General features: G+C 44.8%; 94 protein-coding genes, 1 other RNA gene, 2 pseudogenes and 1 other annotated feature (2 of these 98 running past the window's edge). Of the genes and pseudogenes, 67 read left to right on the plus strand and 30 right to left on the minus strand.

Annotated elements, in window-relative coordinates; genetic code table 11:
* Together DUN60_RS00705 and zapG are read right to left on the minus strand one after the other, a co-directional pair.
* Positions 1 to 245, minus strand: partial view of a Do family serine endopeptidase gene (locus tag DUN60_RS00705; RefSeq protein ID WP_065207222.1) — the 5' end (the start) only. Its footprint begins 1,111 nt before the window's first position; only the first 245 of its 1,356 coding nucleotides appear in the window; it begins with the start codon at positions 243 to 245; its stop codon lies beyond the left edge, outside the window.
* Between the two features lie 126 nt (positions 246 to 371).
* The gene (zapG, locus tag DUN60_RS00710; protein ID WP_017077673.1) at positions 372 to 827 is read right to left on the minus strand and encodes a Z-ring associated protein ZapG; all 456 of its coding nucleotides are present in this window, start codon (positions 825 to 827) and stop codon (positions 372 to 374) included.
* A 219-nt stretch (positions 828 to 1,046) separates the two neighbouring features.
* Here zapG and zapE point away from each other — a divergent pair.
* The 8 genes and pseudogenes from zapE to sspB all read left to right on the plus strand — a co-directional run bounded on the left by zapE (position 1,047) and on the right by sspB (position 7,389).
* Positions 1,047 to 2,151 (plus strand): annotated as a pseudogene (zapE, locus tag DUN60_RS00715) (cell division protein ZapE).
* A 246-nt stretch (positions 2,152 to 2,397) separates the two neighbouring features.
* Entirely contained in the window at positions 2,398 to 2,826 is a 429-nt protein-coding gene (gene rplM / locus DUN60_RS00720) for a 50S ribosomal protein L13 (RefSeq protein WP_010434689.1), read from the plus strand.
* A gap of 15 nt (positions 2,827 to 2,841) precedes the next feature.
* Positions 2,842 to 3,234 carry a 30S ribosomal protein S9 gene (gene rpsI / locus DUN60_RS00725; RefSeq protein ID WP_004740758.1) on the plus strand — a complete coding sequence of 131 codons (393 nt, stop codon included), beginning with the start codon at positions 2,842 to 2,844 and terminating at the stop codon, positions 3,232 to 3,234.
* A gap of 331 nt (positions 3,235 to 3,565) precedes the next feature.
* Positions 3,566 to 4,156 (plus strand): ubiquinol-cytochrome c reductase iron-sulfur subunit, encoded by a 591-nt coding sequence (gene petA, locus DUN60_RS00730; RefSeq protein ID WP_017072804.1) that lies wholly within the window; start codon positions 3,566 to 3,568, stop codon positions 4,154 to 4,156.
* Positions 4,156 to 5,421, plus strand: a complete 1,266-nt coding sequence (locus tag DUN60_RS00735; protein WP_004729830.1) for a cytochrome b — start codon at positions 4,156 to 4,158, stop codon at positions 5,419 to 5,421. The genes petA and DUN60_RS00735 overlap by 1 nt, the downstream gene beginning before the upstream one ends.
* Positions 5,418 to 6,155 (plus strand): cytochrome c1, encoded by a 738-nt coding sequence (locus DUN60_RS00740; RefSeq protein ID WP_054547824.1) that lies wholly within the window; start codon positions 5,418 to 5,420, stop codon positions 6,153 to 6,155. Before DUN60_RS00735 ends, DUN60_RS00740 begins: the two co-directional genes overlap by 4 nt.
* A gap of 97 nt (positions 6,156 to 6,252) precedes the next feature.
* Complete coding sequence (sspA, locus tag DUN60_RS00745; RefSeq protein WP_010434700.1) at positions 6,253 to 6,888, plus strand: stringent starvation protein SspA; 636 nt, start codon at positions 6,253 to 6,255, stop codon at positions 6,886 to 6,888.
* A 21-nt stretch (positions 6,889 to 6,909) separates the two neighbouring features.
* A complete protein-coding gene (sspB, locus tag DUN60_RS00750) occupies positions 6,910 to 7,389 on the plus strand; it encodes a ClpXP protease specificity-enhancing factor (protein ID WP_004729819.1) in 480 nt (159 codons plus the stop codon).
* Between the two features lie 91 nt (positions 7,390 to 7,480).
* Here sspB and DUN60_RS00755 read toward each other — a convergent pair whose 3' ends face one another.
* From DUN60_RS00755 to DUN60_RS00770, 4 genes are read right to left on the minus strand one after another with little or no spacing between them, the layout of a single operon-like run.
* Positions 7,481 to 8,086 carry a BON domain-containing protein gene (locus DUN60_RS00755; protein WP_004729818.1) on the minus strand — a complete coding sequence of 202 codons (606 nt, stop codon included), beginning with the start codon at positions 8,084 to 8,086 and terminating at the stop codon, positions 7,481 to 7,483.
* Positions 8,087 to 8,102: 16 nt separating this feature from the next.
* Positions 8,103 to 8,693, minus strand: coding sequence for a phosphoheptose isomerase (locus DUN60_RS00760; protein ID WP_004729817.1), 591 nt, complete (start codon positions 8,691 to 8,693; stop codon positions 8,103 to 8,105).
* 2 nt (positions 8,694 to 8,695) lie between these two features.
* Complete coding sequence (locus tag DUN60_RS00765; protein ID WP_017084761.1) at positions 8,696 to 9,094, minus strand: YraN family protein; 399 nt, start codon at positions 9,092 to 9,094, stop codon at positions 8,696 to 8,698.
* Positions 9,081 to 10,898, minus strand: a complete 1,818-nt coding sequence (locus DUN60_RS00770) for a penicillin-binding protein activator (RefSeq protein ID WP_114632970.1) — start codon at positions 10,896 to 10,898, stop codon at positions 9,081 to 9,083. The genes DUN60_RS00765 and DUN60_RS00770 overlap by 14 nt, the downstream gene beginning before the upstream one ends.
* A gap of 61 nt (positions 10,899 to 10,959) precedes the next feature.
* Here DUN60_RS00770 and rsmI point away from each other — a divergent pair, with 61 nt between their 5' ends.
* The 22 genes from rsmI (at position 10,960) to DUN60_RS00890 (ending at position 40,028) form a co-directional block, all read left to right on the plus strand.
* The gene (gene rsmI, locus DUN60_RS00775) at positions 10,960 to 11,826 is read left to right on the plus strand and encodes a 16S rRNA (cytidine(1402)-2'-O)-methyltransferase (RefSeq protein ID WP_017106823.1); all 867 of its coding nucleotides are present in this window, start codon (positions 10,960 to 10,962) and stop codon (positions 11,824 to 11,826) included.
* A 193-nt stretch (positions 11,827 to 12,019) separates the two neighbouring features.
* An RNA gene (rnpB, locus tag DUN60_RS00780) (RNase P RNA component class A) lies at positions 12,020 to 12,459 on the plus strand.
* Positions 12,460 to 12,687: 228 nt separating this feature from the next.
* Entirely contained in the window at positions 12,688 to 13,638 is a 951-nt protein-coding gene (gene rsmH, locus DUN60_RS00785) for a 16S rRNA (cytosine(1402)-N(4))-methyltransferase RsmH (RefSeq protein ID WP_054547822.1), read from the plus strand.
* Positions 13,639 to 13,641: 3 nt separating this feature from the next.
* Positions 13,642 to 13,959, plus strand: coding sequence for a cell division protein FtsL (gene ftsL / locus DUN60_RS00790; protein ID WP_004735995.1), 318 nt, complete (start codon positions 13,642 to 13,644; stop codon positions 13,957 to 13,959).
* Positions 13,956 to 15,713, plus strand: coding sequence for a penicillin-binding transpeptidase domain-containing protein (locus DUN60_RS00795; protein ID WP_114632971.1), 1,758 nt, complete (start codon positions 13,956 to 13,958; stop codon positions 15,711 to 15,713). Before ftsL ends, DUN60_RS00795 begins: the two co-directional genes overlap by 4 nt.
* Before the next feature lie 18 nt (positions 15,714 to 15,731).
* Complete coding sequence (murE, locus tag DUN60_RS00800; protein ID WP_114632972.1) at positions 15,732 to 17,216, plus strand: UDP-N-acetylmuramoyl-L-alanyl-D-glutamate--2,6-diaminopimelate ligase; 1,485 nt, start codon at positions 15,732 to 15,734, stop codon at positions 17,214 to 17,216.
* A complete protein-coding gene (locus DUN60_RS00805) occupies positions 17,216 to 18,589 on the plus strand; it encodes a UDP-N-acetylmuramoyl-tripeptide--D-alanyl-D-alanine ligase (RefSeq protein WP_054547820.1) in 1,374 nt (457 codons plus the stop codon). The genes murE and DUN60_RS00805 overlap by 1 nt, the downstream gene beginning before the upstream one ends.
* Entirely contained in the window at positions 18,586 to 19,668 is a 1,083-nt protein-coding gene (gene mraY, locus DUN60_RS00810; protein ID WP_054547819.1) for a phospho-N-acetylmuramoyl-pentapeptide-transferase, read from the plus strand. Before DUN60_RS00805 ends, mraY begins: the two co-directional genes overlap by 4 nt.
* 57 nt (positions 19,669 to 19,725) lie before the next feature.
* Positions 19,726 to 21,042 carry a UDP-N-acetylmuramoyl-L-alanine--D-glutamate ligase gene (gene murD, locus DUN60_RS00815; protein WP_114632973.1) on the plus strand — a complete coding sequence of 439 codons (1,317 nt, stop codon included), beginning with the start codon at positions 19,726 to 19,728 and terminating at the stop codon, positions 21,040 to 21,042.
* Between the two features lie 22 nt (positions 21,043 to 21,064).
* A complete protein-coding gene (gene ftsW / locus DUN60_RS00820; protein ID WP_017087507.1) occupies positions 21,065 to 22,261 on the plus strand; it encodes a cell division protein FtsW in 1,197 nt (398 codons plus the stop codon).
* A gap of 12 nt (positions 22,262 to 22,273) precedes the next feature.
* On the plus strand, positions 22,274 to 23,335 hold the full coding sequence (gene murG, locus DUN60_RS00825) for an undecaprenyldiphospho-muramoylpentapeptide beta-N-acetylglucosaminyltransferase (protein ID WP_114632974.1): 1,062 nt from the start codon (positions 22,274 to 22,276) through the stop codon (positions 23,333 to 23,335).
* A 13-nt stretch (positions 23,336 to 23,348) separates the two neighbouring features.
* On the plus strand, positions 23,349 to 24,809 hold the full coding sequence (gene murC / locus DUN60_RS00830) for a UDP-N-acetylmuramate--L-alanine ligase (RefSeq protein WP_114632975.1): 1,461 nt from the start codon (positions 23,349 to 23,351) through the stop codon (positions 24,807 to 24,809).
* 278 nt (positions 24,810 to 25,087) lie between these two features.
* Complete coding sequence (locus DUN60_RS00840) at positions 25,088 to 25,780, plus strand: cell division protein FtsQ/DivIB (RefSeq protein ID WP_004729846.1); 693 nt, start codon at positions 25,088 to 25,090, stop codon at positions 25,778 to 25,780.
* Positions 25,773 to 27,041, plus strand: coding sequence for a cell division protein FtsA (gene ftsA / locus DUN60_RS00845; protein WP_004729844.1), 1,269 nt, complete (start codon positions 25,773 to 25,775; stop codon positions 27,039 to 27,041). The genes DUN60_RS00840 and ftsA overlap by 8 nt, the downstream gene beginning before the upstream one ends.
* 31 nt (positions 27,042 to 27,072) lie before the next feature.
* Positions 27,073 to 28,302: a cell division protein FtsZ gene (gene ftsZ, locus DUN60_RS00850; RefSeq protein WP_017084771.1), complete on the plus strand. Its 1,230-nt coding sequence runs from the start codon at positions 27,073 to 27,075 to the stop codon at positions 28,300 to 28,302.
* Between the two features lie 96 nt (positions 28,303 to 28,398).
* Complete coding sequence (gene lpxC, locus DUN60_RS00855; RefSeq protein WP_017087510.1) at positions 28,399 to 29,316, plus strand: UDP-3-O-acyl-N-acetylglucosamine deacetylase; 918 nt, start codon at positions 28,399 to 28,401, stop codon at positions 29,314 to 29,316.
* 388 nt (positions 29,317 to 29,704) lie between these two features.
* Positions 29,705 to 32,431, plus strand: a complete 2,727-nt coding sequence (secA, locus tag DUN60_RS00860) for a preprotein translocase subunit SecA (protein ID WP_114632976.1) — start codon at positions 29,705 to 29,707, stop codon at positions 32,429 to 32,431.
* A 374-nt stretch (positions 32,432 to 32,805) separates the two neighbouring features.
* Positions 32,806 to 33,204: an 8-oxo-dGTP diphosphatase MutT gene (gene mutT / locus DUN60_RS00870; RefSeq protein WP_004734971.1), complete on the plus strand. Its 399-nt coding sequence runs from the start codon at positions 32,806 to 32,808 to the stop codon at positions 33,202 to 33,204.
* Between the two features lie 92 nt (positions 33,205 to 33,296).
* Positions 33,297 to 34,121 carry a 4-hydroxy-tetrahydrodipicolinate reductase gene (dapB, locus tag DUN60_RS00875; RefSeq protein ID WP_162808228.1) on the plus strand — a complete coding sequence of 275 codons (825 nt, stop codon included), beginning with the start codon at positions 33,297 to 33,299 and terminating at the stop codon, positions 34,119 to 34,121.
* A gap of 503 nt (positions 34,122 to 34,624) precedes the next feature.
* Positions 34,625 to 35,782 (plus strand): glutamine-hydrolyzing carbamoyl-phosphate synthase small subunit, encoded by a 1,158-nt coding sequence (gene carA / locus DUN60_RS00880; RefSeq protein ID WP_017072829.1) that lies wholly within the window; start codon positions 34,625 to 34,627, stop codon positions 35,780 to 35,782.
* A gap of 16 nt (positions 35,783 to 35,798) precedes the next feature.
* The gene (gene carB, locus DUN60_RS00885; protein WP_017077692.1) at positions 35,799 to 39,029 is read left to right on the plus strand and encodes a carbamoyl-phosphate synthase large subunit; all 3,231 of its coding nucleotides are present in this window, start codon (positions 35,799 to 35,801) and stop codon (positions 39,027 to 39,029) included.
* A gap of 219 nt (positions 39,030 to 39,248) precedes the next feature.
* Positions 39,249 to 40,028 carry a TSUP family transporter gene (locus tag DUN60_RS00890; RefSeq protein ID WP_017080245.1) on the plus strand — a complete coding sequence of 260 codons (780 nt, stop codon included), beginning with the start codon at positions 39,249 to 39,251 and terminating at the stop codon, positions 40,026 to 40,028.
* Here the strand turns inward: DUN60_RS00890 and DUN60_RS00895 are convergent.
* From DUN60_RS00895 to gltB (DUN60_RS00945), 11 genes are all read right to left on the minus strand, one after another.
* The gene (locus tag DUN60_RS00895; RefSeq protein ID WP_114632978.1) at positions 39,979 to 40,824 is read right to left on the minus strand and encodes a LysR family transcriptional regulator; all 846 of its coding nucleotides are present in this window, start codon (positions 40,822 to 40,824) and stop codon (positions 39,979 to 39,981) included. The genes DUN60_RS00890 and DUN60_RS00895 overlap by 50 nt on opposite strands.
* 134 nt (positions 40,825 to 40,958) lie before the next feature.
* Complete coding sequence (locus tag DUN60_RS00900) at positions 40,959 to 41,540, minus strand: flavodoxin family protein (protein WP_114632979.1); 582 nt, start codon at positions 41,538 to 41,540, stop codon at positions 40,959 to 40,961.
* Between the two features lie 251 nt (positions 41,541 to 41,791).
* Positions 41,792 to 42,409 (minus strand): TRIC cation channel family protein, encoded by a 618-nt coding sequence (locus DUN60_RS00905; RefSeq protein ID WP_114632980.1) that lies wholly within the window; start codon positions 42,407 to 42,409, stop codon positions 41,792 to 41,794.
* 74 nt (positions 42,410 to 42,483) lie between these two features.
* Positions 42,484 to 43,353 carry a vitamin B12 ABC transporter substrate-binding protein BtuF gene (btuF, locus tag DUN60_RS00910; RefSeq protein WP_017080248.1) on the minus strand — a complete coding sequence of 290 codons (870 nt, stop codon included), beginning with the start codon at positions 43,351 to 43,353 and terminating at the stop codon, positions 42,484 to 42,486.
* Between the two features lies 1 nt (position 43,354).
* Positions 43,355 to 44,308 (minus strand): cobalamin biosynthesis family protein, encoded by a 954-nt coding sequence (locus DUN60_RS00915; protein ID WP_114632981.1) that lies wholly within the window; start codon positions 44,306 to 44,308, stop codon positions 43,355 to 43,357.
* Positions 44,309 to 44,318: 10 nt separating this feature from the next.
* Positions 44,319 to 45,014, minus strand: coding sequence for a 5'-methylthioadenosine/S-adenosylhomocysteine nucleosidase (gene mtnN / locus DUN60_RS00920; protein WP_017090520.1), 696 nt, complete (start codon positions 45,012 to 45,014; stop codon positions 44,319 to 44,321).
* A 127-nt stretch (positions 45,015 to 45,141) separates the two neighbouring features.
* The gene (locus tag DUN60_RS00925) at positions 45,142 to 45,570 is read right to left on the minus strand and encodes a DUF1499 domain-containing protein (protein WP_065207238.1); all 429 of its coding nucleotides are present in this window, start codon (positions 45,568 to 45,570) and stop codon (positions 45,142 to 45,144) included.
* 176 nt (positions 45,571 to 45,746) lie between these two features.
* Complete coding sequence (locus DUN60_RS00930) at positions 45,747 to 47,159, minus strand: FAD-dependent oxidoreductase (protein WP_114632982.1); 1,413 nt, start codon at positions 47,157 to 47,159, stop codon at positions 45,747 to 45,749.
* Positions 47,160 to 47,175: 16 nt separating this feature from the next.
* Entirely contained in the window at positions 47,176 to 51,639 is a 4,464-nt protein-coding gene (gene gltB, locus DUN60_RS00935; protein WP_029406054.1) for a glutamate synthase large subunit, read from the minus strand.
* 430 nt (positions 51,640 to 52,069) lie between these two features.
* Positions 52,070 to 53,539, minus strand: coding sequence for a glutamate synthase subunit beta (locus DUN60_RS00940; protein ID WP_004734985.1), 1,470 nt, complete (start codon positions 53,537 to 53,539; stop codon positions 52,070 to 52,072).
* The gene (gene gltB, locus DUN60_RS00945; protein WP_004734986.1) at positions 53,539 to 58,086 is read right to left on the minus strand and encodes a glutamate synthase large subunit; all 4,548 of its coding nucleotides are present in this window, start codon (positions 58,084 to 58,086) and stop codon (positions 53,539 to 53,541) included. The genes DUN60_RS00940 and gltB (DUN60_RS00945) overlap by 1 nt, the downstream gene beginning before the upstream one ends.
* Positions 58,087 to 58,616: 530 nt before the next feature.
* Between gltB (DUN60_RS00945) and mnmL the strand changes: the two genes are divergently transcribed.
* The 4 genes from mnmL to DUN60_RS00965 all read left to right on the plus strand — a co-directional run bounded on the left by mnmL (position 58,617) and on the right by DUN60_RS00965 (position 64,406).
* Positions 58,617 to 59,570 (plus strand): tRNA modification radical SAM protein MnmL/YtqA, encoded by a 954-nt coding sequence (gene mnmL / locus DUN60_RS00950; RefSeq protein ID WP_017087516.1) that lies wholly within the window; start codon positions 58,617 to 58,619, stop codon positions 59,568 to 59,570.
* 91 nt (positions 59,571 to 59,661) lie between these two features.
* On the plus strand, positions 59,662 to 61,413 hold the full coding sequence (locus DUN60_RS00955; RefSeq protein ID WP_017077703.1) for a sensor domain-containing diguanylate cyclase: 1,752 nt from the start codon (positions 59,662 to 59,664) through the stop codon (positions 61,411 to 61,413).
* Between the two features lie 151 nt (positions 61,414 to 61,564).
* Entirely contained in the window at positions 61,565 to 63,955 is a 2,391-nt protein-coding gene (gene arcB / locus DUN60_RS00960; RefSeq protein ID WP_114632983.1) for an aerobic respiration two-component sensor histidine kinase ArcB, read from the plus strand.
* A 7-nt stretch (positions 63,956 to 63,962) separates the two neighbouring features.
* A complete protein-coding gene (locus DUN60_RS00965; RefSeq protein ID WP_004734990.1) occupies positions 63,963 to 64,406 on the plus strand; it encodes a hypothetical protein in 444 nt (147 codons plus the stop codon).
* Positions 64,407 to 64,627: 221 nt separating this feature from the next.
* On the opposite strand, the gene arcA is transcribed toward DUN60_RS00965, so the two are convergent.
* Positions 64,628 to 65,344: a two-component system response regulator ArcA gene (arcA, locus tag DUN60_RS00970; protein WP_004741534.1), complete on the minus strand. Its 717-nt coding sequence runs from the start codon at positions 65,342 to 65,344 to the stop codon at positions 64,628 to 64,630.
* 372 nt (positions 65,345 to 65,716) lie between these two features.
* Positions 65,717 to 65,875 (minus strand): annotated as a pseudogene (locus DUN60_RS24725) (ribonuclease activity regulator protein RraA).
* Between the two features lie 47 nt (positions 65,876 to 65,922).
* Between DUN60_RS24725 and DUN60_RS00980 the strand changes: the two are divergent.
* Positions 65,923 to 66,408 (plus strand): putative 4-hydroxy-4-methyl-2-oxoglutarate aldolase, encoded by a 486-nt coding sequence (locus DUN60_RS00980; protein ID WP_004734993.1) that lies wholly within the window; start codon positions 65,923 to 65,925, stop codon positions 66,406 to 66,408.
* Positions 66,409 to 66,437: 29 nt separating this feature from the next.
* Here DUN60_RS00980 and DUN60_RS00985 read toward each other — a convergent pair whose 3' ends face one another.
* Entirely contained in the window at positions 66,438 to 66,914 is a 477-nt protein-coding gene (locus DUN60_RS00985) for a DUF7840 domain-containing protein (protein WP_017077706.1), read from the minus strand.
* A 316-nt stretch (positions 66,915 to 67,230) separates the two neighbouring features.
* Positions 67,231 to 67,349: a sequence feature (Thr leader region), on the plus strand.
* A gap of 29 nt (positions 67,350 to 67,378) precedes the next feature.
* Here DUN60_RS00985 and thrA point away from each other — a divergent pair.
* From thrA to thrC, 3 genes are read left to right on the plus strand one after another with little or no spacing between them, the layout of a single operon-like run.
* Positions 67,379 to 69,838 carry a bifunctional aspartate kinase/homoserine dehydrogenase I gene (gene thrA, locus DUN60_RS00990; protein WP_114632984.1) on the plus strand — a complete coding sequence of 820 codons (2,460 nt, stop codon included), beginning with the start codon at positions 67,379 to 67,381 and terminating at the stop codon, positions 69,836 to 69,838.
* A 17-nt stretch (positions 69,839 to 69,855) separates the two neighbouring features.
* On the plus strand, positions 69,856 to 70,812 hold the full coding sequence (thrB, locus tag DUN60_RS00995; protein WP_004734996.1) for a homoserine kinase: 957 nt from the start codon (positions 69,856 to 69,858) through the stop codon (positions 70,810 to 70,812).
* Positions 70,809 to 72,092 (plus strand): threonine synthase, encoded by a 1,284-nt coding sequence (gene thrC / locus DUN60_RS01000; RefSeq protein ID WP_114632985.1) that lies wholly within the window; start codon positions 70,809 to 70,811, stop codon positions 72,090 to 72,092. The genes thrB and thrC overlap by 4 nt, the downstream gene beginning before the upstream one ends.
* A 78-nt stretch (positions 72,093 to 72,170) precedes the next feature.
* Here thrC and grcA read toward each other — a convergent pair whose 3' ends face one another.
* Positions 72,171 to 72,548, minus strand: a complete 378-nt coding sequence (gene grcA, locus DUN60_RS01005; RefSeq protein WP_004734998.1) for an autonomous glycyl radical cofactor GrcA — start codon at positions 72,546 to 72,548, stop codon at positions 72,171 to 72,173.
* 326 nt (positions 72,549 to 72,874) lie between these two features.
* Here grcA and nfo point away from each other — a divergent pair, with 326 nt between their 5' ends.
* From nfo to DUN60_RS01020, 3 genes are all read left to right on the plus strand, one after another.
* Positions 72,875 to 73,786, plus strand: coding sequence for a deoxyribonuclease IV (gene nfo / locus DUN60_RS01010; protein WP_114632986.1), 912 nt, complete (start codon positions 72,875 to 72,877; stop codon positions 73,784 to 73,786).
* Positions 73,787 to 74,198: 412 nt separating this feature from the next.
* Complete coding sequence (gene ung / locus DUN60_RS01015; protein ID WP_065207246.1) at positions 74,199 to 74,879, plus strand: uracil-DNA glycosylase; 681 nt, start codon at positions 74,199 to 74,201, stop codon at positions 74,877 to 74,879.
* Between the two features lie 86 nt (positions 74,880 to 74,965).
* Positions 74,966 to 75,517, plus strand: a complete 552-nt coding sequence (locus DUN60_RS01020) for a hemerythrin domain-containing protein (protein WP_054547802.1) — start codon at positions 74,966 to 74,968, stop codon at positions 75,515 to 75,517.
* A gap of 150 nt (positions 75,518 to 75,667) precedes the next feature.
* Here DUN60_RS01020 and DUN60_RS01025 read toward each other — a convergent pair whose 3' ends face one another.
* Positions 75,668 to 75,856, minus strand: a complete 189-nt coding sequence (locus DUN60_RS01025) for a DUF3545 family protein (protein ID WP_004735002.1) — start codon at positions 75,854 to 75,856, stop codon at positions 75,668 to 75,670.
* 757 nt (positions 75,857 to 76,613) lie between these two features.
* Between DUN60_RS01025 and DUN60_RS01030 the strand changes: the two genes are divergently transcribed.
* Both DUN60_RS01030 and yaaA read left to right on the plus strand, forming a co-directional pair.
* Positions 76,614 to 77,999 carry an alanine/glycine:cation symporter family protein gene (locus tag DUN60_RS01030; RefSeq protein ID WP_244212214.1) on the plus strand — a complete coding sequence of 462 codons (1,386 nt, stop codon included), beginning with the start codon at positions 76,614 to 76,616 and terminating at the stop codon, positions 77,997 to 77,999.
* Positions 78,000 to 78,294: 295 nt separating this feature from the next.
* The gene (gene yaaA, locus DUN60_RS01035; RefSeq protein ID WP_017084789.1) at positions 78,295 to 79,071 is read left to right on the plus strand and encodes a peroxide stress protein YaaA; all 777 of its coding nucleotides are present in this window, start codon (positions 78,295 to 78,297) and stop codon (positions 79,069 to 79,071) included.
* A gap of 212 nt (positions 79,072 to 79,283) precedes the next feature.
* Here yaaA and srmB read toward each other — a convergent pair whose 3' ends face one another.
* On the minus strand, positions 79,284 to 80,549 hold the full coding sequence (gene srmB, locus DUN60_RS01040; RefSeq protein ID WP_054547801.1) for an ATP-dependent RNA helicase SrmB: 1,266 nt from the start codon (positions 80,547 to 80,549) through the stop codon (positions 79,284 to 79,286).
* A 107-nt stretch (positions 80,550 to 80,656) separates the two neighbouring features.
* Complete coding sequence (locus DUN60_RS01045; RefSeq protein WP_114632987.1) at positions 80,657 to 81,385, minus strand: tRNA1(Val) (adenine(37)-N6)-methyltransferase; 729 nt, start codon at positions 81,383 to 81,385, stop codon at positions 80,657 to 80,659.
* A 314-nt stretch (positions 81,386 to 81,699) separates the two neighbouring features.
* Here DUN60_RS01045 and brnQ point away from each other — a divergent pair, with 314 nt between their 5' ends.
* Positions 81,700 to 83,013 (plus strand): branched-chain amino acid transport system II carrier protein, encoded by a 1,314-nt coding sequence (gene brnQ / locus DUN60_RS01050; RefSeq protein ID WP_114632988.1) that lies wholly within the window; start codon positions 81,700 to 81,702, stop codon positions 83,011 to 83,013.
* Between the two features lie 175 nt (positions 83,014 to 83,188).
* Here brnQ and fldB read toward each other — a convergent pair whose 3' ends face one another.
* Positions 83,189 to 83,710 (minus strand): flavodoxin FldB, encoded by a 522-nt coding sequence (gene fldB / locus DUN60_RS01055; protein ID WP_004735008.1) that lies wholly within the window; start codon positions 83,708 to 83,710, stop codon positions 83,189 to 83,191.
* 150 nt (positions 83,711 to 83,860) lie between these two features.
* Here fldB and xerD point away from each other — a divergent pair, with 150 nt between their 5' ends.
* From xerD to DUN60_RS01100, 8 genes are all read left to right on the plus strand, one after another.
* Positions 83,861 to 84,775 carry a site-specific tyrosine recombinase XerD gene (gene xerD, locus DUN60_RS01060; RefSeq protein WP_004735009.1) on the plus strand — a complete coding sequence of 305 codons (915 nt, stop codon included), beginning with the start codon at positions 83,861 to 83,863 and terminating at the stop codon, positions 84,773 to 84,775.
* A 26-nt stretch (positions 84,776 to 84,801) separates the two neighbouring features.
* Complete coding sequence (locus DUN60_RS01065) at positions 84,802 to 85,581, plus strand: thioredoxin fold domain-containing protein (protein WP_017077716.1); 780 nt, start codon at positions 84,802 to 84,804, stop codon at positions 85,579 to 85,581.
* A gap of 79 nt (positions 85,582 to 85,660) precedes the next feature.
* Complete coding sequence (gene recJ / locus DUN60_RS01070) at positions 85,661 to 87,397, plus strand: single-stranded-DNA-specific exonuclease RecJ (RefSeq protein ID WP_017087527.1); 1,737 nt, start codon at positions 85,661 to 85,663, stop codon at positions 87,395 to 87,397.
* Between the two features lie 237 nt (positions 87,398 to 87,634).
* Positions 87,635 to 88,733 (plus strand): peptide chain release factor 2 gene (gene prfB / locus DUN60_RS01075; protein ID WP_099426155.1). Its coding sequence is split into 2 segments (ribosomal slippage): positions 87,635 to 87,709 and positions 87,711 to 88,733, totalling 1,098 coding nucleotides; the frame shifts between segments, so codons are not numbered across the junction.
* Between the two features lie 98 nt (positions 88,734 to 88,831).
* A complete protein-coding gene (gene lysS / locus DUN60_RS01080; protein ID WP_004735013.1) occupies positions 88,832 to 90,364 on the plus strand; it encodes a lysine--tRNA ligase in 1,533 nt (510 codons plus the stop codon).
* Positions 90,365 to 90,635: 271 nt separating this feature from the next.
* Complete coding sequence (gene vpsR, locus DUN60_RS01085) at positions 90,636 to 91,970, plus strand: cyclic-di-GMP-binding transcriptional regulator VpsR (RefSeq protein ID WP_054547795.1); 1,335 nt, start codon at positions 90,636 to 90,638, stop codon at positions 91,968 to 91,970.
* Between the two features lie 616 nt (positions 91,971 to 92,586).
* Positions 92,587 to 92,838 carry a hypothetical protein gene (locus tag DUN60_RS01095; RefSeq protein WP_004735015.1) on the plus strand — a complete coding sequence of 84 codons (252 nt, stop codon included), beginning with the start codon at positions 92,587 to 92,589 and terminating at the stop codon, positions 92,836 to 92,838.
* A 214-nt stretch (positions 92,839 to 93,052) separates the two neighbouring features.
* Complete coding sequence (locus DUN60_RS01100) at positions 93,053 to 93,364, plus strand: DUF6482 family protein (protein ID WP_004735016.1); 312 nt, start codon at positions 93,053 to 93,055, stop codon at positions 93,362 to 93,364.
* A gap of 86 nt (positions 93,365 to 93,450) precedes the next feature.
* On the opposite strand, the gene mutH is transcribed toward DUN60_RS01100, so the two are convergent.
* Positions 93,451 to 94,116, minus strand: coding sequence for a DNA mismatch repair endonuclease MutH (gene mutH, locus DUN60_RS01105; protein ID WP_086027492.1), 666 nt, complete (start codon positions 94,114 to 94,116; stop codon positions 93,451 to 93,453).
* A gap of 616 nt (positions 94,117 to 94,732) precedes the next feature.
* Here mutH and rppH point away from each other — a divergent pair.
* From rppH to DUN60_RS01140, 7 genes are all read left to right on the plus strand, one after another.
* Positions 94,733 to 95,251 carry an RNA pyrophosphohydrolase gene (gene rppH / locus DUN60_RS01110; protein WP_004735018.1) on the plus strand — a complete coding sequence of 173 codons (519 nt, stop codon included), beginning with the start codon at positions 94,733 to 94,735 and terminating at the stop codon, positions 95,249 to 95,251.
* A 2-nt stretch (positions 95,252 to 95,253) separates the two neighbouring features.
* Positions 95,254 to 97,503 (plus strand): phosphoenolpyruvate--protein phosphotransferase, encoded by a 2,250-nt coding sequence (gene ptsP, locus DUN60_RS01115; protein ID WP_114632989.1) that lies wholly within the window; start codon positions 95,254 to 95,256, stop codon positions 97,501 to 97,503.
* 8 nt (positions 97,504 to 97,511) lie between these two features.
* Positions 97,512 to 98,303 carry a sulfite exporter TauE/SafE family protein gene (locus DUN60_RS01120; RefSeq protein ID WP_114632990.1) on the plus strand — a complete coding sequence of 264 codons (792 nt, stop codon included), beginning with the start codon at positions 97,512 to 97,514 and terminating at the stop codon, positions 98,301 to 98,303.
* A gap of 58 nt (positions 98,304 to 98,361) precedes the next feature.
* Positions 98,362 to 99,183 carry a prolipoprotein diacylglyceryl transferase gene (lgt, locus tag DUN60_RS01125; protein WP_054548382.1) on the plus strand — a complete coding sequence of 274 codons (822 nt, stop codon included), beginning with the start codon at positions 98,362 to 98,364 and terminating at the stop codon, positions 99,181 to 99,183.
* A 9-nt stretch (positions 99,184 to 99,192) separates the two neighbouring features.
* Positions 99,193 to 100,044 (plus strand): thymidylate synthase, encoded by an 852-nt coding sequence (locus DUN60_RS01130; RefSeq protein ID WP_009848438.1) that lies wholly within the window; start codon positions 99,193 to 99,195, stop codon positions 100,042 to 100,044.
* Positions 100,045 to 100,216: 172 nt separating this feature from the next.
* On the plus strand, positions 100,217 to 101,611 hold the full coding sequence (locus tag DUN60_RS01135) for a winged helix-turn-helix domain-containing protein (protein WP_114632991.1): 1,395 nt from the start codon (positions 100,217 to 100,219) through the stop codon (positions 101,609 to 101,611).
* A 217-nt stretch (positions 101,612 to 101,828) separates the two neighbouring features.
* Complete coding sequence (locus DUN60_RS01140) at positions 101,829 to 102,305, plus strand: hypothetical protein (protein WP_114634292.1); 477 nt, start codon at positions 101,829 to 101,831, stop codon at positions 102,303 to 102,305.
* A 337-nt stretch (positions 102,306 to 102,642) separates the two neighbouring features.
* Here DUN60_RS01140 and DUN60_RS01145 read toward each other — a convergent pair whose 3' ends face one another.
* Entirely contained in the window at positions 102,643 to 103,788 is a 1,146-nt protein-coding gene (locus tag DUN60_RS01145) for a Na/Pi symporter (protein ID WP_004735026.1), read from the minus strand.
* Between the two features lie 390 nt (positions 103,789 to 104,178).
* On the opposite strand from DUN60_RS01145, the gene nhaR reads away from it, so the two are divergent.
* Both nhaR and DUN60_RS01155 read left to right on the plus strand, forming a co-directional pair.
* Positions 104,179 to 105,069 (plus strand): transcriptional activator NhaR, encoded by an 891-nt coding sequence (nhaR, locus tag DUN60_RS01150; RefSeq protein WP_004735027.1) that lies wholly within the window; start codon positions 104,179 to 104,181, stop codon positions 105,067 to 105,069.
* Positions 105,070 to 105,168: 99 nt separating this feature from the next.
* The gene (locus tag DUN60_RS01155) at positions 105,169 to 105,462 is read left to right on the plus strand and encodes an ArsR/SmtB family transcription factor (RefSeq protein ID WP_004735028.1); all 294 of its coding nucleotides are present in this window, start codon (positions 105,169 to 105,171) and stop codon (positions 105,460 to 105,462) included.
* Between the two features lie 389 nt (positions 105,463 to 105,851).
* On the opposite strand, the gene rpsT is transcribed toward DUN60_RS01155, so the two are convergent.
* Positions 105,852 to 106,112, minus strand: coding sequence for a 30S ribosomal protein S20 (rpsT, locus tag DUN60_RS01160; protein ID WP_012603273.1), 261 nt, complete (start codon positions 106,110 to 106,112; stop codon positions 105,852 to 105,854).
* Positions 106,113 to 106,363: 251 nt separating this feature from the next.
* Here rpsT and murJ point away from each other — a divergent pair, with 251 nt between their 5' ends.
* The 6 genes from murJ (at position 106,364) to ispH (ending at position 114,294) form a co-directional block, all read left to right on the plus strand.
* A complete protein-coding gene (murJ, locus tag DUN60_RS01165; RefSeq protein ID WP_114634293.1) occupies positions 106,364 to 107,926 on the plus strand; it encodes a murein biosynthesis integral membrane protein MurJ in 1,563 nt (520 codons plus the stop codon).
* 70 nt (positions 107,927 to 107,996) lie between these two features.
* On the plus strand, positions 107,997 to 108,932 hold the full coding sequence (gene ribF, locus DUN60_RS01170; RefSeq protein ID WP_017077722.1) for a bifunctional riboflavin kinase/FAD synthetase: 936 nt from the start codon (positions 107,997 to 107,999) through the stop codon (positions 108,930 to 108,932).
* A gap of 63 nt (positions 108,933 to 108,995) precedes the next feature.
* A complete protein-coding gene (gene ileS, locus DUN60_RS01175; protein ID WP_114632992.1) occupies positions 108,996 to 111,854 on the plus strand; it encodes an isoleucine--tRNA ligase in 2,859 nt (952 codons plus the stop codon).
* 160 nt (positions 111,855 to 112,014) lie between these two features.
* Entirely contained in the window at positions 112,015 to 112,515 is a 501-nt protein-coding gene (lspA, locus tag DUN60_RS01180; protein ID WP_004735054.1) for a signal peptidase II, read from the plus strand.
* A 194-nt stretch (positions 112,516 to 112,709) separates the two neighbouring features.
* Positions 112,710 to 113,141, plus strand: a complete 432-nt coding sequence (fkpB, locus tag DUN60_RS01185; RefSeq protein ID WP_012603277.1) for an FKBP-type peptidyl-prolyl cis-trans isomerase — start codon at positions 112,710 to 112,712, stop codon at positions 113,139 to 113,141.
* Between the two features lie 196 nt (positions 113,142 to 113,337).
* Entirely contained in the window at positions 113,338 to 114,294 is a 957-nt protein-coding gene (ispH, locus tag DUN60_RS01190; RefSeq protein ID WP_029222310.1) for a 4-hydroxy-3-methylbut-2-enyl diphosphate reductase, read from the plus strand.
* Positions 114,295 to 114,417: 123 nt separating this feature from the next.
* Here ispH and btsR read toward each other — a convergent pair whose 3' ends face one another.
* On the minus strand, positions 114,418 to 115,149 hold the full coding sequence (btsR, locus tag DUN60_RS01195; protein ID WP_004735051.1) for a two-component system response regulator BtsR: 732 nt from the start codon (positions 115,147 to 115,149) through the stop codon (positions 114,418 to 114,420).
* Positions 115,150 to 115,254: 105 nt separating this feature from the next.
* On the minus strand, positions 115,255 to 115,343 hold the final stretch of the coding sequence (locus DUN60_RS01200) for a sensor histidine kinase (RefSeq protein WP_114632993.1). Its footprint extends 1,582 nt past the window's final position; only the last 89 of its 1,671 coding nucleotides appear in the window; its start codon lies off the right edge, out of view; it ends in the stop codon at positions 115,255 to 115,257.

The following is a 115,343-nucleotide window of genomic DNA, read 5'->3' on the forward strand; positions in this document are numbered from 1 at the left end:
CGTTCTCGTGTTTGTTCTGGACCAAAAAAGAATTGAAATTGTTCAGGGATTTGCTGACGTTGTACCTGTTTGCCTTCTACGGCAATACTAACCACAGCGGGGGTCACTTGTTCAAGCATAGGTGCAAGGCTTGGTAATTGTTCATTACCCACACTTAATGGCAGTGCGGCCGTTGCTTGAATGGGGGTGATGATTGAACTTAAGCTTAAAGTCAGTACCGATAAAGCAAGCAAAGGTTTTTTCATCATAAACTCCTCTCTAGTTTAGGTCTTAACCCTCTTATACGTTTAATAAGTATGAGAAGTTTCAAATGACCTGAGTGAAAGTTATGACTCAAAAACCTTTGTAAAGTTCACAGAAGTGTTAAATGTTTACGATGCTTTTGCTGTTACAACATCGGGAGCATCCATGATTTCTTTCTTCTGCTCTGTAAATAAACCCGTTGCGCCATTAGCGTAATCTTTCGGTTGTTCTTCAAGTGTCGCCTCTTTAACTGAAGGCTTGTCTTGTGATTTGTCCGAATGGGCTGCGGCTGTTTTCACAAATGGATTATCTTGCTCTGGCAAATTAGGGATCAGCTCTGAGCTTGTTTTTTCCATGTGTTGGTACAGTTTTGTGTAGTCCTTACCTAAGGTGTCCAACATTTCTGCTGATTTCGCAAAGTGGTCAGCTAGCTCTTGTCGCTGCTGTTCAAGGGCAAACTTTGCGCTATCTAATTCTTTCTGTACGTTCTTTTGTTTTTTGTATTCAGGTGTCATGAGACGAGAAATAGCGACCCCTAAAATAACTCCGACTAGTAAACCGGCAACGGCATACATCCAAGGCATAACAGCTCCTTATTATTGTTTTTTAACATGTTTGTTACTGCTTAGTTACACGTGATACGGCTCCATGGTACTATGAGAAAGCCGCAGTATAAAGAGAAATGCGTGTGCGCTAGTTAGCAGTTTGATGCTGCATTATTCACCGCATAGCGACATATCTCGTACTGTTTGGGCTCATTTTTATTTGCTGTCTGATATTGCTTTCATTGTGGAAATGTCGTCATGAATCCCATTAAAAAATACGAACAAGATATAAAAGAACATGGATTTCAAAGAGATCCAGCGCAAGAGCAAGCCGTTAAATCTTTAGATGAACTCTTTCATCAATTCCAAGATTACATGAATACGCCTATTCCTCAACTGACTCGATTCCAGAAATTAATGGGCAAAAAGCCAGAACTGCCAGAGCCACCAAAAGGCCTCTATTTTTGGGGTGGCGTCGGGCGCGGTAAAACTTACTTAATGGATACGTTCTACGATGCCTTACCGACCACAAAAAAAATGCGTGTTCACTTTCACCGCTTTATGTATCGAGCCCATGATGAGCTAAGGGCGCTAGGTAATGTTAGCGACCCGTTGCCTTTAGTCGCAGATAAGTTGAAAGAAGAAGCGGATATTATCTGTTTTGATGAATTCTTTGTTTCAGACATCACGGATGCCATGATCTTAGGAACTTTGTTCCAAGAGTTATTCGCTCGAAACGTTATCTTAGTCGCGACCTCTAATATTCCACCTGCGGATTTGTATCGTAATGGGTTGCAGCGAGCTCGCTTCTTACCCGCTATTAAGCTTATTCAAGGCAATTGCCATATTCTTAATGTCGATAGCGGAATCGATTATCGTCTTCGTACGTTAGAAACAGGCTGAGATCTATCATTACCCGCTGGATAGCCAAGCGAACATCAACCTCGAAACATATTACGCGCAGCTCGTTGGTGAAGATAAAGAGAAACTCAAACAGATTGAGGTCAATCACCGTCAACTTGATGTAGTCGAAGCAAGCGATGGTGTATTACACGGCACGTTTGCTCAGCTTTGTCAGTCGGCTCGCAGCCAGAATGACTATATTGAACTGTCTAGGGTTTATCACACGGTTCTGCTGGCTGATGTGTTGCAAATGGGCGCGACTTCAGATGACGCAGCAAGACGCTTTATTGCTTTAGTTGATGAGTTCTATGAGCGTAACGTTAAATTGATTATTTCAGCGGAAGTGGAGCTAGAAAAGCTGTATACCCATGGTCAGTTAGAATTTGAGTTTAAACGTTGTCAGTCGCGTTTAATCGAAATGCAGAGCCATGAATATTTGGCAAAAGAACACTTAAGTTAGCTTTGATTATCTCGAATAAGAAAGAGAATTAAAAAAATCGTGATTTTGTTCAAAAAGAGGTGATTTTTTCTTCGCTCTTCTCTATAATCCTGCGACCTACCGTTACTGCGGGCCTCTAGCGATGAGTAAAATCACGTTATGCCAAGAGTTTTCCAACACTCGAAGGGGTGATGATGGTAACTCTTAGACAGTGGGAATACGCGAGTATTCCTTAAGTGTAAATTTTTTAAATAGGTAATTATTAGCATGAAAACTTTCGTTGCTAAACCAGAAACTGTAAAACGCGACTGGTATGTTGTAGACGCTGAAGGCAAAACTCTTGGCCGTCTAGCAAGTGAAATCGCTTCTCGCCTACGCGGCAAGCACAAAGCAGAATACACTCCTCACGTAGACACTGGTGATTACATCATCGTTGTTAACGCTGAGAAAGTAGCTGTGACTGGTAACAAAGCTAAGGGTAAGGTTTACTACCGTCACTCTGAGTTCCCAGGTGGTCTTAAGACTATCACTTTTGAAAAGCTAATTGCTAAGAAACCAGAAATGGTTCTTGAACTAGCAGTTAAAGGTATGCTTCCACGTGGTCCTCTAGGCCGCGCGATGTACCGTAAGCTTAAAGTATACGCTGGTACTGAGCACAACCATGTTGCTCAACAACCACAAGTACTAGACATCTAATTGGGGATTAAGACAATGGCAGAGAATCAATACTACGGCACTGGTCGTCGCAAAAGCTCAGCAGCTCGTGTTTTCATCAAACCAGGCTCTGGTGAGATCGTAATCAACAAGCGTAGCCTTGATGTTTACTTCGGTCGTCCAACTTCTCGTATGGTTGTTAAACAACCTCTTGAGCTAGTTGAACTAACTGAGAAACTTGACCTTTACATCACTGTTTCTGGTGGTGGTATTTCAGGTCAAGCTGGCGCAATCCGCCACGGTATCACTCGTGCTCTTATGGAATACGATGAAACTCTACGTCCTGCTCTACGTGCAGCTGGCTATGTTACGCGTGACGCTCGTTGCGTTGAACGTAAGAAAGTTGGTCTACGTAAAGCACGTCGTAAACCTCAATTCTCTAAGCGTTAATTTTTCCTTACCGAAAAATACACGCGACCAGTTTTATTACTGGAATTGTGGTTCAAAGCTCGGCTATATGCCGGGCTTTTTGTCTTTCTGGCTCCCGCTAAACGCTTCCCCCTCCTCGTTTTATTCCTAAATTCTTATATTTTGAAAGCTTTTGTAACCCAATGTGCGCTTTGCCTCATGATTGTTACAAAAAGGTAGCTTTATCTTGTCAAAAAGTAGGGTTTTATTTATCATTTGCCGTCAATAAATAGAACTAAATACATATTTTGTTAGCCATGCTCTTTAATCGGAATTATTTCAATCCATAAGGAGCAAATGGGAGAATGTTTGGATGAGCAACGCGCCTTTAAATAACGGTCGCAGGCGTTTCTTAACCGCAACAACAGCCGTTGTTGGTGGTTTGGGAGCAGCTGCTGTAGCCGTGCCTTTTATTAAATCATGGAACCCGAGTGCCAAAGCGAAAGCTGCGGGCGCGCCGGTGGAAGTGGAAGTCAGTAAGTTAGAACCGGGACAAATGGTTCGTGTCGAGTGGCAAGGTAAACCTGTATGGGTTGTACGCCGTGCTGAGTCGGTACTAGAGAACCTAAAAGCGATCGGTGGTCAACTTCGTGACCCTCAATCTGAAACTGAACAACAACCAGACTACGCACAGAACGAGTTTCGTTCAATTAAGCCGGAGTTCTTCATTGCTGTTGGTTTCTGTACGCACTTAGGTTGTTCTCCAACTTACCTGCCAGATTCTTTTGCAGAACAAGTTCAGGGCGTTAAGTCTGGTTTCTTCTGTCCTTGTCATGGTTCAAAGTTTGATATGGCAGGTCGAGTATTCCAAGGCGTACCAGCCCCATTGAACCTTGTAGTGCCAAAGCATATGTATTTGAGTGACACTAAGATCATGATCGGTGTGGACGAGGGAGACGCATAATGCAAGGATTGCTTGATTGGGTAGAAAAACGTCTACCCGCAATGAATGCTTATAAAAAGCATTTATCTGAATACCCAATGCCTAAGAACTTTAACTTTTGGTACCTTTTCGGTTCTTTGGCAATGTTGGTACTGGTTAACCAAATCCTTACAGGTATTTGGCTAACAATGAACTACGTTCCGTCTGGTGATGGCGCGTTTGCATCTGTTGAATACATCATGCGTGATGTGGAATACGGCTGGTTACTGCGTTACATGCACTCGACTGGTGCTTCGGCATTCTTCGTGGTTATCTACCTGCATATGTTCCGTGGTCTAATCTACGGTTCTTACCAAAAGCCTCGTGAGCTACTTTGGCTCTTCGGTATGCTGATCTTCTTAGTGCTTATGGCTGAGGCTTTCATGGGTTACTTACTACCATGGGGGCAAATGTCTTACTGGGGTGCTCAGGTAATCATTTCTCTGTTTGGCGCGATTCCTGTTATTGGTGATGACCTAACGCTTTGGATCCGTGGTGATTACATCATCTCTGGTGCAACGCTGAACCGTTTCTTCGCACTGCACGTTATCGCTCTACCAATCGTACTTCTGCTGCTTATCGTACTTCACGTACTAGCGCTGCACGAAGTGGGTTCGAACAACCCAGACGGTATCGAGACTAAGCTTCCTAAAGGCACTATGGGCGACGACTACAAAACTCAGTTCCCATTCCACAAGGATTACACTAAGAAATACGACATCATTGACTCTGTTCCTTTCCACCCATACGGGACGGTGAAAGATATGGTCGGTGTTGCTGGTTTCCTATTCTTGTTCTGTTACGTGCTGTTCTTTAACCCAGAGATGGGTGGGTACTTCCTTGAGCCGCCTAACTTCGAAGCTGCTAACCCACTGAAAACACCTGAGCATATTGCTCCAGTTTGGTACTTCACGCCGTTCTACGCTGTACTTCGTGCTGTTCCTGATAAGCTGATAGGTGTAGTTGCAATGGGTGCATCTATTGTTGTGCTATTCCTACTGCCATGGTTCGACCGTTGTAAAGTGCGTTCTTACCGTTACCGTAGCAAACTGCATTTGATTAACATCATCCAATTCACAATAAGCTTTATTGCGCTTGGTGTACTTGGTGCGCTTCCAGCAACGCCAACGTATACGCTACTGGCTCAGATCTTTAGCTTAGGTTATTTCATGTTCTTCGTTCTACTGTGGTTCTACAGTAAAAATGAAGCGACGAAACCATTACCAGAAAGGGTGACATTCAAATGAAAAAGTGGATTGTAATTTTATTTGCTATGTTGCCGTCACTGGCGATGGCAGCGGGTGCAAGCGTACCATTAGATAAAGCAAACAATGATTTAACAGATAAAGCCTCATTGCAAAATGGCGCTAAGATGTTTATGAACTACTGTTTTGCTTGTCACTCAACGCAGTACCAGCGTTATGAACGTGTTGCGAATGATTTAGAGATCCCTGTAGATCTAATGAAGGAAAACCTGATTTTCGACCCTGAAGCGAAAATAGGTAGCTTGATGGTTAATGCTATGCCCTCTGATCAAGCGGCAAGTTGGTTTGGTGCTCCTCCACCAGATCTAACTTTGGTTGCTCGTGTTCGTGGCGCAGATTGGCTATACACGTACCTTCGTACCTTCTATGAAGACCCATCTCGTCCGTTTGGCGTGAACAACATTGTTTTCCCAAGTGTCGGTATGCCGCACGTTCTTGAAGAGCTGCAAGGTATTCCAACACCAATCTACGATACTCATATGGTAGATGGCGAGGAAGTGACTACTGTTGTTGGCACTGAAACTGACGGTTCTGGTGAATTAAGTGCTGGTGAATACGACGAAGCAGTTCGTGACCTTGTTAACTTTTTGGTTTACTCGGGCGACCCAGTTCAACTTGAGCGTCATGCAATGGGTTGGTGGGTAATGGCCTTCTTAGTAATCTTCACTATCATCGTGATTTTGCTGAAGAAAGAGTATTGGCGTGATGTGCACTAATTATGCTATAATACCGTGCTAATTCCCAAATTATGTTAATGTTCAATGGAGGCTTTAGGCCTCCATTGTTTTTATTTAAAGTGTACTGGAGGGCTCCATGGCTGTAGCTGCCAATAAACGTTCTGTAATGACTCTTTTCTCAAGTGCTTCTGATATGTATAGCCATCAGGTGCGCATTGTTCTTGCTGAAAAAGGCGTAAGTGTTGAAGTTGAGTTGGTTGATGAAAAAAATCTACCAGCAGAGCTTGTTGAACTGAACCCGTACAAATCAGTACCTACTCTTATTGATCGTGAGCTTGCTTTATATGACTCAAAGATCATTATGGAGTACTTAGATGAGCGTTTCCCTCATCCACCGTTGATGCCTGTATACCCGGTGGCTCGTGGTAATAGTCGTCTAATGATGTACCGCATTGAGCGTAACTGGTATTCAGTTGCAGAGAAGATCGTTAAAGGCAACGCTGAAGAGTCTGAAGCAGCTCGCGTTAAACTGCGCAACGACCTACTGACTCTTGCTCCTATCTTCGCTGAGTATGAATACTTCATGAGCGAAGAATTTAGCCTAATTGATTGTTACCTAGCTCCGCTACTATGGCGTTTACCTGAGCTTGGTATCGAATTAATTGGCCCTGGTTCTAAAGAGCTTAAGATTTACATGAACCGCGTATTCGAACGTGATTCATTCCTAGCTTCTCTAACTGAAGCTGAGCGTGAGATGCGACTCGTTCGCTAAGCGTTTATGGATATTTCAAATATGACTCCACGCCGACCATATATGCTTCGTGCATTTTATGAATGGCTGGTTGATAACGAATTAACTCCACACCTTGTTGTTGAAGCAACATTACCGGGTGTAAGAGTTCCAGAAGAGTTTGTTCAAGATGGTCAGATCATTCTGAACATCGCGCCTCGTGCGGTTGGACAACTTGAACTGGGTAACGAAGCTGTGACGTTTAGTGCTCGCTTTAGTGGTCGTCCACACTCTGTGATCGTGCCGCTTTACGCAGTACAAGCGATTTATGCTCGTGAGAATGGTGCTGGTACCATGTTTGAACCTGAAGAGGCTTACATGGAATCTTTTGAAGAAGGGATTGAAGAAAGTCCTTTTGAAGAACAAGAGAAAGGCCCATCTTTGAGCGTAGCAACGGCAGACGTAGATGCTGAAGAGCCTGACTCAGATCCTGAGCCTCCTCGTCCAGCAAAAGGTCGCCCAAGCCTTCGTGTTATCAAATAACGTTAGCTAAATAACGACTCAAATAAAAAAGCAGCGACTCGTCGCTGCTTTTTCTTTTCTGCTAAATAGTATTTAATTGGTTGGCTTAAGGCTAGTTAACGGCCGTCTCTTCTTCGCCATATTCAAACGCTCGAATCACCTGCTTTACGCCTGAAACATTACGCGCAACTTCTGTCGCGATATCAGCATGCTCTCGAGAGACTAACCCAAGTAAAAACACCTCTGAATCTTCAGTGATGACTTTAACCTTGATACCGTTGAGATCAGCGTTTGCTAGAAGGGCTGACTTCACCTTGGTAGTAATCCAGCTGTCATTACTAATGGCACTGATGGTCAATGGCTCTTTTACTCGCACCTGATTATGGATGCTTTCTACACCTGCCACTTCTTTGGCTTGGTTTTCAAACGCGCGACGCTCTGAGTCAGTGGTTGCTTGCCCCATCAATACAACCGAACCTCGGTAAGAGCTCGCTGTGATACGAACGTTACCACGATATGGCTGCTTGTTGGTGATGGCTGCGACTTCAAATTCGATATTGTTATCGTTCCAGATTTGCTTGGTGGTTCGTGTGTCAGTGACTAAGTTCGCTGTGGTTGCAGCACCAGCAATGAAAATGCCAGCACAACCAGACAGGGACAGTGTAAGTAGCGAAACACTAATCAGCTTAAACAGCCTCATAGAGGTTAATGATTTCATTGTGATGCTCCGTATATCACTCTTCGTGAGCAGGGAAGAGTACTTGATCGATTAGGTCACATAGGCAATGCAGTGTCACCATGTGTACTTCATGAATGCGTGCTGTACGGTGTGAAGGGATACGAATTTCTACATCGTGTTCGCCAAGTAAGCCTGCCATCTCACCACCATCTTTACCCGTAAAGGCGATGATCGTCATGTCACGTGTTACCGCTGCTTCCATCGCTTTGATGATGTTTTTGCTGTTACCGCTAGTAGAGATAGCCAGTAAAATATCGCCAGTTTGACCAAACGCACGTACCTGCTTAGAGAAGATCTCTTCGTAGTGATAGTCGTTGGCTACTGCCGTTAGCGTGGTGTTGTCTGCTGTGAGAGCCATTGCTGGGAGGCTAGGGCGCTCTGTTTCAAAGCGATTAAGTAGGCACGATACAAATTGCTGAGCATTCGACGCCGAACCACCATTACCACAACAAAGAATTTTGTTTCCGTTAAGCAAGGTCGCAACCATTGCTTGAGCGGCATGCGTGATTGCATCTGGCAGTGCTTCTGCAGCCGCAATTTGGATCTGAATACTTTCTGTAAAACTTTCTTTAATGCTGTCTAGCATGTTTATCCTTGGGTAATCGCGTTTTGAATCCAGTCGATATTGTCATTCGGCCCTTCTATGGCAACGATATCAAACCTGAAATCTGTAGAGTGCACCGACAAGCCTTGCTGCATAAGCCAAACATTGGCCGTTTTGAGCAGCTTCTGTGACTTCTTTGCTGTCACCATTTCGGCGGCATGTCCGTAGCGGGTTTGCTTGCGGTATTTTACCTCAGCAAACACAACCGTATTGTTATGGCGCATTATAAGATCAATCTCGCCACATTTAGCTATGAAGTTTTCTTGAATTAACGATAATCCGTGGCCAACTAAATAATTTTTAGCCACGGTCTCGTATTTATCACCCACTTGTTTGTGGGTGATTGTTGGTTTGGACAGGAACTTTCGGCTAAAAAGCCCCATGCTCTGCCCAGCTGATTTCACGTTGAACAACACAGTTGTTGTCGATGGTTAACACGCCGGTTTCACCTGGAATGCTGTAACCCTGTACGGCTTTCATCTGTGGCAATGCATCCATTAGGTAGTAGGCATCCATCCCCAGTGCTTGCAGACGTTTTTGGCCGTTTGAATGTGCAGGCCATAGGTCGTTTAGCTCTTTGTTAAGCTCGTTCTTGCTCTCAACCAATAGTGGGATGTCGCTGTAGAACACACCCGTTAGATCTTCGTACTGCTTGTCACCGCTGTTGCTGCGTGAGTTTGAGAACAAGGCTGGTTGGTCAGCATCTGGGTTAATCGCGACTTCAATGAAAGGTTTAATCAACGTAAGCTCTGAGTTCTTCGCCACAATGTAAACAGAGTCGATATCACGACGGCTGCGTGGTTCTGTTTCTAGGTCTAGGTTAAGTAGCCCATCCATTTGAGCGATACGTTGTTGGCTCTCTTGTAAGCCGAATACCTGATTCACATTACGCTGAAGTTGGCGCTTGTCAGAGAATAAGGTAATCGCGACTTCGTTGTTGCTGTATTTTTTCCACTCTTTCTCAAACGCTTGCTTAACGCGGTCACCTAAACGCCCTTTTGGCGCAAGAATAAGCGGGTACTTGTAGCCTTGAGCAAAAAGGTGTTTCGCTGCCTGAGCGACTTCTTGCTCTGGCGATAGAGCTAGATAGCAAATATTGGTATCAGGTTCTAGCTGCGTCGGAATATTTAGAGCTAAAGCTGGAATCGAATTTTCGTGGTTTTTCTGCGCTTGCTGAAGCTTGGTAATATTGCTCTTAATCAGCGGGCCAACGATGAAATCTACCTTGTTCTCTTCCAGTGTCGCTTTAATTTCAGCAGCACTTTGTACGTTGGTGTCCATAACCGTTAGCGTTGCGTTTTCTTCGCGCTCTTTGTCATTCATCATCGCAAAGATGAAACCATCACGCACAAGCTGTGCTTGCTTGCCGTACTTACCCGTGAGCGGCAGTAATAGCGCAGTGCTGGTTGGTTTGCTGATCTCTAGCGCCAATATGTCAGTGATCGCCTGAGGTGTGTAGGTTGCTGCAGGGTGACGAGGGTTCTCAGCCAGCCAATCAGATAGGGTCTTCTGTAGGTCTGGAAGGTTAGAGTTCAGCGTCTTCATATAAATAGCCAGCTGTAACCAACCTGCTAGAACGTCTTCTGTCGGAGAAGTCTTAAGCTCTAGAATCTCATATTGAGAGTAGCTATTCAGGTTCTGCCAAATACGGTCGGCAGTTACCTGATGGCTTTCGTCATCAGCGTCTACGTACTCTGAATAAAGGACTAACTCACGGCTTGCTTCGAAATACTCGCTTTGCATTTCAGAAATGTTAGCGCGTAGCTCGTGATAATCTTTCCACTGTTCGTTCGGAAGCTTCCACCAAGGCTGAAAGTTCAGCTGGCTGTACGCTTGCTGTGGTTGCGAGTTATTCACCAGCAGCTGAGCGCGAGCTAATTGCCATTCTGCTTGTTGAATTTCACTCAGCTCTTGTTTGGCTAAGCGCTTGATAAGCAGAGTCGCTTGATCGGTTTTTCCAGCTTGCACAGAAGCCTTAAGTGCCATGATTAACCAGTCGTTTTGTAGACTTCCTTTGCTACTATCCGCCTGCATCATGTAACTTTCAGTTGATTGCGCTGGATCTAGTGTAATATCAACACGCGTTGGTGCTTGAGGACCTGAAGAACAAGCCGCCAATGTAATTGCTAATGCAATTGGAGTTAGTAAGCGTGGTACACTGAGTCTCTTATGGTTCATCGTTGCCATGAGTTCTTTAAATTCCGTATAAATTTGTATCTATATTAATCGTTGAAGTGATGGTAAACAAATGACAGATAACAAAACCTTGCTCACAGAGAGCCCAACTCTCTACATTGTGCCAACCCCAATCGGAAATTTGGGAGATATCACTCAAAGAGCAATTGAAATTTTATCAAGTGTCGATGTTATTGCAGCCGAAGACACACGCCACACGGGTAAGCTGCTTGCTCACTTCAATATATCAACCAGAACGTTCGCTTTACATGATCATAATGAACAAACTAAAGCACAAGTTCTAGTCGAAAGGTTATTAGAAGGTCAGTCTATCGCATTAGTCTCTGATGCGGGTACTCCTTTAATCAGTGATCCAGGTTACCATCTTGTCTCACAATGTCGTCAAGCGGGTGTGAGAGTTGTGCCACTTCCTGGTGCTTGTGCTGTGATTACCGCACTAAGTGCGTCAGGTTTACCGTCGGATCGTTTCAGCTTTGAAGGCTTCTTGCCACCAAAGAGTAAGGGGCGCAAAGATAAGTTCTTAGAGATTGCAAAAGCAGAGCGCACATGTATTTTCTACGAATCACCGCACCGTATTACGGATTCTCTGCAGGACATGCTAGAGATCTTAGGACCCGACCGTGAGGTCGTGTTGGCTCGTGAGCTAACCAAGACATTCGAAACCATTCAAGGATTACCATTAGGTGAGTTGATTGAATGGATAGAAGAAGACTCGAACCGCAAACGCGGTGAGATGGTGTTGCTGATCCATGGTCACCGTGAAGAAGCGAGCACCGAGCTGCCAGACGAAGCAACTCGCACCCTTGGTATTCTAACCAAAGAGTTACCCCTTAAAAAAGCGGCGGCGATGACAGCAGAAATCTACAATCTGAAAAAGAACGCTTTATACAAATGGGGCTTAGAGCATCTAGACAACTAGATAACTCTTTGTTGATATACCTCTTTATAGAGTAGATAACCTTTATTGAAAAAGCTTCTGAGGAATGATGGTATTACCGTTATTCCTCTTTTTTTGTCTAGATTGTGTAAAAATTATGCGTTCGATTAGAGGTTTGCAGCATATTTGTGATCTCGCTAGACACTGCTCACTAATCTCTATACAATCCGCCCTCGGAGTTGAACGGGTAATCGCTGCTTTGCTGATGTCCTTCGGGAGACTGACGTTGAGGTCCTTCGGGAAACTGACGTTGAAGTCCTTCGGGAGACTGGTAGAGGGGAGGAACGTCCGGGCTCCATAGAGCAGGGTGCCAGATAACGTCTGGGGGGCGCGAGCCCACGACAAGTGCAGCAGAGAGAAGACCGCCGATGGCCTCATTTCTTCGGAAGAGGCACAGGTAAGGCTGAAAGGGTGCGGTAAGAGCGCACCGTGCGGCTGGCAACAGTTCGTAGCAAGGTAAACTCCACCCGGAGCAAGATCAAATAGGCCCTCGCATTGCGCTGCTCGCGTATGGGGGCGGGTAGATTGCTTGAGCCTGTGAGCGATTGCAGGCCTAGACGAATGGTTACCGCCGCGCAAGCGGAACAGAACCCGGCGTATGTGTCAACTCCACCTATATAAAGAACCCATCATTACTTAACGGTAGTGATGGGTTTTTTGCTTTATATTGACGTAAATTATTTAGATTTCCTTAGAATCCTTCATCTTGATATGAGCTTGGGTCAAAAATTCCCAAAGCCTATACACAATATGGTGGAGATACAGCGCGAAATCAGTACACTAAAACGTTAATAGAACAAATTATTGCCTAACTAACGGCTCAATCCACTCACTGAGAAGACTATGACAGAAGCATTCAAACATATTTCAGTATTGCTTAACGAATCTATTGACGGACTTGCGATCAAACCTGACGGTACCTACATCGATGGTACTTTTGGCCGTGGTGGTCACAGCCGTACAATCCTGTCTAAACTGGGCGAGAATGGACGACTCTTTAGTATCGACCGCGATCCACAAGCGATTGCTGAAGCTCAGAAGATTGATGATCCCCGTTTTACAATTATCCATGGCCCATTCTCGGGTATGGCTGAATATGCAGAGCGTTATGACTTAGTCGGTCAAGTGGATGGTGTTTTACTGGATTTAGGTGTTTCTTCACCACAGCTAGATGATGCAGAACGTGGCTTTAGCTTCATGAAAGATGGCCCGCTAGACATGCGTATGGATCCAACAACGGGTATTCCGGTTTCTCAGTGGCTAGTTGATGCGGATCTTGATGACATTACATGGGTTATTCGTGAGTTCGGTGAAGACAAACACGCTCGTCGTATCGCGAAAGGCATCATTGCTTATCAAGAGAACGAAGAGAACGAACCGTTAACACGTACTGGCCAATTGGCTAAGCTTATCTCTGATGTCGCTCCAAAGAGCTTCAAAGAGAAAAAGCACCCAGCGACACGTGCTTTCCAAGCATTCCGTATCTACATCAACAGCGAACTTGAAGAGATCGATACCGCACTGAAAGGCGCAGCAAGCATTCTTGCTCCTCAAGGTCGTATCTCTGTTATCAGTTTCCACTCGCTTGAAGACCGTATGGTGAAGCGCTTTATTCGTAAAGAGAGCCAAGGGCCACAAGTTCCTCACGGTTTACCGCTAACAGAAGATCAAATTAAAGCTTTAGGCAGTGCCGATCTAAAACCAATTGGTAAAGCGATCAAGCCTTCTAAAGATGAAGTGGATGAGAATACTCGTTCGCGTAGCTCAGTACTACGAATCGCAGAAAAGCTATAGTCAATGAAGACCTCCAAGCCTAACTTAGCCAAGATAATATTTTTTGATTTGATCTCCGTGGGCAAGGTTCCATTGGTACTTCTTATCTGTATCTTTGCGAGTGCGATGGGGGTCGTTCTTACGACACATAATTCACGTCAGGCGATCACGAAAAAAGACATGGCATTAGTGGAACGAGAACAGCTTGATGATGAGTGGCGAAATTTAATGCTTGAAGAGACGGCTTTGGCTGAACATAGCCGCGTTCAAGCATCGGCAAAACGAGAGCTAGACATGAAACGTCCAGACTCTGACAAAGAAGTTGTGATCACACTGAAATGACCGGTAAAAAGGAAAAAGCACCCGCCAAGCCCGTTAAGAAATCAACGAAAGAGCGAGTGAAGAGCGAAAAGGATTCGGATCCAATTCTTATTAAATGGCGTTTCAATGTCGTTATTGCTTTCGTGTTTCTTGCCTTTGCTGCACTCGTTGGTCGTGTGGCTTACATCCAAATTATTGAACCAGATAACTTAATCCGTCAGGGCGATCTTCGCTCGGTACGTGTTAAGGCTATTCCTTCCGCCCGCGGCATTATCTCAGACCGCAATGGCGAACCGCTTGCTGTGAGTGTTCCAGTTGAGGCGGTATGGGCCGACCCGAAAACGATTTTCGATAAAAATGGCATGGCCCAGATTGATCGTTGGTATGCGTTAGCTGATGTACTTGGCTTAGAACGACAATCGATGATCGACAAGATCTCTAGCAACAAATCCCGCCGATTTGTTTACCTACAAAGACAAGTTAGCCCAGCGATGGCTAAGTATATTCGTGAACTAAAGCTGGTGGGTGTTGGCCTGAAAGCGGAATCTCGACGTTACTACCCCGCAGGCGAAGTCAGTGCACACCTTATCGGTGTTACCGGAATTGACGGGCACGGTTTAGAAGGCGTTGAACGCAGCTATGACAAATGGCTCACGGGTGAAGCGGGTAAGCGGACGATTCGTAAAGATCGCTATGGACGCGTTGTTGAAAACATTGCTTTAGAAGAGCGTGAAGAAGGCAAACCACTCGAATTAACGATCGATCAACGATTACAAGCCATTGCTTATCGAGCGATTAAGCAGGCCGTGGCCGATCACAAGGCGACTTCAGGCTCTGCGGTATTACTCGATGTAAAAACGGGTGCCGTGTTAGCCATGGTTAATGCCCCTTCTTATAATCCGAACAACCGCGCTGATTTACAAAGCTTCAAAATGCGTAACCGCGTGCTCACCGATGCCATGGAACCTGGCTCGACCGTGAAACCTTTTGTGGTTTTGGCGGCGCTAGAGAACGGCACTGCAGACCCAGATATCGTGATTGATACTGGCAATGGCATTATGCAGATCGGTGGTAGTCGCGTACGAGATTCTTCTAAAGTTGGTAAGGCTGACTTAGCGCTGATCCTCAAGAAGTCGAGTAACATCGGCGTAGCGAAATTGGCGCTTAACATGCCACTTGAAGCTTTGCTTGGTATGTACAGTTCAGTTGGTCTAGGCGAGATGTCTGGGCTGAATTTGGTTGGTGAAACGAGCGGTATTTTCCCGAATCGCCGTCGTTGGTCAAAGTTTGAAATTGCGACCTTAGCGTTCGGTTATGGCTTGTCTGTTACGCCGATGCAGTTGGCACATGCCTATGCGACGTTAGCTAACAAAGGTTTGTATGAGCCGATTCATATTATTAAGAGTAACGACCAAGATTTTTCTAAGCAAATCATCAAGCGCGAGAACGCTGAACTGGTTTTGAATATGCTAGAAGGGGTGACTCAAAAAGGCGGTACGGCGACAAGAGCTGCCGTTCCGGGTTACCGCGTTGCAGCCAAAACGGGTACATCACGTAAGGCTGAAGCGGGCGGCTACAGTGATGAATACATCGCGGTTACCGCAGGCTTTGCTCCAGTTAGTGATCCAAGAGTGGCATTGGTTGTTGTGGTCAATGAGCCTCAAGGCGACCTTTACTATGGTGGTTCAGTCGCAGCCCCCGTCTTTTCTGAAATCATGAAGGGCGCACTGCAAATACTGAACGTCCCTGCTGATGAAAATAAGTTTCAAGAATAGAGTTAATCAGGATTCAATATGAGTAATAGCCTCACGCTGTCATCTTTACTTTCTCCTTGGGGAGACTTTAGTTCACCTGAACTGGAGTCGATTGCTGTTGAGCAATTGGAGCTAGATAGCCGAGCCATCAAGGAAGGTGATATTTTTGTTGCCGTAGTCGGACATGCTGTTGATGGCCGTCGTTTTATCGACAAAGCGGTCGCACTGGGAACTCATGCTGTTATTGCACAGGCCGATGCTGAAAAGCCTCATGGTCTGATTGAATGGTTGGATACTGTCCCTGTTATTTACATTAACAACCTTAACTTGGTGCTATCTGAGTTAGCTGGTCGTGTTTACTCGTGTCAAGCGACTAAGTTGATTGGTGTTACCGGCACCAATGGCAAAACCACCATCACCCAGCTGATTGCTCAATGGCTTGATCTCGTCGGTCAACGCTCAGCGGTAATGGGCACGACAGGTAATGGTTTCTTAGACAATCTAAAAACCGCAGCGAACACCACAGGCAGTGCCATCGAAATACAGCGCACACTGAGTGAGTTAGCTGCAGAAAAAGCTATCTACACGGCAATGGAAATCTCTTCTCACGGTTTGGTGCAAGGTCGAGTAAAGGCTTTGGACTTTGAGATAGGTGTATTTACTAACTTGAGTCGTGATCATCTTGATTACCACGGCACGATGGATGAGTACGCTCTGGCTAAGAAGAGCCTGTTTACTCAACACAAATGCAAGCACGCAGTGATCAATGTAGATGACGAAGTGGGTAAAGCTTGGATGCCGGACTTATCCAATGCTATTGCAGTCTCACTGTTACCGCTAACGGGCTATCAACAGTCGGTGTGGGCATCTGATGTCGCTTATGCAGAAACCGGTATCAAGCTCTCTTTCGATGGTAGCTGGGGGCAAGGGAAGCTTTCTGTTCCACTGATTGGTCAGTTCAACGCATCAAACGTACTGGTTGCTTTTGCGACTTTGCTTGCGTTGGGTATCGAAAAGCAAATTTTGGTCGACACTGCGCCTCAGCTTCAACCTGTGATTGGCCGTATGGAGCTTTTCCAAGTTCCGAGCAAAGCCAAGGTGGTTGTCGATTACGCTCATACGCCCGATGCGCTAGAGAAAGCATTGGCAGCACTGCGCGTGCATTGCTCAGGAAAACTGTGGGCAATCTTTGGTTGTGGTGGAGATCGCGACACTGGTAAGCGCCCAATGATGGCTGCGACCGCAGAGCAGTTCGCCGATAAAATCATTATTTCAGATGATAACCCTCGTAGCGAAGAACCGGCACTGATTGTCAAAGACATGCTAGCTGGCTTAAGCAAACCTGAAGCTGCGTTTGTCGAACACGATCGCTACCAAGCGGTTAAGTTTGCGCTTGAGCAGGCAGGCAGCGATGACATTATTCTTCTGGCTGGTAAAGGCCATGAGGATTACCAAGTATTGAAAGATAAAACGGTACATTACTCAGACCGAGAGTCTGCGCTTCAACTTTTAGGTATTTCATAATGATTGATGTATCACTTGAGCAAATCTGCTCCGTGGTCAGTGGTGAGCTGATCAAAGCGGGCAACTCGAACAATAACGTAATCAATGCAGTTTCAACGGATACTCGTACCGTTGAAGAAGGCGCCTTGTTTGTCGCTATCGTTGGAGAGCGTTTCGACGCGCATGACTTTTGCCATCAAGCCGTTGAGGCAAACGCGAGCGCGTTGTTAGTCGAACGAAAACTTGACCTAAATATTACTCAAGTTGTTGTCGAAGACACTAAACTTGCTTTAGGTGAACTAAGTGCTTGGATTCACAAACAATGTGACGTGCCAACGATGGCGATTACAGGCAGCTGTGGCAAAACGACCGTTAAAGAGATGGTGGCGAGCATTTTACAGCAGCGTGGCAAGGTGCTGTTTACGGCGGGTAACTTCAATAATGATATTGGTGTGCCTTTGACCTTGTTACGCAGTGAACCCAATGATGACTATGCAGTGATCGAATTAGGCGCTAACCATATTGGTGAAATTGCCTACACCACTCAGCTAGTGAAGCCACAAGTTGCCTTAGTTAATAATGTAGCCGCGGCTCATTTAGAAGGCTTTGGTTCGATTGATGGTGTGAAGCAAGCGAAAGGTGAAATTTTTCAGGGGCTTGCTGCTGGTGATACTGCTATTGTTAATTTAGAGAGCAACGGTGGTGACTTTTGGAATGAAGTACTTGCGGATAAAACGGTTCTGACATTTTCTGAAAGTAACCATGAAGCTGATTATTTTGCTGAAAATATCGAAATCAACGACCAAGGCGAAGCTTGCTTTGATATGCAAACGCCACTAGGTGTTACAGCTGTTGAACTTGGTATTATTGGTCAGCATAACGTGGCGAACGCGTTGGCAGCTGCAGCGTTGAGCATCCAATTTGGTGCAACGCTTGATGAAATAAAAAGTGGTTTAGCGAATCTTATCTCGGTTAAAGGGCGAGTTGAGGTTCAACAATTAAGTCAGAATATCAAGCTGATAGATGACAGTTATAATGCCAGCGTACCCGCGATGAAGGCGGCAGCCAAACTGCTGTCGAGCTTCAAAGGTCAACGTTGGTTGATTTTAGGTAATATGGCTGAATTAGGCGACGAAAGTCTTGCACTTCACCGTCAAGTCGGTGAATATGCTGCCCCATTCGCTTTTGAGCATGTACTCACTTACGGTGATGATACCAAGGTGATTAGTGAGGTCTGTAATGGTACCCACTTTGCAACGCATCAAGCGATGATCGCGCACATAGAGCAGCACTTACGCTTGCCAGAAAACGCGTCACATACCTTGTTGGTAAAAGGCGCGAATAGTGCAGGAATGAGTAAAATAGCCGCTGCTTTAAAGGAGAACTTTTCATGATAATTTGGCTTGCAGAGCTACTACAGCCACACCTTTCTTTTTTCCGTTTGTTCGAATACCTATCGTTTCGTGCAATCGCGAGTATTTTGACGGCGTTATGCCTGTCGCTGTGGATGGGACCTCGTTTAATTGAGCGTCTGCAAATGCTACAAATTGGCCAAGTTGTTCGTAATGACGGCCCTGAATCTCACTTTAGCAAACGTGGTACACCAACCATGGGTGGCGTGATGATCCTAGCTGCCATTATTATTACAGTATTAATGTGGTCTGATCTTTCTAACCCTTACGTTTGGGCGGTATTAGTGGTACTTGCTGGTTATGGCGCGGTCGGTTTTGTTGATGACTACCGTAAAGTGGTTCGTAAAAACACCGATGGCTTGATTGCTCGCTGGAAGTACTTCTGGCAATCTGCGATTGCATTGGTTGTGGCATTTGCTCTGTATGCTCACGGGCACGATACTGCAGCAACTCAATTAGTGGTTCCTTTCTTTAAAGATGTGATGCCACAGCTTGGTTTATTGTACATCGTACTGACTTATTTTGTTATTGTGGGTACCAGTAACGCGGTAAACCTAACAGACGGCCTAGATGGTTTGGCAATTATGCCAACGGTGATGGTTGCTGCTGGTTTTGCTGTAATTGCATGGGCAACAGGTAATGTTAACTTTGCAGCATATCTACACATTCCATACATCCCATACACTTCTGAGCTTGTGGTTGTATGTACTGCTATCGTCGGTGCCGGACTTGGCTTCCTATGGTTCAACACTTACCCAGCGCAAGTATTCATGGGCGATGTTGGCTCACTAGCGCTTGGTGGTGCACTGGGTGTGATCGCGGTGTTAGTTCGCCAAGAGTTGGTACTGGTTATCATGGGCGGTGTGTTTGTAATGGAGACCTTGTCAGTTATTCTGCAGGTGGGCTCTTACAAATTGCGTGGTCAGCGTATTTTCCGCATGGCTCCGATTCACCACCACTATGAACTGAAAGGTTGGCCAGAGCCGCGCGTAATCGTGCGCTTTTGGATCATCTCAATGGTATTAGTACTGGTTGGCCTAGCGACACTGAAAGTTCGTTAATCTTATGTGAGCCTCTGATTAGAGGCTCTTTAAAACTATTAAGAGCATCTTGTTTAAATGGAACGTTGGCAAAATATTCAAAATGTAGTGGTTGTGGGGCTCGGTATTACCGGGCTCTCTGTCGTTAAACATCTCGTAAAATATCAGCCTCATACTCATGTGAAGGTGATTGATACTCGAGAGCTACCACCAGGAAAGGAATCTTTACCTGAATCGGTAGAACTGCATTCTGGAAGTTGGAATAGCCAATGGTTAGCGGAAGCTGATTTGGTGATTGCTAACCCAGGTATCGCCTTAGCGACGCCTGAAATACAAGATGTTATTCAAGCGGGAACTCCGGTTGTTGGCGATATTGAACTGTTTGGCTGGGCGGTAGACAAACCTGTTGTGGCTATCACAGGTTCCAATGGCAAGAGCACAGTGACCGATCTAACGGGTGTACTTGCAAAGGCTGCTGGTCTTAACGTTGGTGTTGGTGGCAACATCGGTATTCCTGCCTTAGACCTTCTTGAGCTTGATGCTGATTTATATGTCCTTGAGCTTTCAAGCTTTCAGCTAGAGACAACATCCAGTCTAAACCTTGCAGCGGCGGCCTTTTTGAACTTGTCAGAAGATCATATGGATCGCTATCAAGGCATGGCCGATTACCGTGACGCCAAATTAAGAATTTTTAACAACGCTCAGTACGCGATTGTAAACCGCGAAGACAAAGAGACTTATCCAGATCACGAGATGCAGGTAGTGACATTTGGTCTCGATGACCAAGAGTTTGGTGTGGCAACAATTGATGGCACTGAATGGCTAATCGATAACGCTAAGCCAGTACTTCCTACCCAAGATTTGACATTGGTTGGACGTCATAATGTGGCGAATGCGTTAGTCTCGTTGGCACTACTTAAGCTAGTCGGTATCGATTACAACAAAAGCCTTGAAGCTTTGAAAACCTACAACGGTTTAACTCATCGTTGCCAAGTGGTGGCAGATAAACGCGCTATCAAATGGGTTAACGACTCGAAAGCAACCAATGTAGCCAGCACATTAGCCGCTTTGTCGGGGCTAGAGTACCAAGGTACTTTATATCTTTTGGTTGGTGGCGTGGGTAAAGGTGCCGATTTCAGTGAGCTTGAACCTGTGTTGTCACAGCTAGAACATGTTCAACTGTGTTGCTTCGGTGAAGATGCCGCGCAATTTATGCCATTACATCCATCGGCGAAGACGTTTGATACCATGCGTCACATCATCGAGAGTATCTCTGCACAACTAGCCTCGGGTGACATGGTGATGTTGTCTCCTGCGTGTGCGAGCTTCGATCAATTTAATAACTTCATGGCGAGAGGTGATGCGTTCACTGACCTTGCCCATGAGTATGCCTAACGTGTTGAAGGACTAACATTCAGTGCAAAGAGTGAAAGAGATTAATCAATCCATTTGGCAATGGCTAAACCGTGCCACACCAGAGGCGCTCTACGATCGTCAGTTGGTTTGGATTGCTCTTGGACTGATGCTGACGGGCTTGGTAATGGTAACGTCGGCTTCGTTCCCAATCAGTGCTCGTTTAACCGATCAGCCGTTTCACTTTATGTTCCGCCATGCCATTTTCTTGGTGTTAGCGTTAATCGTATCCAGCGTCATATTGCAAATTCCAATGAAGCGTTGGTTTCAATACAGCATGTATCTACTGGGTTTATCCTTCTTTTTGCTGGTCGTGGTATTGGCTGTCGGTAAGTCGGTTAACGGTGCATCGCGCTGGATCCCTCTTGGATTATTTAACTTACAACCCGCTGAAGTCGCTAAGTTGTCGCTGTTTATCTTTATGGCGGGTTATTTAGTTCGTAAACAAGACGAAGTGAGAAAAACCTTCTTCGGTGGCTTTGGTAAACCGATCATGGTATTCGGTGCTTTTGCTGTGTTACTACTTGGCCAGCCCGATTTAGGTACAGTAGTTGTAATGCTGGTGACCTTGTTCGGAATGTTATTTATCGCAGGAGCCAAGCTTTCACAGTTTATTGCCTTGATGGTGGCGGGTATTGCTGCGGTCGTTGGCTTGATTGTTATAGAACCTTATCGTGTTCGACGTGTTACCTCATTTTGGGAACCGTGGAATGACCCGTTTGGCAGTGGCTACCAGTTAACTCAATCGCTAATGGCATTTGGTCGTGGTGATTGGATGGGGCAAGGCCTTGGAAACTCGGTTCAGAAGTTAGAATATTTACCAGAAGCACATACCGATTTTGTGTTTGCGGTATTAGCTGAAGAGTTGGGTTTTGTTGGCGTGACCTTAGTGCTGATCCTTATTTTTAGTTTGGTGCTTAAAGCCATTTTAATTGGCAAAAAAGCCTTCGAGAACGACCAGTTATTCAGTGGTTATCTTGCCTTTGGTATTGGTATTTGGTTTGCTTTTCAGACGCTTGTTAACGTAGGTGCTGCATCGGGTATTGTTCCGACCAAAGGTCTAACCCTGCCGCTTATCAGTTACGGTGGTTCAAGCCTTATCGTGATGTCAGTAGCGGTTTCTATGCTGCTGCGTATCGATCACGAATGCCGAATGCAACAAAAAGAACAAGCCGACAATCAAAACGAATTAGTAGAATAAGAATCTAACGTGATGAAACAAAACAAAAAACTTTTAGTGATGGCTGGTGGAACTGGCGGTCACGTTTTCCCAGGGTTAGCGGTGGCGAAAAAGCTTCAGCAACAAGGTTGGGAAATTCGCTGGTTAGGAACTGCGGACCGAATGGAAGCGGATCTGGTGCCAAAGCATGGTATTGAGATCGACTTCATCAAGGTGAAAGGCCTGCGTGGTCAAGGCATTAGCAAGCTAATTAAAGCGCCATTCCAGATTATTAATGCCATACTTCAAGCAAGACAGCACATCAAAGCATGGCAACCAGATGTGGTGCTTGGAATGGGTGGTTACGTGAGTGGCCCCGGTGGCATCGCGGCATGGTTATCCGGTATTCCTGTGGTTCTACATGAACAAAATGCAGTGGCAGGTTTAACCAACCAATGGCTATCTAAAATTGCTAAAAAAGTGTTCCAAGCTTTCCCTGGTGCGTTTCCTACTGCACAGGTGGTGGGTAACCCAGTACGTGAAGATGTTGTTGCCTTAGCTGAACCCGAACAACGCATGGCAGAGCGTGACGGCGATATTCGTATCCTCGTGATGGGTGGCAGTCAGGGCGCTAAGATCCTGAACGATACCTTGCCAGTGACCATGGCCCAGCTTGGTGAAGGTTTTACTGTGGTGCATCAAGCCGGTAAAAACAATCAACAGCAAGTGATTGAACAATACAAATCACATTCTGTAGATAATGTTCAAGTGACTGAATTTATTGATGATGTGGCGCAAGCTTATGAGTGGGCAGATCTATTAGTGTGTCGCTCAGGCGCGTTAACTGTATCGGAAGTATCCGCTGCTGGAGTGGGTTCTATTTTCGTTCCGTTTATGCATAAAGACAGACAGCAAGCGTTGAATGCCGATCACCTAGTTGAATGTGGCGCAGCGTTAATGATTGAACAGCCTCAATTGACGGCTGATAAGCTAGCGAACACGATTGCTCAGCTTGATAGAAATGAATTAAAAATGATGGCAACAAAAGCTCGTCAAGCAGCCAAGCTTGATGCTGATGTGACCGTCGCTGAAGCGATTAAAGCTTTAGCAAAATAATGAGATTGAATTGATGACGATTGAACATACCCAAGACTTAGCGCAAATCCGTGCAATGGTGCCAGAGATGCGCCGTGTTAAATCTATCCACTTCATCGGTATTGGTGGCGCAGGAATGAGCGGGATTGCTGAAGTCTTGCTTAATGAAGGCTACCAGATCACGGGTTCTGATATTGCTCAAAACCCAGTGACCGATCGTTTAGTTAGCAAGGGTGCTACCGTTTACATCGGCCACCAAGCAAGTAACGTTGCTGATGCAAGTGTGGTGGTGGTTTCAACCGCTATCAACGAAGAAAACCCAGAGATTATTGCTGCTCGTGAAGCGCGTACACCTATCGTTCGTCGTGCAGAAATGCTGGCTGAGCTGATGCGTTTTCGTCATGGCATTGCTGTGGCAGGTACGCACGGTAAAACCACTACGACCGCGCTAGTGACACAAATATATTCGGAAGCGGGTTTAGATCCAACTTTCGTCAACGGTGGTTTGGTAAAAAGTGTGGGCACTAATGCTCGCCTAGGTTCGAGTCGTATTCTTATCGCTGAAGCCGATGAAAGTGACGCGTCATTCTTACACCTTCAACCAATGGTTAGTATTGTGACTAACATTGAAGCGGATCATATGGATACCTACGGCGGCGATTTTGAAACGCTAAAGCAGACGTTTATTGATTTCTTACACAATCTGCCATTCTACGGTCAGGCTGTGATGTGTGTTGATGATCCGGTAGTACGTGAGCTTATTCCTCAGGTTAGCCGTCAAGTGATTACCTACGGCTTCTCAGAAGACGCTGATATCCGCATTGAAAACTATGTACAACAAGGTCAGCAAGGCCAGTTTACGGTTGTTCGCAAAGGTAAAGCCAATCTCGATATTACGTTGAACATTCCCGGTCGCCATAACGCACTGAACGCATCAGCGGCGATTGCGGTTGCGACGGAAGATGACATCAGCGATGAAGCGATTCTAAAAGCGATGGCTGGAACGGAAGGCACTGGCCGTCGTTTCGATCACCTTGGTGAATATGAAACGGGTAAGGGTGTTGCAATGCTGGTCGATGATTACGGCCATCACCCAACCGAAGTTGATGTCACCATTCAAGCTGCACGAAGTGGTTGGACTGATAAACGTCTTGTGATGATCTTCCAACCGCACCGTTATAGCCGCACTCGCGATCTGTATGATGACTTCGCGAACGTTCTTGAGCAGGTTGATGTGCTTATTCTGTTAGATGTTTATTCTGCAGGTGAGAAACCTATTGCAGGGGCTGACGGACGCTCGTTAAGTCGAACTATTCGTGGGCGTGGTAAGATTGATCCCATCTTTGTTGCTGATATCAACACGCTGCCGTCGGTTTTAGCCAACGTTATTCAAGGCGGAGACCTTGTTTTAACACAGGGTGCTGGTGATGTTGGCCGTGTAGCGAAGCAACTTGAATCGCTACAATTAGACATTAATAAGATGCAAAACGCGTAACAGAATACTGTATACAGACTGTGGTTGATCGCTCACTTCTTGCGATTGACCTAAAATTGACCAAAAATCTTATTATCAACGTTTGATAGTTTGATTTTGCTCAGTATAATTCATAGGTTAAAGTAAGTGCTTTTACCTCTATTACGAAGATAGGGAATAGAATTGCGAACCAACGACAGGGAATGCGGGCTTTGGTAGAAAGTACTTTTAGCGAAAACCGCCACCTATTCAGTTTACCATCGCTAAAGAAACACGCTGTAGGCGGGTCTTTTTTTGTCATGGTACTGCTATTCATTGGATTTCTTTTCTATACCACACTGACTTGGATGTGGGACGATCAGCGATTGCCTCTCTCCAAAATAGTACTTCAAGGCGACTTAACTTACGTAACTGCTGGTGATGTTCAACATGCCTTTGGCGAGCTAGAGCATATTGGCACGTTCATGTCGCAAGACATCGGTGTGTTGCAAGACAGTTTAGAAGCGTTACCTTGGGTTTCAGTGGTGTCCATTCGTAAGCAGTGGCCAGACACAATAAAAGTATTTTTGACTGAGTATCATGCAGCAGCAATCTGGAACGGTAACATGCTGTTGAATGATAATGGTCAGGTGTTTAATGGTGATATCGGTCTTTTGAAGGGCGATAGAGTCAAGCTTTACGGCCCAGACGGCACCAGCCAAAAAGTGATAGAAAAGTGGCGACAAATAACTCCTTTGATTAACAATCTAGGGTTAACCGTTACTTCGCTCGTTCTCAATGAGCGTCGCGCTTGGCAAATAATCCTAGATAACGGTATCCGTTTAGAACTAGGTAAAGATTCTTTAGATGAGCGTGTTGAACGCTTTATTTCGCTTTATAACGAATTAGGAAGTAAAGCGAATCAAGTGAGCTACATCGACCTCAGGTATGATACGGGAGCCGCTGTAGGCTGGTTTCCAGAGCAAGAGTTAGAAGAGAGCACAGATGACTAAGACCGCAGATGACAACATAATCGTTGGTCTTGATATAGGCACTGCGACCATATCAGCTCTAGTTGGTGAAATATTGCCTGATGGTCAAATCAATATCATTGGTTCAGGGCAAAGCCCATCCAGAGGTATGGATAAAGGTGGTGTAAACGACCTAGAGTCGGTAGTGAAGTCAGTTCAGCGAGCCATTGATCAAGCAGAGTTGATGGCGGAATGCCAAATCAGCAATGTGTTTATCTCGCTATCGGGCAAACATATCGCAAGCCGAATTGAAAAAGGCATGGGCACTATTTCTGATGAAGAAGTGTCTCAAGACGATATGGATCGAGCGATCCATACCGCGAAATCAATTAAAATAGGTGATGAGCAGAGAATTCTGCACGTGATTCCACAAGAATTTACCATCGATTATCAAGAAGGGATCAAGAATCCACTTGGTTTATCTGGTGTTCGAATGGAAGTCAGTGTTCATCTAATTTCTTGCCACAGCGACATGGCGAGAAACATTATTAAAGCTGTTGAACGATGTGGTCTCACTGTAGAACAAATCGTGTTTTCAGGACTTGCCTCAAGCAATGCGGTAATTACTGACGACGAGAGAGAGCTTGGAGTATGTGTTGTTGATATTGGTGCTGGTACGATGGATATTTCCATTTGGACTGGCGGCGCATTGCGACACACAGAAGTCTTTTCCTACGCAGGAAATGCAGTAACCAGTGATATTGCCTTCGCTTTCGGCACGCCAGTGAGCGATGCTGAAGAGATAAAAGTAAACCACGGTTGCGCTCTGAGTGAACTCGTAAGCAAGGATGATTCTGTTAACGTCCCTAGTGTAGGTGGCCGTCCATCGAGAAGTTTGCAAAGACAAACTTTGTCGGAAGTGATTGAACCACGTTACACTGAACTTATGGGTCTCGTTAACCAAACTATTGATACGGTTCAATTACAGCTACGAGATGAAGGTATTAAACACCACCTTGCAGCTGGCGTCGTTCTCACTGGTGGAGCGGCACAAATTGACGGATTGGTAGAGTGTGCGGAACGTGTTTTCCGCAATCAAGTTCGAGTTGGTAAGCCGTTAGAAGTTAGTGGCTTAACTGACTATGTTAAAGAGCCGTATCATTCTACGGCGGTTGGTTTACTTCATTACGCAAGAGATTGTCAGATAAGTGATGAGGGTGATTACAGCGAACCTAAGCGTTCAGCACCTTCTATGTCAGGCTTGTTTGGTAAATTGCGTAATTGGATACAAAAAGAGTTTTAACCTGAGTTGCAGGAAAAAACGGAGATAACACATGTTTGAACCGATGATGGAAATGTCTGACGATGCAGTAATTAAAGTCGTTGGAGTTGGTGGCGGTGGCGGTAATGCTGTTGAGCACATGGTACGTGAATCGATCGAAGGCGTAGAGTTCATCAGTGTTAATACTGATGCTCAAGCCCTTCGTAAAACGAGCGTGAGCAGCGTGATCCAAATTGGTGGTGATATCACTAAAGGTTTGGGCGCTGGTGCAAATCCACAAGTAGGCCGTGATGCAGCTCTCGAAGATCGAGAAAGAATTAAAGAAGTTCTAACTGGCGCCGATATGGTATTTATCGCAGCTGGTATGGGCGGTGGTACAGGTACAGGTGCTGCTCCAGTTATTGCTGAAGTTGCGAAAGAGTTGGGTGTGCTAACGGTTGCTGTTGTAACTAAGCCATTTAGCTTTGAAGGCAAAAAGCGTTTAGCGTTTGCTGAGCAAGGTATCGAAGAGCTTTCTAAACATGTGGATTCTTTAATTACGATTCCAAATGAAAAGCTACTTAAAGTACTTGGCCGTGGCGTAACACTGCTAGAAGCTTTCGCAAGTGCAAATGATGTACTTAAAAACGCTGTACAAGGTATCGCTGAGCTAATTACTCGCCCTGGTATGATTAACGTCGATTTCGCGGATGTTCGCACTGTGATGTCGGAAATGGGTCATGCAATGATGGGTAGCGGTATCGCAAAAGGTGAAGACCGTGCTGAAGAAGCTGCTGAAACGGCAATTTCTAGCCCATTACTAGAAGACATCGACCTAGCTGGCGCGCGTGGCGTTCTTGTGAACATCACTGCAGGCCTAGATATGCGTTTAGATGAATTCGAGACTGTGGGTAATACAGTTAAGGCATTCGCTTCTGATAACGCAACGGTTGTTATTGGTACCTCTCTAGACCCTGATATGACGGATGAAATCCGTGTAACTGTTGTTGCAACAGGTATCGGCACAGAGAAAAAACCAGACATTACTCTAGTTGCTGGTGGTAAAGCAAAAGTAGCGCCAACGCCTCAACCTCAAGTTGCTGTTCAAACGGCAGCAAAAGTGGAAGAGAAAGTGGCACAACCATTGCAGGAAAAAACTGAGGTAAAACCTCAAGTTAAACCACAGCCAACAACGTCACCTGTTTCTTCGGGTACAGGCGCTAGCCAGAGTGCAGCACCTAAAGCTGAGAAAGAGAGCGGATATTTAGATATTCCAGCATTTTTACGACGTCAGGCTGATTAACAAATACCCAAAATTTGACTATCGTCGAATTAATGGTAAAATTCGCGGTTGGTAAATACTGACCGTGATTTGTAGCACTGATAACGAGGCAAGCAGATGATCAGACAACGTACTCTGAAAGAAATTGTGAAAACAACTGGTGTGGGTCTCCACTCTGGTCGTAAAGTCACACTTACTCTTCGCCCGGCAGCTGCAAATACAGGTATTGTTTATCGTCGTACAGATGTAAATCCACCTGTAGATTTCCCAGCTGATCCAGCATCAGTTCGTGACACTATGTTATGTACTGCTCTTGTTAATGACGAAGGCGTACGTATCTCTACAGTGGAGCACCTTAACGCAGCTCTAGCTGGAATGGGTATCGACAACATTATTGTTGAAGTCGATGCTCCAGAAATTCCAATTATGGATGGTAGCGCAAGCCCATTTGTATACTTGCTACAGCAAGCGGGTGTTGAAACACTGAATGCAGCGAAGCGTTTTATTCGAATCAAAAAGCCTATCCGTTTTGAAGATGGCGATAAGTGGGCAGAGTTTGTTCCATTTAACGGCTTCCGTATGGACTTTGAGATCGACTTTAACCACCCTGCGATTGAATCGGATGAGCAACGTTTGTTGTTTGATTTCTCATCACAAGGTTTTGTGAAGCAGATTTCTCGCGCTCGTACTTTCGGTTTCATGCGCGATATTGAGTACCTTCAGTCTCAAAACCTAGTACTTGGCGGTAGCTTTGATAATGCTATCGTACTGGACGAATACCGAATTCTTAATGAAGAAGGCCTTCGTTTCGACAATGAGTTTGTAACTCATAAAGTATTGGATGCGATTGGTGACCTTTACATGTGTGGACACGCTATTATTGGTGAGTTCCGTGCATACAAATCAGGTCACGGCCTAAATAACCAACTTTTACGTGCAGTTCTTGCTGACGCAGAAGCTTGGGAGTGGGCAACATTCGAAGAAGAAGCTGGCTCTCCAGTTGCTTTCGCAGAACCGGGTATGGTTCTAGCGTAATTGTTGTTTACAACAATATAAGATTTCAAAAACCAGGCCATTGGCCTGGTTTTTTTGTATCTATTTTCCAGATACAGTGTCGTTAACCTCCGGAAATTGCTGGCTAATGGGCTGCTGTCTGCTTAATCCATCAGCAATTAGAAAGAAAAGTTCCAAGCACATCAAACAAATGGTGTTCTAAATGGTCGTTAGTGTGAAAATTACTTACACTAAAGGGCATTAATTTTAACTCAAGCCTTGAAAACTCTACTCTCAAGTACAATATCAAAGATACTAGATTTATCTCAGTATCCTTGGTTAGTAACTGAAGACTAGTTCATAGCTAGTAGAGACTGACGGCATTTAAAATAGATCGCGGACGATCTGAGAACGAAGAGATTCCAAGCACATGATTACTAAGCTGCTGACAAAGGTAATTGGCAGTCGCAATGACAGAACACTGCGCCGCCTTAGAAAAATTGTAAAAGAAATTAATAACTACGAACCAACGTTTGAAGCACTTTCTGATGAAGAGCTAAAAGCAAAAACGGTTGAGTTTCGTGAGCGCTTAGATAAAGGTGAATCGTTAGATCAACTTCTACCTGAAGCTTTCGCTACGGTACGTGAAGCGTCTAAGCGTGTTTACGGCATGCGTCACTTTGACGTGCAAATGATTGGTGGCATGGTTCTAAATGCTGGCCAAATTGCAGAGATGCGTACTGGTGAAGGTAAGACACTTACCGCAACCCTACCAGCTTATCTAAACGCGCTACCAAGCAAAGGTGTTCACGTAATAACGGTGAACGATTACCTAGCGAAGCGTGATGCGGAAACAAACCGTCCATTATTTGAATTCCTTGGCATGACTGTTGGCGTGAATGTGGCAAACATGGCTCCGCCAGAGAAAAAAGAAGCGTACCAAGCGGATATCCTATACGGAACAAACAACGAGTTTGGTTTTGATTACCTACGTGACAACATGGCTTTCCGTGCTGAAGACCGAGTTCAACGTGAGCGCTTCTTCGCAGTAGTCGATGAGGTTGACTCAATCTTAATTGATGAAGCTCGTACTCCGTTAATTATCTCTGGCCCAGCTGAAGATAGTTCAGATCTTTACACGCGCATTAACACTCTAATTCCTTCTCTAGAGCGTCAAGATAAAGAAGATTCAGAAGAGTACCGTGGTGAAGGTCACTACACCATGGACGAAAAATCAAAACAGGTTCACCTGACTGAAAACGGTCAAGAATTTGTAGAAGAACTAATGGTCAAAAACGGCTTGATGGAAGAGGGTGACACACTTTACTCTCCAACCAATATCAGCCTATTGCACCACGTGAATGCTGCGCTTCGTGCACACGTATTGTTTGAGAAAAACGTCGACTACATCGTTACTGAAGAAGGCGAAGTGGTTATCGTTGATGAACATACTGGTCGTACTATGCCAGGTCGTCGTTGGTCTGAAGGTTTACACCAAGCTGTTGAAGCTAAAGAAGGTGTGAAGATTCAAAATGAAAACCAAACGCTAGCATCGATTACATTCCAGAACTTCTTCCGACTGTACGAAAAACTGTCAGGCATGACAGGTACTGCTGATACTGAAGCTTTCGAGTTCCAGTCTATCTACGGCCTAGAAACGGTAGTTATCCCAACCAACAAGCCTATGGTTCGTAACGATATGCCAGATGTGGTTTATCGTACTGAAGAAGACAAGTTCAATGCGATCATTGAAGACATCAAAGACCGTGTTGCAGCTGGTCAGCCATCACTGGTTGGTACGGTTTCTATCGAGAAATCTGAACTGCTGTCTAACGCACTGAAAAAAGCAAAAATTAAGCACAACGTACTAAATGCTAAGTTCCACGAGATGGAAGCTGAGATCGTTGCGCAGGCTGGTATGCCGAGTGCGGTAACTATCGCAACTAACATGGCAGGTCGTGGTACCGATATCGTGTTAGGTGGTAGCTGGCAGGCACAAATTGAGAAGCTAGATAATCCAACCAAAGAGCAGATCGACAAGATCAAAGCTGACTGGAGAGTTGTCCACGATACAGTTCTTGAGTCAGGTGGTCTGCACATCATTGGTACTGAGCGTCATGAATCTCGCCGTATCGATAACCAGCTACGTGGTCGTTCTGGTCGTCAAGGTGATGCGGGTTCTTCTCGTTTCTACCTATCAATGGAAGATTCTCTACTACGTATCTTTACGTCTGATCGTATGGCTGGTCTTATCCAAAGTGGTATGGACGAAGGCGAAGCGATTGAATCTAAGATGCTGTCTCGCTCAATTGAAAAAGCTCAACGTAAAGTGGAAGGTCGTAACTTCGACATCCGTAAGCAGCTTCTTGAGTACGATGATGTAGCCAATGACCAACGTAAGGTTGTTTATGAGCTACGTGATGAACTGATGAGTTCTGATGACATCAGCGAGATGATCGAACACAACCGTGAAGATGTACTGGCGTCAGTCATTGATGAATACATCGCTCCTCAATCTCTTGAAGACATGTGGGATATCGCGGGTCTGCAAGATCGTCTGAAGAATGACTTCGACCTAGACTTTGATATTCAAGGTTGGTTAGACGAAGACGACAAGCTTTATGAAGAAGCATTGCGTGAGCGTATTCTTGGTATGGCGGTAGATTCGTACAAACAGAAAGAAGAAGTGGTTGGTGCTCAAGTACTGCGTAACTTCGAGAAGTCTGTGATGCTACAAACGCTAGACGGTCTTTGGAAAGAGCACTTGGCTGCGATGGATCACCTTCGTCAAGGTATCCACTTACGTGGTTATGCTCAGAAGAACCCGAAACAAGAGTACAAGCGTGAGTCGTTTGAACTGTTTGAAGGCCTACTCGATGTGCTGAAAACAGATGTTGTAACCATCCTTTCTAAAGTTCGCGTTCAGCAACAAGAAGAAGTTGAAAAGATGGAAGCTCAACGTCAAGCTCAAGCTGAACAAGCGGCGCGTCGTGCACAAGCACAACACGCAATGGCTGAAAACCAGCTAGCTGACGATGAAGCGGATGCGGCATCTCCACAAACGGTAGTACGCGATGAGCGTAAAGTGGGTCGTAATGAACCATGTCCATGTGGAAGTGGTAAAAAATACAAACAGTGTCACGGCAAAATTGACTAAGTTTGGTGAATCGTCGCTGTAACGGATGATTGCAGTGTCGGACGTGCTCACTTACTAACGGTATTCACTTACTAACGTAAGCTCCGCGCCTCCTCCTTGCACTTAACACGTTACAACTTAGCTTCATAAAAACTTACTGTTATTAAAAAGAGTCGCTTAGGCGGCTCTTTTTGTATGTAAATTTCATGACTTATCTTTTTGTCGAAAGGAAAGTCGTCATTCCCTATAGCGAGGAACGAGCGCAGTAGGGAATCTTGTTTGATAGTTTGGCTTAAGGTTGTTGTATTAGCTTCCCAACTCAGTCGTTGCTCCTTCTGGAGGGTGACGAATTTAGGGGCAACGCAGGCCAAGCGTTTATTAAGGAACATCATCACATGAAAAGAATCCATATTGTCGCGGGTATTATCTTCAACCAAGATAAGTCACAGGTTTTTATCACTAAACGCCCAGACGACAAGCACAAAGGCGGTTTCTGGGAATTCCCTGGTGGTAAAGTAGAAGCGGGCGAAACCATTGAACAAGCGATGGCTCGTGAACTTGATGAAGAGATTGGCATCAAGGTGACAGAGCAGTCTCTGTTTGAGCACCTTGAATTTGATTACAGTGACAAGTCGCTTAAGTTTGATTTCATTCTTGTGACTGATTTCGAGCAACAGCCTTATGGTAAAGAAGGGCAACAAGGTGAATGGGTCGATCTTGAATCATTGAGCCAATACGCATTCCCTGAAGCGAATGTGCCCATTTTAGAGCGAGTAATAAAAGAGTTTTCGTAATTGCTAGCCTGAGTTTGAGATTGTTGTTAGTTTAAAGAGATTAATCGAATGAACGTTGCTGCGACAGATGAGCAGTGACGGTAACCAAAACAATGGAGATATTCGCAGTGGTAAGAATTGCAATTGCAGGAGCAGCTGGCCGTATGGGTCGTAATTTGGTGAAAGCCGCTCACCAAAATTCAGAAGCAAGCGTTGGCGCTGGTTCAGAGCGTCCAGAGTCATCTTTGGTCGGTGTTGATGTTGGCGAGTTATGCGGTGAAGGTCGTTTTGATGTAGCTCTAGTTGATGACCTTTCGAAAGCGATTGAAGAGTTTGATGTGATCGTCGACTTTACCGCACCTGTGAGCACATTAGCGAATATTGAACTTTGTAAGCGTCACGGTAAAAAACTGATCATCGGCACTACTGGTTTCTCTGAAGAAGAAAAGCAGGTCATCGATGCAGCATCAAAAGAGATGTCTATTGTAATGGCACCAAACTACAGCGTTGGTGTGAACCTAGTATTTAAGCTGCTAGAAAAGGCCGCTAAAGTGATGGGCGATTACTGTGATGTTGAAATCGTAGAGGCTCACCACCGTCATAAAGTCGATGCACCTTCTGGTACTGCGATTGGCATGGGCGAAGCGATAGCCGGAGCGATGGGCAACGAGCTAAATGATGTCGCTGTATGGTCACGCGAAGGCATTACGGGCGAGCGTACAAAAGATGAGATCGGTTTTGCGACCATTCGTGCCGGTGACATCATTGGTGAGCATACCGCTATGTTTGCTGATATTGGCGAGCGCGTTGAAATTACCCATAAAGCAACGGATAGAATGACCTTTGCCAATGGTGCGATCAAGGCGGCTGTTTGGCTAAATGACAAGCCAGCAGGCTTTTATACCATGACGGATGTCCTTGGTTTGAATGGCCTGTAAATAGATATTTATGCGCTGGCAATTGCCGGCGCTTTCTTTATTTGGTGGCTTTTCCTTAATAATCTCTCTTCTACGATCTTCCTTCTACTTTCTTTTTATCGCCATTTTTTCTCTATTTTTGTGCTATTTATGCGGTCTTTGGTGTGTTTTTTGTTTTAGGTCTTTAAATTACCATGTTTTCTCTTGGTATTTATCGATTGCGTTTTGTTGCTGATATTTTTTGCACTCTATGGTTAGCTAAAATGACGGGTTAAAATTAGAAAATCGTAATATTCCTATTAATAGAGTATAAAAGTTGAACTTTTGAAGCTTTGATGGGGGAAATTGAATTAGTTCTTACAAATGTTTAATTTCTTTCTCGTTAAATGTTGACACGTATCACGCAGATCACTAGAATATCGCCAATTTGTCTAATTTCCATAAACACGCAGTTTTTGGTGTTACAGGAAGGTAGATTTGCAAATTAAATCAATTTTAATGCATTTTTATTTCTGGAGGTTGTCTTGAAGAAGTCAGCACTACTCGTCCTAGAAGATGGGACAGTATTTCACGGTGAAGCCATTGGCGCTGTAGGTTCTGCAGTTGGTGAAGTCGTTTTTAATACCTCGATGACGGGGTACCAAGAAATCCTCACTGATCCTTCCTATTCCCAACAAATCGTTACCCTTACTTACCCTCACATTGGCAATACCGGAACCAATTCCGAAGACGAAGAATCTTCTTCAATCCACGCTCAAGGCCTTGTGATTCGCGATCTCCCTCTAATCGCTTCTAACTTCCGTAATGAACAATCCCTTTCTGATTACCTTAAGTCGCAAAACGTTGTTGGTATCGCTGATATCGATACTCGTAAGCTGACGCGTATTCTTCGTGAAAAAGGTGCTCAAAACGGTTGTATCGTAGCGGGTAACAATTTAGATGAAGCTTTGGCTCTAGCTAAAGCAAAAGAATTCCCTGGCCTGAAAGGTATGGACCTTGCGAAAGAAGTTACAACAAAAGAAGCGTATCAATGGAAACAAGGTTCGTGGACGCTTACGGGTGGACTTCCTGAAGCGAAAGCAGACTCTGAATTGCCATACCACGTTGTTGCTTATGACTTCGGTGCAAAACGAAATATCTTACGAATGCTTGTTGACCGCGGCTGCCGCCTAACGGTTGTTCCTGCTGAAACTTCAGCAGAAGAAGTACTCGCTCTGAACCCAGACGGTGTTTTCCTTTCAAATGGCCCTGGTGACCCAGAACCATGTACTTACGCAATTGAAGCAACAAAAGTGTTCCTAGAAAAAGGTTTACCAATCTTTGGTATCTGTCTAGGTCACCAGATTCTTGCTCTTGCGTCAGGCGCTAAGACAGTGAAGATGAAGTTTGGTCACCACGGTGCAAACCACCCGGTTAAAGATTTAGATCGTGATGTTGTGATGATTACTTCACAAAACCATGGCTTTGCTGCTGACGAAGATACGCTTCCAGAGACATTACGAGCGACTCATAAGTCTCTATTTGATGGTTCTCTACAAGGTATCCACCGTACAGATAAGCCAGCATTTAGCTTCCAAGGTCACCCAGAAGCAAGCCCAGGTCCAGAAGATGCGGCACCGCTATTCGACCACTTCATTGAATTAATTAACCAGTCTGTTGCAAACAAACAAGACAAAGCGTAATCCGGAGTAGTAGATAATGCCAAAACGTACTGACATTAAAAGTGTTCTAATTCTAGGTGCTGGTCCGATTGTTATCGGTCAAGCATGTGAGTTTGATTACTCTGGTGCTCAAGCTTGTAAAGCACTTCGCGAAGAAGGTTACCGAGTTATTCTTGTAAACTCGAACCCAGCGACAATCATGACTGACCCAGACATGGCTGATGCGACTTACATCGAACCTATCCAATGGGAAGTGGTTCGTAACATCATCGCTAAAGAGAAGCCAGATGCAGTTCTACCGACAATGGGCGGCCAAACTGCACTTAACTGTGCGTTAGATTTAGAAAAATACGGCGTACTTGAAGAGTTCGGCGTAGAGATGATTGGCGCAACTGCTGACGCTATCGATAAAGCTGAAGACCGCTCTCGTTTTGATAAAGCAATGAAATCGATTGGTCTTGAGTGTCCAACGGCTGATACAGCGAAAACGATGGAAGAAGCTTACAAAGTTCAAGAAATGGTTGGTTTCCCTTGTATCATTCGTCCATCGTTTACGATGGGTGGTACAGGCGGTGGTATCGCTTATAACAAAGAAGAATTTGAAGAAATCTGTCGTCGTGGTTTGGACTTGTCTCCAACCAACGAACTTCTAATCGATGAGTCACTTATCGGTTGGAAAGAGTACGAGATGGAAGTGGTTCGCGACAAGAACGACAACTGCATCATCGTATGTGCGATTGAAAACTTTGACCCAATGGGTATTCACACTGGTGACTCGATCACAGTGGCTCCAGCTCAAACGCTAACAGACAAAGAATACCAACTAATGCGTAACGCTTCTCTAGCGGTACTGCGTGAGATTGGTGTTGAAACGGGTGGTTCAAACGTACAGTTTGGTATCAACCCGAAAGATGGCCGTATGGTTATCATCGAGATGAACCCACGTGTGTCTCGTTCTTCTGCACTTGCTTCTAAAGCAACAGGTTTCCCAATCGCTAAGATTGCAGCGAAACTGGCTGTTGGCTTTACGCTAGACGAGCTAATGAATGACATCACTGGCGGCGCAACGCCAGCATCATTCGAACCAACAATCGACTACGTAGTAACTAAGATTCCTCGTTTTAACTTCGAGAAATTTGCAGGTGCTAACGACCGTCTAACGACGCAAATGAAGTCGGTTGGTGAAGTTATGGCTATCGGTCGTAACCAACAAGAATCTCTACAGAAAGCACTTCGCGGTCTAGAAGTTGGCGCAACTGGTTTTGACGAAATGGTTGACCTAGATGCACCTGACGCTCTAACGACGATTCGCCATGAGCTTAAAGAAGCTGGTTCTGACCGTATTTGGTACATCGCAGACGCTTTCCGTGCTGGTATGTCAGTTGATGGTGTATTCAACCTAACGCAAATTGACCGCTGGTTCCTAGTTCAAATCGAAGACATTGTTAAACTTGAGCAAGAACTTAAAGCGAAAGGCTTTGCTGGTCTGAATAAAGACGAGCTAATGAAGCTTAAGCGTAAAGGTTTTGCTGATGCTCGCCTGTCTAAGATTCTAGGTGTGGCAGAAAGTGAAATTCGTCGTCTACGTGACCAATACGATATTCACCCAGTCTACAAGCGTGTAGATACATGTGCGGCTGAGTTCTCTTCTGATACGGCTTACATGTACTCATCTTACGATGACGAATGTGAATCGAACCCAACAGACAAAGAGAAAATCATGATCTTAGGCGGCGGTCCAAACCGTATCGGCCAAGGTATTGAATTCGATTACTGTTGTGTACATGCATCTTTAGCACTACGTGAAGATGGCTACGAAACAATCATGGTTAACTGTAACCCTGAGACAGTTTCGACAGACTACGATACGTCTGACCGTCTGTACTTCGAACCAGTAACTCTGGAAGACGTACTAGCAATCGTTCGTGTTGAGAAGCCAAAAGGCGTTATCGTTCAGTACGGTGGTCAAACACCACTGAAACTGGCTCGTGAGCTTGAAGCTGCTGGCGTACCAATCATTGGTACTAGCCCAGACGCAATCGACCGTGCAGAAGACCGTGAGCGTTTCCAAGTTGCTGTTGACCGTCTTGGTCTTCTACAACCAGAAAACGCGACAGTAACAACAATGGAGCAAGCGGTAGAGAAATCTCGCGAAATCGGCTTCCCATTGGTTGTTCGTCCTTCTTATGTTCTTGGTGGTCGTGCGATGGAAATCGTATACGACGAGCAAGACTTACGTCGCTACTTCAACGAAGCAGTAAGTGTTTCAAACGAATCTCCAGTACTGCTTGATAGCTTCCTAGATGATGCAATTGAAGTCGACGTTGATGCGATTTGTGACGGTGAGCGCGTTGTTATTGCGGGTATCATGGAGCATATCGAACAAGCGGGTGTTCACTCAGGTGACTCAGCATGTTCTCTTCCTGCTTACACGCTAAGCCAAGAAATCCAAGACGTAATGCGTGAGCAAGTTGAAAAGCTAGCGTTCGAGTTGGGTGTTCGTGGTCTAATGAATACGCAGTTTGCTGTTAAGAACAACGAAGTGTACCTAATCGAGGTTAACCCTCGTGCAGCACGTACAGTACCGTTCGTATCGAAAGCAACAGGCGCAGCAGTCGCTAAGATTGCAGCTCGTGTTATGGCGGGTCAATCGCTAGAGTCTCAAGGCTTTACGAAAGAAATCATCCCACCATACTACTCAGTGAAAGAAGTTGTTCTTCCGTTCAACAAATTCCCTGGTGTTGACCCACTATTAGGCCCAGAAATGCGCTCTACTGGTGAAGTTATGGGTGTTGGTGCAACGTTTGCTGAAGCATACTCTAAAGCTGAATTGGGTTGTGGCAACATCTACCCAGAAGGCGGCCGTGCACTTCTTTCTGTTCGTGAAGGCGACAAAGAGCGCGTTGTTGACCTAGCATCTAAGCTATCTAAGCTTGGTTACCAGCTAGACGCAACACACGGTACTGCAGTTATCCTTGGCGAAGCGGGTATTAACCCACGTCTAGTCAACAAGGTACACGAAGGTCGTCCTCACATTCTTGACCGTATCAAGAACAACGAGTACACGTACATCGTGAACACTGCTGCTGGCCGTCAAGCGATTGAAGATTCGAAAGTTCTTCGTCGTGGCGCGTTGGCTGAGAAAGTGAACTACACGACGACGCTAAATGCTGCATTTGCGACTTGTATGGCGCACACTGCAGACGCGAAAACGTCAGTAACTTCAGTTCAAGAACTGCACGCACAGGTTAAAGCTTCTCTAGCTTAATTGGCTAACGTGTATCGCTGTTAAGCGGATATAAATGCTCAAAGCCCACTCTTCGGAGTGGGCTTTTTTATGTCTGTTATCTGGTGTCGGTTAAATGATGAAAATCTGGTGATGACTAAATGATGAAAATTTGGAATAGGTTACAATCTTGTGTTTCGTTGTTGATTGTTTGCTCACGGTGGTAAGTTGTCGCTACACGGAATTTAAGGCGTTGGGTATATGGAAATCACTCTAGAAATATTGGCTATCTTGTTTGTTGTTGCAACGGCGGCAGGCTTTATTGATGCAATGGCTGGCGGCGGTGGATTGTTGACTCTACCTGCATTGCTAGCGGCAGGAGTACCACCAACGCAGGCATTGGCCACCAACAAACTTCAAAGTTCTTTTGGTAGTTTCTCCGCCAGTTGGTATTTCGTACGCAACGGTATCGTGAACATAAAAGAGATGCGTCTTGCCATTCTCTGTACCTTTATTGGTTCTGCGATTGGCGCTGAGTTAGTGCAGCATATTGACGCAAGTTTGCTGACCAGCATGATCCCCTTACTACTTATCGCCATCTCTCTCTATTTCCTATTAGCACCCCAAACTAGAGCGTCTGAAGGTAAGCAAAAGATGTCTGAAGCCGTGTTTGCTTTGTGCATTGGCGGCGGTGTTGGTTTCTACGATGGCTTCTTTGGCCCAGGAACGGGTTCTATTTTCACCGTCTGTTTTGTTGCTATCGGCCATTTCTCTTTAGTGGATGCAACAGCACGTACTAAGGTTCTTAACTTTACCTCGAATATAGCCGCATTGATCTTCTTTATTTTGGCTGGCTTGCCAATTTGGGAGTTGGGATTAGTGATGGCAGTTGGTGGCTTTATGGGCGCTCAACTTGGCGCTAAAGTAGTGGTGACAAAAGGGCAGAAGTGGATTCGCCCCCTTGTGATCGTGATGTCGATGTTAATGGCATCTAAACTGCTTTGGGAACAGCATCAACAATGGATTCTATCAGTATTTTAACTCGTGGAGACTGATAGCTGTTCGGCCTTACACAGATATGAATCGGTCGAATCAATCCCTTCAATTCGGCAAAACTAAACAGGTATTGAGGCTCAATATTGAGTGTTTTTACGATAGAGAGCGGGATCAACGCTGGCCCTGTCCCACCCAGCGCTAACTGGGCTGCTGCGGTGTAAGCATCCATCTCCATCAAGGGTTTGATGCCGAACTTTTCAAGCACAGATAACTGATACGAGTTTGCCGGATTGGTCATGTCGTTAGTGATAACCATTGGAGGAAGCTGCGTTAATGGCGACTTACTCACTATGTAAAACGGCTCATCAAACAGGTGGAATGTCATTAACCCATGATGCGGTGGCAGTAAACCAGCACACAACCCTAAGGTCGCCTTGCCAGATTGCACTCTCTCTATGATTCTTGGGGTATGGTTCGTGGTAATGGTGATGTATTTATCTTGTTGGATAAATTGGCCCATCATCTCACCTAGATAACCCGCGATCAGCGACTTAGAGCTATCTAAGGTGATGAGAGTGGTATCTTCCAACTCTTGCTGCTCATAAATAAGACCACGAAGCTCATTGAATGCAGGGCCGATACTCTCGATTAATGCAATCGCATCTGGCGTCAGTTTGATCTGTCGGCCACTCGGTTCTATGAGTTTTTTGCCTAACTTCTTCTCTAAATTAGCAATCCGTTTGCTGACCGCTGATTGGCTGATATAAAGCAAACTGCCGGTGCGGCTCATGGTTTTTGCTTTACTTAAAACCAATAGAGTTTCGATTCCTTCGAGTAGCATTGGGTTATATTCATGAAAGTTGGGAATGATTAAACCAAGTTACCTCAAACGCTATTCATTCTCTAGTCTGAGCACATAGATATCAGACAAGCTAGGGGTTTTGACGTTAGCTCGTTAATTAGGAAATTAGCTCGTTAGGCTTTCTTAACTAGACTCGCGATGCGTTGGCCAAAATAGAAAGCGGTTTTAAGATCATTACTATTGATGTGATTATTGGTGCTCTCAGCCGTCTGATCATCACTGGCGACCAAACCAATACTTGAACCTGTGCGATTCAAACCTAAATCATCAATATGCTTTGAGATATCAAGCCCTGCCCAAATCATGCCATGCTGACAAGCCAGAGTGAAAAAGCTCAGTAGGGTTTGCTGTTGTTCACCGTTAAGGCTACCACCAGTGGTGAAACCTGCAGCGAGCTTATTTCGCCATGCTTTTTTACAGTAGGTATCACTGCTTGCATCCATAAAGCTCTTAAATTGAGCCGCTGGTGAGCCCATGTAGGTTGGCGCGCCAAAAATAATCGCATCACAATTGTCTAATGCGCTGAGCTTATCGTCATTGTCAAATCCTCCTTCGACTATTTCAGAAGAGAGCACCTCGATGAGCAGTGCTGAGTTAGATTGTTGAGTGTTAATGCCTTCTGCGATTGTCTCAGCGACTTGCTTAGTCGCTCCATTCTTAGAGAAGAAAACAATGCCCACTTTATTGATACTCATTTTTAACTCCTTATTGGCAGACTATATTAGTAAATAAAATAATTTATAAAGATATTGGTTTACTAATATGGCCTGTTAACTAGGTAAGTAAACAAAAAGCATTACTAACTCATGAGCTAAGAGCTAACAAGCTAACTAAATTGAGTGTCAGGAAAAAAGGGGGATCTTTGAAGGGAGAAATCGAGGGTATAAGTACTTTGAAAGCGAATTTAAAAAGGCCCCTTTGCGGAGCCTCTTAGTCATCGTTCTATCTACTTGATAGCGAAGGTAGGCAATGACAAGTGCCAGCGAATAGCGCCAAGCCTAATCAATAGTGTTGTGAACACACCGGCCAAAAATGCGGTTTCTGAATCGTGCCCCATGAGAATCGCCATGGTATGGAAAGCACCACCAATGATACAAGCCGTGGCGTAGACTTCACTTCTTAAGATCATCGGCACTTCACGGGCAAGCACGTCACGGATAATACCGCCACCACAGCCAGTAATTACGCCCATGATGATAGCGACTAATGCTGAGTCTTGATAAATCAATGCTTTTTCAACACCGATACCAACAAACACCGCTAATCCAATAGCATCACAAACGGGCAGTATCCACCACGCCAAACGCTTTGGGCGTCTCACTATGATCATAGTCAACAAGCAGGTGGTGATAATCACCCAAAGGTAGGTGGTATCGGTTATCCAAAACACTGGGGTCGCACCCAATGCCATGTCACGAATAGTACCGCCACCAATTGCGGTGACGCTGCCTAAAACGGCAACGCCAAAGGGGTCCATCTTAAGACGGCCTGCGACAAATACGCCTGAGACAGCAAAAATGGCAGTGCCAAATAAATCGATAATATAAAGCAGCATGGAGTCCATGATACTGGTGCTCTTATAGTTAAAATTGTAGGGACAGGTCGGTGGCGAATTGTACGAAAAAATGCAGCAAATAGTTAGTGATTTTGCCTAGCTCTATCGAAGAAATCGCATACTTGTTGGATCGCTTTCAAAGTTCTCGTTGTCGGGCGATTAATCCAGTCAGAATTGAGTGACCAAATCTGATTTTGAGCGACTGCTGGGATCTCGTCCTCCCAAGTTTGCCACATGGTTCCATTCTCAATTGCATGCTGAGAAGTGAAGATCACTTGCGGTTTCCTTAATACAACTTGTTCAATACCAACTTGAGGATAAGGGGAAGCACTGTCTTCGAAAATATTCTGGCCGCCACAAAACTCAAACACCTCACTTGGCCAGTGCCCTTGAGCGACGGTGATGATCGGCTTCTCACTTAGCTGATAAAAGTAGTTTACGGGCTCAGCATCTTTATATTTTAGTCTCAATGCGTTGAGTTGTTCTTTGTATTGCTTGGCATTGTTTTTCCCAATACTCGGATCACTGGAGTATTGGCTGAGTTGTTCAATATTGGTCGCAATGCTGTCTAGGCTTTTGGTTTTCGAGTAGTAAATATTAAACCCAAATTGCTCTAGTTTCGCGAGCTCTCTGGGCGGGTTTCCCGCTGGCCACGCAAGAATTAAATCAGGTTGCAGTGCGATGATCTTCTCAACCTTGATACCTTGATAGTTTGCCACTTTTTCAAGCTGGTCTGCTTGTGGTGGGTAATCACTCCGCTCACTTACCGCAACAAGGTTATCACCTAAACCAGCACTGTACGCGAGTTCAGTGGCGTGAGGAGCAAGGCTTACTACGCGTTGAGCTGGCTGTACTTTTTCTGGAGTCAGCGATGTTTCTTCCGCAAATGATAAAGGCAGCCATAAGCTGGAAGACAAAAGAGTAAGGCTTGTAACAAGTGCTGAAGGTTTCACTCTAAATCCCTTGGTGAACAAATAGTAAGATTAGGCTTTGTAAAAATATCCAGATAGCAATACGACCAAACAGCAGCTTCTGAACCTGAGAGAGATGCAGAGCTGATGGGGCGATTCTTCCGCCTATTTTTGCGCGAATGGCTTTGGTGTTGTTGTAAATAGCAGGGCCACCCAATGATAATTCCAGCTTGTTGCCAACGGCCGTGATCAACCATGCAGGGCCAGGCAGTGGCCAAGAACGGCTCTGGGTAATCATCATCTTAAATGTGTGCGTTGCTTTATCACCACATACGATCATCAAAGCAAACAGACGCATCGGTATGAATTCTAGGATAGCGACTATCTTGATAGCCGTTGAGCCGAACGGAGAAAATTGCTTACGACTTGGCGACCAAGCTCGAGCTAACTCGACAACAAGGCGATACATTAAAGCCGCAATTCCACCACCAATGGCGTACCAGAATAAAACACATACCACATTGCGAGCGTAACCCATGATGATGGTTTCAGCAGCGGCTTTGCCAAGCCCAAGTGATGACAGTGATTCGGTTTGACGATTGACAACCGGAGCCAGTACCTGACGAGCAGCAGCTTTATCTTCTCGACCAAGCGCTTTGATCAGCTGATTTGCTAGCTTTTCATTATTGCGCCAATCAATCGCCAGCAATAACAGCGCTAATTCAAACAGTTGAGATTGCCAAACCAATGGTTGCAGTGCCAATAGAATTATCAGAGTCGGCAGTACCATTACGCCCCAGGCTAATGTGCCCGAGATTAAGCTTTGGGAATAGTTTTGGGTGTTATTAACCTTGCTTGCTAAAAGCTCAGCAAACTTATGCCATAAGGTCGTAGGGTGTGCGGCATGGGGGATAGGTAAAATCAAATGAAAAAGCAGTGCTCCCCACATTACAAGGAGCACGCCATTTGCAAATACCTGATCAAACAGTGTTTGCATGTCTAGTCGCTTACTTTAGTAGGGCAACCATTTTGATAACCATCTCAGAAGAGCTTTGTGCTGCTAGTGGCAGGAACTCTTCGAAGCTCATTGGTGATTCTTTGTCTGCAACGTCAGAGATTGCACGAACAACCACGAATGGTACTTGGAATTGGTGACAAGCTTGAGCGATAGCAGATGCTTCCATCTCTACAGCAACCACTGATGGGAAGTGCTTGCGGATGAACTCTTGGCGTTCTGCTGTGCAAACAAATGCGTCGCCAGTACAGATAAGACCGCGAACGGCGTGCTTATCTTCCATTTGCGCTAGTGCTTGTTCAGCAACAGCCATCAGTTTGTCGTCCGCTTTGAACGCTGCAGGTTGACCTGCCATTTGACCGATTTCGTAACCGAAAGCTGTAACATCTGCATCGTGGTGACGAACTTCAGTTGAGATAACCACATCGCCAAGGTTCAGTGTTGAATCAAAACCGCCAGCAGAGCCCGTGTTTAGTACTACGTCTGGCTGGTATTCGCTTAATAGGATTGAAGTACCCACTGCAGCGGCTACTTTACCAATGCCTGATTGAAGCAAAACAACGTCAACACCATTTATCTGACCAGAGAAAAAGGTACAACCGCCTTTATTAACTTCAGTAATGTCTGAAATTGCTGCCTTTAGGATCGCAACTTCTTGCTCCATTGCGCCAATGATGCCGATTTTCATGTGTAGTCTCTTAATAAATAATATTTAAACAGTAGAGCGAAATTGTAGCATGGATAAGAAGTGTCGAGCGACTGCCCAGAGGCACTTCTCATCCGAATAGCAGCGATTTATCTGCGTATTCTTTTATCTATTTGATCAGGCCTTCGCTTTTTAAGCTAGCGCGAAGTTGTTCAGCACGCTTTCGGTTTACGCCAAAATCAGAGTGACCAGTACGAGACTCTGAACGCACGATCAGTTTGCCATCAGTGATCTTAAGTTCTAAGTCATCGACAAAGCGCATGATGCGAGAAGTGCATTCAACACGCAGGTAATCTTCTGTTTTACTCGCGGTTTTCGATCCCGGTAAGGTTAGCGCAACCTGCTCAATGGCATCTAAGTTTGCTGAATCTGATAACTCAAACGCGGCCAATGTATGCTGTTCACGGTCATCTTGAGTTGATACGCAGTTTGGTTTGTCTCCACAAGGTGATGAAGTTCTGTCTTTCATGTCCGTGATTCCTTGGCTACAAGCGGTTAAAGTCAAAAGAGATAGAGAAAGGAGAGCGGCTTTTTTCATAGTGTTTCCTATGGCGTTGTTTTAGTTTTAATTCTAGTTATCGGTATTGGCTTGTTTGCGATTGTTTACGTATTTTCGATATGCTTGTGATAAACGTATCTAATTCAAAAAAGGATCCATCATTGGATCCTTTTTTTATAGTAACGAGCTGAGTAATAAAGGAAACCTTAGACTAGTCACACTTCTAGGTAATCCAATATTCCTTCCGCTGCTTTACGGCCTTCGTCGATAGCGGTCACGACTAAGTCAGATCCTCGAACCGCATCACCACCTGCAAAGATCTTACTGTTGGTGGTTTGGTATTGAAATTCTTGTTTACCGGGAGCCTTGATGCGACCCCATTGGTCGAGCTCTACACCGAATGGTTCTAGCCACTCCATTGCATGAGGTTGGAAACCAAATGCCATGATAACGGCGTCTGCTTCAAGAACATGCTCACTGCCTTCTACAGGTTCCGGACGACGACGACCTGCGTCATCGGGTTCACCTAGCGCCGTTTTCACCACTTTGACGCCTGTAACATGGCCAGATGAATCGGTTTCCAATGCTAATGGCTGAAGGTTGAATATGAACTTCACGCCTTCTTCTTTTGCATTCTTCACCTCACGGCGAGAGCCTGGCATGTTGGCCTCATCACGACGATAAGCACAGACGACGTTAGCAGCATGCTGGCGAATCGACGTCCGGACACAGTCCATCGCGGTATCACCACCACCAAGCACAACCACTTTTTTGCCTTTCATGTCGATAAACGGCGTTGGGTTGTCCAGTTCCATGACCTTGTAAGTATTGGAAACAAGGAAGGGTAAAGCATCATAAACACCCGGTGCTTCTTCGTTGTCTAACCCAGCGCGCATGTTTTTATAAGTACCGACCCCTAAGAAAACAGCATCATATTCATCGACCAATTGTTGCAGTTGAACGTCTTTACCGACTTCGGTATTCATCTTAAATTCAACGCCCATCCCACTAAAGATACGGCGACGGTTTTCCATGATGCCTTTCTCGAGTTTGAACGATGGGATACCAAACGTTAGCAGGCCACCGATCTCCGGGTAGCGGTCAAATACCACGGCCTTCACACCGTTTCGAACTAAGATATCAGCTGCAGCAAGACCTGCAGGGCCAGCGCCAATGATCGCGACCTTTTTGTCGGTCCATTCAACGTGAGACATGTCTGGTTTCCAGCCCATCTCAAACGCTTTGTCATTGATGTATTTTTCAATGTTGCCGATGGTTACTGCGCCGAAATCGTCGTTGAGGGTACAAGAGCCTTCACATAGACGATCTTGAGGACAAACTCGTCCGCAAACCTCAGGCAAGCTGTTGGTTTGATGGGACAGTTCAGCCGCTTCGATAATGCGCCCCTCATTGGCAAGTTTGAGCCATTGAGGGATGTAGTTATGGACTGGGCACTTCCATTCACAGTAGGGGTTACCACAGTCTAAACAGCGGTCGGCTTGTGCCTTAGCTTGTTGCTTCGTGAAAGGTTCGTAGATCTCTACAAACTCAATCTTACGTATCTTGATTGGTTTCTTCGCTGGGTCTACGCGATTCACATCAATAAATTGGTATACATTCTGGCTCATGATTGGCTCCTTCCAATTATTGCGCTTGAACACGAAGTTCAGCAGAGCTGCGGCTTTGGTGACCGAGCAAGGTGTTGAGATCCGCCGTCTTCGGCTTCACTAGGTAGAACTTTGGAATCCATTCATCAAAGTTCGCCAAAATAGCTTCAGCGTGTACTGAGCCAGTCTCTTCTAAGTGCTCCGCAATCAAGCCGCGCAGGTGTTCTTGGTGGATAAATAGGTCCGACAGAGAAAGTGCTTCGACCGATTCGTTGTTTACACGGCCTTGGAAGTCTTCATTCTTATCCATCACATAAGCAAACCCACCTGTCATACCGGCGCCGAAGTTCACTCCGGTTGCGCCAAGAATGGCAACAATACCACCGGTCATGTATTCACAGGCATTGTCTCCTGCACCTTCAATCACGGCAACGGTGCCTGAGTTACGCACGCCAAATCGTTCGCCTGCAGTACCAGCTGCAAATAGCTTGCCTCCGGTCGCACCATACAAACAAGTGTTACCTATGATGGTCGCTTCGTTACAAACAAATGCAGTGCCTTGGTGAGGTTTGATAACCACCTTACCGCCTGCCATGCCTTTGCCGACATAGTCATTGGCATCGCCTGTCAGATATAGCTCAACGCCGCCAGCGTTCCAAACCGCAAAGGATTGGCCTGCTGTGCCATCGAGATACAACTTAATTGGTGACCCCGCCATACCTTGGTTCCCGTAACGTTTGGCTATTTCGCCAGAGATACGAGCGCCAATCGAGCGATCGGTGTTGATTACGTTGTAGTAAAGGCTGGTGGATTGACGTTTCTCAATCGCATCAATGGCATCATCAAGGATCTGTTGGTTGAGTTGCGCTTTATCAAATGGTGCGTTTGGCTCGGTCCAAAACAGTGGGTGACCTTCTGGAGATACCGGAGCTTCGAGTATTGAAGAGAGATCGAGTTTACTCTGTTTCGCAGTCAGGCCTTGAACGGCTTCAAGTAGATCCGTGCGACCAATCAGGTCTGTCAGTTTTTCGACTCCAAGTTCTGCAAGGTACTGGCGAACTTCGTCGGCTAGGCCGGTAAAGTAGTTCACTACCATGTCTGGCAGGCCTTTGAAGTATTCACGGCGTAGTGTTTCATCTTGAGTCGCAACGCCCGTTGCACAGTTGTTTAGGTGACAAATTCGTAAGAACTTACAACCCATCGCGACCATTGGCGCAGTACCAAAACCAAAACTCTCTGCACCTAAAATCGCGCCCTTGATAACATCGAGTCCGGTTTTTAAACCACCATCGACTTGCAAGCGGATCTTATGGCGTAGGCCATTGGCCACCAGTGCTTGTTGAGTTTCCGCTAAGCCAAGCTCCCAAGGGCAACCTGCGTATTTTACCGAGGTCAATGGACTTGCCGCGGTACCACCGTCGTAGCCAGAAATCGTAATCAGGTCGGCATAGGCTTTCGCCACACCAGTAGCAATGGTGCCCACACCCGGTTCTGATACTAACTTCACTGAAACCAAGGCTTTAGGGTTCACTTGCTTAAGGTCGAAAATAAGCTGCGCCAGATCCTCGATAGAATAAATATCGTGGTGCGGAGGAGGGGAGATCAGTGTTACCCCTTGAACTGAGTATCTCAGTTTGGCGATTTCTGCGGTGACTTTATGCCCCGGCAGTTGGCCACCTTCGCCCGGCTTCGCACCTTGTGCGACTTTGATTTGCAGAACATCCGCATTGGTTAAGTAATGTGGTGTCACACCAAAACGGCCGGAAGCTATCTGCTTGATGCGAGAATTACGATCAGTACCAAAGCGTCGTGGATCTTCACCACCTTCACCAGAGTTGGAGTAGCCTCCTAATCGGTTCATCGCCATGGCCAGTGCTTCATGAGCTTCAGGGCTTAAGGCACCAATCGACATGGCTGCAGAGTCGAAGCGTTTAAAGAGATCACTGCTCGGTTCGACTTTTTCTAATGCTAGAGGTTGAGCTGCTTTTTTAAGGCTCATTAAGTCACGTAGCATGGCAGCAGGACGAGCATTAACTTGCTTCGCAAAAGATTGATAATCTGATGTTTCGCCTGTCTTTACGGCGGTTTGTAAGGTGCTGACTACGTCTGGGTTATAGGCGTGGTATTCGCCGCCATGTACGTATTTGAGTAAGCCACCATGTTCCAGTGGTTTACGCTTAGTCCATGCTTTGCGAGATAGATTATAGATATCTTGTTGGAAGTCGCTAAAGCTAGCGCCTTGGATACGAGTCGTTACGCCTCGGAAACACAAGTCAACGACATCGGTATGCAAACCGACCGCCTCAAATAATTGCGAGCAGCGATAAGAAGCAATCGTCGAGATACCCATCTTCGACATGATCTTATACAGACCTTTGTTGATGCCGTTTTGGTAATTTTGCAATGCAGTGCGATAGTCTTTATTTAAAGAACCATCGTCCAACATTTTGCCCAATGCTTCATAAGCGAGATATGGATAAACTGCGGTTGCACCGAAGCCAAGCAGAACTGCAAATTGGTGCGGGTCACGTGCGGTTGCTGTCTCAACCACGATGTTAGCATCACAACGTAGGTTGTTGTCTGCGAGTCGAGTTTGCACGGCACCGACAGCCATCGCTGCTGGAACCGGGAGCTTGCCTTTCTCTAAGTGCTTGTCTGAAAGTACAATCAAAACAGCACCATCACGGACCTCTTGCACCGCACGATCACACAAGTCATTAATGGCTTGTTCAAGATCTTTATCAGCAGGATCATAGTGCATGCTAAGAATCGCGTGGCCATAGTGTTTTTGATTTAACTGCAGAAGTTGCTGCATGTCAGAGTAGACCAGAACTGGCGAATTAAATGTCACACGGTAGGCGTGACCGTCGGTTTCGCAGAACACGTTCATCTCTTGGCCGATACTGGTGGCTAAAGACATAACATGCTTTTCACGCAATGGATCAATCGGTGGGTTGGTGACTTGTGCAAACATTTGACGGAAATAGTCAGTGACGAGACGTTCTTTCGAAGAGAGCACAGCCATCGGCGTATCATCGCCCATCGAGCCTACGGCCTCTTGTCCCATATCTCCAAGCACACGCAGTACTTGGTCCGACTCTTCGTTGCTCATCGCAAACTGTTTTTGGTAGGTCTTGAGCGTGTCATCGTCAAAGCTGCGCTTACCGACTTGCTCATCGGGCAGATCGGAAAACGGTGTGAGTTTGTGAACGTTCTTTTCCATCCACTCTTTATAGGGATGGCGACCTTTAAGGTCATTATCGATCTCGTTAGATTGCCACAGTTTACCGCGGCGCGTATCTATGACGAGTAGTTCACCCGGGCCGACACGCCCTTTCTCTGCCACCTCGTCTGGCGCGTAATTCCAGATGCCCACTTCAGATGCCAGCGTGATCAGGTTGTCTTTGGTAATCACATAACGCGCAGGGCGTAAGCCGTTTCTATCTAGGTTACACGCAGCGTAACGACCGTCAGAAAGGACGATACCTGCAGGGCCATCCCACGGTTCCATGTGCTTGGAGTTGAAGTCGTAGAATGCACGCAGATCGGGATCCATGTCTGGGTGGTTTTGCCAAGCGGGCGGCACGAGCATACGCATCGCTCGGAATACATCCATACCACCGGCAAGGAACAGGTCGAGCATGTTATCTAGGCTTGATGAATCTGAGCCTGTCTCATTCACAAAGGGTGCGGCCGTTTGTAAATCGGGCAGCAGTGGTGAAGAGAATTTATAGGCACGAGCTTTAGCCCACTGACGGTTACCTTCGATGGTATTGATCTCACCATTGTGCGCCAAATAGCGGAATGGCTGAGCCAGTGGCCAACGCGGCTGAGTATTGGTTGAGAAGCGCTGGTGAAACAGGCATATCGCCGATTCCATACGTAAGTCAGCAAGATCGAGGTAAAATCGCGGAAGATCGGCCGGCATACACAGGCCTTTGTAAACCATGACTTGTGTCGAAAGGCTACAAATATAGAAATCTTTGTCTTCGGTGATCTGTTTTTCAATTCGACGACGAGCGATATAAAGGCGTCGTTCAATATCGCGTTCACGCCACCCCGCAGGTGCCGAGATAAACACTTGCTGAATATTGGGAACAGAATCTTTGGCGATTGGGCCTAATACGTCGGTGTTGGTCGGCACGACACGCCAACCTGCAACGGTTAACGTTTCTTGCGCGAGCTCTTTATTGACGATGTCTTGCGCGGATTGCGCTTTGATTGGGTCTTGGCTGAAGAAAATCATGCCGACAGCGTATTGCTTGCCGAGCTTGAAGTTATTCTCTTCTGCAATAATTCTGAGATAAGAGTCTGGCTTCTGTAGTAATAAGCCACAGCCATCTCCTGTTTTACCATCCGCAGCAATACCACCACGGTGTGTCATGCGATCGAGGGCTGAAATAGCAGTTCGTACCAACTTATGACTCGGTTGGCCTTCCATTTGCGCTATTAAACCAAATCCACAGTTGTCTTTTTCAAGACTAGGATCATATAGAGCCATTGCAATTCTCCCTTTTGCTTCTCTGTCATCCAGACAGTAAATGACTAACTATTCATATACTTGTTATTTTTTATAAGCTTATAGTTTGTCTTTAGCTAGTTAAAACGTTATTGGTTGTGTTAACAAAACCGATTGGTTTTATTTTCACCAGCTTTACAACGTATAGCTAATTGTGTTTAAGGTCAAGTTCATGGTTAATTATCATGCGTAAACGCGATTAACCACGTAATAATCTAAAATAGTAGAATGATATCAAAGGGATATAAAAGGTAGATGTTAATGGGATTTAACATGTGCAACGAAGGGAATGTCCCAGGAGCCGTAAGGCAGATAGAAAAAAGGCTAGCATCGAGTGCTAGCCAAACATAAAAGTTAGGAAGGGTGTTGCTTTTCCTCTAGGCTAACGTCATCGACGTTAGCCCGAGAAATATTATGCGGAAAGCATGAGTGAATCTGCTTTCGCTTCTAAGTTTGAGTTACCCATTAAGAAGTCATCAATGGCAATTGCACATTCACGACCTTCATTAATACAACGTACAACCAGAGATTGGCCAGTACGCATATCACCAGCAGCGAAAACGCCTTTCTGGTTAGTCGCAAAACCTTCAGAAGCGACGTTACCGCGCTCGTCCAGTTTAATGTCTAGTTGAGCAAGCACGCCTGTTGGCTCTGGGTGTAAGAAGCCCATTGCAAGGAATGCCATGTCACATGGAATAACACGTTCAGAGTTCGCTACTTCATCAAAACCTGGACGTTCGCCTGGTTTTGCGTCTTGCCAAACGATGTCAGCGATACGTAGACCCGTTACTTGACCTTGATCGTCGCTAATGAACTCTTTGGTTAAGATGTTCCAATGACGTTCACAACCTTCTTCGTGAGAAGTGGTGGTTTTCATGATCATTGGGTATTGAGGCCAAGGCATATTTGCAGGGCGTTTCTCTGGTGGGATCGGCATGATCTCAACCTGAGTAATGCTTGCTGCTTTATGACGGTTTGATGTGCCTACACAGTCAGAGCCTGTATCACCACCACCGATAACCACAATGTGTTTATCTTTAGCGTGAAGCTCTTCTGTCTTAAGATCTAAGTCGTTGGCACGGCGATTATTTTGACCAAGGAATTCCATGGCAAAATGAACGCCTTTAAGCTCACGACCTGGGATTGGTAAGTCGCGTGGAACCGTAGAACCACCCGTTAGCAATACCACATCAAACTCTTGGCGTAACTGTTGAGCATTAACATCAACACCGATGTGTTGGTTCACTTTAAACTCAACGCCAGCTTCAGCCATTAGGTTGATCTTACGATCAATCACGTCCATGCCCAGTTTGAAATCTGGGATACCGAAACGCAGTAGGCCACCCACTTTCTCGTCACGTTCAAATACCGTTACCGAGTGACCGGCACTGTTTAGCTGCTCAGCTGCGGCTAAGCCTGCAGGGCCTGAACCGATAACTGCGACAGTTTTACCTGTGCGAGAGCGTGGTGTTTTAGGCTTTGCGTACCCTTCACGGTACGCAGTTTCTACAATCGTTTTCTCGATATTACAGATAGTGATTGGGTCTTGGTTGATGCCAAGAACACAGGCACTTTCACAAGGAGCAGGACAAACACGACCTGTAAACTCAGGGAAGTTATTGGTAGAGCTTAGAATGTTCCAAGCCTCTTCCCAGCTGTCGCGATAAACAGCGTCATTGAATTCTGGGATGATGTTACCAATCGGACAGCCGTTGTGACAGAAAGGTACGCCACAGTCCATACAACGAGATGCTTGAGTATTGATCTTTTCACCAAACTCTTCGTTAAGTACGAACTCTTTGTTGTCTTCAATTCGAACTGACGGGTCGAGCTTCTTTGGAAGCTCACGACCGTGTTCTAAAAATCCAGTAGGCTTACCCATTATACTGCCTCCACTTCTTCCGTTTGTGCCTGTTGTGCTTCAGCTTTACGCTTTTGAAGAACCGCTTTGTAGTCGCGTGGCATTACTTTAACTAGCGATGCAACACTTGCTTCAAAGTTGTCTAGGAAAGACTGAGCAACTTCACTTCCTGTGAATTCAACATGCTTAGTTAGCATATCTAGTAGAAGATCTTTATCTTCTTGTTCAATTGGATCTAGGTCTACAAGTTCTGCGTTGAGCTTAGTCTCGAAGTCACCTGCTTTATCCCAAACATAAGCGACACCGCCACTCATACCTGCAGCAAAGTTACGACCCGTTGAACCAAGGATAATTGCCGCGCCGCCAGTCATGTATTCACAACCGTGGTCACCAACACCCTCAACAACAACCTTCGCACCAGAGTTACGAACACAGAAACGTTCGCCAGCCATACCGCGAATGAAAGATTCACCAGAGGTTGCACCGTAGAAACATACGTTACCCACCACGATGTTATCTTCAGCAACGATAGTAGATCTTGCATCTGGGTACAGTACCAACGTACCGCCAGACAGACCTTTACCCCAGTAATCGTTCGCGTCGCCTTCTACTTCGAACTTAACGCCTTTCGCAAGGAATGCACCGAAAGATTGACCTGCACTACCGTGGAACTTAACGTTCATTGGCTGTGGTAAACCTTGGTCTTTGTAAACCTTCGAGATTTCGTTCGACAGCATCGTACCTGCTGAACGGTCCGTGTTGATGATAGGGAACTGAGCGGTAACTGCTTCACCTTTCTCAAGCGCTGGGATTGCAGCTTGAATCAACTTACGGTCTAGAACGTCTTCAAGATTATGATTTTGTGTTGTCTGGTTGTAGATACCATCTTCTGCACGAGCCTGCTCAATGTGCAGTACCGGTGTTAGATCTAGGTTCTTGTACTTCCAGTGACCGATGTCATCACGAACTTTAAGTTTGTGCGATTGACCTACCATCTCATCAATAGAGCGGAAACCAAGTTCAGCCATTACTTCACGTAGACCTTCAGCCATGTATTGGAAGAACGTTACTACGTCTTCTACGCGGCCGTCGAAACGCTCACGAAGAGTTTTGTTTTGTGTTGCGATACCAACAGGACACGTATTCTTGTGACACTTACGCATCATGATACAGCCTTCAACAACTAGAGCAGCTGTTGCTACGCCCCATTCTTCAGCGCCAAGTAACGTTGCGACTGCAAGGTCACGTGGTGTTTTCATCTGACCATCAGACTGAACAACGATACGGTTACGTAGGCCGTTTTTCAGTAGTGTTTGGTGCGTTTCCGCTAGACCTAATTCCCAAGGCAGACCGGTGTGACGGATAGAAGACATCGGAGATGCACCCGTACCACCATCAAAACCTGCGATAAGTACCACGTCAGCTTTCGCTTTCGCTACACCCGATGCAATCGTACCTACGCCAGCTTCCGATACTAGTTTCACGTTTACACGACCGTTACGGTTCGCGTTTTTCAGATCGTAGATCAGCTGAGCCAAATCTTCGATTGAGTAGATATCGTGATGTGGCGGTGGAGAGATAAGACCTACGCCCGGAGTCGAGTGACGCGTTGCGCCGATCCAGTCATCAACCTTATCACCAGGTAGTTGACCACCTTCGCCAGGTTTCGCACCTTGAGCCATCTTGATTTGCAGCTCATCAGCGTTAGATAGGTAGTAAGACGTTACACCAAAGCGACCAGAAGCCACCTGTTTGATTGCTGAACGTTCCCAGTCGCCATTTTCTTTACGCTCGAAACGTGCTGGGTCTTCACCACCTTCACCTGAGTTCGACTTCGCGCCAATGCGGTTCATTGCAACAGCGAGTGTTGAGTGAGCCTCATGCGAGATTGAACCGAAGCTCATTGCGCCTGTTGCGAAACGCTTAAGGATTTTCTCAATAGGTTCTACTTCCGCTAGAGGAATAGAGCCTGCTGGGTTCTTGATGAAATCAAGTTGGCTACGTAGTGTTGCTGCGTTGTCGCCTTGAGCATCAACGGCGTTCGCGTACTTCTTGAATTGACCGTAATCTTTGTTACGCGTCGATTCTTGAAGTAGAGAAATGGTTTCTGGGTTGAATAAGTGCTTCTCACCACGTTGTTTCCACTGGTAAACACCGCCAACATCAAGAACTTGAGCTGGGATTTCACGAGCAGGGTAACCAACACGGTGACGAACCAGTACTTCTCGTGCGATATCGTCGATCGTTAGACCTTGGATACGAGAAACAGTACCAGTGAAGTATTTTTCAACCACTGATTTGCTAACACCAAGTGCTTCAAAGATTTGAGCGCCGTGGTAAGACTGCAGCGTAGAGATACCCATCTTAGAAAAGATCTTCAGTAGACCGCCGTTAACACCCTTACGGTAGTTATCGAATAACTCACGTGGATGAACGTTTGGATCTAGCTTCTTAGTACGTTGCAGTTCAACAATCGTTTCGATAACTAGGTATGGGTTAACTGCGTTTGCACCGTAACCAATTAAGGTTGCGAAGTGGTGTGTCTCACGAGCGTCGCCCGTTTCAACCACGATGTCACACTTAGCACGTAGCCCTTTACGGATTAGGTGGTGGTGAACCGCGCCAACCGCCAGCATTGCTGGGATAGCGGCATGGTTTGAGTTAACCGCACGGTCAGTCAGTAGAATGATAGAGTAACCATCAATAACCGCATCTTCCGCATATTGGCAGATACGCTTAAGTGCGCGCTCTAACTTACCTTGGTCTCCGTTCGCTTGGAATACGATATCCAGCGTCTTCGATTGAAGGTGCTCATTATCGATTGCACGCAGTTTCTCTAACTCTGAGTTAGAAAGAACTGGAGACTCAAGTTCCACTTTTTGACAGTGTTCAGGTGTTTCAGCAAGTAGGTTCTGATCTTTACCTAGGTAAGTGTTCAGAGACATAACCATACGCTCACGAATCGGGTCGATTGGCGGGTTAGTTACTTGTGCAAACAGCTGTTTGAAGTAGTTTGAAAGGTGCTGCGATTGATGAGAAAGAATCGCGAGCGGCCAGTCAGCACCCATTGCAGAAAGTGGCTCGTAGCCTGTTTTTGCAAGAGGGAGAATGATTTCGTTTACTTCTTCAGAGCTCACACCAAACGATTGTTGTTTGTGTAGCAGTTTCTCTGGAGAAGGTTGGTTAAACTCGTTGCTCGCATCTGGTAGCTTTTTCAGGCTCAGAAGGTTCTCTTCAACCCATTTCTCGTAGGGTTGAGATTTAGCGATACCGTCTTTCACTTCTTCATCAGAAATGATGCGGCCTTGCTCAAGGTCAGCAACGAAGATACGGCCAGGTTGCAAACGACCACGATATTCAACGTTTTCAGGTGCGATCTCAACAACACCAGACTCAGACGCCATCACTAGGAAGTCGTCTTTAGTTACTGTGTAGCGAGAAGGGCGCAGACCGTTACGGTCAAGAGTTGCACCAACTTGAACACCATCGGTGAAACATACTGACGCTGGGCCATCCCATGGTTCCATTACGTTCGCGTGGTACTGGTAGAACGCACGACGAGTTGGATCCATGTTTTTGTTTTCTTGCCATGCTTCCGGGATCATCATCATCAACGCATGTGGCAGAGTTCGACCTGAAAGAACAAGTAGCTCCAGCGCCATATCGAAGTTTGATGAGTCTGAGCTACCTTCTTGACAGATAGGAAGTAGCATGTCGATTTCAGCTTGTGTAAACAGATCCGATTCTAGGATTGCTTCACGTGCTTTCATCCAGTTTAGGTTGCCGCGAACCGTATTGATCTCACCATTGTGCGCGATGTAACGGAAAGGCTGAGCTAGACGCCAACGTGGGAATGTATTGGTAGAGAAGCGAGAGTGTACCAGTGCTAGAGCTGTCACCATAGTTGGGTTTTGCAGGTCTAGGAAGTACTGAGGAACTTGTTCAGTTGTTAGCTGACCTTTGTACACCAATGTCTTGTAAGACATAGAGTTGATGTAGAAGTCATCACCGATATTTGAAACGCTTTCTAGGCATACACGAACAGTGTAGTTACGTAGAACATACAGTTTACGCTCAAGCTCTTCTGGTGTGATACCAGGGCCGCCAGAAATAAATACGTGTTCAAATTGAGGTTCAGTGCTTAATGGGTCAGCACCAATCATTGAATTGTCAGTTGGAAGTTCACGGTAGCCGATAACTTCTAACTCAAGGCGTTGTGCATTGCGTTCTAGAATGTCACGACACTGTGCACGTTTGTATTCATCTTTAGGGAAAAGTACAACACCAACACCATATTTTTCAAAAGATGGCAGTTTAATTCCAAGCTTTACGGCTTCTTCGAGTAAGAATTCGTGCGGCTTCTGTAGCAGGATACCTGCACCATCACCAGAACACGGATCGCAGCCTTGGCCGCCACGGTGTTCCATACGTGCAAGCATATCGAGTGCTTGAGTTACTACATCATGAGATTTGCGATTCTTTAGATGCGCAACAAAACCGATACCACAAGCGTCATGCTCCAATTCAGGAGTATACAGACCCTGTGAGTTCTGCTCTTGATCTACCATAGATACATCCTTCCAGTTAAATCTAGGCGCAACTTATTTGTATTAAGTTAGCCTTGTCCTTTTATATTTATGGGTCTAAACCTGCCTATGCTGGCGGTTTGAATCCTTTCCGTATCTCGCAGGAAAAGTATTGCGAGAAAAACAATCCTTAGTGATATCCGTTTATTTTTAGCCACAAACTAGTGGTTTATATAGGTGGGATATGGGTATCACCGACTTATTGGCAAGTTTTAAGTGTAAGTAAATACTCAAAAATAGCCAATATGTGTAAGTATCCTACAATTTTGTCTAGGCGAATTGCAATGAAAGTTGGTCCATGTAGACCATTTTTTTCGTTTTATTTTGAATTTAATGTCTAACAAATGTGCAACATTAGGCAAATAGAGCCGATTTTTTGCATGTTTATTGATATTTGATAGGTTGCTCGCAAAAAGCCTTGCGTAAACTAATTGGTCGAATTTTGCAGGGATGTAATTTTTTTTCAGAAAAAGACTGAGATTCATTTTTATTTACTTGAGCACTTTGAAAATATGCAATTACACGAGTTGGTTAATACTATCGGCCAAGACCTTCAACGTCGTTATGGCGAAAAGGTTCACAAGCTGACACTTCATGGTGGTTTTAGCTGCCCAAACCGAGATGGCACAATCGGTCGCGGTGGTTGCACTTTTTGCAATGTGGCGTCTTTTTCCGACGAACAAACTCAGATTCAAAGTATTGCCGATCAATTAAAAGACCGTGCGGGTGAGATTGCCCGTGCTAAGAAGTATCTTGCTTACTTTCAGGCATACACTAGCACTTATGCTGAAGTGCAGGTGCTCAAGAATATGTACGAAGAAGCCCTTAAAGCTCCGGGTGCCAATATTGTTGGCCTTTGCGTTGGTACAAGACCCGATTGCGTGCCTGATTCTGTATTGGAACTGCTGTCGGGTTACGTGAAACAAGGCTACGAGATTTGGCTAGAACTCGGACTACAAACGGCCAATGATAAAACCCTCAAGCGAATTAACCGTGGCCACGATTTCGCGGTGTATGAAACGATCACTCGGCGTGCTCGTGCTTTGGGGATCAAGATATGTACCCACCTTATTGTTGGCCTGCCAAAAGAAACCAAAGCGGATAACCTTGAAACTTTAGATAAGGTATTAGCCGTTGGCACCGACGGTATTAAGCTGCACGGGCTCCATATAGTAGAGGGCAGTACCATGGCTAAGGCGTGGAAGGCCGGCAAACTCGAAGCACCAAGCCTTGAGGAGTACATTGATATCGCGACTGAGGTGATTCAACGTACTCCAGCAAACGTGGTTTATCACCGAGTATCTTCTGCGGCACGACGCCCGACGTTACTCTCTCCTTTGTGGTGTGAGAACCGTTGGTTAGCGATGACTGAGATTGGCCGTTCGCTTGATAAAACGGGCGCACAAGGCATCAAAACTGGCTCTGCATTCGAGTACACACTGCCCGTTTTAAACGCGGTCAATTGATAGAAAATGGTGACTGTCGGTAACAGCAGATAAAACCAACAAATAGTGGTAACATTTCCCTCACAGATTTTATGGTATAGATTGAGAGTAAATGGAACTGGTAATGACTTGGTTGTGGGACAGGGCGTATGGCTACGGTATTTATATCGTTGTTGTATTGCTGATTGCTCTCATCTGCTGGCATCTTTATTCACGTTATCAGTCGCATCTTGAAAAACTTCTACTCGCTACTCCATCGCCACTCTACTTTGTTGATGTTCGAAGTGGAGAGATCTTATATGCCAATCGCCAAGCTATGCAGCTGCTTGGTATTCGCCAAATTGGCGTTAACTTTCGATTTCCTACCGTTGAAAGCGAGAATAGCTTTCGTCATTACTTAACCAATCACATCAACTCTCGATCATTTGAGCAGGTCTCCCTGTGGGCGCTGTCTGAATTTGAGTCTTTTAAGATCAATTTGGTTGGTCGCAGGATCCGTTTTAGAAGCAAGAAAGCGTGGATGATTCACGCATCACCGTATAAAAATACAGATGAAGAGGTGTCCCAAGAAGTTCGTGAGCTTAATGTCGCGCGTACCGCTTTGGATTCTTTATCTGAGCTGATCTATGTAAAAGATCAAAAGGGTGAGTTGGTGACGAGTAATCGCTCGTTTAAAAAGTTTTGGCATGGTCGCTCAGAAGAGGGCACTTTGAGTGTTTCTGGCGGGGCTTTAAAAGGTCGAGTCAGTGAACGTTCGTGGACAACGGATCAAGACGGTAAGGGTTGTTTGCTTGAAACCTACCAAAGTGTCTTGCTCTCGCAAGATGGATCAACCATAGGCACGCTCTCAATTAGCCATGATGTGACTGATTGGCACGACATGCAGCAAAAGCTGCGCGGCGAAATGGAAAAGCGAAAAGATACTGAAGTCGCGCTTGCCCAACGTGACACCATCCTCCAAAACATCTTGGAAGCGAGCCCTGACTCGATTGGTATCTTCAACGAAAATATGGTTTACCAAGCGTGTAATAAGCCATTTGTGGCAGCGCTGGGTATCTCGGAAGTGAGTGATTTGGTCGGTAAGCGCCTGCAAGATGTGGTGCCTAATAGTATGTATATGCGTATTTCAGACACCGACCACCAAGTGCTTCATCAAGGTAAGTCATTACGCTATATCGATAAGGTCGTCTCTAGTGATGGCGAATACACTTGGTATGATGTGGTGAAATCACCGTTTAGGGATCTGGCATCAAGCACTAATGGTGTGTTGATCATGGCGCGTGATATTACAGAACGTTACCTTGCGGAGCAGAAACTTGAAGAAGCCAACCTTGAGCTTGAGCGTCTTAGCTTTATGGACAGCTTGACTCAGGTTTCCAACCGCCGTCGCTTTGATGAGCAGCTTTCGACGCTGTGGCATTATCATGTGCGTGAGAAATTACCACTGACGATTATGCTGTGTGACATCGATTTCTTTAAAGGTTACAACGATTTTTACGGACATCAACAAGGTGATGATGCTCTGATCCAAGTCTCTCAGGCATTTAAGCAGGTGCTGAACCGTTCATCGGATTGTGTGGCTCGTTACGGTGGTGAAGAGTTCGGCTTTATTCTACCGAATACTACGGCTGAAGGTGCTCAGCTGGTGGCACAGCGTATCCATGATGGGATCCTTAAATTGGAACTGGCGCATGAGAAATCGAATGTCTCTGAATTCATCACGGTGAGTATTGGTATTATCTCTTACATTCCGACACCTGATGATGAAATGGATTCGGCGGTTGCCTTGGCTGACAGTGCGTTGTATCAAGCTAAATCCGACGGTCGAAACCGTTCGATGGTGCATCCTTCCTCAATTCGATAAGCGTATTTATCTCTTGCTGCCCCTCTATTTATCCCACTTATCTGTTTTAAACAATATAACTGTAGCTCTCTTGCTGCGTGTGATGTAGCTAGCTTACCTCCTCTCTTTAAACAGGGTAGAATATTGCTAGTCTTATCGCATGGAGCGTTAAATGAAACCCATGAAAAATCTCGCTCAGTATTACGTGGATCTACTCGTAAAACTGGGGATTGTCCGCTTTTCTATCTTACTCGCCTTAGCGCTTGTAGCCCTCGCCGTTGTTGTGCAAGTGGGTATTACCCTCGCACTCAAAGGTAATGTTGATGATATCGACATTGTCCGTTCGGTTTTCTTCGGTTTAGTGATCACGCCTTGGGCGGTTTATTTCCTATCAGTGGTCGTTGATCAGCTGGAAGAGTCTCGTCAAAGGTTGGCGAAATTGGTCTCTAAGCTTGGTGACATGCGAGAGCGAGATCAAGAGCTCAACAATAAACTGCAACTCAATATCGAGAAGCTTAATCAAGAAATTGAAGAGCGTGAAAAAGCGGAAGAAGCGCGTGCAGAAGCAATGCACGATCTCGAAAATGAGGTGTTCCAGCGTGAGCGAACTCAGCTTGAACTTGCAGAGCGTACGGCACTGCTACGCTCATTTATTGATGCCTCTCCTGATCTTATTTACTATCGCAATGAAGATGGTGTGTTCTCTGGTTGTAACCGTGCAGTTGAAGAGCTTACCGGCAAGACAGAAAAAGATCTCGTTGGCTTAACGCCTTGGGATGTTTATAGCAAAGAGATCGCTCAACAAGTTGTTGAAACTGACAAGAAAGTATTTGCTGACAACCAAGCGCTGACTTATGACCAATGGTTGGAATACCCTGATGGTCGTAAGAGCTACTTCGAACTGCGTAAGGTGCCTTTCTACAGTAAAGAAGGTCGTCACTTGGGCTTGGTCGGTTTTGGCCGTGATATTACTGAGCGTAAAGAACACCAAGAGTCACTGGAGAAAGCCAGTCGTGATAAGACCACCTTTATCTCAACCATTAGCCACGAGTTAAGAACGCCGCTCAATGGCATCATCGGCTTGAGTCGTATGTTGTTGGATAGCCAACTGACGACCGAGCAGCGCAAGCAGATGCAAACCATCAAGGTGAGCGCGGTGACATTGGGTAATATCTTTAACGATATTATCGATATGGACAAATTTGATCGTCGTAAACTTGAGTTATTCCCAACTCCACTCAACTTTGAAGATTTCGTTGTCGAGATCGAGAGTATTTCTGCGTTAATGGCAGAGCAAAAAGGGTTAAGGTTTGATCTTGAAAGGTTATCGGATCTTCCTGCTGCGGTCGAAGTGGATGGTACTCGTCTTAGACAGGTGTTGTGGAACCTTGTCAGCAACGCCATGAAGTTCACCAAAGATGGTGGTGTGGTGATGACAGTCAGCGCTGAAGTTGATGGCGACTTTGCCAACATCACGATGGAAGTAGAAGACACCGGAATTGGTATTCCTGAAAGTGAAATTGAGAAGATCTTCGCAATGTACTACCAGGTGAAGTCGGGAACAGATAATCTACACGCTGTAGGTACCGGAATTGGTCTTGCCGTGTCTCAACAGCTGATCAATATGATGGATGGTCACATTGAAGTCACCAGTGAAGAGGGCTTTGGTAGTACCTTTACGGTTTCGATTCGAGTGCCTGTTAATCACGATACTCAGGCTCTGATCAAAACGCCAAGAAAGCAGTCCAACCTCAAGATCTTCATGGTCGAAGATATTGAGCTTAATATCACAGTAGCTCGCTCTCTACTTGAAAGCCTTGGTCATGAAGTGACAGTCGTAATGACGGGTAAAGAGGCGCAAATCGTTTTCAACCCGAAAGATTATGACTTGGTATTACTGGATATCCAGTTACCAGATATGACGGGCTTCGATATTGCTCAGTACTATCGAGAGAAATACAGCAAGCTGCCGCCTTTGGTGGCATTAACCGCAAACGTATTAAACAACAAGCAAGAGTACTTCCAGAAAGGCATGGACGAAGCGATCAGTAAACCACTGTCGGTTCGTGCAATCCAGGATGTCATCAGCGATCTTATCGAGGATGCGCCAGAGGCTATTGAGAAAGCCAAGGGTATTGAGAAAGTAACAGGTGTTATTAAGAAAGTAACCGGTGCTGAAAAAGTAGTAGCGAGTAAGCCTGCTCTTTCAACGATTGATACCACTTTGCTTGATATTGATATGCTAGAGTCTTATGTTGACATTGTCGGGTCGAAACCGGTTTTGGACAGCATCGTGATGTTTGAAGATATGATGCCGGAATATATGGAAATATTGAATTCTAACATGGTGGCGAAAGATCAAGACAGCATCGTTTCTGAAGCACATAAGATTAAAGGTGCGGCAGGTTCAATTGGTCTGAAGCGTATACAGCAAGTTGCTCAGAAAGCTCAATCTCCAGATATGCCTGCGTGGTGGGAGAACATTTCAGATTGGGTTGATGAAATAAATAACGAATACCAGAATGACATTGAAGTATTAAAGAGTTGGTTAAATCAAAGGTAGAAGAATAATGAAAAAATTAGCATTCGCCGCATGTGTCGTGGCATTAGCGGGTTGTTCTGCACCACAAGTAGAGTGGCAGCAGGATAACCAAGTAGAAATATCTGCAGCGACAGTCACAATGAAAAGCAACCTGTGGCACAACAAGATGCCTACGATTGGAGAGGCTCAAGATAAGACTCTGCATGGTTCTATCTACCTAGAGTCTGACTCACAACTACCAGCAACGCTTGCGGTTGAAAGTGTGACGGTTAAACAGGGTGCGGATACCTTGTTGGTAACAGCTGACGATCTTGATTTAAGAACACACAGTGAAACTCAGTGGGAAGTCGCTTTTGTATGGCAGCTAGAGATCGACAGTGACAAACCTGTTGATGTTGCGATTGAACTCAAAGACGGCGAAACCGTGAAGTGGCTCGTCGAGAAAGACGTTAAGGTTGATACGGTTTACTAAAACCTTAGCGATCAATGAACAATAAAAAAGGGAGAATGCATTGGCATTCTCCCTTTTTAATCACTATTGATTACGCTTCGACTGTTAGAAGTACTATTGGTTTACAAGTACTATTGGTTTAGAAGTACTATCAGTTTATAAGTACTAACGGTTTAGAAGTGCTATCGGTTTAGAACAGCTAACCGACGACAAGAACTAAACGGCCCGAAGCGCGAATCGAATTAGTCTTCTAGGTCACCACAAAAGCGGTAGCCTTCACCGTGAATCGTTGCGATGATTTCTGGCGTACCAGATACAGACTCAAAGTGTTTACGAATACGACGGATTGTTACGTCTACAGTACGATCGTGTGGCTTAAGCTCACGGCCAGTCATCTTCTTAAGAAGGTCTGCACGTGTTTGGATCTTACCTGGGTTCTCACAGAAGTGAAGTAGAGCACGGAACTCTGAACGAGGTAGCTTGTAGCCTTCGCCATCTGGGCTAACCAGAGAACGACTGTTGATGTCTAGTACCCAACCATTGAACTCGTACTTCTCAACGCTACGCTTTTCTTCTTGAACAGAGCTTGTGCTCATTGAACGGTTAAGAAGGTTGCGTGCACGGATAGTCAGTTCACGAGGGTTGAAAGGCTTAGTGATGTAGTCATCAGCGCCGATCTCTAGGCCAAGGATCTTATCAACTTCATTATCACGACCCGTTAAGAACATAAGCGCTACATTTGCTTGCTCACGTAGTTCACGCGCAAGTAGTAGGCCATTCTTACCAGGAAGGTTGATGTCCATAATTACAAGGTTAACTTGGTTGTCAGATAGCACTTGGTGCATCTCTTCACCGTCGCTAGCCTCAAAAACAGCATATCCCTCTGCTTCAAAAATACTCTTTAGAGTGTTACGAGTTACTTGCTCATCTTCAACGATAAGAATCTGCGGGGTTTGCATTTGGCGGTACCTAAATTTGTGACGAAACTGTGCTAATAGAATAAATTCTAGGCAAAAACATAACATACAGGTAATGTATTTTTGATGATAACTTAAAGTTTTCAAAAAAACACTTACTTCCAGCTATCTGCCTTCCTTGAAGTATTGCCCAATAACGTAGATCCAGTACGCCTTTTAATCATTCTTTTAGTGATTGCAGAGGATTCTATAATGTTAACAGCATGCTAACAACGCGAGAATGTTAATTCCATTCACTTTGTTGATTTACATCAATTGCCGTATCGCAACAAACTTTAATAGTATGGCTACAACTTAACCAATGTTATGGTGATTATTTAGCAGCAAAACCAGAATGATTATTCGAGATAGTTCTTACATCTCGCCTGCTAAAGACCAGATTATGAACCAAGGAAGCTGAAAGCTGTCCTTAGAGTCTAGTAGATAAATATGCTCAATCAACTTTTATTCAGTAATAAATTGAGCATAGAATGATGAAAACAAAGGATTAATTTTAATAACATATAAAAGCATAGAGGCTCGCCTGACTTAATAGGTAACGCCTTACTCACGGAGGATATATGCACGATATAACACCCGACTTGTGTGATGAATTTGAGAGCAAAGTCACCCAACTGAACATGCCATTGCAGAACTTCGGTCAACGTGGTGCGTTCTGGGGGAAAATTGTAACAGTTCGTTGTTATCACGATAATTCCAAGGTTCGCGAGGTTTTAGAGACTGACGGCAGTGGCAAAGTGCTCGTCGTAGACGGTAATGGCTCGTGTCAGAAAGCACTGCTTGGTGATCAATTGGCGATTCTAGCTATAGAAAACGGTTGGGAAGGCGTGATTGTGAATGGTGCGGTTCGTGATGTAGCGATGATGGCGCAGATGGATCTTGGTATTCAAGCGCTTGGGGCATCACCATTTAAAACCGAGAAGCACGGTGTTGGGCAAGTTAATGTCACGCTCACGGTACACAATCAACTGATTCAACCTGGTGACTATATATATGCTGATTGGAATGGTGTGCTAATTTCAACGGAATTGTTGATTGAATCTTAACGGGCTTATCAATCACGAAATGAGATAGATTAGAAACGAAATCCTAATCCCACTTCAACACCTTGCTGCCACTCTTCATAATCAAGGGTGGCATGCAAATCTAGATTGTCGGTCAGTTGTACTCGGCTTGAAACCTCAGCGGCGACCGACTTTTCACTGTCCTCGGTTTCATCTTTATAAGTGTGTAGAGAACTGTTGAAAGAGACTCTCTCTGAGAATTGATAGCTGACACCACTCAAGAATCCACTCTCATATTTTAGTGAATCACTATTAATACGTGTACCGACATAAAGATCTACATCAGCAAACAGACTATAAGAATAGCCACTATCGACTTTCCAAGTGTCAAAGCTTTCACTCGATGCATTTTGTGTTGAGATAAAAAACTTATGGGCAGAACGATCGATTTGACTGGGTAGCAAAGGCAAATTGTTTAACAGAGGTAGGCTGTTCGCTGAACAAACAACAGGCATAGCAAAGGCTAAAAGAATAAGTAATCTCTTCACTTCCCACTCCTGATGTCATTATTATTGTTCTTCGAACGTTATCGTTCAATTAAAGCACAAGATCTGTACGTTCGCTGCACAATCGATATAGCATTTTGTTATGGCTATATATGCAATGGGTTAACTTTGTTGTTCTGATATCAAACCCAATCTTTGAATTGTAGGCTTATAGCCGCTGTTTTATCCTTGAAATGGCGGTTTGCTCTGAAAAATGGTGTGAATGTAAAAAAAAATCAACTTTTCATTGACGTGTAGTGCTAAAAATTGATACACGTAGAGTAAAGCACAAGCAGAGAATTTGATATGCAGCACGTAAGCCACCTAGTAATGACCACCACCATTATTATTACCGACATTCACATTGTTGGGGCAGGCTGCTAAGTAACGGATTTTAAAAAAAAGGCCTGTATCCAACAAGATACAGGCCTTTTTTTGTACCATTTTTATGACTTATGGAGAAAGGGATGCGCGTTTTAAAGTTTGGAGGTTCATCATTAGCTGATGCAGATCGTTTTTTACGAGCAGCAGATATCATCGCTAATAATGCCCAGCAAGAAGAGCTAGCCGTTGTACTATCGGCTCCAGGAAAAACAACCAATAAGCTGGTTGCTGTAATTGAAGCAGCACTAAAAAATGGTGAAGCAGACGTACAGATCACCGAGATCGAATCATCATTCGCTGCATTGTTTGCAGAGATTCAAGCTGTATTGCCGTCAGTCGATGGCTCTGCATTTCAAGAGCAGGTCGATACCTCTCTTGCTCAACTTAAGCAGTTCGTGAATGGTATTAACCTACTGGGTATGTGTCCAAATCACGTAAATGCTCGCATCATCAGTAAAGGTGAGCGAATTTCAATCCAGTTGATGAAAGCGGTACTTGAAGCGAAAGGTCAACCGGCAAGCCTGATTGACCCAGTTCAATACCTATACGCTAAAGGTGACCACCTTGAAGCGATGGTCGATGTGGATGTTTCAACTCAGAACTTCCGTCAATCACCGCTTCCAGAAGGTCACGTAAACATCATGCCGGGCTTTACGGCTGGTAATGAAAAAGGTGAGTTAGTAACGCTTGGTCGCAATGGCTCTGATTATTCAGCAGCGGTTCTAGCGGCATGTCTACGCGCTGATTGTTGTGAGATCTGGACAGATGTCGATGGTGTTTACAACTGTGACCCGCGTTTAGTGGATGATGCTCGTCTTCTTAAATCGCTAAGCTATCAAGAAGCGATGGAGCTTTCTTACTTCGGCGCTTCGGTTCTACACCCGAAGACTATCGCTCCTATCGCGCAATTCCATATTCCTTGCCTAATCAAAAACAGCTTCAACCCACAGGGTGCAGGTACTTTGATCGGCCAAGACACTGGCGAAGATAACCTAGCAATCAAAGGCATCACTACGCTAAGTGACCTAACGATGGTTAACGTATCAGGCCCAGGTATGAAGGGCATGGTAGGTATGGCGAGTCGTGTATTCGGCGCAATGTCTTCTGCCGGCGTTTCTATCGTCCTTATTACTCAATCTTCTTCAGAGTACAGCATCAGCTTCTGTATTGAATCGGCTGACAAAGTGAAAGCGAAGCAAGTGCTGTCAGACGCGTTTGAACTTGAACTTAAAGATGGCCTATTAGAGCCTGTTGAGTTCGTGGATGATGTTGCGATTGTGACGCTGGTGGGTGACGGTATGCGTACTTCACGTGGCGTTGCTTCTCAGTTCTTCTCTTCTTTAGCTGAAGTGAACGTCAACATCGTTGCTATCGCGCAAGGTTCTTCTGAGCGTGCGATCTCTGCGGTTATTCCTGAAGACAAAATCTCTGAAGCGATCAAAGCGTGTCACGAGAACCTATTTAACTCTAAGCACTTCCTTGACGTATTCGTTGTTGGTGTTGGTGGTGTTGGTGGTGAGCTTGTTGACCAGATCCAACGTCAACAAGGCAAACTGGCTGAAAAAGGCATCGTGATTCGCGTATGTGGTTTAGCAAACAGCAAAGGCTTGTTGCTAGATAGCGATGGTCTACCGCTAGAGCAGTGGCGTGATCGCATGTCGAGCGCGACAGAAGAGTTTAGCTTAGCGCGCTTAAATGCACTTGTTCAACGTAACCACATTATCAATCCAGTATTGGTTGACTGTACGTCTAGCGAAGGCATTGCGGCGCAATACGCTGATTTCCTAGCGGCTGGTTTCCACGTGGTAACACCAAATAAGAAAGCAAATACAGCGAGCATGGCTTACTACCATCAGCTTCGTGAAGTTGCACGTAACTCACGTCGTAAGTTGATGTACGAGACAACAGTAGGCGCAGGTCTACCGGTCATCGAAAACCTACAGAACCTAATTTCTGCGGGTGATGAACTTGAGAAATTCAACGGCATTCTTTCTGGTTCACTGTCTTACATCTTCGGTAAGCTTGATGAAGGTATGACACTGAGCCAAGCAACCAACATTGCAAAAGATAACGGCTTTACTGAACCGGATCCTCGTGATGATTTATCGGGTATGGATGTGGCGCGTAAACTGCTTATTCTCGCTCGAGAAGCGGGCATGGCACTTGAGCTTGAAGATGTTGAAGTTGACCAAGCATTGCCACCGGGTTTTGATGATTCAGGTACAGTTGACGAGTTCATGGCTCGCTTGCCAGAAGCGGATGCTTACTTCCAAGAACAGTCAGCGATCGCAGCAGAAGAAGGCAAAGTACTTCGTTATGTGGGTGAAATCGCCGATGGTAAGTGTAAAGTTCGTATTGCAGCTGTTGATGGCGACGACCCAATGTTCAAGATTAAAGATGGCGAGAACGCATTAGCATTCTACAGCCGTTACTACCAACCGATCCCTCTAGTATTACGTGGCTACGGTGCGGGTACTGAAGTTACAGCAGCAGGCGTATTCTCTGATGTGATGCGTACTCTTGGTTGGAAATTAGGAGTTTAGGAATGAGTTCAAGTGATATGGATGTTGTTGTTTATGCACCTGCATCAATCGGCAATGTCAGTGTAGGGTTTGATGTGCTGGGGGCAGCTGTGTCTCCAGTGGATGGCACGCTGCTCGGTGACCGAGTTATGGTTAAAGCAGGTGATGAATCATTCTCACTAAAAACAGCAGGCAGTTTTGTTTCTAAGCTGCCAACTGAAACCAAAGAAAACATTGTCTACGACTGCTGGGTTGTGTTCTCTAGAGAGCTTGATAAAAAAGGCGTTGCGGTTAAGCCTTTGGAAATGACACTAGAAAAGAACATGCCTATTGGTTCTGGTTTAGGTTCAAGTGCTTGTTCAATTGTTGCGGCACTGGATGCTTTAAACCGTTTTCATGGTCAGCCACTGAATGAAACTGAACTGCTTGCTCTGATGGGCGAAATGGAAGGTAAAATTTCAGGTGGCATCCACTACGATAACGTTGCACCCTGTTACCTTGGTGGTGTGCAATTAATGCTGGAAGAGTTAGGTATCATTAGTCAAGAAGTGCCATGTTTTGATGACTGGTACTGGGTAATGGCATATCCGGGCATTAAGGTTTCAACGGCAGAAGCTCGCGAGATTCTACCTTCTCAATATCGTCGCCAAGATGTCATTGCTCATGGTCGCCATTTAGCGGGTTTCATCCATGCTTGCCACTCTGGTCAGCCAGAGCTAGCAGCGAAGATGATCAAAGACGTGATTGCTGAACCATATCGTGAGAAACTGCTTCCAGGGTTTGCTGATGCGCGTAAATACGCAACCTCAGCTGGAGCGCTTGCTACTGGGATCTCCGGTAGTGGTCCAACTCTATTTAGCATTTGCAAAGAACAAGATGTCGCCGAGCGTGTTGCACGCTGGTTAGAACAAAATTACGTACAAAACGAAGAAGGATTCGTCCACGTTTGTCGCTTAGATAAGCAAGGTTCGATCGTTACAGGAAGTGAGTTATGAAGCTGTACAACATCAAAGAAAATGACGAGCAAGTCTCTTTTGGCCAAGCCGTTCGTCAAGGTCTAGGCCGCAATCAAGGTCTATTTTTCCCATCTGAACTGCCAAAGTTTGATGATATCGATGCGCTGCTAGCAGAGGACTTTGTCCCTCGTAGTTCAAAGATTCTTTCGGCTTTAATCGGCGATGAGCTACCAAAAGAACAGGTTGCTCAATTGGTAGATGCGGCGTTCCAGTTCCCTGCACCTATCAAGCAAGTAAAAGATGGTGTTTACGCGCTTGAGCTTTTCCACGGCCCAACACTCGCGTTTAAAGATTTTGGTGGCCGCTTTATGGCTCAATCTTTAGCAGCTGTTTCAGATGGTGGTCAAATCACTATTTTAACGGCAACATCAGGTGATACTGGTGCGGCGGTTGCGCACGCTTTCTACGGTATGGAAGACATCAATGTTGTGATCCTTTACCCGAAAGGCAAGATCAGCCCACTGCAAGAGAAGCTGTTTTGTACGCTAGGTAAGAACATCCATACTGTGGCGATCGATGGCGACTTTGATGCGTGTCAGGCGCTAGTGAAAGATGCATTTGACGATTCTGAGCTGCGTAAAGAGATCGGTCTTAACTCGGCAAACTCAATCAACATCAGCCGTTTGATGGCTCAGATCTGTTACTACTTTGAAGCGGCTTCTCAGCTGACTAAAGAGCAACGTGAAAACCTAGTTATTTCTGTACCAAGTGGTAACTTTGGTAACCTAACGGCTGGTCTATTGGCTAAAGCGCTAGGTCTACCTGTTAAGCGTTTCATCGCAGCAACCAATGAAAATGATACGGTTCCTCGTTACCTAGAAACAGGACAATGGGAGCCAAAACCGACCGTTGCGACAACATCGAACGCGATGGACGTAAGCCAACCAAACAACTGGCCTCGTATCGAAGAGCTTTGCCAACTGAAAGGTTGGGGCTTAGATACACTAGGTAAAGGTAAGGTATCTGACGAGCAAAGTGCTGAGTCAGTACGTGACCTAAAAGTACAGGGTTACCTATGTGAACCACATGGTGCGATTGCTTACCGTCTACTGGAAGAGCAACTGCAAGAGAACGAAACTGGTCTGTTCTTGTGTACTGCACACCCAGCGAAATTCAAAGAAGTGGTTGATGATATTTTAGGTACGGATATTGAACTGCCAGGCCCGCTAGCAAAACACGCGGCGATGGAGTTGTTATCTGAAGATCTTGATAATGATTTTGAAGCGCTAAAAGTAGTGCTTCGTCGAGTTCAACCGTAACGTACATCTGTATTGTTGAACAAATAAAAACGGCGCTCAATGAGCGCCGTTTTTGTATTCTAATTCAAGCTCTAAAAATTATAGAGACTCAGTGAACGTACGTGCGATAACGTCACGTTGCTGTTCAGTTGTTAGAGAGTTGAAACGTACAGCGTAACCCGATACACGGATAGTTAGCTGTGGGTAGTTCTCTGGGTTAGCAACTGCATCTTCTAACGTTTCACGCTTAAGAACGTTAACGTTTAGGTGTTGACCGCCTTCGATGCGTGGTGCTGCTTCGATTGCAACTTCACGGCTTTCGTAGTCGCCTAGGTCTGCAGCTGAGATAACTTGGTCAGCTTCGAAACCTGCAGTAGCAACAACACAACGAGCTTCATTCTTTTCGTTGTCTAGTAGCCAGATTGAGTTTAGTAGGTCATCGTTTGCTGCTTTAGTAATTTGAATACCTTGGATCATAACTATCTCCTAGTCCACTGAATGTGGTTTGATTATGGTGTTAACTTTCGATTTTTGTTGAGCTGGGTAATATATACCTAATATCTGTAAGGTTAACATTGATTTAAGTCAAAAAACAACCAAAAACCATATTTTTACAAAGGTGATTATATTGAGGTAAATCAATAAAACCTTTGAAAACAAAGTAATTACAAAATATTTCAAAGTATAAAAAATATTTAACAGTCTTATTTGTTGTAAGTTTACTACATTTGTTGTGTTTTTATTGAACTACAAACGATACGACCCTTTATTTATTAAGCATCCTGAAAGTGTAAAGTGATTTAATGACAAACAATAATTCATCTTCAAAACCTCAAACCAATATTAAGTTTATTGGTGCTCATGTGTCTGCTGCTGGTGGTGTTGATCAGGCGCCAATGCGCGCAAGAGAGATCGGTGCCAATGCTTTTGCGCTGTTTACCAAAAACCAAAGACAGTGGGCAGCAAAGCCGCTGGAAGCGAAAACCATTAGTGCGTTTAAAGCCAACTGTAAGATGTTGGGCTTTAGTGCTGAGAATATTCTTCCTCATGACTCCTACCTTATTAACCTCGGAGCACCAGAAGAAGAGAAGCTAGAGAAATCGCGTGCGGCTTTTATTGATGAAATGGAGCGTTGTAATCAACTAGGACTCACGCTTTTGAATTTTCATCCTGGGAGTCATTTGAAGAAAATCTCAGAAAGTGAATGTTTGGCCAAGATCGCTGAGTCGATCAACTTGGCTCACCAAGCGGTACCTGATGTAATTGCAGTGATTGAGAATACCTCAGGGCAGGGGACTAATCTGGGTTGGAGATTTGAGCACCTAGCAGAGATTATCGACCAAGTAGAAGATAAGTCGCGTGTCGGTGTGTGTTTAGATACTTGCCATACGTTTACGGCCGGTTATGACCTACGAACAAAAGAAGCGTGTGAGCATACTTTTGCAGAGTTCGAGCGCATTGTGGGTATGCACTATCTAAGAGCAATGCACATCAATGATTCAAAAGCTGAGTTCGCAAGCCGAGTCGATCGACACCATTCTTTAGGAAAAGGTGAGATTGGCTGGGATTGTTTTGAGTATATTGCCTCGGATTCTCGCTTTAATGGTATTCCTCTTATCTTGGAAACCATTGATTCGACGATCTGGAAAGAGGAAATTCAACAACTTAGAATGTTTCATCGCTCAGCAACGGCAGTCAGCGAAGAAGCGCAATAATAGAGGGGATAATTTATTTCCGTCTATTTCTAAAAATTGGCACCTTTCTTTCATAGTACTAAAGTGAATATGTAGTTCACGATGTCTTACAGGAGGTGCCTTTATGTATTCAATCACCCAAACTTCAACTTCAACTTCAACTTCAACTGTTGCTGTCGCCAGCCGTTTACCGACACCAAATCGTCACGTGCATAGTCATGGCCACCATCGTACACAGCAAAAAAGTGGTTAATTGAGATAAACACAACTTGAACTGATTATTATGATTCATCAACAAGTGAACCCTACACATCATGTTTATTGATAGCTGTATGAGGTATAACTAGAGCCTAATTTAGGACAGTTAGCCGATACAGCTATTTTTTTGTCTGGCGAAAGCCGCTAGAAACCTTGATGATTGGGAAGTAAAACGATGAGCGCACCAAAGACTTGGGAATCCATTATTAATGATGAACGTGACAAAGAGTACTTTCAGAGTGTGCTCGCGTTTGTTGAACAGCAACGCAATAGTGGGAAAACCGTCTACCCTCCTCAAGAGCAGGTGTTCAGTGCTTTTGATATGACGCCTTTTGAGTCTGTACGCGTGGTTATCCTTGGGCAAGACCCTTATCACGGTGCCAACCAAGCTCACGGCTTAGCATTCTCTGTGCTGCCTGGCGTTAAAATCCCACCGTCTCTACGTAATATGTACAAAGAACTCGCACAAGATATAGACGGCTTTGAGATCCCGAGTCATGGTTACCTCGACACTTGGGCATCTCAAGGGGTATTAATGTTGAATACGGTACTGACAGTAGAAGAGGCAAAAGCACACTCACATGCTAAGTGTGGTTGGGAAACCTTTACCGATGCCATCATTGCTGAGCTAAATCAGCGTTCTGAGCCGATCATATTCTTATTCTGGGGCGCGCATGCCCAAAAGAAAGGCCAAGCTATTGATGAAAACAAGCATCATGTTTTGGTCGCTCCTCATCCATCGCCATTATCCGCCCGTCGTGGCTTCTTTGGTTGTCAGCATTTCTCAACAACCAACAAGCTACTTTCTTCTATGGATCAACAACCTATAGATTGGCGATTACCAACAGAGTTGTAGGTTGGTGGTTTTCTGAGCAGGGTCAAATCATAAATGAGTATCTTCGTATACACTTGTAAATAGTAGGTGTAATGGAGTGCAATACTATGATGATTGAAAGGATAAGACGAGAGCATGGCTATATGGCTCGTTTGCTCGCGATACTCAACAATAAGTTAGAGCATCTAAAACAAGAGCGAGAAATAAACTATAGCTTGATCGCAGAGGTGGTTCATTATCTCATGAACCATTCAGATAAGGTGCATCACCCGAAAGAAGACGTTATTTATCGTTACTACCTCAAGCAATATGGCAGCGAGCAAATGATTGAAGACTTGGAGCTGGAACATCAATTGCTTTCTGAGAAAACAGCGGACTTTTTAGGTGTGGTCGATATGATCCTCCAAGATGCGGTTGTTCCTCAACAAGTCTTTATTGAACAGCTTGAAGCCTTTGTTAAAGCTCAACGAAAGCACATGGAATATGAAGAGAAGCATGTGTTACCGATGATTGTGAAGGCATTCACGGTCAAAGATTGGCAAGAAGTAGAGTCTCAATGGCTTCAACCGGAAGACGACCCTGTCTTTGGAGAGACAATTGCCGATCAGTACCGCCAACTTGCGGCTCGTGTTCGACAGAATGAGCAAGAGTGCGTGTAGCCCGTTGTCGTATTGAAACGCTGCTATTATTAGGCGCTCTCTATTAAGACGCTCGCTTTCAAATTGTGCTCTAAATCGAAGAGTGGTTTCATACAATAAAAAAGGCACCTGTATAGGTGCCTTTTGCTATCTGATTTCTTGTCGTGCAGATTAAAGCTTTATATCATCAAGGCTAAAATCGAGACCGAGATTCATCTCTCTGAGCTCTTTCTCAAGCTGTCTACGATCGTTGATTGCCTCGATTTCACGCCATTTACGCTTGAGTGGTTTAGAGCGAGTTTTTTGAGTTGCACGAGGCATTTCTAGTTCTGATAGTTCATCGAATTGAAAGCTATCCATAAGCCATATCTCCTTCCGTGGGAATCGTTCTTACGAACCATTAAATATCATATTTAGGTTCACAATAACCTTGATTTGTTTCTCATTTGTTTCAAATCTATGAAGGTTTTGTTCTGTTTTCTTATGCATGCTCACACATTGTGGGGATTTTTATGTACAAAAAACAAGCAAACAAACCTAAGTAAACGATTAAATTAGGGGTTATGGAATGTTAATTCATTGTGCGAATGGAATGGTATTTTTACTACACTGCATTTAAGTGCGTATTGCGCCGTGCGGTAGCGGGTTCTCATTGCCCTAGAAAAAAATACAGATCTTCACTATACCTTGTAAAACCTAGGCTGACGTCATCTTTATAGGATGTCGTTCTTGTTTTGGTGGTACCTTGGTTGTTGTTGATATTATGTCCCGATAATGTGACTTTTATTGGGCTGTATTGTTGAAAATTGTGTTAACAAAAGGTGTGTTATTAGTGAAATGTCATTTTAATATAAGTGTATTTGCATATTGATTTTTAGGCCGTCTCGCTGCATTATCCGCCCGTCAAAAAATACACTGATACGTAAAATGGATGCATGAAGCGACATTTACAATCTAGATCGCAACAAATAAATATAAATCTAATGCCGACACAACTATTGACACTGGCATAGGTGATCTAGAGGAAGGCTCGGACGCAAGATCGGTGCTTAAACTCAATTACGAGGTTCACGTGACAGACTTAATCAATTTGATGAACGATCTCCTTTAGGGATCTATCTTAGTTTACTTACTCGTTGGTGTGGGTATCTACTTCACTGTACGACTAGGCTTCATTCAATTCCGCCATTTCGGCCACATGTTCTCTGTTCTTAGAAACAGCCGTAAAGCAGACAGTGCTGGTATCTCTTCTTTCCAAGCTCTTTGTACTAGTCTTGCTGCTCGTGTAGGTACAGGTAACATGGCAGGTGTTGCTGTGGCACTAACCGCCGGTGGCCCTGGTGCTATCTTCTGGATGTGGCTAATCGCCATGCTAGGTATGGCAACATCATTTGCTGAAAGCACACTAGCTCAGCTATACAAAACGCGTGATAACGACGGTAACTACCGTGGCGGCCCTGCATACTACATGGAGAAAGGCCTAGGTATGCGTTGGATGGGGGTTCTATTCTCTATCTTCCTAATCATCGCATTTGGTCTAGTATTCAACGCGGTTCAAGCGAACGCGATTGCAAGTGCAATGAACACGGCATTCGACTTTGAGCGTGGCTACGTTGGTGTTGGTATCGTAATTATCTCTGCATTCGTTATCTTCGGTGGTATCCGTAAGATTGCCCGCACTGCAGAAATCATTGTTCCAATCATGGCACTGGCTTATTTAGCTATCGCTATCTACGTAATGCTAATGAACATTGAGAAAGTGCCTGAAGTTCTGGCTCTTATCTTCAAGAGTGCATTCGGTCTGCAAGAAGCAGCAGCTGGTGGCCTAGGTTACGCGATCGCACAAGCGATGATTAACGGCATCAAACGTGGTTTGTTCTCGAACGAAGCGGGTATGGGTTCTGCGCCAAACGCAGCAGCTTCTGCTACGCCTTACCCACCGCACCCTGCATCGCAAGGTTATGTGCAAATGCTAGGTGTGTTCATGGACACAATTGTTATCTGTTCTGCAACAGTAGCAATCATCCTGATGTCTGGTGAATATGTACCACACGGTGAAGTAACGGGTATCGAACTAACGCAACGTGCACTAACGGCACAAGTGGGCGAATGGGGTGGCATCTTTGTAGCGGTAGCGATTTTCTTCTTCGCTTTCACTTCAATCATTGCAAACTACTCGTACGCTGAAACAAACCTTATCTTCCTAGAGCACAACAACAAGAAGGGCCTCGTGCTGTTCCGTATCGTTGTGCTGGGTATGGTTATGTTCGGTTCTTTGGCGACATTGCCAACGGTATGGGCATTGGCTGACGTATCGATGGGTCTAATGGCGATTGTGAACTTGGTAGCGATCATCTTGCTATCGGGCATCGTGATTAAGCTAGCGAAAGACTACAACCGTCAATTAGACGCGGGTAAAGTACCCACGTTTGATGCGGATGATTTCCCAGAGCTTAAGGCTCAATTGGAAGATGGTATTTGGGTTAACAACAAGAAGAAGTAATCTTGTTGGAGTGATTCATCACTCATCCTAAAATCATTAGAAAGGCTAAGGTTTCGACCTTAGCCTTTTTCTTTGCCTGCGATTTCTATCTGTTTGCAATTTCTATCTGTCTGCGATTTTTCTTGGTGAGTAATTTTTACTTTGTCTGCGACTTTTTCTTTGTTAACGATTTTTCTTTGCAAGCGACTTATCGCTAGATCTGTCTATCAAAGTAATAGGAAGAGTCATAAAGACAAGTTGATGTTTTTTCTATACTCTAGCTGCATCCAGTTAGATAACCGATTAGGGTAAAGTTATGTTAGTTGTCGTTTCTCCAGCCAAGACATTAGATTACGAATCACCATTAGCGACTGAGCGCTTCAGCCAGCCAGAGTTTGTTGAACACTCTGCAGAGCTTATTGAAGAGTGCCGCAAGCTGACACCTGCTGATGTTTCAGCTCTGATGAAGGTAAGCGATAAGATTGCTGGGCTGAACGTAGCGCGCTTTGAGCAATGGAGTGAGACCTTTACCCAAGACAACGCACGCCAAGCTATTTTGGCGTTTAAAGGTGACGTCTACACAGGCCTAGATGCTGAAACACTGTCGGACGATGATTTTGACTACGCACAGAATCACCTGCGCATGCTTTCTGGCTTATATGGGTTATTGAAGCCATTGGATTTGATGCAGCCTTACCGCCTAGAGATGGGCACACGCTTAGCTAATGAGCGTGGTACTAACTTGTACCAGTTCTGGGGCAATATCATCACAGATAAACTGAATGAAGCGTTGAATGCTCAAGGCGATAATGTGTTGATCAACCTAGCATCGAACGAATACTTTAAAGCGGTGAAGCCGAAGAGCCTTGATGGTCAAATCATCACGCCAGTTTTTAAAGACTGCAAGAATGGCCAGTACAAGGTAATCAGCTTTTACGCCAAGAAAGCGCGTGGCATGATGGCTCGCTACATCATTGAGAACAAAATCGATTCAGTGGAAGCGCTGACCAAATTTGATACCGCGGGTTATTACTTCGTTGAAGAAGAGTCGAACGCGAAAGAGCTCGTCTTCAAGCGTGAAGAGCAAAACTAGTAGCTCTTGGTTAATTAGTCACTCTTGGTTAATTAGTCACTCTCGGTTAATTAGTCACTCTCGGTTAATTAGTTACTCTCGGTTTGAGTTTGAAATTAGAGGCCTAGTTATTTAGCCTGATAACAAGCCAGACAATAATAAACCAGACAAAGAAAAGCCCCATGCAGATAACTGTATGGGGCTTTTTATTGAATCATTGAAAGGCGGTTAGATTACTTGTTCTTAACGGCTTTCTTTTTCTTAGCGATTTTCTTTTTCTTAGCAATTTTTTGCTTAGCTACCGCTTTCTTGTCTTCTTTCTTCGGTTTCTTCTTCTTCGTTACCGCGGCTTTCTTATGCGTTGGGCGCATGCCTTCGATGAAGCGTTCTTTGATCGCATCTTCAGTGTAACGAGCCACGCGTTCAATCATTAGCTGATCGTGCGCTTCAATGATAGAAACCGCGTTACCTTTCTTACCTGCACGAGCCGTACGGCCAATACGGTGAAGGTAGACATCTGCTGTACGCGGCATGTCGTAGTTAATAACGTGGCTCACATCTGGAAGATCGATACCACGAGCTGCGACGTCAGTTGCCAGCAGTACGTTGATAGAACCATCGCGGAAACGAGAAATCGCGTTGTTACGACGATCTTGAGGCATTTCACCTTGGATCCATACACATGGAATCTGTGCACTTTCTAGTTGACCTCGTAGCTCACCTAGGCGATCACGCGTCTTCAAGAAGATGATGCTGCGTTCAGCTTGCTCTGTGATGATATGTTTTAGGATATCAAGCTTGTGCTTAGCTGAATCGGCGCGGTGATACCATTGAGTGATCTTCTTACGTTCACGCAGTGATGATTTAGCATCGATCTCTGCTGGGTTTTTCAGTAGATCTTCAGTGAAACCTTCAATGCCTTTACCTTCTAGCGTTGCTGAGAACAGTAAAGTTTGTTTACGCCAGCGACACTCTGCAGACAGACGGTCAACAACAGGGCCAAAGCCCATGTCTAGCATACGGTCGGCTTCATCGAGAACCAGCCATTCAATCGCACGACAATCGAAACGCTCGCCTTCGATGTACTCCATTAGACGACCGGGTGTTGCCACCACGATATCTTGGGTTGTACTTAAGATGTCAGCGTGCTCTTGGTACATCACACCGCCCGTGATCGTAAAGATGTTCAGGCTAGTGTATTTAGCAAGCTCACGTGCTTGTTCGGTGATCTGCATTGCTAGCTCACGCGTTGGCGTCAGGATAAGCATACGTGCAGGGCCAGATTTCTTACGTGGGAAATCCAGTAGGTATTGCAGTGCTGGCAATACAAATGATGCTGTTTTACCAGTACCTGTTGGCGCAGAAGCCAAAACGTCTCTTCCATCTAACGCTTGCGGGATTGCTTCAGCTTGTATCTGTGTTGGACGTTCGTAGCCCATTTCGTCAATTGCTTTAAGCAGCTCTTGGTTTAGATCGAGTTCTGCAAAGGTTCTGATCACTGTTGTTTCTCCACAAGCAATAAATGTTTCTGCCTCAAAAAGCAGACGATAAAAAAGAGTAGTCGGACATTATAGAAGCATTAGTGATTAGGATCACATGGTATTTGCTACATCTTGAGATAAAAATCTTTAGTAAGGGCAATAAATGCCTCGCTATAACCGCCATCGTGATGGATCGTAAGCGATTCACGCTGCAAATCTTGCTCACAAACAGGATCTTTAGACAATTCAAACAGGACTCGAATTGCCGGTTTTCTGTCTGTTGTTTTTACATCAAGGCGCTTCGCTAGGTACCAACCACATTGCTGGGCAAGCTTAATGAAACCTTCTCCTTCTGGAGTCGGTAGTATGAAGCTGGCGGTAGCGGCTTCGGTCGTGATCTCGAAACAGCGCTGAGCAAGCTCAAGATGCTCCAAGCTATCGGTGTGTCTGGCCGTGGCTCTTTGGCTTTGTTGTGCCTGTTCACCAGAGTTGAAGTAGGGCGGGTTACAGATGATTGCATCAAACACGAGCGGGAAATCAGAGGTTAAAACGCTGCCATGATGAAGACATATACGATCTTGCCAAGGCGACTGTTCAATGTTGACTGTAGCTGCGTTAATCGCGTGCTGATCAATATCTATCGCAGAGATTAAAGCATCCTCAAAACGCTGCGCAGCCATCAAGGCCAGCAACCCTGTTCCTGTCCCTATATCGAGTACCGATGATTTCGGAGCAAGGTTAGTCCACGCTCCGAGTAGCACGCCATCTGTGCTGACTGGCATACCGCTTTGTCCACCGTAAATAGAGAATTTTTTAAAATTGAAGCTTTTGGTTTCTATTGTTTTATCTGTCATTAATGTTCTGAGTATCGAGATATTTTAAGTGATTAGCTCTAATGTTAACCAGTTGTATGGATCAATGTTCTGGTTGGGTAACTATTGTTGTGCGTTATGGTTAGTTTATAATTATGTCTATTTTTCCATATCCAGTGTAATCCACTGCTTTTGGTTCGCATATGCAAATTTATATGGTGTTTTTTTATGGTGACTTGCAGCTAGCTAAGTGTTTCGTCATTATGCGCGACTATTTTAAAGATTGATTGGCAGCCTTGAGCTGTAACATTCATGTAAGCACAACATAAACTCATAAATATAATTAAGGATTATCTGTGAAACAGAGTCTAAAACTAACAGATATAACGGCATTGGGCTTTATGCTTTTTGCGTTTTTCTTAGGTGCGGGTAACATTATCTTCCCACCTCTTGCTGGCCAATTGGCTGGTGACCACTTTCTTCCCGCTATGTTTGGTTTCTTGCTGACTGCCGTTGGTCTGCCATTAATCACTATTATTGCTGTGGCAGTGGCTGGTGGTTCTTGGGGTCACCTAACTAAAGATCTTCCTAAGCGAGCAGCAACCATCATGGCTGTGCTGATCTTTATTATCATTGGTCCTGCATTTGCTGCACCGCGTACTGGCCTTGTTGCTTATGAGATGGCGGTGAAGCCGTTCTTCATTGATGCCTCTCAAGCTCACCTTACGCTCTTTTCTATTGCATTCTTTGTGGTAGCGATGTTCTTCTCATGGTCGCAAGGTAAACTTATTGACGTCATTGGTAAGGTACTTACGCCTGTACTATTCGTTGGTTTGGTTGTACTTGCAGTTGCTGTGTTTGTTAACCCTCAGGGTGACATTCTTGCGGCACACGGTGAATACATTACTCAGCCACTAACCAAAGGTTTCCTTGAAGGTTACAACACCATGGATACTTTTGCTTCTTTGATGTTTGGAATGTTGATTGTTGATGCGATTCGCAGCAAAGGCATTACTGATCGCGCGGCGACGACTAAGTATCTGATCAGCGCAGGTTGCATTGCAGCAGCGGGTCTAGCGTTTGTTTACATCTCTTTGTTCTTCCTAGGCGCAACAAGTGCAACAGTTGCAGCGGGTGCGGACAATGGCGGCGCTATCTTAAGCCTTTACGTTCAATCGTTGTTTGGCCCATCAGGTCAGCTAGTGCTTTCAGTGATCGTATTACTGGCGTGTCTAACAACGGCGATTGGCCTTGTTTCAGCATGTTCTGATTACTTCAGCTCGCTAACGCCTTTGTCTTACAAGACTTGGGTAATCATTAATGGTGTAGCTTGTGCAACCGTAGCGAACGTTGGTCTTTCTCAACTGATTTCTCTGTCTGTTCCAGTACTGTTTGCACTGTACCCAGTAGCTATCGCTCTAGTCGCACTGACGTTCTTGCGTAGCCGTTTCCCTAATCCAAAAGCCGCTTACCGTGTGGTTGTATTAGTGTCTCTACTGTTTGCTCTTATTGATGGCGCTAAAGTAGCGGGTGTCGATGTGTCTGCACTTAAGATGCTGCCATTGTTCGAGATCGGTATGGGTTGGTTACTTCCAACTGCTGCAGCAATCATCTGCATGTTCTTTGTTGGTAAAGCAACAGAACAAGAGATGGCTGAAGAGACCGTTTAATCTTCCGTTGAGATTAGATTGTCCTTCGAGATGAAATAGAAAAGGCCTCATTACTTCGCAGTAATGAGGCCTTTTTGTATCTAATCGATGATGTTCTTTCTGCCTGAAGCTTTTAGTTCTTAGTTCTTAGCCCTTAGCTCGTAGTGCTTAGTTCTGAACTCTAAGGAAGCAGAACTTATAGCTTTTCGCTGTACTCGACGAGGACTTGTTCAACCCAAGTTGCGATACGTTCGTCGCTGAGTTCGTACTGTGAATCTTCATCCAGAGCCAAACCAACAAACTGAGACTTGTCTTCTGTTAATGCTTTAGATGCTTCGAATTCGTAGCTGTCATCGTTTGGCCAGAAGCCGACAAACTCAGCGCCTGCGGTTTTCAATTCATCATGCAATAGACCCATCGCATCTAGGAACCATTCACCGTAGCCCTCTTGGTCACCTAGACCAAACAGAGCAACCACCTTACCTTTCATTGGCGTTGTTGCGATGTCTTCCCACAACTCATTCCAGTCTTCTTGAATTTCACCGAAATCCCACGTTGAGATACCAAGCAGTAAAAGGTCGTAGTCCGCCATAAAAGAAAGAGGGGTTTCTTTCACGTTATGGATATCAACTAGGTCTTCACCAATAATGCCGCGAATTTTCTCTGCTGCCATTTCGGTATAGCAGGTGGTTGAGCCGTAAAATAATCCAATTTTCATAGCAAACGTTCGATTTTAATTTCAGATGGCGAATTCTAACCATAAATCGACTTCGATTGCAGCGATTATCCGCTCAAGTCGTAATTTTTATGGCATTCATATTTGCTCTGACATACTCTCAAAATAGTTTCCAATATTGTGAGTAACACTATGCAGTCGCCTCAAGGGCAGAGCGCAGACCACGGTCTCGTTGAGCAGTTTTTAGATGCTATGTGGATGGAGAGGGGGTTATCGGAGAATACGCTTGTCTCATATCGTACCGACTTGTCCAAGCTTCTAACGTGGATGGAAAAGAACAATTACCGCCTCGACTTTATTAGCCTTTCAGGGCTACAGGATTATCAAGGCTGGTTAGCCGACGCCGATTTTAAGCAGACTTCCCGTGCTCGCATGTTGTCGGCGATTCGTCGCTTGTTCCAATACTTGCACCGCGAGAAAGTGAGAGGCGATGATCCGAGTGCATTGTTGATCAGCCCTAAGCTGCCACAGCGCTTGCCAAAAGATTTGAGTGAAGAGCAAGTTAATGCACTGCTAGAGGCTCCTGATCCCAATGACCCTATTGAGCTTCGCGATAAAGCGATGCTTGAGTTATTATATGCAACTGGTCTTCGTGTGACCGAGTTAGTCAGTTTGACGATGGAAAATATCAGCCTAAGACAAGGCGTGGTGCGTGTTATTGGTAAAGGCGGTAAAGAGCGCTTGGTGCCAATGGGCGAAAATGCCGTGGACTGGATTGAGACTTTTATTGAACAAGGTCGGCCACAACTGCTCGGCGAAAACAGTTCTGATGTGGTTTTTCCGAGTAAACGCGCCAAGCAAATGACCCGTCAGACGTTCTGGTATCGTATTAAGCATTACTCGGTTGTTGCTGGTATAGATACAGAGCTATTGTCACCACACGTATTAAGACACGCTTTTGCGACTCATTTACTGAACTATGGCGCAGATCTCAGGGTCGTACAGATGTTGCTTGGGCATAGTGACTTATCGACAACCCAAATTTATACTCACGTGGCGACCGAAAGGCTGAAGCAAATTCACGCGCAGCATCACCCACGTGCTTAAATCCATTTATTTTTAAGGTGAACTTAATGAGCGTATTACGCCGTCTTCCTCTATTAGTGCTTCCTCTCATGATTACTGCATGTAATGCATCAGAAGCGAAAGTAGAACAAACATCAACAGCCGTAGAAGTTGCTCCAGCTCAAGCTATTGATACAGCAGCGTTAACTAAGCGTTTTGAAAAAATCGGTATCAAGGTAGAGAAGATCGTTCCTTCAGACATCGATGGCCTATTAGAAATTCAAACTAACAGTGGCATTATCTTTTCTTCTCCAGAGGGCGATCACTTTCTAGCCGGCACTCTTTACTCTCTGGATGATAACGGCAAATTCAGTGACGTTCTGGCTGAGCGTCAAGCTCCACTTAATGCTGAAAAGGTCGCGGCGATGTCGGATACAGTTATCGAATATAAAGCCGATAACGAAAAGTACGTTGTGACGGTATTTACTGACATTACCTGTGGTTACTGTGTTCGTCTGCACAGCCAAATGCAAGGCTATAACGATCTAGGTATTACCGTTCGTTACATGGCTTACCCACGCCAAGGTGCGACAGGACAAGTTGCCGATCAAATGGCGGCAATCTGGGCTTCAGATGATCCAAAAACAGCCATGCACGATGCTAAAGTAAACCGTCAAATGCCAGCGTCTGGTAAAGACCTAGCAGAGCAGAAGCAGATCATCGCTAAACAATACCAATTAGGTCGTGAGCTTGGCATCAATGGCACTCCTGCTATCGTGCTAGCAAGTGGTGAGTTGGTGAGTGGTTACTTACCGCCAGCACAACTTCTTCAACGTTTAGAGCAATAATATCGTTTCTGTATTGCCAAATTATCCCCCATGTTTTTGATTTAAGGAGTGGCCTGATTAATATCAGGCCCATTTTTATATGATAGAGATCCAACGCCGTCCTGAGGTCGACACTTCAGTCTTACCTGCTCACTTACCTGACTTGTTAAAGCGCATTTATGTGAGTCGTGGAATCGACAGTGCTGACCAACTAGAGACAGCAGCGAAAGGCTTGCACTCTTATCAAAAACTGGGTGGCATTGATGCTGCGGTTGAGCTGTTGTTCAAAGCGATTCAGCAGCAAAAACGCATTATCATTGTCGGTGATTTTGATGCCGATGGTGCAACCAGTTCGGCGTTGTCTGTGCTTGCTCTGCGTATGTTGGGCAGTTCCAACGTCGACTATCTCGTCCCAAACCGTTTTGAAGATGGCTATGGCTTGAGCCCAGAGGTTGTCGAGCAGGCGATCGAACTTGGCGCTGAAGTAATCATGACGGTCGATAATGGTGTCTCTTCGATTGATGGTGTCCGTTTCGCGAAAGAGAAAGGGCTAGACGTTCTGGTTACAGACCATCACTTGCCAGGGAATGAACTGCCAATCGCTGATGCGATGGTGAATCCGAACTTAGAGAGCTGCGCATTTCCTTCAAAAGCGCTAGCGGGTGTTGGCGTCGCCTTTTATCTGATGATGGCGTTGTGTGTTCACATGCGTAAGTTGGGCTGGTTTGCTCAACACGGTATGACAGAACCTAAGCTGATGGAACTGATTGACCTTGTGGCACTGGGTACTGTTGCGGATGTGGTTCCACTCGATGAGAATAACCGAATCTTGGTACACCAAGGGCTACAACGCATTCGTGCGGGTAAAGCTCGTCCGGGTATTCAAGCCTTGATTGAAATTGCTAAGCGAGATGCTAAGCGATTAGTTGCCTCCGATTTTGGTTTTGCGCTTGGTCCACGTATCAATGCGGCTGGCCGATTGGATGACATGTCTTTTGGTGTTGAGCTGCTAATGAGTAACAACATCCATGCCGCGCGTCGAATGGCCAGCGAGTTAGATGGCTTGAACCAAACACGTAAAGAGATCGAAGAGGGCATGAAACAAGAAGCGATGGCTTTTTGTGAGCGCCTTGAATTTGGTAAAGACGATTTGCCTTCTGGTTTGGCGCTGTTTCAACGTGATTGGCACCAAGGCGTAATCGGTATTCTCGCTTCGCGTATCAAAGACAAATATCATCGCCCAGTGATCGCATTTGCTGATGGTGGTGAAGGCAGCATCAAGGGTTCATGTCGTTCGATTCCAGGTTTGCACATGCGCGATGCGCTAGACAGAATCGATACTCAAAATCCTGGCTTGATCTTGAAGTTTGGTGGTCACGCAATGGCTGCTGGCTTAACCATTATGGAAAAAGACTTCGAGCGATTCAGCAAGATGTTTGATGACGTTGTGCGTAAAGAACTCGGTGAGACGGCACTTAAGGGCATTATCTTGTCTGATGGTGAGCTATTACCTGAAGAGTTCTCAATGCATACCGCTGAGACGTTGCGCTCAGGTGGTCCGTGGGGCCAAGCTTTCCCAGAACCCATCTTTGATGGTGAATTTAAAGTGCTGCATCAAAAACTGGTAGGTGAAAAACACCTTAAATTGATGCTAGAACCTCTATACAAAGGCCACCCAACCAATGTGATGATTGATGGTATTGCTTTCAATGTTGATTTACGTCGCTGGCCAGATGCGTCCGTGAAAACGGTTCATCTTGCATTTAAGCTCGATATCAACGAGTTTCGTGGCAACCAATCGTTGCAGTTGATGGTTGACCATATTGAAGCCAAATAGCGTTATCGTTCACTGAATGATGTTCATCATTTAGCCCCAAATTCAACAAGCTCTGTTCAAAAACAGGGCTTGTTTTCTTTCTTTCCCTTACAAATTTCACGTATTTTTTCTGTCTGTCAATTTTATATTCCATTAAGTTGTTGAATCTTGGCTTTCCGCTCTAAAAAATTCTGTATCTCCGTCACACTTTTGAGTACAATTCTTCGGTTAAATTCTACTCATAAATGATGAGCTAAAATGTTTGAAATCAATCCTATTAAAAACCGTCTGCAGGATGTGTCTGAACGCACAAATATCCTGAGGGGGTATCTTTGACTATGACGCTAGAAAAGAGCGTCTAGAAGAAGTAAACGCAGAATTAGAACAACCGGATGTATGGAACGAACCTGAGCGTGCTCAAGCGCTAGGTAAAGAACGTTCTGCATTGGAAGCAGTAGTAGAAACGATCGACCAACTTGACCAAGGTGTTGAGGATGTTGAGGGTTTATTAGAGCTTGCGGTTGAAGAAGAAGATCAAGAAACGTTTGACGAAATCGAACCAGAATTAGCAGAGCTAGAAGCTAAGCTAGAAAAACTGGAATTCCGTCGTATGTTTGCTGGCGATCACGACGCATCAGATTGCTACATCGATTTACAGTCAGGCTCGGGCGGTACAGAAGCTCAAGATTGGACTTCAATGATGTTGCGTATGTACTTACGTTGGGCAGATTCGAAAGGCTTCAAGACCGAAGTGATCGAAGTGTCTGATGGTGATGTTGCTGGCCTTAAAGGCGCAACGGTACGTATTTCTGGTGAATACGCTTATGGTTGGTTACGTACAGAGACAGGTGTTCACCGTCTAGTTCGTAAGTCACCATTTGATTCAAGTGGCCGTCGTCATACTTCATTTGCATCTGCGTTTATCTACCCAGAGATTGATGACAACATTACGATCGATATTAATCCTTCTGACTTACGTATTGACGTATACCGTGCCTCTGGTGCTGGTGGTCAACACGTAAACACCACGGAATCGGCGGTACGTATTACTCACGTTCCAACCAACACCGTGGTTCAATGTCAGAATGACCGTTCGCAGCATAAGAACAAAGACCAAGCGATGAAGCAGCTACGTGCTAAGCTTTTTGAACTTGAGATTCAAAAACAAAATGCTGAAAAACAAGCGAGCGAAGAAACGAAGTCAGACATCGGTTGGGGCAGTCAAATCCGCTCTTACGTACTGGATGATTCTCGTATCAAAGATTTGCGCACCGGCATCGAAAATCGCAATACTCAAGCGGTTCTTGACGGTGACTTAGACAAGTTTATTGAAGCTAGCCTGAAATCAGGTCTGTAAGCTTTACCAACTATTAAGCTTTACCAATAATATTGGTAAAAATGCCTATATTTTCAAAAATATAGCTGTCCAAATTATAAAAGCAAGGTACATCTCTAATGACTGATGCTGTTCAAAACGAAAACGCACAAGAAGCTTCTTCACCTGAAGAGAACAAACTAATCGCTGAACGCCGTAGCAAGCTGGATCACATCCGCTTAAACTGCAAAGCGAACGGTCACCCAAATGATTTCCGTCGCGAGCACCTAGCTGGCGATCTTCAAGCGGAATTCGGTGAGAAGACTAAGGAAGAGCTAGAAGAGCTTAACCACATCGTTGCGATCGCTGGTCGTGTCATGGCGAAGCGTGGTCCATTCCTTGCGATTCAAGAAACTTCTGGTCGTATCCAAGCATACGCAGCGAAAGACGTACAAAAAGTACTGAAAGAGAAGTACCAAGGCCTAGATATCGGTGACATCATCGGTGTTAAAGGTGCGCTTCACAAATCTGGTAAAGGTGACCTTTACGTGAACATGGAAGAGTTTGAACTGCTAACTAAAGCACTTCGTCCTCTACCAGAGAAGTTCCACGGTCTAACTGACCAAGAGATGCGTTACCGCCAGCGTTACGTTGACCTAATCGTGAACGAAGACTCTCGTAACACATTCATCGTGCGTTCTAAGCTTGTGTCTTCAATCCGTAACTTCATGAGCTCAAAAGGCTACCTAGAAGTTGAAACGCCAATGATGCACGTGATCCCGGGCGGTGCTACAGCGCGTCCATTCATCACTCATCACAACGCATTAGACATCGACATGTACCTACGTGTTGCACCTGAGCTTTACCTTAAGCGTCTAGTGGTTGGTGGTTTTGACCGTGTATTCGAGATCAACCGTAACTTCCGTAACGAAGGTCTCTCTCCACGTCACAACCCAGAATTCACAATGATGGAATTCTACCAAGCGTACTCTGACTACAAAGATCTAATGGATCTAACTGAAGAGATGCTAAGCACAGCAGCGATGGACGTTCTTGGTTCTACTTCTATGCCTTACGGTGATGAAACGGTTGAGTTCGGTGGCACTTACGCTCGCATGAGCATGTTCGATGCAATCAAACACTACACGCCTGAAAATGCAAACATTCAAGCTCTGACTGAAGATGATCTTCAGAACAGAGAATTGATGGTTAAAATTGCAGAAGAAGTGGGTCTGTACGTTGAGAAATTCTGGACATGTGGTCAGCTTCTTGAAGAGATCTTTGGTGAAACGGCTGAGCCTCAGCTCATTCAACCAACGTTCATCACGGGTTACCCAGCGGACATTTCTCCATTGGCTCGTCGTAGCGACAGCAACCCATTCTTCACAGACCGCTTTGAGTTCTTCATCGGTGGCCGTGAAGTAGCGAATGGCTTCTCTGAGCTTAACGATGCACAAGACCAAGATGAGCGTTTTAAAGCGCAAGTTAACGCAAAAGACGCGGGTGATGACGAAGCGATGTACTACGATGCAGACTACATTACTGCACTAGAGCACGGCTTACCGCCAACAGCGGGTCAAGGTATTGGTATCGATCGTCTAGCGATGCTATTTACAAATACGCACACAATCCGTGACGTGATCTTGTTCCCGGCAATGCGTCCACAAGCGTAATACTCGCTTATGGGATGTAACAGCCCATCTAATTAAAAAAGCCACCTTCGGGTGGCTTTTTCTGTTTTTAGGCTGCAAAACCTAGCCTGTACCGCACTCTTGATTCGAAAAACCATTATTTCTGACATAGTCTTACTATTGAGACATAAAATCTAAGATAGTCTCACTACTATACGTCCTGCGCTGAATACGATCTCGTGGCATTTTGTCGAACGATGAAGCAGTGACTCGTATTAGCTTGATTTAAATAAAAATAGAATAAGGAAGAAGGATGGGAACTCAATTTAAGATGGATTCCTTACCAGGTTCTCTTATCGTCGTTGGTGGTGCGTACGAACCCTGGTTATCAGTGTTAGAGCAAGTGGGTTGGCAATGTACCCAGTGTGCAGATTTACGAAAAGCCGATGCCTTGATTGCTGACATTGGCCCATGCATTGGCATTGTGGATCTTAGTCATGATGAGTTTAGCCTTAACGGTATCGCTAATCTCGTGAGCAACAACAAGCAAGTAAGATGGCTCGCCTTTATTCGTGAATCGCAATTGAGCTCTGATACCATTTGCCAATTTATCGTGAACTTCTGTATCGACTTTTTCACGGCGCCAATCCCAGATGCCCAGTTATTGAGTACCATTGGTCACCAACTGGGTATGCTCAAGCTTGAGCAGAAAGTATGGCCAAACTACGGCATCAACAACAATATGGGTTTGCTTGGCGACTCTGTGGCTGTGAAGCGTTTGAGAGACCAAGTAAAGCGCATTGGGCCGACAGATGTCAGTATCCTGATTTACGGAGAGAGTGGAGCAGGAAAAGAGACGGTTGCACGCTCAATTCATCAAAACTCTTCGCGAGCGCAAAAGCCATTTTTAACGGTCAATTGTCGTGCCTTATCTGAAATGAGAATAGAAGCCGAGGTATTTGGTATCTCAGCACAGCCCGCTGCAGCACCTTGTCTGTTGGAAGAAGCCGACGGCGGAACCATCTTACTCAATGATGTATTGGCGATGCCACGTAATCAGCAGTTGAACCTGCTGCGTTTCTTACAAGAAGGTAAAATTGAAACTGCGGATGGTCCTAAACCTGTCGATGTGCGTATTCTGGCCGCGAACTCTTCTGATATCGAAAAGGCATTGATCGAGGGCGACTTCAATGAAGAGCTTTATCATTACATCAATGTTCTGCGTATTCACGTTCCGAGCTTGAAAGAGCGAGTGAGTGATATTTCAGTACTGGCTAATCATTTTTTACGTGAGTATTCAAAAGAGTTTAATGCTCAAGCCAAGAGCTTTTCAGACGATGCTATCCGCTCAATGAATCGTTATCACTGGCCGGGCAATGTGCGTGAGCTGATGAATCAAATTAAGCGTGTCGTGCTGATGTCGGATGCGGTGATCATTGACGATCAACAACTTGATTTACCAAAACAGAATGATGAGCGCCGCAGTCTCAAAAGTATCCGTGAGCGTTCAGAGCGAGATGCGTTGTTGATTGTTCTGGAATCTTATGGTGGTCAAGTATCGTTGGCCGCTAAGGAGCTTGGAGTTTCGCGTGCAACCATGTACAGATTGCTGAATAAACATGGCCTGATTTCTGAAGGTGTTGTTTAGAGCTCTCTATTCATTGATTCTATCCAGTTAATGTAAATATAAGAGCCACGCATGATGCGTGGTTTTTTATATCTATTGCTACAACTTCTCGTTGATCGTTGATCGTTGACAGCTGATAGATTGATAGATTGAGCTATTGGAGGCTCGGTCTTTAAGAGAGATGTTCTGTGATTTTATATAATCATAGTGAATATGTTATATATAAAGTGATATGCAACTGATATTTTGGGTGAATAATTTGTTTTGAAATTGTTAATCAATTATCGGTTGAATAATATACTCACTTGGTTAGACTTTAACCGTGAAAGCAATAGCTTAACAAAGACTTATTTGCTTTTATTATCTCATTTCTTTTTGGATTTTTTAGTTAGTTTGGAGGCGCAAATGAAACATTTCGATTTTATACAGCATATTTGCGCGTCGTTTGATCCGTGTACTGACATGGTGACTGTTATGTCACAAACATCAGCCATGGCCGATCGAAACACCCAAGATAAACCTAACTAATAGATCCGTACCCTTATTTGGCTGCGGAAAAATAGCAGCTAAGTGAGAAGCCCTCATACTATCTAACACGCTATTTTTCCTCAGTTTATTTTACAACTGGAGAGTTATTATGCGTCACTCAGTATACTTAAAACTAGCAACAGTCCTTATCCGTGCAGATCTTCGTCGTGAAGAACGTGAATGGCAACGAAAAGTTCGTCGTAGTTCATACGATCTACCATGGAACAATACTCATTTATTGAGAGATATTGGCCTTGAAGCCGATGGTCGACCAATTGGTTTTTCTGAACCTGAAGTCGTTACGATTGAACGTCGAGTTCGTCATCTTCGTCGAGTCTTAAGCGCGCGAATACCGACGTAATCTTGTGGGGTGATAGCGCCTTTCACCCCTTAAGATAAATATCAGTGATAGTTGTGGCGTCGAAAGTGCAAGCTTTTGAACTAAAACAGGCCAAAGAAGAGAAGCACTTGCTTCTCTTTTTTGCTTTTTTAAGCCGTTATGTGTGCTTTTTTAAGTCGTTATCTAGTAAAGAAAAAGAGTTCTACTACGCTTTATAGAGCAAGGGAGGCTGGCTATGCAAAAGCATCAATTAGACATGTGGTTACATGGAGAGCACAAAGACTCTTATCAAACACCGAAGGTATACGTTATTGGCTGTTCCGATATCTCGGAATATCTATTAGCAGTGGAATATAAACACAAGCTAGAACCGGTAAAGCAAGACGGTGAGCCGCTTCACTTTGGATCCTTGGATCAAGTGAAAGAAGAGTTGCTCCGGCTCGGTTTTGAAAAGGCGTATCTTCGCTTACACAACGCCTATGACGAGTTTGGTAATGAGCCAAGCCAAAGCTACTGCGATATTGAACTGGCGCTCAAACCTCATTAGAGAGCGTTCGTAGCTAGAGATTGATTCTAGTTACAGGCGGTTTGTAACATACTGATAGTTTGGTCCATCTATGCTAGATAAGAGCTCTATGCGTAATGGGTTGTCAGCAATTTATGGGTGAATTGAGTCCGTAGATAGAAACCACGTGGCTTAGTCTTGATAGGTTTTCCACTTGCACCGTAAGCTTCTGTTAACACGCGACTGTTGGCCGCTTTTGGTCGCAAATGCAGTGCTTCGCCGTGTCTTGCTGTTATCTGTTCAACATTACCCAACACGATCAACTCCATCAGTTCTTCCCAGTCTCTTTTCAGGAGTTCGTTTTCAGCTAGGCTTGGTGTCCAGAGTAATGGGGAGCCAACATGCCTTTCTGCCAGCGGGATCTCTCTTTCTCCCTCAACTGGGATCCACAACACTTTAGACAGCTTGTTTCGAACGTGACTGGTTTCCCAAGTTATGCCTTGCACGCCCATCAATGGAGCGACACAAACAAAGGTGGTTTCGAGTGGCTTTCCAGAGTAGCCAATCGGGATGCTTTTAAGCTCGATACCGAGTTTGGCAAAATCTTGTTCTGGTTTACTGCCAGCGGGCGCACCCAAGTGCCATTCCAATAGTTGTCCAACCCAGCCTTTATCACGCTTGAGGTCGTTTGGCATCACCATCTCAGCTTCATCGGCGAGCTCTTTAAAGGTCATTCCGGCGATAGCATACGCTCTGTCTAGCAGCTCTTGTTGTGTTTGTGGTTCTGGTTTCATAATAAAAGACATGATCAAAAAAATGATTTTACCAGAAGTTATCACCATATGACGACTGGTTAAGAAATGATCTCCTTGTTAGGAAAGGGATCAAACTCATGGTTATCCACAGGACATAAAGGTAATTAATTGAAATATTAATTTAGTGGATAAATAAACAGGGGTTTATGGTGGATTAAATGCTTGCCAAATGGGGCTCAAAATGAATCTTTCGCTTACTAGTGTGGATAAACATCGGAGTGGTTGATCTTTAACCATGTTCTGTTTTTGAAAGATCTTTTACTTTTTTAATGTTTTTAAAAATGAAATTCTAATTCTAATTAATTGATTTTTAATTAAATAAATTATATTTACTCGACTTGGTGTTTTTGATGTTGATGAATCTATGGATTAAAAAAAACGATTGCGGGTAATTCTTCACATAGTTATTCACAGAAAAGGTGAATAAATGTGGTCTATGTCTCACTCTTGTGTGGGTAACTAGAATTTGAGCAAAACTTATCCATATTCTTAGTTAATATTCATAAATATAGCGCTTGTCACGTCACTAAGTTTGCTCCGATTGGGGATATGTGGAAAAATCAGAGTAATTAAAAATTTAGATAGAGGTTGGCCAGTGATAGATGGCGATGGTTACCGATTAAATGTTGGTATTGTAATCTGTAACAACCATGGTCAGGTCTTCTGGGCTAAACGATACGGGCAACATTCATGGCAATTCCCTCAAGGGGGAATAGATGAAGGTGAAACTCCGGAACAGGCAATGTACCGCGAGTTGTATGAAGAGGTTGGCCTTACTAAAAAGGATGTAAAGATCGTCGCGACAAGTCGTCATTGGTTACGCTATAAGCTGCCCAAACGACTGGTTCGGTGGGATTCTAAACCTGTCTGTATTGGACAAAAACAGAAGTGGTTCCTTTTACGCTTAGATTGCGATGAATCGCAGATCAATATGCAGCGTGGAAGTACACCTGAGTTTGATGGTTGGCGTTGGGTGAGTTACTGGTACCCAGTTCGACAAGTTGTTTCTTTCAAGCGAGATGTTTACCGTCGAGCGATGAAAGAATTCGCATCTTTAGCAATGCCGTTTAAAGAGCGAAAAACAAAAGGAAAACGCAAATTGCGTAGAGGTTAAGCATGCTCAGTCAACTAAGGGAAATAGTTGAACACGTATCAAGAGTTGAAGATGTGTCGACGGCTCTTGATATTTTGGTTAAAGAGACATGCAGTGCGATGCAGACGGAATGTTGCACCGTGTATTTGGCAAATAATGATATGCAGCGTCTTGAGTTGATGGCAACTCAAGGCCTGATCTTCAAAGGCAATAGCATTCACATTGGTTTTGACGAAGGTCTGGTTGGCCTTGTCAAAAGAAGTGCTGAACCTATCAACCTTGCACAAGCGTCTGCTCACCCTGCTTATAAGTTTTTTCCAGAGCTTGGAGAAAAGGTTTATCACTCTTTTCTCGGCACTCCGATTATCCATCGTAAGCAAGTGCTTGGCGTATTGGTCATTCAACAGAAGTCTCCTCGTTTATTCAGTGAGATGGAAGAATCCTTCCTTGTCACACTCTCAGCACAACTTGCGGTTATTGTGGCGCACGCTCAAACTCAAGGCCATTGGCTTTTAGAGCAACAGAAGCTACCTAAGATTAAAGGTATTGCAGCTTCATCGGGCGTTGCGATTGGTGATTTATGGTGGGATAACACTCAGCCTGAACTCACCGATGTTTATCCAGCATCGACGCTTAATGTTGAAAGAGAGCATGAAATGCTGGCAGTCGCCGTCGAAAATGCTCTCAATGACTTTAAGCGAATGCGAAAGCGCCTAGACAGTGAAATCAATAAAGACGCGTTGGCGATCTTTGACCTGTTTACTCACTTACTCAACGATCCAATGTTACGTAAGGATCTTAAGAGCCAAATCCAGAAAGGCGATAAAGCCGATTGGGCATTAAGGCAGGTTGTTGAGAGCTACTCGAATCGCTTTGCTCGTATGTCAGACGTGTACCTTCGTGAGAGGGCACAAGACATCCGAGAGCTTGGTCAAAGATTGCTCTATTTCCTTCACAATTCTGAACATGAACTTCGCACGCTAGATAAGCCAATTATTTTGGTGGTTCGAGAGTTAACGGCTTCGGTATTGGCCTCTATTCCCAAAGAAAAACTTTTAGCTGTTATTTCTTTGGAAGGGGCGGCGAACTCACATGCCGCGATTTTATCTCGAGCTTTGGGTATTCCTTCTGTTATGGGGGTTAACCTAAATCTTGCTCAAGCTAATGGTAAGCAAGCGATTGTCGACGGGTATAGTGGCGAGATCTTTATTGAGCCGACTCAAAACCTGCTCAAAGAATATCAAGGGCTGATTTTAGAAGAGAGTGAGCTCTCTTCTATGGTCAATCGAGAACTATACTTACCAGCAAAAACGCAAGACAACCAGCAAGTCGAGATCCTGCTTAATGCGGGCTTGAGTGCCGACACCAATATCGCTATCAACCAAGGCGTTGATGGGGTGGGGCTGTATCGAACCGAAATTTCTTTCTTGTTGCAGCAGAGGTTTCCGTCAGAGGACGAACAGTTCAAGCAATACCGTTCTGTACTCGCGAGCTACCCTGAGAAGCAAGTGGTGATGCGTACACTCGATATCGGTGGCGATAAGGCCTTACCTTATTTTCCAATCGAAGAGGACAACCCATTCCTTGGCTGGCGTGGTATTCGTTTTACGCTCGATCATCCTGACATCTTTATTATTCAGTTACGTGCCATGCTACGTGCGAGCTGTGAAAGCCATAACTTGAGTATTTTGCTGCCGATGATCTCTGGTGCTCAGGAACTGGATGACGCGCTACAACTTATTGAACAAGCGTATGACGAAGTGCATGAGCTTGATAACCGAGTGCGTATGCCTCGCGTTGGTATCATGATTGAAGTGCCATCAATGCTTTACATACTGCCGCTGATTGCTGATAAGGTCGACTTTGTTTCAGTCGGTACCAACGACTTAACTCAATATTTATTAGCGGTTGATCGGAACAATTCACGAGTATCTGATGTCTATGAATCAATGCACCCAGCGGTGATCATGGCATTAAAACAAATTCATGATACTTGTAAGCAACATCAATTACCTGTGTGTATTTGTGGCGAGCTAGCCGGTGATCCTATGGGCGCGTTGTTACTGATTGGGTTGGGGTATGAGGCGTTAAGTATGAATACCTCAAATGTCGCGAGGACTAAATATTTGATTCGCCAATCTAACTTGAGTGAATTACAGGATTTGGCAAATAGAGCGCTTTCAAAACCATATGGTAGTGACATATATAGTATGATGCTGAACTATTTCGAAGAGCGTGAATTTACAGGCTTCATTCGAGCAGGTAAAAAATAGGATTTAACGTGTCATATGAACTGATAGGCTTGTTAGCGGGCCTTGGTGCTATTGTTGGTGTTTTAGCGGGCTTGCTAGGCATTGGCGGTGGCTTGCTGGTAGTTCCTGCCTTGCTGTTTTTGCTTCCTAAAGCGGGTATTCCTCAAGAGTTTGCGATGCAAATGGCATTGGCTACCTCGTTATCAACCATTATTGTTACCTCAGGGTCGTCTGCGATTAACCATTTAAAATTGGGTAATGTGGAGCTTTTTGTCGTTAAGTGGTTGATGCCTGGCGTGGTGATTGGTGGTTTCTTAGGTTCTTTTGTCGCCGACGTTATTCCTGCTCAATATCTGCCAAAAGTCTTTGGTGTGATTGTCTTGGTATTGGCGTTGCAGATGTTGTTGTCGATCCGCTCTAAGAGTCAAAAGTTGATGCCGGGTTCAGTTAAGACCATGTTATGTGGTGGCGGTATTGGTTTGGTTTCAAGCTTGGCTGGTATTGGTGGTGGTTCTTTATCGGTACCCTTCCTTAATCATCACGGTGTGGAAATGCGCAAAGCGGTTGGCTCATCCTCTGTATGTGGTTGTGTTATCGCGATTTCGGGAATGTTAGGCTTTATTTGGCATGGCTCTTCTGTCGATGATCTTCCGGCGTATAGCTTGGGTTATGTTTATCTACCGGCTTTGATCGCGATATCTTGTACCTCAGTTCTGACCACACGAGTTGGCGCTAAACTGGCCACTCAATTACCAACCCCCGTGCTGAAGAAATTCTTTGCGGTATTTTTAATGTTTATAGCAGCCACTATGCTGCTGTAGTGTCTTTTCTGTTAGCTGTTGAGTTAACCGTTATTCAATTTTAGATAGAGAGCCAAGTATGTCTCAGGGTTTTATCGAATTCCCAAATATCGATCCTGTTCTTATTGAACTAGGACCAATCTCAGTTCGTTGGTACGGCCTAATGTACCTTGTCGGTTTTATGTTTGCTCTTTGGTTAGCAAATCGCCGAGCTGATCAACCCGGTAGTGGTTGGACTCGAGAGCAAGTATCAGACTTACTGTTTGCCGGCTTTCTAGGTGTGGTATTGGGTGGTCGTATTGGCTACGTACTTTTCTACAACTTTGGCCTTTTCATTGAAGATCCACTCTACCTATTTAAGGTATGGACTGGCGGTATGTCTTTCCACGGTGGTTTGATTGGTGTGATCACCGCGATGTTTTGGTATGCCAAAAAGAACGGTCGAACCTTCTTTGGTGTCGCTGACATGATTGCACCATTAGTGCCATTTGGTTTAGGTATGGGGCGTATGGGCAACTTCATGAACAGTGAGCTATGGGGGCGTGTGACTGATGTGCCATGGGCGATTGTATTCCCTAACGGTGGTCCACTTCCTCGTCATCCATCTCAGCTTTATGAAATGGCGCTTGAAGGTATTGTACTGTTCTTCATCTTGAACTGGTTCATCAAAAAGCCGCGCCCTCTTGGTTCTGTATCAGGGTTATTCCTAGCAGGATATGGTACATTCCGCTTCCTAGTTGAATACGTACGTGAACCTGATGCTCAGCTAGGTTTGTTCGGTGGATTTATCTCTATGGGACAAATTTTGTCACTGCCAATGGTTATCATCGGTGTGCTGATGATGGTTTGGGCATACAAGCGTGGTCACTACAAAGATGAATTACCACAACAAACGAAGTAAGGAATTGGTGTGAAACAGTATTTAGATCTCTGTCAGCGTATCGTTAATGACGGTACTTGGATTGAAAATGAACGCACAGGCAAGCGCTGCCTAACCGTAATCAATGCTGACCTTGAATATGATGTTGGTAATAACCAATTCCCACTGGTAACAACACGTAAAAGTTTCTGGAAAGCCGCAGTTGCTGAGCTGCTTGGCTATATCCGCGGTTACGACAATGCTGAAGATTTTCGTAAGCTAGGGACTAAAACTTGGGATGCGAATTCTAACCTGAATGAAGCATGGCTGAATAACCCTTACCGCAAGGGTGAAGACGACATGGGCCGGGTTTATGGCGTTCAAGGACGTGCATGGGCAAAACCTGACGGCGGTCATATCGACCAACTGAAGAAGATTGTTGATGATCTAACAAACGGCATTGATGACCGCGGCGAGATCTTAAACTTTTATAACCCAGGTGAGTTCCACATGGGTTGTTTGCGTCCGTGTATGTACAGCCACCACTTCTCTCTACTTGGTGACACTTTGTACCTAAACAGTACTCAGCGCTCTTGTGATGTTCCATTAGGCCTGAACTTCAACATGGTGCAAGTGTATGTGTTCCTAGCAATCATGGCGCAAATCACTGGTAAAAAAGCGGGTGTGGCTTACCATAAGCTGGTTAATGCTCATATCTACGAAGATCAACTCGCACCTATGCGTGATATCCAGTTGAAGCGTGAGCCTTTAGCGGGGCCAACATTCCATATCAATCCTGAGATTAAGTCTTTAGAAGATTTGGAAACGTGGGTGACGATGGATGACTTCTGGGTTGAAGGCTACGAATGCCACGAAGCGATTAAGTACCCATTCTCGGTTTAATCTAATCTGCTTTGATTGATTGATTGATTGATTGATTGATTGATTGACTGATTGACTGATTGACTGATTGAAAGGTTGCCTCTGCGCAGCCTTTTTTATTTCTGATGCTTGTCTTGCTTACCATTCGTAAAACCAATAATCTTGAGTGGTCTTTTCTAACCACAGAACTACTATGACTCGCTCGCATTGCTTTGTATTGCAACACGACTTTCCTATTGCTTTCTACCCTGATAAAAACCAGTTGGTGATTGATAGTGAAGAGATTCATTTAGAGCCACTACAAGCAAGGCTGCTCAGCTATTTCATCGAGAAGCGTGGGCAAGTGGTTAGTACGCAGCAGATAGCTGCTGATGTCTGGCAAAGAACCCAAGTGTCTGACAACTTGGTCAGACAGGTCATCAGTTTATTGCGCAGTCAGCTTCAGGATAAAGCACGTCCGTATCGCATCATTCAAACCATTCCTAAGCAAGGTTATCTGTTTGATATTGAGATAGTTCAGCCTAGCGTTGAGACTACTCCTGTAGAAGATATACTCCCACCTGAAACCAAAGTTGTTGTTTCTAAGCCCAAAAATAAAACTATCGTCTTTATTACAACCGCTGTATTAGCGTTGGGTTTGATCGCAATTTTGGCATGGAAAAGCGATGCCCCAACCAATGACACTGTGGGTATTTCCGCTAATCAAAGTAATGTGATTCCCGTTTATATCCATGATATTACGCTCGATTCTGCGGACGATTATGAGATGTCGGAAAGTGTATACAACTATCTTTTCTATGGATTGAATTCGGCTAAAAACTTATCAGGTTACCACTTCTCTCAGCTATCGAAACAGGGCAAGCAGTCACTTGCCAATAATGGTGTCGAACTTAAAGGTTGGCTCAAGAAAAAGGGCGGTGACTATGTACTGAGCGTGCTGATACAAAACAACCGCCAGCCCAATCAAAGCCAGAAAGTGGAAAAGAGCTTTAGCCAAGACAACTTCTTTGATGCTATTGGGGATGTGATTCTTGAGATTAAAGCTATTATTGCCCCAATGAGTTCAGAATACGGCGTAGTCAGTCATCGAGTGACCGCTATTGATAACTACGATGATTGGAAGGTTATTTCAGAGGGGATATCGCTTTTCTACCAAGGCAAAGGTGGACAGCCATTTGCAGAGATCGCACTTCAGTTGGATACGATTCAACAGCAAGGAAGAGACAATTATCTGGTCAATGCCTTATTGTCGTATTCGGAATCTTTGGCTTATTTGCAAAGTCATGAGCAAGAAGATCGCGAACATGCACTGCAACTGGCAAAGCAAGCCTTTGAGATGAATCCGCGTTGTGATATTGCCAACCTTACGTTGGGTCTTGCACTGTTAATCAACCAACATGCTAATCAAGCTTTCCCTTACCTTTTTTATGCTGCCGAAAGTACACCGAGCCCAATCAGTTTTTATCTACTTAGTGTGGCTGACAAGCTGTCGGATAACCCCGAAGGTTCGCAATACAACTATCAGCGCTATACCGAAGTGAAAAAAGAGTATAATGGCCAACTGTTTGATCTTATTGAATCTTTATAAAAAACAAACCTTTCCTAAACCACATAATTCTCTTTGAAGTGAAGACGTTGAGTTACCGCTAATAGTAACGGCTCTTCCGCAAGGTTTTCTTGTGCCGACAGGCTTCTCAACATGTTTGATTATTGTTTGGACTCAGGCTCGATTGCCTTGCATCAAGCGTAAAAACATCGACTTCCACATACTGGTAACCAAATCATTAATTATTTGGGGTACACACATGTTGAAGAAGTTTGCTTTTCAGATCATTCCAATTCAGATCTTCTTATTCGTCTTTTGGTTCAAAAATGGCTTTATCGATAAAGTGATGGGCGTTGTGCTTGGCTTTATTACGCCAGATACCGCTTATTCAGGTGACACTTGGGCTGGTTGGAAAGGCTATATTGTAGGAACTTGGGATAAGAGCCAAATCGGTCATGCTCTGCTGAGTCCAACATTCGATTTTATGTTCCCGATTCTGATTGCTTTGCAATGTGTGCCGTTTTTACTGGTTATCCGTTCGGTATTTGCAGGTGAGTTCATGTCTGGCAAGGAGCGTCCGTGGTTGCTCTATGCTGCTTTCGCTTCTTTGTTTGTGACTGCTTGTATGGCTTTCACTCAAACCATCACTGGCGCAAGCGATGGGCAGTATTTATGGCAATTTATCGGCTTTGGCATGGTCGCCATTATGTATCTGCGTAATGAGCAAGGTAAGTAAGCGTTTTTTTAGATGTGAATAAACGGGATGTGAGATACGAAGGGTAGCTAGATACGAGTAAACGAGATGCGGGATACGAAGAACGTGTTTAGATTTGAGTCAGTAAGATACGAAATATCAAAACGCAGATAATGAGAGGCAGTCGCTTTTCGTTACTCGTTTACCCGAATATCGTATCTGCTTTTAGCTCTTCGTTACTCGTTCACTCGCATCCCGTATCTGCTTTTTTCTTCCCTCATCTGCTCTTAAAAAGAAAAAGCCCGCAACCTAGGAGGTTGCGGGCTTTGTTATAAGCGATGTGTCTTGTTAGCGGTTAAGCTATCTAATTATTTAGCGATTAAGCTGTCAGTGCTAACACGGTACCAGGCAGTACAAGGAATACCGCAATAAGGTAACCAGCCACTACAGATTTATTCTTCACAGCCATGTCAGAAATAATATCAGCGGCTTTTACTGGTAGTTCACGTAGGAACGGAATACCAAAGATGAATACCGTTGCCATGATGTTGAACACCAAGTGTACTAGAGCAATCTGTAGTGCGAATACTGCGAACTCACCAGATACTGCTGTCGCTGCTAATAGCGCGGTAATACACGTACCGATGTTTGCACCCAGAGTGAATGGGTAAACGTCACGTACTTTAAGAACACCTGAACCTACTAGTGGAACCATCAAGCTTGTTGTCGTAGAAGAAGACTGAACAAGGATAGTAACGATAGAGCCAGAAGCGATACCGTGGATAGGACCACGACCGATTGCGTTCTTTAGAATCTCACGAGCACGACCCACCATCAGGCTCTTCATTAGCTTACCCATTACCGTGATAGCTACGAAGATAGTCGCTATACCTAGAACGATAAGCATGATACCGCCAACAGTGTCGCCAAATGTCGATAGTGGCTCTTTAATCGCACTGACTACTGGTTTAGTGATTGGCTTGATGAAGTTAAGACCACCCATGCTCATATCACCTGTTGCTAGCATCGGTGATACTAACCAGTGAGAAATCTTCTCTAGAATACCAAACGCCATCTCTAGTGGTAGGAAGATAGCAACAGCTAATAGGTTAAAGAAGTCGTGAATCGTCGCACTTGCGAATGCACGTTTGAACTCATCTTTACAACGAACATGACCAAGGCTAACTAGCGTATTGGTTACTGTAGTACCAATGTTCGCACCCATGATCATAGGGATTGCTAGCTCAACAGGTAAACCACCTGCCACAAGGCCAACGATAATTGAAGTAACTGTACTTGATGATTGAATAAGTGCTGTTGCCACTAAGCCAATCATTAAGCCTGCAACTGGGTGTGAAGCAAATTCGAAAAGAACCTTTGCTTGCTCGCCTGTTGCCCATTTGAAGCCTGTACCAACCATTGAAACTGAAAGTAATAGTAGGTAAAGCATGAATGCCAAGTTAGCCCAGCGTAGCCAACGAGTTGTGCTCGAGATAGGCGCTGCTGCAGTAGTAGCTTGGTTCATAATGTTTTCTCCATTGGACCGTTTAAGTCTGTGTTTGGTCTGTTTGTTTAATCTGAGCGTGATGTTAGAGAACAAATATTTCAGTAATATTACATTTTGGTTTAGGTGAGACTTTTTTGTGATGATTTGCCCTTTAAATATTTGGCCTTGAAATGGGGTTGGCTTAATTTGTTGTTTTTATTGGGTTTTATTTGTATTTTTGATAGGTGATATAGATCTTAAAAGTTAGAGAAAAATTAAAAATAATTGCTGAAATATTACATTATGAAATCAGACACTTCGAAAAAATAAGTGGTAATAACTAGTTTGGTTAGGTTTTTCCGAGTTTGTTGAGCGAAGGTGTCATATTTGATATAACAAGGGTATCTACTCTTTTATTACGGCACATCTATGTCGCACCTCAACTATAACCACCTTTATTACTTCTGGATGGTTTGCAAGCAAGGCTCTGTTACTAAAGCAGCAGAAGCTCTATTCCTAACACCACAAACGGTAACAGGTCAGATAAAAGCGTTAGAAGAGCGTATGGATGGCAAGTTGACCAAGCGCAATGGTCGCAGTGTTGAGCCTACAGAGCTTGGACAGCTAGTTTTTAAATATTCCGATCGTATGTTTGGCCTGAGCTACGAGATGTTGGATATCGTGAATTACAGCCAGCACTCCAATATTCTGTTTGATGTTGGTGTTGCAGATGCGCTGTCTAAAAGGCTTGTCAGCAAGATTCTGATGTCGACTATTCCCCCAGATAACAGTATTCATTTGCGCTGCTTTGAATCGACCCATGAAATGCTACTTGAGCAATTATCTCAACATAAGCTCGATATGATCTTGTCTGACTGTCCGGTGGATTCTAGTCAAAGTCCTGGCCTGTTTAGTAAGAAGTTGGGTGAGAGTGGAATGAGTTTTTTCAGTTCGGGTAAGGTTGAAGGTGTTAGCTTCCCGGCTGTATTAGAGCAAAGAAAGCTTTTGATCCCAGGAAGTCGAACCTCGATGGGGCGTAAAGTGCTGCAATGGTTTGATAGACAAGGACTTAAACCCGATATTTTGGGTGAGTTTGATGACGCGGCATTGATGAAGGCCTTTGCTCGTTATCACGATGACGCTATCTTCTTAGCACCTACGCTTTATATGTCTGAAGTTGAAGAGGATTCATCACTGCAGTTATTGGTTGGTATTGAAGAGTTAAAAGAGGAGTACTACGTCATATTTGCTGAGAGGATGATCCAACATCCAGCAGTAAAAAATGTATGTGACGCAGATTTTAGCAAATTGTTCGAGTGAGGCGGTTTGTTAATGAATTGATATCGATTATCATAACGCCACCATATGCCGGAAATACTAATAGCCGTAGTTGGTGTAAAGGTTGTAGGGAGCCAAACTATGAACTTAAAAGAGATGGAGAAGAACTCAGCGCAAGCTGTGATTCTACTCAAAGCCATGGCCAACGAGCGTCGCTTACAGATTTTGTGCCTATTACATGGTACTGAGCTGTCAGTTGGGGAGTTGTGTGGCAAGTTGGAACTGAGTCAGTCTGCTTTATCTCAACATCTTGCTTGGTTGAGAAGAGATGGTTTGGTCGAAACTCGCAAAGAAGCTCAAACTGTGTATTACACATTGAGCAGTGAAGAAGTAAAAGCGATGATTAACCTACTGCATGGTATTTACTGCAAGTAGCTTATTGCTGGTAGGAGGGGGATTTCTTATCAGTGATAGAATGACACAAGGAAGTGTCAGTATTTCATGTCGAATGTTAGTGCCTATCTATTTACCTACCTATTTATCTATTTTCTTGTCTGTTTATTTTCTAGTTGTCTGTTTTTTATATGCTTAGTTGTCTATCGGTCAGCGATATATCTTGTAGTCAGCGATAGGCCTTTTAGTCAGCAAATGCGTGTCAGTTAGCCAAATGCCTTTTAGTAAGCTGGTATCTGTCGGCAAACCACGTGCTTTTAAGTAAGCTAAGTAATGTTTAGTAAGAAAAATCGCTGTGTTACTCAAAATTTAGATATAAAAAAACCGGCCGAGGCCGGTTTTTTTCGTTTTGCGTTGTAATCAAATTTCTATTAAAGAGCTTTGATTGCAGCAGCGAAACGAGACTTATGACGTGCAGCTTTATTCTTATGAATAAGGCCTTTAGTCGCCATGCGGTCTAGAAGAGGTGTAACTTCTACAAGAGCAGCAGTTGCAGCTTCTTTATTGCCAGCTTCAATAGCTGCAATAGTTTTTTTCATGTAAGTGCGCATCATAGAACGACGGCTAGCATTGTGCTGGCGACGTTTCTCAGCTTGGATAGCGCGCTTCTTAGCAGATTTACTGTTTGCCAAGGTCTAACTCCCAAAAACTTAGTTCGGTGACAATTTAAGGGCGAGGACTATCCCTCATAGGCGCTTAATTGTCAAATGATTTGTGCAAAAACCAATCTCAACCAAAACAAATTTTGGTATGGAAAGGTCATCGCGGTTAAGATGGCGGGGATTCTAACAGCATTTTTAGACCAATGCTAATAATTATGCTTCTAAGGACAGGATAGTATTTATCCTTGCTTGAAAGTAATCAACCAGTGTCAGAGGTTTCTGTGAGTAAACGACTATTAAAGTCAGGCCTGATTGTCAGTGCAATGACTTTTGTTTCCCGTGTGTTGGGGCTAGTACGTGATGTAGTAGTAGCAAATTTGATGGGAGCAGGAGCGAGTGCCGACGTATTTTTCTTCGCTAATAAAATTCCTAATTTCTTACGTCGACTTTTTGCAGAAGGTGCGTTTTCTCAAGCGTTTGTTCCTGTATTAACAGAATATCACGCCGCAGGTGATAAAGATAAGACACGAGATTTAATTGCTAAAGTGTCGGGTACGCTCGGGGTTTTAGTGTCTATAGTGACCGTTATCGGAGTCTTGGGCTCGGGTGTGATCACTGCGATGTTTGGTGCAGGTTGGTTTATCGACTGGTTGAATGACGGCCCAGCAGCCCCTAAATTTGAGCTGGCGAGCTTTATGCTCAAGATTACCTTTCCTTATTTATGGTTTATTACCTTTGTTGCCTTATCTGGTGCAATCCTCAATACCATGGGTAAATTTGCGGTTTCGTCATTTACACCTGTTTTCTTGAACGTAATGATCATTGCTTGTGCTTGGTTTCTTGCTCCTAATTTAGAACAGCCTGAAATTGGCTTGGCAATCGGTGTGTTTCTTGGTGGTTTAGTCCAATTCCTTTTCCAAATGCCTTTCTTGATAAAAGCGGGTGTTCTGGTTAAGCCGAAGTGGGGCTGGAGAGATCCGGGCGTTGTAAAGATCCGCACGCTAATGATCCCAGCTCTGTTCGGTGTATCGGTCAGCCAAATTAACTTATTGTTTGATACCTTTATTGCTAGCTTCCTAGCGACCGGTTCGATCAGTTGGTTGTATTATTCAGACCGACTGCTTGAATTCCCACTAGGTCTATTCGGTATTGCGATTGCAACTGTCATTCTTCCTGCTTTGTCTCGTAAACACGTTGAAGCTCAAGGTGAAGGGTTTGCGCACACAATGGACTGGGGTGTGCGTATGGTGTTGCTGCTTGGCATTCCTGCGATGTTAGGCCTGATAGTGTTAGCTAAGCCGATGCTGATGGTGCTCTTCATGCGTGGTGAGTTTTCGCCACATGATGTACAGCAAGCATCAATGTCATTGGTTGCTTACGCATCGGGTTTGCTTAACTTCATGCTGATTAAAGTGTTAGCTCCGGGCTATTACTCTCGCCAAGATACTAAAACCCCTGTGAAGTACGGCATTATCGCTATGGTTACCAACATGGTGTTCAACGCGATTTTTGCGTATTTCTATGGTTATGTTGGTTTGGCGATTGCGACGGCCTTGTCTGCCTTTGTGAATATGGCCTTGCTATATCGGGGTTTACATCTTGCGGGTGTCTATCAATTAACTAAGACAACCTTGTTGTTTAGTGCCAAGTTGCTTGTCTCTGGCGTAGTGATGGTCGCGGCGATTTTATGGCAGTTGGATAATATGCAACATTGGCTTGAATGGAGCTTTAGCCAGAGAGCGCTGACATTAACAGGCTTGATTGGACTTGGTGGCTTTGTTTATATTGTTTCGGTACTGATTTTAGGTATCCGAGTAAAACATTTAAAAGCAGCGACAGATTAATACTGATTAGTATATAATCCGTCGGTTTCACACAATAAATGATGCAAATAACAGGTTTTAGCTGATCATAATGGAACTGATCCGAGGTATACACAATATTAAAGCGCAGCATCATGGCTGTGTATTAACCATAGGTAACTTCGATGGTGTTCATTTAGGACATCAAGAGGTTCTGAGTCAGGTTTCTAAACAAGCTGCAGCATTAGGGCTCCCTTCTGTTGTCATGACGTTTGAACCACAGCCTATGGAGCTGTTTGCCCGAGGTAAAGCGCCAGCACGTTTAACTCGCTTACGAGATAAATATGTGCAACTGAGTAAGCTAGATATCAGTCGGTTGTTGTGTGTGAATTTTAATCAGTATTTTGCAAGCTTATCCGCAGAAGCATTCATTAAGGATCTTTTGGTTGATAAGCTTGGTGTGAAATTCTTAGTGGTTGGTGACGATTTTTGCTTTGGCAAAGGTCGAACAGGTAATTTCGCGATGCTTAAAGAAGCAGGTGAAAAATATGGTTTTGAGGTGGTAAGCACCCAAAGCTATTGCTTAAATCAATTACGAGTAAGCAGCACTGAGATACGGAATGCACTAGCGGTCGATGATTTGGCTGCAAGTGCTACCATGTTAGGGCGTGACTACAGTATTAGTGGTCGTGTGTCTCATGGTCGAAAACTAGGGAGAACTATCGGTTTCCCTACCGCTAACATTCCATTAAAGCGTTGTGTTTCTCCTGTATCGGGAGTGTATGTTGTTGAAGCATTGGATATCGACGGTGTTCCTGTCGGTGGCGTTGCCAATATTGGACAACGACCAACGGTTAATGGTGTAAGGCAGCAATTAGAAGTGCACTTTTTTGACTTTAAAGCCAATTTATATGGTAAACAGTTAGAAGTACGACTTTTGCACAAACTGCGCGACGAGATAAAATTTGAATCGTTCGACGCACTAAAGAATCAAATAGAATTGGATGCTGAAGCCGCAAGGGTGTGGCTGCTTCAGCTAAAGAATTAGTCGGATGATTCCACCGATTAACATAATGTCTAACTTCGCCCAATATAACGGAATTAAGAATCGATGAGTGATTATAAAGATACCCTGAACTTACCAGAAACAGGGTTCCCAATGCGCGGCAATCTGGCAAATCGTGAACCAGAAATGCTGAAGCGTTGGTACAAAGAAGATCTTTACGGCGAAATCCGTAAGGCAAAGAAAGGTAAAAAATCTTTCGTGCTGCATGATGGCCCTCCATACGCGAACGGCGACATTCACATTGGCCACGCGCTGAATAAGATTCTTAAAGACATTATTATCAAATCTAAGACCCTTTCTGGTTTTGATGCACCGTACATCCCAGGTTGGGACTGTCACGGTCTTCCAATCGAGTTAATGGTTGAGAAGAAGAAAGGTAAGCCTGGTCAGAAGATTTCGGCTGCTGAATTCCGCGAAGAGTGTCGTAAGTACGCTGCGGGCCAAGTTGAAGGTCAGAAAGAGAGCTTCAAACGTCTTGGTATCATGGGCGAGTGGGATAAACCTTACCGCACTATGGATTTCGGCACTGAAGCGAACATCATTCGTTCTCTAGGAAAAATCGCAGACAAAGGTCACCTTCTTAAAGGTTTCAAACCTGTTCACTGGTGTACTGACTGTGGTTCTGCTTTGGCTGAAGCTGAAGTTGAATATAAAGATAAAGTGTCTCCATCTATCGATGTGAAATTTACAGCAGCTGACGAAGCGGCGCTTCTAGAGAAATTTACTCTAGCTGAAGGTCACGCGGGTCAGGGCGAAATCTCTATCGTTATCTGGACGACAACACCTTGGACTCTGCCGGCTAACCGCGCAGTATGTCTACGTGATGATCTTGAGTACGTACTTATCCAAGTTGAAGCGAATGGCGAACAGCCAGCTCAACGTATCGTTGTTGCTTCTGAACTAGCAAAAGACGTAATGGATCGTGCGGGTATCGAGCACTTCCATAACCTTGGTTTTGCGACTGGTGCTGATCTTGAGCTTTCTCAGTTCAATCACCCGTTCTACGACTTTACTGTTCCTGCTGTTCTTGGCGACCACGTTACAACGGATTCAGGTACTGGTGTGGTTCACACTGCGCCTGGTCATGGTCAAGAGGATTTCGTGGTTGGTAAGAAGTACGACCTAGAAATCGCTAACCCAGTAGGCTCAAACGGCGTTTACCTGCCAGATACTGAGCTATTTGCTGGTCAGCATGTATTCAAAGCGAACGATTCTGTTTTAGAAGTTTTAAAAGAGAAAGGTGCACTACTGCATCACCACGCTTACGAGCACAGCTACCCACATTGTTGGAGACACAAAACTCCAATCATCTTCCGTGCAACACCACAATGGTTCATCTCTATGGATCAAGCTGGCCTACGTGCAAAAGCACTTGAGTCAACGAAGAGTGTTGAATGGATGCCAGAATGGGGTCAAAGCCGTATCGAAGGTATGATCGAAGGTCGCCCTGAGTGGTGTATCTCTCGTCAACGTACTTGGGGTGTGCCAATTGCTCTGTTCGTTCATAAAGAAACATCAGAACTTCACCCAGATAGCCCAGCTCTTATTGAAAAAGTAGCGAAGCTTGTTGAAGAAAAAGGCATTCAAGCTTGGTGGGATGTAGATGCTGCTGAACTGATGGGTGCTGAAGACGCTGACAAGTACGAGAAAGTACTTGATACGCTAGACGTATGGTTTGACTCAGGTGTAACGCACTTCTCTGTTGTGGATTCACGTGAAGAGTACAACTTCCCGAATGAAGAAAGAACGCACAGTGCTGATCTTTACCTTGAAGGCTCTGACCAACACCGTGGCTGGTTCCAGTCATCATTGATTTCATCTATCGCGATGAAAGACGAAGCACCATACAAGCAAGTGCTAACGCACGGTTTCGTGGTTGATGGTAACGGCCGTAAGATGTCTAAATCTATCGGTAACGTGGTTGCTCCTAAAGATGTAACCAACAAGCTAGGCGCCGATATTCTACGTCTATGGGTTGCTTCTACGGATTACACTAACGAAGTTGCGGTTTCTGACGAGATCCTTAAGCGTTCTGCTGATGCATACCGTCGTATTCGTAACACGGCTCGTTTCTTCCTAGCGAACTTGAACGGTTTCAACCCTGAAACTGACCTAGTACCTGCTGAAGAAATGGTCGCACTTGATCGCTGGGCTGTTGGCCGTGCTCAAGCTGCACAAGAAGAGATCGTTAAAGCATACGGTGAGTACAACACTCACGGTGTAACTCAACGTCTAATGCAGTTCTGTTCTATCGAAATGGGTTCTTTCTACCTAGACGTAATTAAAGACCGTCAGTACACAGCGAAACAGGGCAGCCATGCTCAACGTAGCTGTCAAACGGCGCTTTACTACATCGTAGAAGCTCTAGTTCGTTGGATGGCGCCTATCATGACGTTCACTGCAGATGAAATCTGGAACGAGATGCCTGGCGAACGCGACACGTTTGTATTCACAGGCGAGTGGTTCGAAGGCCTATTTGGTCTTGCTGATGACGAAGAGCTAAGCAACGAATTCTGGACTGAAATCCAGTCAGTTCGTGGCGCAGTGAACAAGCTTCTTGAAGATGCTCGTAAAGAGAAAACGATCGGTGGCGGACTGCAAGCTGAAGTGACTCTATACGCTGACGACGCGTTAGCGGCTAAAATCAACAAGCTAGAAGATGAGCTACGTTTCGTACTTATCACATCAACTGCTGTTGTTAAGCCACTAAGCGAGAAATCTGACGTTGCTCAAGCGACAGACGTTGCAGGTCTATTCGTTGAAGTTGCAGCAACTGAAGCTGAGAAGTGTGACCGTTGCTGGCACCACACTCCAGATGTAGGCACAATTGAAGGTCACGAGAAAATTTGTGGTCGTTGTGTGTCGAATATCGACGGTGAAGGCGAAGTGCGTAAGTTCGCATAACGACTCAGAGAAAGACTGAACTTTTTGTAAAAATCATAGCCCCAGTATCAACTGGGGTTATTTTTAATTATAGGAAATGTGTTTAACCGAGTTGAGTGCTCATCCTCCCTTAACAAGGATGATTAAATGGGTACTGGCTTCGTAAATACTAGGAATAGAAATGAGTGAAGTTTCGTTAAAACAATCTGGTGTGCGTTGGTTATGGCTGGCTCTGTTGGTCTTCCTTGCAGATATTGGCATCAAACTATTCGTTATGGACAATATGGGTTATGGCTGGGCAAACCGTATTGAGGTGTTGCCATTCTTTAACTTTTTGTATGTCCATAATTATGGTGCAGCATTTAGCTTTCTGAGCGATCAGAGTGGCTGGCAGCGTTGGTTATTTACTGGTATCGCCTTTGCGGTAACTGGCATGCTGACATACTGGATGAGTAAACTACCTGCAGCAGAGAAGTGGAATAACATTGCTTATGCGATCATCATTGGTGGCGCGGTAGGTAACGTATTTGACCGAGTAGTACACGGCTTTGTTGTCGATTACTTAGATTTCTACTGGGGTACTTACCATTGGCCTGCGTTTAACTTAGCCGATATGGGGATCTGTATCGGTGCTGCGATGATCATCTTAGATGGCTTTCGCAAGAAAGATGAAAGCAAATAGGCTACTCAGGCATTAATGAGTATTAAGTAAATCGCTTTTAAATAGATTGCCCTAAAGTCAGTCTATGACTCACAGAATAGAATAGCCCTAAGCGCTGTCGGTTGATTCCGACGGCGCTTTTTTTTATGCTTCAGTCAACAAGGAAGCAAAGCACAGCGCATCCTCAAATAATAAAGAAATCTAAGGAAAGTAACGTGGCAGCAATTAAAAATGATTCAGCAGTAACTCTACATTTTACGATTAAAATGAAGGATGGTTCAGTTGCCGATAGCACCGAAAATATGGGTAAGCCTGCGAAGTTCGTTATGGGTGATGGCAGCCTAAGTGAGAACTTTGAACAGTGCCTGATTGGTCTTGAAACGGGGACTGAAAAGTCTATCGAATTGAAGGCGCAAGACGCCTTTGGTATGCCAAATCCAGATCATATCCATCATATGGATCGTGCTAAGTTTGTTGGCGATTCTGAAGTCGAAGTTGGCACTATTATGGCTTTCTCAGGTCCTGATGGTATGGAAATTCCAGGTATTATCACTGAGATCGCGGGTGATTCAGTGACGGTTGATTTTAATCATCCATTAGCAGGCCAAGACGTTACGTTTGACGTCAACATCTTAGCAGTGGACTAACTATTTTAGCGGTGGATTAACTATCTTAGCGTTAGAATAGCTATCTTAACTTTAGAATCGCTATCTTGACGGTTGAATAACATCACCTTACAGCTGTGATGTAACCCAGAGCTTCACTGTCTAGGCGCTTCACTGTAGAATGCGAGCCTCGCTGACAGCGAACTCTATAGAAGCAACCTTAGTACCGCGGTAAATGATGAGCAATGAAATGAAAATAATGTTAGCTAACCCTCGTGGCTTTTGTGCCGGTGTCGATCGTGCGATCAGTATTGTTGAGCGTGCACTCGAAATGTACCAGCCACCGATCTATGTTCGTCATGAAGTGGTACACAACCGCTTTGTTGTTGAAGGGCTAAAGCAACGTGGTGCTATTTTTGTCGAAGAGTTAAGTGAAGTGCCAGACGATAACATCGTGATCTTCTCTGCTCACGGTGTTTCTCAAGCCGTTCGTAAAGAAGCGAAAGAGCGCGAACTCACCGTATTTGATGCAACGTGTCCTTTGGTAACCAAAGTCCATATGGAAGTTGCTCGTGCGAGCCGCAAGCATATGGAAGTGGTTCTGATTGGTCACGCGGGTCACCCAGAAGTGGAAGGCACCATGGGTCAGTACGCTAGCCAAACAGGTGGAATGTACTTGGTTGAGAAACCAGAGGACGTACAGAACCTAGTGGTGAATGATCCAAGTAACCTGCATTACGTTAGCCAAACCACGTTGTCAGTTGATGAAACTGCAGACGTGATTGAAGAGCTGCGTCGAGTGTTCCCTGAGATCCAAGGCCCACGTAAAGACGACATCTGCTACGCAACTCAAAACCGTCAGGACGCAATTCGTGAGATGGCCGGTGATGTTGATGTGGTGATAGTTGTTGGTTCTAAGAACTCATCGAACTCAACTCGTTTAAAAGAGCTAGCTGAGAAGCTCGGTACGCCAGGTTATCTAACAGACTGCCCTGAAGACATTCAAACTGAATGGGTTGAAGGGAAAAAGAAAATCGGTGTAACAGCCGGTGCTTCTGCTCCTGAAGAGTTGGTAAACCAAATCTTAGATCGTATTCGTGAGCTGGGTGCTACCGAGGTTGAAGAGATTCAAGGTCGTGAAGAGAACATGTTCTTCGAAGTACCGAAAGAGCTGCAGATTAAGCAAGTCGACTAATCACTATTGATGTGTGACAAGATCGATTCGTAACTCTATCGATTCGCAAACACTAAAAAGCCAACGTTGATGCGTTGGCTTTTTTGATCGTACTTTGGAACAAGGCGTCGAATTTCTAATGGGTTACTGGAGACCGAGTAGCTCTTTCAGTGTCTTGAGGTAGCGGCGGCTGACAGGCACTTCAAAACCAGTCAGTGTGATGATCTCGGCTAACCCATTCTCTAACAGTTTGATTTCTTGGATCGACTTTATGTTGATCAAGTATTGTCGATGACAGCGGATTAAGTCGGTTTTTTCTTCCAAGATCTTTAGGGTTAACTGCGATGTTGCTGTTTGTGATGAGCTACGAACATGAACACCACTGATATCGGAATAAGCACACTCTACCGTTTGGCTTGCCATGATCACAATACGGTTATGGCCGATGCACGGGATTTGCTCTAAACGGCACGGAGCAATGGCAGAGATGTCTTGTTCCGGCGCTTTGTGGTTCTGCTTGATGACCTTATTCAGACGACAAACACTCTTGTTTAATCGACAAGGTTCAACTGGCTTGAGTAGGTAGTCAAAAGCGTTATCTTCAAAGGCTTGAATCGCATATTGGTCGTAGGCAGTGACGAAGACCACGTAAGGCATGGTATCTGGATCAAGCATGCTTAACAGTTCAATCCCGGTAACCTGCGGCATTTGGATATCCAAATACACCACATCAGGCTTGAGCAGATTGATCTGTTTAAGTCCTTCGATCGCGTTACTTGCTTGGCCGATGATTTCCACTTCTCCGGTTTCGGTCAGTAGCTCAATCAGTTCTTCGCGAGCAAAAAGCTCATCATCGACAACTAATGCCTTTAACATCCTACAATCTTCATCTTGGTTCAATCCCTGTTTGATTCACGCTTATCTTTTAAATGTCTGCTTCTAAATGTTTCAACTCGGAGCGATTCGTCTCCGAAAATACCTTTATTTTAGTATAGGTATGATAAAGCTCATTCGAGTGAATTGCTGTGGTTGAGATTCTATTTTTAGTGCTGAATCTTGTCCAAAGAAAT

Source organism: Vibrio splendidus, assembly GCF_003345295.1.
GTDB lineage: Bacteria > Pseudomonadota > Gammaproteobacteria > Enterobacterales > Vibrionaceae > Vibrio > Vibrio splendidus_K.

What these genes read in the sequence shown, in the direction of transcription:
- DUN60_RS01020 (WP_054547802.1), top strand. Translation starts at nt 74,966, where the DNA reads ATGATGATTGAAAGGATAAGACGAGAGCATGGCTATATGGCTCGTTTG.
- gltB (WP_004734986.1), bottom strand. Translation starts at nt 58,086, where the DNA reads ATGGTAGATCAAGAGCAGAACTCACAGGGTCTGTATACTCCTGAATTG.
- DUN60_RS00905 (WP_114632980.1), bottom strand. Translation starts at nt 42,409, where the DNA reads ATGGACTCCATGCTGCTTTATATTATCGATTTATTTGGCACTGCCATT.
- arcB (WP_114632983.1), top strand. Translation starts at nt 61,565, where the DNA reads ATGAAACCCATGAAAAATCTCGCTCAGTATTACGTGGATCTACTCGTA.
- nhaR (WP_004735027.1), top strand. Translation starts at nt 104,179, where the DNA reads ATGTCGCACCTCAACTATAACCACCTTTATTACTTCTGGATGGTTTGC.
- murE (WP_114632972.1), top strand. Translation starts at nt 15,732, where the DNA reads ATGAGTAATAGCCTCACGCTGTCATCTTTACTTTCTCCTTGGGGAGAC.
- thrC (WP_114632985.1), top strand. Translation starts at nt 70,809, where the DNA reads ATGAAGCTGTACAACATCAAAGAAAATGACGAGCAAGTCTCTTTTGGC.
- DUN60_RS01095 (WP_004735015.1), top strand. Translation starts at nt 92,587, where the DNA reads ATGCGTCACTCAGTATACTTAAAACTAGCAACAGTCCTTATCCGTGCA.
- mraY (WP_054547819.1), top strand. Translation starts at nt 18,586, where the DNA reads ATGATAATTTGGCTTGCAGAGCTACTACAGCCACACCTTTCTTTTTTC.
- DUN60_RS00890 (WP_017080245.1), top strand. Translation starts at nt 39,249, where the DNA reads ATGGAAATCACTCTAGAAATATTGGCTATCTTGTTTGTTGTTGCAACG.
- ung (WP_065207246.1), top strand. Translation starts at nt 74,199, where the DNA reads ATGAGCGCACCAAAGACTTGGGAATCCATTATTAATGATGAACGTGAC.
- yaaA (WP_017084789.1), top strand. Translation starts at nt 78,295, where the DNA reads ATGTTAGTTGTCGTTTCTCCAGCCAAGACATTAGATTACGAATCACCA.
- DUN60_RS00980 (WP_004734993.1), top strand. Translation starts at nt 65,923, where the DNA reads ATGCACGATATAACACCCGACTTGTGTGATGAATTTGAGAGCAAAGTC.
- DUN60_RS00795 (WP_114632971.1), top strand. Translation starts at nt 13,956, where the DNA reads ATGACCGGTAAAAAGGAAAAAGCACCCGCCAAGCCCGTTAAGAAATCA.
- murC (WP_114632975.1), top strand. Translation starts at nt 23,349, where the DNA reads ATGACGATTGAACATACCCAAGACTTAGCGCAAATCCGTGCAATGGTG.
- DUN60_RS00940 (WP_004734985.1), bottom strand. Translation starts at nt 53,539, where the DNA reads ATGGGTAAGCCTACTGGATTTTTAGAACACGGTCGTGAGCTTCCAAAG.
- DUN60_RS00840 (WP_004729846.1), top strand. Translation starts at nt 25,088, where the DNA reads ATGGTACTGCTATTCATTGGATTTCTTTTCTATACCACACTGACTTGG.
- DUN60_RS01140 (WP_114634292.1), top strand. Translation starts at nt 101,829, where the DNA reads ATGTTGAAGAAGTTTGCTTTTCAGATCATTCCAATTCAGATCTTCTTA.
- DUN60_RS00925 (WP_065207238.1), bottom strand. Translation starts at nt 45,570, where the DNA reads ATGAAAAAAGCCGCTCTCCTTTCTCTATCTCTTTTGACTTTAACCGCT.
- sspA (WP_010434700.1), top strand. Translation starts at nt 6,253, where the DNA reads ATGGCTGTAGCTGCCAATAAACGTTCTGTAATGACTCTTTTCTCAAGT.
- zapG (WP_017077673.1), bottom strand. Translation starts at nt 827, where the DNA reads ATGCCTTGGATGTATGCCGTTGCCGGTTTACTAGTCGGAGTTATTTTA.
- DUN60_RS00740 (WP_054547824.1), top strand. Translation starts at nt 5,418, where the DNA reads ATGAAAAAGTGGATTGTAATTTTATTTGCTATGTTGCCGTCACTGGCG.
- gltB (WP_029406054.1), bottom strand. Translation starts at nt 51,639, where the DNA reads ATGGCTCTATATGATCCTAGTCTTGAAAAAGACAACTGTGGATTTGGT.
- DUN60_RS00770 (WP_114632970.1), bottom strand. Translation starts at nt 10,898, where the DNA reads ATGGCAACGATGAACCATAAGAGACTCAGTGTACCACGCTTACTAACT.
- ileS (WP_114632992.1), top strand. Translation starts at nt 108,996, where the DNA reads ATGAGTGATTATAAAGATACCCTGAACTTACCAGAAACAGGGTTCCCA.
- thrB (WP_004734996.1), top strand. Translation starts at nt 69,856, where the DNA reads ATGGATGTTGTTGTTTATGCACCTGCATCAATCGGCAATGTCAGTGTA.
- lysS (WP_004735013.1), top strand. Translation starts at nt 88,832, where the DNA reads ATGACTGATGCTGTTCAAAACGAAAACGCACAAGAAGCTTCTTCACCT.
- DUN60_RS00755 (WP_004729818.1), bottom strand. Translation starts at nt 8,086, where the DNA reads ATGAAATCATTAACCTCTATGAGGCTGTTTAAGCTGATTAGTGTTTCG.
- vpsR (WP_054547795.1), top strand. Translation starts at nt 90,636, where the DNA reads ATGGGAACTCAATTTAAGATGGATTCCTTACCAGGTTCTCTTATCGTC.
- rpsI (WP_004740758.1), top strand. Translation starts at nt 2,842, where the DNA reads ATGGCAGAGAATCAATACTACGGCACTGGTCGTCGCAAAAGCTCAGCA.
- lgt (WP_054548382.1), top strand. Translation starts at nt 98,362, where the DNA reads ATGTCTCAGGGTTTTATCGAATTCCCAAATATCGATCCTGTTCTTATT.
- DUN60_RS00895 (WP_114632978.1), bottom strand. Translation starts at nt 40,824, where the DNA reads ATGCTACTCGAAGGAATCGAAACTCTATTGGTTTTAAGTAAAGCAAAA.
- mutH (WP_086027492.1), bottom strand. Translation starts at nt 94,116, where the DNA reads ATGAAACCAGAACCACAAACACAACAAGAGCTGCTAGACAGAGCGTAT.
- nfo (WP_114632986.1), top strand. Translation starts at nt 72,875, where the DNA reads ATGACAAACAATAATTCATCTTCAAAACCTCAAACCAATATTAAGTTT.
- ftsA (WP_004729844.1), top strand. Translation starts at nt 25,773, where the DNA reads ATGACTAAGACCGCAGATGACAACATAATCGTTGGTCTTGATATAGGC.
- DUN60_RS00735 (WP_004729830.1), top strand. Translation starts at nt 4,156, where the DNA reads ATGCAAGGATTGCTTGATTGGGTAGAAAAACGTCTACCCGCAATGAAT.
- DUN60_RS00930 (WP_114632982.1), bottom strand. Translation starts at nt 47,159, where the DNA reads ATGAGCCAGAATGTATACCAATTTATTGATGTGAATCGCGTAGACCCA.
- dapB (WP_162808228.1), top strand. Translation starts at nt 33,297, where the DNA reads ATGGAGATATTCGCAGTGGTAAGAATTGCAATTGCAGGAGCAGCTGGC.
- recJ (WP_017087527.1), top strand. Translation starts at nt 85,661, where the DNA reads ATGATAGAGATCCAACGCCGTCCTGAGGTCGACACTTCAGTCTTACCT.
- lpxC (WP_017087510.1), top strand. Translation starts at nt 28,399, where the DNA reads ATGATCAGACAACGTACTCTGAAAGAAATTGTGAAAACAACTGGTGTG.
- mtnN (WP_017090520.1), bottom strand. Translation starts at nt 45,014, where the DNA reads ATGAAAATCGGCATCATTGGCGCAATGGAGCAAGAAGTTGCGATCCTA.
- thrA (WP_114632984.1), top strand. Translation starts at nt 67,379, where the DNA reads ATGCGCGTTTTAAAGTTTGGAGGTTCATCATTAGCTGATGCAGATCGT.
- lspA (WP_004735054.1), top strand. Translation starts at nt 112,015, where the DNA reads ATGAGTGAAGTTTCGTTAAAACAATCTGGTGTGCGTTGGTTATGGCTG.
- DUN60_RS00765 (WP_017084761.1), bottom strand. Translation starts at nt 9,094, where the DNA reads ATGGGGCTTTTTAGCCGAAAGTTCCTGTCCAAACCAACAATCACCCAC.
- grcA (WP_004734998.1), bottom strand. Translation starts at nt 72,548, where the DNA reads ATGATCCAAGGTATTCAAATTACTAAAGCAGCAAACGATGACCTACTA.
- DUN60_RS01025 (WP_004735002.1), bottom strand. Translation starts at nt 75,856, where the DNA reads ATGGATAGCTTTCAATTCGATGAACTATCAGAACTAGAAATGCCTCGT.
- rsmI (WP_017106823.1), top strand. Translation starts at nt 10,960, where the DNA reads ATGACAGATAACAAAACCTTGCTCACAGAGAGCCCAACTCTCTACATT.
- ispH (WP_029222310.1), top strand. Translation starts at nt 113,338, where the DNA reads ATGAGCAATGAAATGAAAATAATGTTAGCTAACCCTCGTGGCTTTTGT.
- rplM (WP_010434689.1), top strand. Translation starts at nt 2,398, where the DNA reads ATGAAAACTTTCGTTGCTAAACCAGAAACTGTAAAACGCGACTGGTAT.
- btsR (WP_004735051.1), bottom strand. Translation starts at nt 115,149, where the DNA reads ATGTTAAAGGCATTAGTTGTCGATGATGAGCTTTTTGCTCGCGAAGAA.
- carB (WP_017077692.1), top strand. Translation starts at nt 35,799, where the DNA reads ATGCCAAAACGTACTGACATTAAAAGTGTTCTAATTCTAGGTGCTGGT.
- DUN60_RS01045 (WP_114632987.1), bottom strand. Translation starts at nt 81,385, where the DNA reads ATGACAGATAAAACAATAGAAACCAAAAGCTTCAATTTTAAAAAATTC.
- sspB (WP_004729819.1), top strand. Translation starts at nt 6,910, where the DNA reads ATGACTCCACGCCGACCATATATGCTTCGTGCATTTTATGAATGGCTG.
- murG (WP_114632974.1), top strand. Translation starts at nt 22,274, where the DNA reads ATGAAACAAAACAAAAAACTTTTAGTGATGGCTGGTGGAACTGGCGGT.
- arcA (WP_004741534.1), bottom strand. Translation starts at nt 65,344, where the DNA reads ATGCAAACCCCGCAGATTCTTATCGTTGAAGATGAGCAAGTAACTCGT.
- DUN60_RS00965 (WP_004734990.1), top strand. Translation starts at nt 63,963, where the DNA reads ATGAAAAAATTAGCATTCGCCGCATGTGTCGTGGCATTAGCGGGTTGT.
- DUN60_RS01100 (WP_004735016.1), top strand. Translation starts at nt 93,053, where the DNA reads ATGCAAAAGCATCAATTAGACATGTGGTTACATGGAGAGCACAAAGAC.
- DUN60_RS01065 (WP_017077716.1), top strand. Translation starts at nt 84,802, where the DNA reads ATGAGCGTATTACGCCGTCTTCCTCTATTAGTGCTTCCTCTCATGATT.
- ribF (WP_017077722.1), top strand. Translation starts at nt 107,997, where the DNA reads ATGGAACTGATCCGAGGTATACACAATATTAAAGCGCAGCATCATGGC.
- DUN60_RS01145 (WP_004735026.1), bottom strand. Translation starts at nt 103,788, where the DNA reads ATGAACCAAGCTACTACTGCAGCAGCGCCTATCTCGAGCACAACTCGT.
- DUN60_RS00900 (WP_114632979.1), bottom strand. Translation starts at nt 41,540, where the DNA reads ATGAGTATCAATAAAGTGGGCATTGTTTTCTTCTCTAAGAATGGAGCG.
- mutT (WP_004734971.1), top strand. Translation starts at nt 32,806, where the DNA reads ATGAAAAGAATCCATATTGTCGCGGGTATTATCTTCAACCAAGATAAG.
- rsmH (WP_054547822.1), top strand. Translation starts at nt 12,688, where the DNA reads ATGACAGAAGCATTCAAACATATTTCAGTATTGCTTAACGAATCTATT.
- DUN60_RS00915 (WP_114632981.1), bottom strand. Translation starts at nt 44,308, where the DNA reads ATGCAAACACTGTTTGATCAGGTATTTGCAAATGGCGTGCTCCTTGTA.
- xerD (WP_004735009.1), top strand. Translation starts at nt 83,861, where the DNA reads ATGCAGTCGCCTCAAGGGCAGAGCGCAGACCACGGTCTCGTTGAGCAG.
- murD (WP_114632973.1), top strand. Translation starts at nt 19,726, where the DNA reads ATGGAACGTTGGCAAAATATTCAAAATGTAGTGGTTGTGGGGCTCGGT.
- mnmL (WP_017087516.1), top strand. Translation starts at nt 58,617, where the DNA reads ATGCAATTACACGAGTTGGTTAATACTATCGGCCAAGACCTTCAACGT.
- DUN60_RS00955 (WP_017077703.1), top strand. Translation starts at nt 59,662, where the DNA reads ATGGAACTGGTAATGACTTGGTTGTGGGACAGGGCGTATGGCTACGGT.
- secA (WP_114632976.1), top strand. Translation starts at nt 29,705, where the DNA reads ATGATTACTAAGCTGCTGACAAAGGTAATTGGCAGTCGCAATGACAGA.
- DUN60_RS01155 (WP_004735028.1), top strand. Translation starts at nt 105,169, where the DNA reads ATGAACTTAAAAGAGATGGAGAAGAACTCAGCGCAAGCTGTGATTCTA.
- fldB (WP_004735008.1), bottom strand. Translation starts at nt 83,710, where the DNA reads ATGAAAATTGGATTATTTTACGGCTCAACCACCTGCTATACCGAAATG.
- petA (WP_017072804.1), top strand. Translation starts at nt 3,566, where the DNA reads ATGAGCAACGCGCCTTTAAATAACGGTCGCAGGCGTTTCTTAACCGCA.
- DUN60_RS00760 (WP_004729817.1), bottom strand. Translation starts at nt 8,693, where the DNA reads ATGCTAGACAGCATTAAAGAAAGTTTTACAGAAAGTATTCAGATCCAA.
- ftsL (WP_004735995.1), top strand. Translation starts at nt 13,642, where the DNA reads ATGAAGACCTCCAAGCCTAACTTAGCCAAGATAATATTTTTTGATTTG.
- ftsZ (WP_017084771.1), top strand. Translation starts at nt 27,073, where the DNA reads ATGTTTGAACCGATGATGGAAATGTCTGACGATGCAGTAATTAAAGTC.
- DUN60_RS00805 (WP_054547820.1), top strand. Translation starts at nt 17,216, where the DNA reads ATGATTGATGTATCACTTGAGCAAATCTGCTCCGTGGTCAGTGGTGAG.
- DUN60_RS01135 (WP_114632991.1), top strand. Translation starts at nt 100,217, where the DNA reads ATGACTCGCTCGCATTGCTTTGTATTGCAACACGACTTTCCTATTGCT.
- ptsP (WP_114632989.1), top strand. Translation starts at nt 95,254, where the DNA reads ATGCTCAGTCAACTAAGGGAAATAGTTGAACACGTATCAAGAGTTGAA.